This window comes from Synechococcus sp. A15-24 (genome assembly GCF_014280195.1).
In the GTDB taxonomy this organism is placed as follows: Bacteria; Cyanobacteriota; Cyanobacteriia; order PCC-6307; family Cyanobiaceae; genus Parasynechococcus.
In genome coordinates this window covers 1270122-1374775 of the sequence record NZ_CP047960.1, presented here as the reverse complement: position 1 = coordinate 1374775, position 104654 = coordinate 1270122, and the positions used below count along the sequence as shown (strand labels likewise).

143 protein-coding genes, 2 tRNA genes and 1 pseudogene (2 of these 146 cut by a window edge) are annotated in these 104654 nt (G+C 60.3%); 64 read left to right on the top strand and 82 right to left on the bottom strand.

What is annotated here, in order from left to right:
• Positions 1-1492 carry the 3' portion of an ATP-dependent zinc metalloprotease FtsH gene (gene ftsH, locus SynA1524_RS07845; protein ID WP_049692271.1) on the top strand. Its footprint begins 383 nt before the window's first position, so 1492 of the gene's 1875 nt are visible here — the last part of the coding sequence; its start codon lies beyond the left edge, outside the window; it ends in the stop codon at positions 1490-1492.
• Between the two features lie 45 nt (positions 1493-1537).
• On the top strand, positions 1538-2494 hold the full coding sequence (gene argF, locus SynA1524_RS07840) for an ornithine carbamoyltransferase (protein WP_186496605.1): 957 nt from the start codon (positions 1538-1540) through the stop codon (positions 2492-2494).
• A gap of 11 nt (positions 2495-2505) precedes the next feature.
• On the opposite strand, the gene SynA1524_RS07835 is transcribed toward argF, so the two are convergent.
• The gene (locus tag SynA1524_RS07835) at positions 2506-2745 is read right to left on the bottom strand and encodes a TIGR03643 family protein (RefSeq protein WP_011128449.1); all 240 of its coding nucleotides are present in this window, start codon (positions 2743-2745) and stop codon (positions 2506-2508) included.
• Between the two features lie 122 nt (positions 2746-2867).
• Here SynA1524_RS07835 and SynA1524_RS07830 point away from each other — a divergent pair, with 122 nt between their 5' ends.
• Positions 2868-3164, top strand: coding sequence for a hypothetical protein (locus SynA1524_RS07830; protein ID WP_186496603.1), 297 nt, complete (start codon positions 2868-2870; stop codon positions 3162-3164).
• Here the strand turns inward: SynA1524_RS07830 and SynA1524_RS07825 are convergent, their stop codons facing one another.
• Positions 3165-3437 (bottom strand): DUF1651 domain-containing protein, encoded by a 273-nt coding sequence (locus SynA1524_RS07825; protein ID WP_186496601.1) that lies wholly within the window; start codon positions 3435-3437, stop codon positions 3165-3167.
• A gap of 55 nt (positions 3438-3492) precedes the next feature.
• On the opposite strand from SynA1524_RS07825, the gene lexA reads away from it, so the two are divergent.
• The 3 genes from lexA to SynA1524_RS07810 all read left to right on the top strand — a co-directional run bounded on the left by lexA (position 3493) and on the right by SynA1524_RS07810 (position 5359).
• Positions 3493-4140: a transcriptional repressor LexA gene (gene lexA / locus SynA1524_RS07820; protein ID WP_186496599.1), complete on the top strand. Its 648-nt coding sequence runs from the start codon at positions 3493-3495 to the stop codon at positions 4138-4140.
• 65 nt (positions 4141-4205) lie between these two features.
• Positions 4206-4278 (top strand) — tRNA-Ala (locus tag SynA1524_RS07815).
• Positions 4279-4576: 298 nt separating this feature from the next.
• Complete coding sequence (locus SynA1524_RS07810) at positions 4577-5359, top strand: prohibitin family protein (protein WP_186496597.1); 783 nt, start codon at positions 4577-4579, stop codon at positions 5357-5359.
• Positions 5360-5377: 18 nt separating this feature from the next.
• Here the strand turns inward: SynA1524_RS07810 and SynA1524_RS07805 are convergent, their stop codons facing one another.
• From SynA1524_RS07805 to SynA1524_RS07785, 5 genes are all read right to left on the bottom strand, one after another.
• Complete coding sequence (locus SynA1524_RS07805) at positions 5378-5923, bottom strand: PAP/fibrillin family protein (RefSeq protein ID WP_186499573.1); 546 nt, start codon at positions 5921-5923, stop codon at positions 5378-5380.
• 323 nt (positions 5924-6246) lie between these two features.
• Positions 6247-6510, bottom strand: coding sequence for a hypothetical protein (locus SynA1524_RS07800; protein WP_186496595.1), 264 nt, complete (start codon positions 6508-6510; stop codon positions 6247-6249).
• A gap of 338 nt (positions 6511-6848) precedes the next feature.
• Positions 6849-7082, bottom strand: a complete 234-nt coding sequence (locus tag SynA1524_RS07795; RefSeq protein WP_186496593.1) for a DUF3136 domain-containing protein — start codon at positions 7080-7082, stop codon at positions 6849-6851.
• A 52-nt stretch (positions 7083-7134) separates the two neighbouring features.
• Positions 7135-7560: a hypothetical protein gene (locus SynA1524_RS07790; protein WP_186499572.1), complete on the bottom strand. Its 426-nt coding sequence runs from the start codon at positions 7558-7560 to the stop codon at positions 7135-7137.
• 114 nt (positions 7561-7674) lie between these two features.
• Positions 7675-8082 (bottom strand): RidA family protein, encoded by a 408-nt coding sequence (locus SynA1524_RS07785; RefSeq protein WP_186496591.1) that lies wholly within the window; start codon positions 8080-8082, stop codon positions 7675-7677.
• On the opposite strand from SynA1524_RS07785, the gene SynA1524_RS07780 reads away from it, so the two are divergent.
• Positions 8081-9205, top strand: coding sequence for an ABC transporter ATP-binding protein (locus SynA1524_RS07780; protein ID WP_186496589.1), 1125 nt, complete (start codon positions 8081-8083; stop codon positions 9203-9205). The two genes, SynA1524_RS07785 and SynA1524_RS07780, sit on opposite strands and share 2 nt — an antisense overlap.
• Here the strand turns inward: SynA1524_RS07780 and gloB are convergent.
• Complete coding sequence (gloB, locus tag SynA1524_RS07775; RefSeq protein ID WP_186496587.1) at positions 9171-9920, bottom strand: hydroxyacylglutathione hydrolase; 750 nt, start codon at positions 9918-9920, stop codon at positions 9171-9173. The two genes, SynA1524_RS07780 and gloB, sit on opposite strands and share 35 nt — an antisense overlap.
• 39 nt (positions 9921-9959) lie before the next feature.
• Between gloB and hisG the strand changes: the two genes are divergently transcribed.
• From hisG to SynA1524_RS07760, 3 genes are read left to right on the top strand one after another with little or no spacing between them, the layout of a single operon-like run.
• The gene (gene hisG, locus SynA1524_RS07770; protein ID WP_186496585.1) at positions 9960-10613 is read left to right on the top strand and encodes an ATP phosphoribosyltransferase; all 654 of its coding nucleotides are present in this window, start codon (positions 9960-9962) and stop codon (positions 10611-10613) included.
• Positions 10610-12388, top strand: coding sequence for an ABC transporter ATP-binding protein (locus tag SynA1524_RS07765; protein ID WP_186496583.1), 1779 nt, complete (start codon positions 10610-10612; stop codon positions 12386-12388). The genes hisG and SynA1524_RS07765 overlap by 4 nt, the downstream gene beginning before the upstream one ends.
• The gene (locus tag SynA1524_RS07760; protein ID WP_011128404.1) at positions 12388-12891 is read left to right on the top strand and encodes a GNAT family N-acetyltransferase; all 504 of its coding nucleotides are present in this window, start codon (positions 12388-12390) and stop codon (positions 12889-12891) included. Before SynA1524_RS07765 ends, SynA1524_RS07760 begins: the two co-directional genes overlap by 1 nt.
• Positions 12892-12903: 12 nt before the next feature.
• Here SynA1524_RS07760 and SynA1524_RS07755 read toward each other — a convergent pair whose 3' ends face one another.
• The 3 genes from SynA1524_RS07755 to SynA1524_RS07745 are packed head-to-tail and all read right to left on the bottom strand — an operon-like array spanning position 12904 to position 15363.
• Positions 12904-13590: a TIGR04283 family arsenosugar biosynthesis glycosyltransferase gene (locus SynA1524_RS07755; protein ID WP_186496581.1), complete on the bottom strand. Its 687-nt coding sequence runs from the start codon at positions 13588-13590 to the stop codon at positions 12904-12906.
• A complete protein-coding gene (locus SynA1524_RS07750; RefSeq protein WP_186496579.1) occupies positions 13578-14228 on the bottom strand; it encodes a TIGR04282 family arsenosugar biosynthesis glycosyltransferase in 651 nt (216 codons plus the stop codon). The genes SynA1524_RS07755 and SynA1524_RS07750 overlap by 13 nt, the downstream gene beginning before the upstream one ends.
• A 1-nt stretch (position 14229) precedes the next feature.
• Positions 14230-15363: a trypsin-like peptidase domain-containing protein gene (locus tag SynA1524_RS07745; protein ID WP_186496577.1), complete on the bottom strand. Its 1134-nt coding sequence runs from the start codon at positions 15361-15363 to the stop codon at positions 14230-14232.
• A gap of 81 nt (positions 15364-15444) precedes the next feature.
• On the opposite strand from SynA1524_RS07745, the gene dnaA reads away from it, so the two are divergent.
• Positions 15445-16842, top strand: a complete 1398-nt coding sequence (gene dnaA, locus SynA1524_RS07740) for a chromosomal replication initiator protein DnaA (RefSeq protein ID WP_186496575.1) — start codon at positions 15445-15447, stop codon at positions 16840-16842.
• Here dnaA and SynA1524_RS07735 read toward each other — a convergent pair whose 3' ends face one another.
• From SynA1524_RS07735 to SynA1524_RS07725, 3 genes are read right to left on the bottom strand one after another with little or no spacing between them, the layout of a single operon-like run.
• The gene (locus SynA1524_RS07735) at positions 16843-17511 is read right to left on the bottom strand and encodes a ParB-like protein (protein ID WP_186496573.1); all 669 of its coding nucleotides are present in this window, start codon (positions 17509-17511) and stop codon (positions 16843-16845) included.
• 22 nt (positions 17512-17533) lie between these two features.
• Positions 17534-18766, bottom strand: coding sequence for a glutathione S-transferase family protein (locus SynA1524_RS07730; protein WP_286188535.1), 1233 nt, complete (start codon positions 18764-18766; stop codon positions 17534-17536).
• The gene (locus tag SynA1524_RS07725; RefSeq protein WP_186496569.1) at positions 18741-18980 is read right to left on the bottom strand and encodes a hypothetical protein; all 240 of its coding nucleotides are present in this window, start codon (positions 18978-18980) and stop codon (positions 18741-18743) included. Before SynA1524_RS07725 ends, SynA1524_RS07730 begins: the two co-directional genes overlap by 26 nt.
• Positions 18981-19146: 166 nt before the next feature.
• Here SynA1524_RS07725 and gorA point away from each other — a divergent pair, with 166 nt between their 5' ends.
• Both gorA and SynA1524_RS07715 read left to right on the top strand, forming a co-directional pair.
• Positions 19147-20508 (top strand): glutathione-disulfide reductase, encoded by a 1362-nt coding sequence (gorA, locus tag SynA1524_RS07720; protein WP_186499571.1) that lies wholly within the window; start codon positions 19147-19149, stop codon positions 20506-20508.
• 97 nt (positions 20509-20605) lie between these two features.
• Complete coding sequence (locus SynA1524_RS07715; protein WP_286188534.1) at positions 20606-21076, top strand: hypothetical protein; 471 nt, start codon at positions 20606-20608, stop codon at positions 21074-21076.
• Here the strand turns inward: SynA1524_RS07715 and SynA1524_RS07710 are convergent, their stop codons facing one another.
• The 7 genes from SynA1524_RS07710 to SynA1524_RS07680 all read right to left on the bottom strand — a co-directional run bounded on the left by SynA1524_RS07710 (position 21077) and on the right by SynA1524_RS07680 (position 28132).
• The gene (locus SynA1524_RS07710) at positions 21077-22582 is read right to left on the bottom strand and encodes a GMC oxidoreductase (RefSeq protein WP_186496565.1); all 1506 of its coding nucleotides are present in this window, start codon (positions 22580-22582) and stop codon (positions 21077-21079) included.
• Positions 22583-22586: 4 nt separating this feature from the next.
• Positions 22587-23183: a cytochrome c oxidase subunit 3 gene (locus tag SynA1524_RS07705; protein WP_186496563.1), complete on the bottom strand. Its 597-nt coding sequence runs from the start codon at positions 23181-23183 to the stop codon at positions 22587-22589.
• Entirely contained in the window at positions 23152-24876 is a 1725-nt protein-coding gene (locus SynA1524_RS07700; protein ID WP_186496561.1) for a cytochrome c oxidase subunit I, read from the bottom strand. The genes SynA1524_RS07705 and SynA1524_RS07700 overlap by 32 nt, the downstream gene beginning before the upstream one ends.
• 3 nt (positions 24877-24879) lie before the next feature.
• Entirely contained in the window at positions 24880-25815 is a 936-nt protein-coding gene (locus SynA1524_RS07695) for a cytochrome c oxidase subunit II (protein ID WP_186496554.1), read from the bottom strand.
• Entirely contained in the window at positions 25812-26432 is a 621-nt protein-coding gene (locus SynA1524_RS07690) for a DUF2231 domain-containing protein (RefSeq protein ID WP_186496552.1), read from the bottom strand. Before SynA1524_RS07690 ends, SynA1524_RS07695 begins: the two co-directional genes overlap by 4 nt.
• A complete protein-coding gene (locus tag SynA1524_RS07685; RefSeq protein WP_186499570.1) occupies positions 26429-26929 on the bottom strand; it encodes a DUF2231 domain-containing protein in 501 nt (166 codons plus the stop codon). The genes SynA1524_RS07690 and SynA1524_RS07685 overlap by 4 nt, the downstream gene beginning before the upstream one ends.
• A 93-nt stretch (positions 26930-27022) precedes the next feature.
• Entirely contained in the window at positions 27023-28132 is a 1110-nt protein-coding gene (locus tag SynA1524_RS07680) for a calcium/sodium antiporter (RefSeq protein ID WP_186496550.1), read from the bottom strand.
• A gap of 60 nt (positions 28133-28192) precedes the next feature.
• Between SynA1524_RS07680 and SynA1524_RS07675 the strand changes: the two genes are divergently transcribed.
• Genes SynA1524_RS07675 through SynA1524_RS07665 form a run of 3 tightly spaced genes read left to right on the top strand, consistent with a single transcriptional unit; the run spans position 28193 to position 31180 of the window.
• Positions 28193-29863, top strand: a complete 1671-nt coding sequence (locus tag SynA1524_RS07675; protein WP_286188533.1) for a SulP family inorganic anion transporter — start codon at positions 28193-28195, stop codon at positions 29861-29863.
• Positions 29856-30887, top strand: a complete 1032-nt coding sequence (pyrC, locus tag SynA1524_RS07670) for a dihydroorotase (protein ID WP_186496541.1) — start codon at positions 29856-29858, stop codon at positions 30885-30887. Before SynA1524_RS07675 ends, pyrC begins: the two co-directional genes overlap by 8 nt.
• Complete coding sequence (locus tag SynA1524_RS07665; RefSeq protein WP_186496539.1) at positions 30878-31180, top strand: TlpA family protein disulfide reductase; 303 nt, start codon at positions 30878-30880, stop codon at positions 31178-31180. Before pyrC ends, SynA1524_RS07665 begins: the two co-directional genes overlap by 10 nt.
• A gap of 22 nt (positions 31181-31202) precedes the next feature.
• On the opposite strand, the gene SynA1524_RS07660 is transcribed toward SynA1524_RS07665, so the two are convergent.
• A tRNA-Leu gene (locus SynA1524_RS07660) sits at positions 31203-31288 on the bottom strand.
• Positions 31289-31328: 40 nt separating this feature from the next.
• Between SynA1524_RS07660 and SynA1524_RS07655 the strand changes: the two genes are divergently transcribed.
• Genes SynA1524_RS07655 through trpA form a run of 3 tightly spaced genes read left to right on the top strand, consistent with a single transcriptional unit; the run spans position 31329 to position 32768 of the window.
• The gene (locus SynA1524_RS07655) at positions 31329-31580 is read left to right on the top strand and encodes an NAD(P)H-quinone oxidoreductase subunit L (protein ID WP_186496537.1); all 252 of its coding nucleotides are present in this window, start codon (positions 31329-31331) and stop codon (positions 31578-31580) included.
• A 1-nt stretch (position 31581) separates the two neighbouring features.
• Complete coding sequence (locus SynA1524_RS07650) at positions 31582-31923, top strand: DUF3007 family protein (RefSeq protein ID WP_186496535.1); 342 nt, start codon at positions 31582-31584, stop codon at positions 31921-31923.
• Between the two features lie 35 nt (positions 31924-31958).
• Positions 31959-32768: a tryptophan synthase subunit alpha gene (gene trpA / locus SynA1524_RS07645; RefSeq protein WP_186496533.1), complete on the top strand. Its 810-nt coding sequence runs from the start codon at positions 31959-31961 to the stop codon at positions 32766-32768.
• A 120-nt stretch (positions 32769-32888) separates the two neighbouring features.
• On the opposite strand, the gene SynA1524_RS07640 is transcribed toward trpA, so the two are convergent.
• The gene (locus SynA1524_RS07640) at positions 32889-33260 is read right to left on the bottom strand and encodes an AbrB family transcriptional regulator (protein WP_186496531.1); all 372 of its coding nucleotides are present in this window, start codon (positions 33258-33260) and stop codon (positions 32889-32891) included.
• Between the two features lie 97 nt (positions 33261-33357).
• Here SynA1524_RS07640 and SynA1524_RS07635 point away from each other — a divergent pair, with 97 nt between their 5' ends.
• Positions 33358-33627, top strand: a complete 270-nt coding sequence (locus SynA1524_RS07635; protein ID WP_186499567.1) for a YciI family protein — start codon at positions 33358-33360, stop codon at positions 33625-33627.
• Here SynA1524_RS07635 and SynA1524_RS07630 read toward each other — a convergent pair.
• Positions 33603-33935, bottom strand: coding sequence for a c-type cytochrome (locus SynA1524_RS07630; RefSeq protein ID WP_186499568.1), 333 nt, complete (start codon positions 33933-33935; stop codon positions 33603-33605). The genes SynA1524_RS07635 and SynA1524_RS07630 overlap by 25 nt on opposite strands.
• Before the next feature lie 30 nt (positions 33936-33965).
• Positions 33966-34196: a DUF3136 domain-containing protein gene (locus tag SynA1524_RS07625; protein ID WP_186496529.1), complete on the bottom strand. Its 231-nt coding sequence runs from the start codon at positions 34194-34196 to the stop codon at positions 33966-33968.
• Positions 34197-34285: 89 nt separating this feature from the next.
• Between SynA1524_RS07625 and SynA1524_RS07620 the strand changes: the two genes are divergently transcribed.
• A complete protein-coding gene (locus SynA1524_RS07620; RefSeq protein ID WP_186496527.1) occupies positions 34286-34801 on the top strand; it encodes a Nif11 domain/cupin domain-containing protein in 516 nt (171 codons plus the stop codon).
• On the opposite strand, the gene SynA1524_RS07615 is transcribed toward SynA1524_RS07620, so the two are convergent.
• The 5 genes from SynA1524_RS07615 to SynA1524_RS07595 form a co-directional block, all read right to left on the bottom strand.
• Complete coding sequence (locus tag SynA1524_RS07615) at positions 34716-35216, bottom strand: phosphate-starvation-inducible PsiE family protein (RefSeq protein WP_186496525.1); 501 nt, start codon at positions 35214-35216, stop codon at positions 34716-34718. The two genes, SynA1524_RS07620 and SynA1524_RS07615, sit on opposite strands and share 86 nt — an antisense overlap.
• Positions 35217-35222: 6 nt before the next feature.
• Entirely contained in the window at positions 35223-35516 is a 294-nt protein-coding gene (locus SynA1524_RS07610; RefSeq protein ID WP_286188532.1) for a hypothetical protein, read from the bottom strand.
• The gene (locus SynA1524_RS07605) at positions 35513-35827 is read right to left on the bottom strand and encodes a hypothetical protein (protein ID WP_186496521.1); all 315 of its coding nucleotides are present in this window, start codon (positions 35825-35827) and stop codon (positions 35513-35515) included. Before SynA1524_RS07605 ends, SynA1524_RS07610 begins: the two co-directional genes overlap by 4 nt.
• Before the next feature lie 10 nt (positions 35828-35837).
• The gene (locus tag SynA1524_RS07600; protein WP_186496519.1) at positions 35838-36212 is read right to left on the bottom strand and encodes a YkvA family protein; all 375 of its coding nucleotides are present in this window, start codon (positions 36210-36212) and stop codon (positions 35838-35840) included.
• A 71-nt stretch (positions 36213-36283) separates the two neighbouring features.
• Entirely contained in the window at positions 36284-37210 is a 927-nt protein-coding gene (locus SynA1524_RS07595) for a sigma-70 family RNA polymerase sigma factor (protein ID WP_186496516.1), read from the bottom strand.
• A gap of 179 nt (positions 37211-37389) precedes the next feature.
• Between SynA1524_RS07595 and SynA1524_RS07590 the strand changes: the two genes are divergently transcribed.
• The 3 genes from SynA1524_RS07590 to SynA1524_RS07580 all read left to right on the top strand — a co-directional run bounded on the left by SynA1524_RS07590 (position 37390) and on the right by SynA1524_RS07580 (position 39290).
• A complete protein-coding gene (locus SynA1524_RS07590; protein WP_186496514.1) occupies positions 37390-37881 on the top strand; it encodes a DUF2214 family protein in 492 nt (163 codons plus the stop codon).
• On the top strand, positions 37881-38528 hold the full coding sequence (locus tag SynA1524_RS07585; RefSeq protein WP_186496512.1) for a zinc metalloprotease: 648 nt from the start codon (positions 37881-37883) through the stop codon (positions 38526-38528). The genes SynA1524_RS07590 and SynA1524_RS07585 overlap by 1 nt, the downstream gene beginning before the upstream one ends.
• Before the next feature lie 135 nt (positions 38529-38663).
• A complete protein-coding gene (locus tag SynA1524_RS07580; protein ID WP_353616550.1) occupies positions 38664-39290 on the top strand; it encodes a L,D-transpeptidase family protein in 627 nt (208 codons plus the stop codon).
• Here SynA1524_RS07580 and hisIE read toward each other — a convergent pair.
• The gene (gene hisIE / locus SynA1524_RS07575) at positions 39287-39955 is read right to left on the bottom strand and encodes a bifunctional phosphoribosyl-AMP cyclohydrolase/phosphoribosyl-ATP diphosphatase HisIE (RefSeq protein ID WP_186496509.1); all 669 of its coding nucleotides are present in this window, start codon (positions 39953-39955) and stop codon (positions 39287-39289) included. The genes SynA1524_RS07580 and hisIE overlap by 4 nt on opposite strands.
• A 64-nt stretch (positions 39956-40019) precedes the next feature.
• Between hisIE and SynA1524_RS07570 the strand changes: the two genes are divergently transcribed.
• Both SynA1524_RS07570 and SynA1524_RS07565 read left to right on the top strand, forming a co-directional pair.
• The gene (locus SynA1524_RS07570; protein ID WP_186496507.1) at positions 40020-40505 is read left to right on the top strand and encodes a 6-carboxytetrahydropterin synthase; all 486 of its coding nucleotides are present in this window, start codon (positions 40020-40022) and stop codon (positions 40503-40505) included.
• Between the two features lie 41 nt (positions 40506-40546).
• A complete protein-coding gene (locus tag SynA1524_RS07565) occupies positions 40547-41152 on the top strand; it encodes an aquaporin (protein WP_186496505.1) in 606 nt (201 codons plus the stop codon).
• Here the strand turns inward: SynA1524_RS07565 and clpB are convergent.
• A complete protein-coding gene (gene clpB / locus SynA1524_RS07560; RefSeq protein ID WP_186496503.1) occupies positions 41141-43729 on the bottom strand; it encodes an ATP-dependent chaperone ClpB in 2589 nt (862 codons plus the stop codon). The two genes, SynA1524_RS07565 and clpB, sit on opposite strands and share 12 nt — an antisense overlap.
• A gap of 103 nt (positions 43730-43832) precedes the next feature.
• Here clpB and SynA1524_RS07555 point away from each other — a divergent pair, with 103 nt between their 5' ends.
• Entirely contained in the window at positions 43833-44033 is a 201-nt protein-coding gene (locus SynA1524_RS07555) for a DUF8662 family protein (protein WP_186496501.1), read from the top strand.
• On the opposite strand, the gene SynA1524_RS07550 is transcribed toward SynA1524_RS07555, so the two are convergent.
• From SynA1524_RS07550 to SynA1524_RS07490, 13 genes are all read right to left on the bottom strand, one after another.
• Positions 44022-44297, bottom strand: coding sequence for a hypothetical protein (locus SynA1524_RS07550; protein WP_186496499.1), 276 nt, complete (start codon positions 44295-44297; stop codon positions 44022-44024). The two genes, SynA1524_RS07555 and SynA1524_RS07550, sit on opposite strands and share 12 nt — an antisense overlap.
• The gene (locus SynA1524_RS07545) at positions 44294-44692 is read right to left on the bottom strand and encodes a hypothetical protein (RefSeq protein ID WP_186496497.1); all 399 of its coding nucleotides are present in this window, start codon (positions 44690-44692) and stop codon (positions 44294-44296) included. The genes SynA1524_RS07550 and SynA1524_RS07545 overlap by 4 nt, the downstream gene beginning before the upstream one ends.
• The gene (locus tag SynA1524_RS07540; RefSeq protein WP_186496495.1) at positions 44692-44919 is read right to left on the bottom strand and encodes a Nif11-like leader peptide family natural product precursor; all 228 of its coding nucleotides are present in this window, start codon (positions 44917-44919) and stop codon (positions 44692-44694) included. The genes SynA1524_RS07545 and SynA1524_RS07540 overlap by 1 nt, the downstream gene beginning before the upstream one ends.
• 4 nt (positions 44920-44923) lie before the next feature.
• Positions 44924-45280 (bottom strand): c-type cytochrome, encoded by a 357-nt coding sequence (locus tag SynA1524_RS07535; protein ID WP_186496486.1) that lies wholly within the window; start codon positions 45278-45280, stop codon positions 44924-44926.
• Positions 45281-45407: 127 nt separating this feature from the next.
• On the bottom strand, positions 45408-45767 hold the full coding sequence (gene petE / locus SynA1524_RS07530; RefSeq protein ID WP_186496483.1) for a plastocyanin: 360 nt from the start codon (positions 45765-45767) through the stop codon (positions 45408-45410).
• A 7-nt stretch (positions 45768-45774) separates the two neighbouring features.
• Entirely contained in the window at positions 45775-46794 is a 1020-nt protein-coding gene (locus tag SynA1524_RS07525) for an NAD-dependent epimerase/dehydratase family protein (protein ID WP_186496481.1), read from the bottom strand.
• Complete coding sequence (gene hemE / locus SynA1524_RS07520) at positions 46791-47849, bottom strand: uroporphyrinogen decarboxylase (RefSeq protein WP_186496479.1); 1059 nt, start codon at positions 47847-47849, stop codon at positions 46791-46793. The genes SynA1524_RS07525 and hemE overlap by 4 nt, the downstream gene beginning before the upstream one ends.
• Before the next feature lie 48 nt (positions 47850-47897).
• Positions 47898-50225 carry a 1,4-alpha-glucan branching protein GlgB gene (glgB, locus tag SynA1524_RS07515; protein ID WP_186496477.1) on the bottom strand — a complete coding sequence of 776 codons (2328 nt, stop codon included), beginning with the start codon at positions 50223-50225 and terminating at the stop codon, positions 47898-47900.
• Between the two features lie 60 nt (positions 50226-50285).
• On the bottom strand, positions 50286-50870 hold the full coding sequence (locus tag SynA1524_RS07510) for a DUF3887 domain-containing protein (protein ID WP_286188529.1): 585 nt from the start codon (positions 50868-50870) through the stop codon (positions 50286-50288).
• Positions 50871-51005: 135 nt separating this feature from the next.
• The gene (locus SynA1524_RS07505; RefSeq protein ID WP_186496475.1) at positions 51006-52616 is read right to left on the bottom strand and encodes a CocE/NonD family hydrolase; all 1611 of its coding nucleotides are present in this window, start codon (positions 52614-52616) and stop codon (positions 51006-51008) included.
• Positions 52606-52854 carry a DUF8664 family protein gene (locus SynA1524_RS07500; RefSeq protein WP_286188528.1) on the bottom strand — a complete coding sequence of 83 codons (249 nt, stop codon included), beginning with the start codon at positions 52852-52854 and terminating at the stop codon, positions 52606-52608. The genes SynA1524_RS07505 and SynA1524_RS07500 overlap by 11 nt, the downstream gene beginning before the upstream one ends.
• A 94-nt stretch (positions 52855-52948) precedes the next feature.
• Positions 52949-53338, bottom strand: a complete 390-nt coding sequence (locus SynA1524_RS07495; RefSeq protein WP_186496471.1) for a DUF4332 domain-containing protein — start codon at positions 53336-53338, stop codon at positions 52949-52951.
• A 13-nt stretch (positions 53339-53351) separates the two neighbouring features.
• Positions 53352-53801 carry a Ycf51 family protein gene (locus SynA1524_RS07490; RefSeq protein WP_186496469.1) on the bottom strand — a complete coding sequence of 150 codons (450 nt, stop codon included), beginning with the start codon at positions 53799-53801 and terminating at the stop codon, positions 53352-53354.
• A 126-nt stretch (positions 53802-53927) separates the two neighbouring features.
• Between SynA1524_RS07490 and SynA1524_RS07485 the strand changes: the two genes are divergently transcribed.
• The 5 genes from SynA1524_RS07485 to SynA1524_RS07465 are packed head-to-tail and all read left to right on the top strand — an operon-like array spanning position 53928 to position 61466.
• Positions 53928-58280 carry a translocation/assembly module TamB domain-containing protein gene (locus SynA1524_RS07485; RefSeq protein ID WP_222930478.1) on the top strand — a complete coding sequence of 1451 codons (4353 nt, stop codon included), beginning with the start codon at positions 53928-53930 and terminating at the stop codon, positions 58278-58280.
• Between the two features lie 4 nt (positions 58281-58284).
• The gene (locus SynA1524_RS07480) at positions 58285-59193 is read left to right on the top strand and encodes an ROK family protein (protein ID WP_186496459.1); all 909 of its coding nucleotides are present in this window, start codon (positions 58285-58287) and stop codon (positions 59191-59193) included.
• Positions 59194-59206: 13 nt separating this feature from the next.
• Positions 59207-60514 (top strand): glutamate-5-semialdehyde dehydrogenase, encoded by a 1308-nt coding sequence (locus SynA1524_RS07475; protein WP_186496457.1) that lies wholly within the window; start codon positions 59207-59209, stop codon positions 60512-60514.
• On the top strand, positions 60511-60882 hold the full coding sequence (gene folB / locus SynA1524_RS07470; protein WP_186496455.1) for a dihydroneopterin aldolase: 372 nt from the start codon (positions 60511-60513) through the stop codon (positions 60880-60882). Before SynA1524_RS07475 ends, folB begins: the two co-directional genes overlap by 4 nt.
• Positions 60879-61466: an esterase/lipase family protein gene (locus SynA1524_RS07465; RefSeq protein WP_186496453.1), complete on the top strand. Its 588-nt coding sequence runs from the start codon at positions 60879-60881 to the stop codon at positions 61464-61466. Before folB ends, SynA1524_RS07465 begins: the two co-directional genes overlap by 4 nt.
• Before the next feature lies 1 nt (position 61467).
• Here SynA1524_RS07465 and SynA1524_RS07460 read toward each other — a convergent pair whose 3' ends face one another.
• From SynA1524_RS07460 to thrS, 6 genes are all read right to left on the bottom strand, one after another.
• Positions 61468-63573, bottom strand: a complete 2106-nt coding sequence (locus SynA1524_RS07460; protein ID WP_186496451.1) for a M3 family metallopeptidase — start codon at positions 63571-63573, stop codon at positions 61468-61470.
• 1 nt (position 63574) lies between these two features.
• Entirely contained in the window at positions 63575-65146 is a 1572-nt protein-coding gene (locus tag SynA1524_RS07455) for an NAD(P)H-quinone oxidoreductase subunit 4 (RefSeq protein ID WP_186496448.1), read from the bottom strand.
• Between the two features lie 57 nt (positions 65147-65203).
• The gene (thrB, locus tag SynA1524_RS07450; RefSeq protein WP_186496446.1) at positions 65204-66151 is read right to left on the bottom strand and encodes a homoserine kinase; all 948 of its coding nucleotides are present in this window, start codon (positions 66149-66151) and stop codon (positions 65204-65206) included.
• 14 nt (positions 66152-66165) lie between these two features.
• Entirely contained in the window at positions 66166-67200 is a 1035-nt protein-coding gene (gene glk / locus SynA1524_RS07445; protein WP_186496444.1) for a glucokinase, read from the bottom strand.
• Between the two features lie 72 nt (positions 67201-67272).
• Positions 67273-67665 carry a DUF1824 family protein gene (locus SynA1524_RS07440; RefSeq protein WP_186496442.1) on the bottom strand — a complete coding sequence of 131 codons (393 nt, stop codon included), beginning with the start codon at positions 67663-67665 and terminating at the stop codon, positions 67273-67275.
• Positions 67662-69497 carry a threonine--tRNA ligase gene (thrS, locus tag SynA1524_RS07435; RefSeq protein ID WP_186496440.1) on the bottom strand — a complete coding sequence of 612 codons (1836 nt, stop codon included), beginning with the start codon at positions 69495-69497 and terminating at the stop codon, positions 67662-67664. The genes SynA1524_RS07440 and thrS overlap by 4 nt, the downstream gene beginning before the upstream one ends.
• A 28-nt stretch (positions 69498-69525) precedes the next feature.
• On the opposite strand from thrS, the gene SynA1524_RS07430 reads away from it, so the two are divergent.
• Positions 69526-69867: a DUF2605 domain-containing protein gene (locus tag SynA1524_RS07430; RefSeq protein ID WP_186499566.1), complete on the top strand. Its 342-nt coding sequence runs from the start codon at positions 69526-69528 to the stop codon at positions 69865-69867.
• Here SynA1524_RS07430 and SynA1524_RS07425 read toward each other — a convergent pair.
• The 5 genes from SynA1524_RS07425 to SynA1524_RS07405 form a co-directional block, all read right to left on the bottom strand.
• On the bottom strand, positions 69852-70511 hold the full coding sequence (locus SynA1524_RS07425; RefSeq protein ID WP_186496438.1) for a glycoside hydrolase family 24 protein: 660 nt from the start codon (positions 70509-70511) through the stop codon (positions 69852-69854). The two genes, SynA1524_RS07430 and SynA1524_RS07425, sit on opposite strands and share 16 nt — an antisense overlap.
• A gap of 232 nt (positions 70512-70743) precedes the next feature.
• Positions 70744-71757, bottom strand: a complete 1014-nt coding sequence (gene trpS, locus SynA1524_RS07420) for a tryptophan--tRNA ligase (protein WP_186496436.1) — start codon at positions 71755-71757, stop codon at positions 70744-70746.
• Positions 71758-71760: 3 nt separating this feature from the next.
• The gene (locus SynA1524_RS07415) at positions 71761-72345 is read right to left on the bottom strand and encodes a DUF8668 family protein (protein ID WP_186496434.1); all 585 of its coding nucleotides are present in this window, start codon (positions 72343-72345) and stop codon (positions 71761-71763) included.
• Positions 72346-72361: 16 nt separating this feature from the next.
• Positions 72362-72880 (bottom strand): hypothetical protein, encoded by a 519-nt coding sequence (locus tag SynA1524_RS07410; RefSeq protein WP_286188525.1) that lies wholly within the window; start codon positions 72878-72880, stop codon positions 72362-72364.
• Positions 72873-73811, bottom strand: a complete 939-nt coding sequence (locus SynA1524_RS07405) for a cation diffusion facilitator family transporter (protein ID WP_186496430.1) — start codon at positions 73809-73811, stop codon at positions 72873-72875. The genes SynA1524_RS07410 and SynA1524_RS07405 overlap by 8 nt, the downstream gene beginning before the upstream one ends.
• A gap of 113 nt (positions 73812-73924) precedes the next feature.
• Here SynA1524_RS07405 and SynA1524_RS07400 point away from each other — a divergent pair, with 113 nt between their 5' ends.
• The 5 genes from SynA1524_RS07400 to SynA1524_RS07385 all read left to right on the top strand — a co-directional run bounded on the left by SynA1524_RS07400 (position 73925) and on the right by SynA1524_RS07385 (position 77518).
• Positions 73925-75253: a YcjF family protein gene (locus tag SynA1524_RS07400; RefSeq protein WP_186496428.1), complete on the top strand. Its 1329-nt coding sequence runs from the start codon at positions 73925-73927 to the stop codon at positions 75251-75253.
• A 141-nt stretch (positions 75254-75394) separates the two neighbouring features.
• A complete protein-coding gene (psbA, locus tag SynA1524_RS07395) occupies positions 75395-76471 on the top strand; it encodes a photosystem II q(b) protein (protein ID WP_186496426.1) in 1077 nt (358 codons plus the stop codon).
• Positions 76472-76689: 218 nt separating this feature from the next.
• A complete protein-coding gene (locus SynA1524_RS12905; RefSeq protein WP_222930477.1) occupies positions 76690-76881 on the top strand; it encodes a hypothetical protein in 192 nt (63 codons plus the stop codon).
• 203 nt (positions 76882-77084) lie between these two features.
• Entirely contained in the window at positions 77085-77282 is a 198-nt protein-coding gene (locus SynA1524_RS07390) for a hypothetical protein (RefSeq protein WP_186496424.1), read from the top strand.
• Between the two features lie 80 nt (positions 77283-77362).
• Positions 77363-77518 (top strand): DUF8642 family protein, encoded by a 156-nt coding sequence (locus SynA1524_RS07385; protein ID WP_186496422.1) that lies wholly within the window; start codon positions 77363-77365, stop codon positions 77516-77518.
• 115 nt (positions 77519-77633) lie between these two features.
• Here the strand turns inward: SynA1524_RS07385 and SynA1524_RS07380 are convergent, their stop codons facing one another.
• The 8 genes from SynA1524_RS07380 to SynA1524_RS07350 form a co-directional block, all read right to left on the bottom strand.
• Entirely contained in the window at positions 77634-78167 is a 534-nt protein-coding gene (locus SynA1524_RS07380; protein ID WP_186496421.1) for a hemagglutinin, read from the bottom strand.
• Positions 78168-78195: 28 nt separating this feature from the next.
• Entirely contained in the window at positions 78196-78381 is a 186-nt protein-coding gene (locus SynA1524_RS07375; protein ID WP_186496419.1) for a PM-15 family protein, read from the bottom strand.
• 116 nt (positions 78382-78497) lie between these two features.
• Positions 78498-78662, bottom strand: a complete 165-nt coding sequence (locus tag SynA1524_RS07370) for a hypothetical protein (protein WP_186496417.1) — start codon at positions 78660-78662, stop codon at positions 78498-78500.
• 56 nt (positions 78663-78718) lie between these two features.
• Positions 78719-79153 carry a nuclear transport factor 2 family protein gene (locus SynA1524_RS07365; protein ID WP_186496415.1) on the bottom strand — a complete coding sequence of 145 codons (435 nt, stop codon included), beginning with the start codon at positions 79151-79153 and terminating at the stop codon, positions 78719-78721.
• Between the two features lie 3 nt (positions 79154-79156).
• Positions 79157-80026, bottom strand: coding sequence for a DUF481 domain-containing protein (locus SynA1524_RS07360; RefSeq protein WP_222930476.1), 870 nt, complete (start codon positions 80024-80026; stop codon positions 79157-79159).
• Positions 80027-80058: 32 nt separating this feature from the next.
• Positions 80059-80184 carry a hypothetical protein gene (locus tag SynA1524_RS13045; RefSeq protein ID WP_286188524.1) on the bottom strand — a complete coding sequence of 42 codons (126 nt, stop codon included), beginning with the start codon at positions 80182-80184 and terminating at the stop codon, positions 80059-80061.
• 79 nt (positions 80185-80263) lie between these two features.
• Positions 80264-80533 carry a hypothetical protein gene (locus SynA1524_RS07355; RefSeq protein ID WP_011128324.1) on the bottom strand — a complete coding sequence of 90 codons (270 nt, stop codon included), beginning with the start codon at positions 80531-80533 and terminating at the stop codon, positions 80264-80266.
• A gap of 43 nt (positions 80534-80576) precedes the next feature.
• Entirely contained in the window at positions 80577-81104 is a 528-nt protein-coding gene (locus tag SynA1524_RS07350) for a DUF1993 domain-containing protein (protein WP_186499565.1), read from the bottom strand.
• A 56-nt stretch (positions 81105-81160) separates the two neighbouring features.
• Between SynA1524_RS07350 and SynA1524_RS07345 the strand changes: the two genes are divergently transcribed.
• The gene (locus tag SynA1524_RS07345; RefSeq protein WP_186496411.1) at positions 81161-81409 is read left to right on the top strand and encodes a hypothetical protein; all 249 of its coding nucleotides are present in this window, start codon (positions 81161-81163) and stop codon (positions 81407-81409) included.
• On the opposite strand, the gene SynA1524_RS07340 is transcribed toward SynA1524_RS07345, so the two are convergent.
• Positions 81377-82153, bottom strand: coding sequence for a sulfite exporter TauE/SafE family protein (locus SynA1524_RS07340; RefSeq protein ID WP_186496409.1), 777 nt, complete (start codon positions 82151-82153; stop codon positions 81377-81379). The genes SynA1524_RS07345 and SynA1524_RS07340 overlap by 33 nt on opposite strands.
• The gene (locus tag SynA1524_RS07335; RefSeq protein ID WP_186496407.1) at positions 82154-82651 is read right to left on the bottom strand and encodes a hypothetical protein; all 498 of its coding nucleotides are present in this window, start codon (positions 82649-82651) and stop codon (positions 82154-82156) included.
• 76 nt (positions 82652-82727) lie between these two features.
• On the opposite strand from SynA1524_RS07335, the gene SynA1524_RS07330 reads away from it, so the two are divergent.
• The 7 genes and pseudogenes from SynA1524_RS07330 to SynA1524_RS07300 all read left to right on the top strand — a co-directional run bounded on the left by SynA1524_RS07330 (position 82728) and on the right by SynA1524_RS07300 (position 85807).
• Positions 82728-82898 carry a PM-15 family protein gene (locus SynA1524_RS07330; RefSeq protein WP_222930475.1) on the top strand — a complete coding sequence of 57 codons (171 nt, stop codon included), beginning with the start codon at positions 82728-82730 and terminating at the stop codon, positions 82896-82898.
• Complete coding sequence (locus SynA1524_RS07325; protein ID WP_502707893.1) at positions 82888-83397, top strand: hypothetical protein; 510 nt, start codon at positions 82888-82890, stop codon at positions 83395-83397. The genes SynA1524_RS07330 and SynA1524_RS07325 overlap by 11 nt, the downstream gene beginning before the upstream one ends.
• A gap of 351 nt (positions 83398-83748) precedes the next feature.
• Positions 83749-83967, top strand: a complete 219-nt coding sequence (locus SynA1524_RS07320; protein WP_011128318.1) for a CP12 domain-containing protein — start codon at positions 83749-83751, stop codon at positions 83965-83967.
• A 31-nt stretch (positions 83968-83998) separates the two neighbouring features.
• Complete coding sequence (locus SynA1524_RS07315; RefSeq protein ID WP_186496403.1) at positions 83999-84316, top strand: DUF3303 domain-containing protein; 318 nt, start codon at positions 83999-84001, stop codon at positions 84314-84316.
• A gap of 97 nt (positions 84317-84413) precedes the next feature.
• Positions 84414-84914, top strand: a complete 501-nt coding sequence (locus SynA1524_RS07310; RefSeq protein WP_186496401.1) for a DoxX family protein — start codon at positions 84414-84416, stop codon at positions 84912-84914.
• Between the two features lie 7 nt (positions 84915-84921).
• Positions 84922-85560 (top strand): annotated as a pseudogene (locus SynA1524_RS12900) (alpha/beta family hydrolase).
• Positions 85561-85603: 43 nt separating this feature from the next.
• Positions 85604-85807, top strand: coding sequence for a chlorophyll a/b-binding protein (locus SynA1524_RS07300; protein WP_186496399.1), 204 nt, complete (start codon positions 85604-85606; stop codon positions 85805-85807).
• A gap of 166 nt (positions 85808-85973) precedes the next feature.
• Here SynA1524_RS07300 and SynA1524_RS07295 read toward each other — a convergent pair whose 3' ends face one another.
• A complete protein-coding gene (locus tag SynA1524_RS07295; protein WP_186496397.1) occupies positions 85974-86144 on the bottom strand; it encodes a hypothetical protein in 171 nt (56 codons plus the stop codon).
• 86 nt (positions 86145-86230) lie between these two features.
• Here SynA1524_RS07295 and SynA1524_RS07290 point away from each other — a divergent pair, with 86 nt between their 5' ends.
• From SynA1524_RS07290 to SynA1524_RS07275, 4 genes are all read left to right on the top strand, one after another.
• Positions 86231-86386, top strand: coding sequence for a hypothetical protein (locus SynA1524_RS07290; protein ID WP_186496395.1), 156 nt, complete (start codon positions 86231-86233; stop codon positions 86384-86386).
• A 9-nt stretch (positions 86387-86395) separates the two neighbouring features.
• Positions 86396-86572, top strand: coding sequence for a DUF8681 family protein (locus SynA1524_RS07285; RefSeq protein ID WP_186496393.1), 177 nt, complete (start codon positions 86396-86398; stop codon positions 86570-86572).
• An 83-nt stretch (positions 86573-86655) separates the two neighbouring features.
• Complete coding sequence (locus tag SynA1524_RS07280) at positions 86656-86952, top strand: hypothetical protein (RefSeq protein ID WP_186496391.1); 297 nt, start codon at positions 86656-86658, stop codon at positions 86950-86952.
• Positions 86952-87260, top strand: a complete 309-nt coding sequence (locus SynA1524_RS07275; protein ID WP_186496389.1) for a hypothetical protein — start codon at positions 86952-86954, stop codon at positions 87258-87260. The genes SynA1524_RS07280 and SynA1524_RS07275 overlap by 1 nt, the downstream gene beginning before the upstream one ends.
• On the opposite strand, the gene SynA1524_RS07270 is transcribed toward SynA1524_RS07275, so the two are convergent.
• The 3 genes from SynA1524_RS07270 to rpsU all read right to left on the bottom strand — a co-directional run bounded on the left by SynA1524_RS07270 (position 87224) and on the right by rpsU (position 88458).
• Entirely contained in the window at positions 87224-87886 is a 663-nt protein-coding gene (locus SynA1524_RS07270; RefSeq protein WP_186496387.1) for a hypothetical protein, read from the bottom strand. The two genes, SynA1524_RS07275 and SynA1524_RS07270, sit on opposite strands and share 37 nt — an antisense overlap.
• 3 nt (positions 87887-87889) lie before the next feature.
• Positions 87890-88132 (bottom strand): hypothetical protein, encoded by a 243-nt coding sequence (locus SynA1524_RS07265; RefSeq protein WP_186496385.1) that lies wholly within the window; start codon positions 88130-88132, stop codon positions 87890-87892.
• 149 nt (positions 88133-88281) lie between these two features.
• Positions 88282-88458 carry a 30S ribosomal protein S21 gene (gene rpsU, locus SynA1524_RS07260; protein ID WP_009790002.1) on the bottom strand — a complete coding sequence of 59 codons (177 nt, stop codon included), beginning with the start codon at positions 88456-88458 and terminating at the stop codon, positions 88282-88284.
• Positions 88459-88531: 73 nt separating this feature from the next.
• Here rpsU and SynA1524_RS07255 point away from each other — a divergent pair, with 73 nt between their 5' ends.
• On the top strand, positions 88532-88729 hold the full coding sequence (locus SynA1524_RS07255) for a hypothetical protein (RefSeq protein ID WP_286188521.1): 198 nt from the start codon (positions 88532-88534) through the stop codon (positions 88727-88729).
• Between the two features lie 225 nt (positions 88730-88954).
• Here SynA1524_RS07255 and SynA1524_RS07245 read toward each other — a convergent pair whose 3' ends face one another.
• Positions 88955-89269 (bottom strand): hypothetical protein, encoded by a 315-nt coding sequence (locus tag SynA1524_RS07245; protein ID WP_186496379.1) that lies wholly within the window; start codon positions 89267-89269, stop codon positions 88955-88957.
• Between the two features lie 326 nt (positions 89270-89595).
• Positions 89596-90093 carry an early protein (E6) gene (locus SynA1524_RS07240; RefSeq protein ID WP_186499564.1) on the bottom strand — a complete coding sequence of 166 codons (498 nt, stop codon included), beginning with the start codon at positions 90091-90093 and terminating at the stop codon, positions 89596-89598.
• Positions 90094-90176: 83 nt separating this feature from the next.
• On the opposite strand from SynA1524_RS07240, the gene SynA1524_RS07235 reads away from it, so the two are divergent.
• On the top strand, positions 90177-90602 hold the full coding sequence (locus SynA1524_RS07235; protein WP_186496377.1) for a cupin domain-containing protein: 426 nt from the start codon (positions 90177-90179) through the stop codon (positions 90600-90602).
• A 39-nt stretch (positions 90603-90641) separates the two neighbouring features.
• A complete protein-coding gene (locus SynA1524_RS07230) occupies positions 90642-90986 on the top strand; it encodes a hypothetical protein (protein WP_186496375.1) in 345 nt (114 codons plus the stop codon).
• Between the two features lies 1 nt (position 90987).
• Here the strand turns inward: SynA1524_RS07230 and SynA1524_RS07225 are convergent, their stop codons facing one another.
• Complete coding sequence (locus SynA1524_RS07225; protein WP_186496373.1) at positions 90988-92355, bottom strand: DUF2130 domain-containing protein; 1368 nt, start codon at positions 92353-92355, stop codon at positions 90988-90990.
• A gap of 51 nt (positions 92356-92406) precedes the next feature.
• Here SynA1524_RS07225 and SynA1524_RS07220 point away from each other — a divergent pair, with 51 nt between their 5' ends.
• The gene (locus tag SynA1524_RS07220; protein ID WP_186496371.1) at positions 92407-92571 is read left to right on the top strand and encodes a hypothetical protein; all 165 of its coding nucleotides are present in this window, start codon (positions 92407-92409) and stop codon (positions 92569-92571) included.
• Positions 92572-92577: 6 nt separating this feature from the next.
• On the opposite strand, the gene SynA1524_RS07215 is transcribed toward SynA1524_RS07220, so the two are convergent.
• Positions 92578-92979 (bottom strand): DUF1499 domain-containing protein, encoded by a 402-nt coding sequence (locus SynA1524_RS07215; protein WP_286188520.1) that lies wholly within the window; start codon positions 92977-92979, stop codon positions 92578-92580.
• 114 nt (positions 92980-93093) lie between these two features.
• Here SynA1524_RS07215 and SynA1524_RS07210 point away from each other — a divergent pair, with 114 nt between their 5' ends.
• Together SynA1524_RS07210 and SynA1524_RS07205 are read left to right on the top strand one after the other, a co-directional pair.
• Positions 93094-93276 (top strand): hypothetical protein, encoded by a 183-nt coding sequence (locus SynA1524_RS07210; protein ID WP_042503599.1) that lies wholly within the window; start codon positions 93094-93096, stop codon positions 93274-93276.
• 169 nt (positions 93277-93445) lie between these two features.
• Positions 93446-93619 carry a hypothetical protein gene (locus SynA1524_RS07205; RefSeq protein ID WP_186496368.1) on the top strand — a complete coding sequence of 58 codons (174 nt, stop codon included), beginning with the start codon at positions 93446-93448 and terminating at the stop codon, positions 93617-93619.
• A 14-nt stretch (positions 93620-93633) separates the two neighbouring features.
• Here the strand turns inward: SynA1524_RS07205 and SynA1524_RS07200 are convergent, their stop codons facing one another.
• The 7 genes from SynA1524_RS07200 to SynA1524_RS07175 all read right to left on the bottom strand — a co-directional run bounded on the left by SynA1524_RS07200 (position 93634) and on the right by SynA1524_RS07175 (position 97036).
• A complete protein-coding gene (locus SynA1524_RS07200; protein ID WP_186496366.1) occupies positions 93634-93807 on the bottom strand; it encodes a hypothetical protein in 174 nt (57 codons plus the stop codon).
• 349 nt (positions 93808-94156) lie between these two features.
• A complete protein-coding gene (locus tag SynA1524_RS07195; RefSeq protein WP_186496364.1) occupies positions 94157-94339 on the bottom strand; it encodes a hypothetical protein in 183 nt (60 codons plus the stop codon).
• Positions 94340-94525: 186 nt separating this feature from the next.
• Entirely contained in the window at positions 94526-94648 is a 123-nt protein-coding gene (locus SynA1524_RS13040; protein ID WP_286188519.1) for a hypothetical protein, read from the bottom strand.
• 67 nt (positions 94649-94715) lie between these two features.
• Positions 94716-94889, bottom strand: a complete 174-nt coding sequence (locus SynA1524_RS07190) for a YbeD family protein (protein WP_186496362.1) — start codon at positions 94887-94889, stop codon at positions 94716-94718.
• Positions 94890-94910: 21 nt separating this feature from the next.
• Positions 94911-96389, bottom strand: coding sequence for a polysaccharide deacetylase family protein (locus SynA1524_RS07185; RefSeq protein WP_186496360.1), 1479 nt, complete (start codon positions 96387-96389; stop codon positions 94911-94913).
• A 174-nt stretch (positions 96390-96563) separates the two neighbouring features.
• Positions 96564-96770, bottom strand: a complete 207-nt coding sequence (locus SynA1524_RS07180) for a hypothetical protein (protein ID WP_049692199.1) — start codon at positions 96768-96770, stop codon at positions 96564-96566.
• Positions 96771-96871: 101 nt separating this feature from the next.
• Positions 96872-97036, bottom strand: coding sequence for a hypothetical protein (locus SynA1524_RS07175; RefSeq protein ID WP_186496358.1), 165 nt, complete (start codon positions 97034-97036; stop codon positions 96872-96874).
• Between the two features lie 353 nt (positions 97037-97389).
• Here SynA1524_RS07175 and SynA1524_RS07170 point away from each other — a divergent pair, with 353 nt between their 5' ends.
• From SynA1524_RS07170 to SynA1524_RS07155, 4 genes are all read left to right on the top strand, one after another.
• Positions 97390-97617, top strand: coding sequence for a Nif11-like leader peptide family natural product precursor (locus tag SynA1524_RS07170; protein WP_186496356.1), 228 nt, complete (start codon positions 97390-97392; stop codon positions 97615-97617).
• A gap of 282 nt (positions 97618-97899) precedes the next feature.
• Positions 97900-98565, top strand: coding sequence for an SDR family oxidoreductase (locus tag SynA1524_RS07165; RefSeq protein WP_186496348.1), 666 nt, complete (start codon positions 97900-97902; stop codon positions 98563-98565).
• A gap of 18 nt (positions 98566-98583) precedes the next feature.
• A complete protein-coding gene (locus tag SynA1524_RS07160) occupies positions 98584-99291 on the top strand; it encodes a J domain-containing protein (RefSeq protein ID WP_186496346.1) in 708 nt (235 codons plus the stop codon).
• A 471-nt stretch (positions 99292-99762) separates the two neighbouring features.
• Complete coding sequence (locus SynA1524_RS07155; RefSeq protein WP_286188518.1) at positions 99763-100506, top strand: IolE/MocC family protein; 744 nt, start codon at positions 99763-99765, stop codon at positions 100504-100506.
• 7 nt (positions 100507-100513) lie between these two features.
• Here the strand turns inward: SynA1524_RS07155 and SynA1524_RS07150 are convergent, their stop codons facing one another.
• Positions 100514-101824, bottom strand: a complete 1311-nt coding sequence (locus SynA1524_RS07150) for an MSMEG_0569 family flavin-dependent oxidoreductase (RefSeq protein WP_186496341.1) — start codon at positions 101822-101824, stop codon at positions 100514-100516.
• A gap of 185 nt (positions 101825-102009) precedes the next feature.
• On the opposite strand from SynA1524_RS07150, the gene SynA1524_RS07145 reads away from it, so the two are divergent.
• The 4 genes in view from SynA1524_RS07145 to SynA1524_RS07130 are tightly spaced (at most 20 nt apart) and all read left to right on the top strand, a layout consistent with a single transcriptional unit that may run on beyond the window.
• Positions 102010-102492 carry an MSMEG_0572/Sll0783 family nitrogen starvation response protein gene (locus SynA1524_RS07145; RefSeq protein ID WP_011128290.1) on the top strand — a complete coding sequence of 161 codons (483 nt, stop codon included), beginning with the start codon at positions 102010-102012 and terminating at the stop codon, positions 102490-102492.
• A gap of 20 nt (positions 102493-102512) precedes the next feature.
• Positions 102513-103529: a Nit6803 family nitrilase gene (locus SynA1524_RS07140; RefSeq protein WP_186496339.1), complete on the top strand. Its 1017-nt coding sequence runs from the start codon at positions 102513-102515 to the stop codon at positions 103527-103529.
• Positions 103522-104613 (top strand): MSMEG_0568 family radical SAM protein, encoded by a 1092-nt coding sequence (locus SynA1524_RS07135; RefSeq protein ID WP_186496337.1) that lies wholly within the window; start codon positions 103522-103524, stop codon positions 104611-104613. Before SynA1524_RS07140 ends, SynA1524_RS07135 begins: the two co-directional genes overlap by 8 nt.
• Before the next feature lie 2 nt (positions 104614-104615).
• A protein-coding gene (locus tag SynA1524_RS07130; RefSeq protein WP_186496335.1) for an MSMEG_0567/Sll0786 family nitrogen starvation N-acetyltransferase crosses the window boundary here: on the top strand, positions 104616-104654 show its 5' end (the start). The gene runs 663 nt beyond the window's last position; the window shows 39 of its 702 coding nt (coding positions 1-39); the start codon lies at positions 104616-104618; its stop codon lies off the right edge, out of view.

Sequence of the window (104654 nt, the reverse complement as noted above, 5' to 3'; positions counted from 1 at the left end):
CTTCATCCTGGTGCTGCAGTTCTTCGCCCGCCGTTCGATGGGGGGCGGCGCTCAAGGGGCGTTGAGCTTCACCAAGAGCAAGGCCAAGGTTTATGTGCCGGATGAGGAATCCCGCGTCACCTTCGCTGATGTGGCCGGCGTCGATGAGGCCAAACAGGAACTCACCGAAATCGTTGATTTCCTCAAGACCCCAGAGCGCTATGCCGAAATCGGTGCACGCATCCCCAAAGGTGTGTTGCTTGTGGGGCCTCCCGGCACCGGCAAGACCCTGCTGTCGAAGGCCGTTGCGGGCGAAGCCGGTGTGCCCTTTTTCATTATTTCCGGCTCGGAATTCGTGGAACTGTTCGTTGGTGCCGGTGCTGCCCGCGTGCGCGACCTGTTTGAAGAAGCCAAGAAGAAGGCCCCCTGCATCATCTTCATCGACGAGCTCGACGCCATCGGTAAGAGCCGTTCCGGCTCAATGGGCGTGGTCGGCGGCAACGACGAGCGGGAGCAAACCCTGAATCAGCTGCTCACCGAGATGGATGGCTTCACCGCCCAGGACAAACCGGTGATCGTGTTGGCGGCCACCAACCAGCCTGAAGTGCTGGATGCGGCCCTGCTGCGCCCGGGCCGCTTTGACCGACAGGTGTTGGTTGATCGCCCGGATCTGTCCGGCCGTAAGACCATCCTCGAGATTTACGCCAAGAAGGTGAAGCTCGCTGATGCTGTGGATCTGGACAGCGTGGCGCAGGCCACCAGCGGCTTTGCCGGCGCCGATCTGGCCAACCTGGTGAACGAAGCGGCCCTGCTCGCTGCCCGTGCTTACCGAACCAAGGTTGAGCAACAGGATTTGGGGGAAGCCATCGAGCGGGTGGTGGCGGGCCTTGAGAAGAAGAGCCGCGTGTTGCAGGACGACGAGAAGAAAGTGGTGGCCTACCACGAGGTGGGTCACGCGATCGTCGGTCACCTGATGCCTGGTGGAAGCAAGGTGGCCAAGATCTCGATCGTTCCCCGGGGCATGAGCGCCCTCGGCTACACCCTGCAGTTGCCCACCGAAGAACGTTTCCTCAATTCCAAGGAGGAACTCCAAGGGCAGATCGCCACGCTGCTGGGGGGCCGTTCGGCCGAGGAGATCGTGTTCGGCAAGATCACCACGGGTGCCGCCAATGATCTGCAGCGGGCTACTGACCTGGCCGAGCAGATGGTGGGAACCTATGGCATGAGCGACACCCTTGGCCCTCTGGCCTACGACAAACAGGGGGGCGGACGCTTCCTCGGCGGCAACAACAACCCCCGCCGCTCGGTGAGTGATGCCACCGCTCAGGCGATCGACAAGGAAGTGCGTGGCCTGGTGGACAGAGCCCACGACGACGCCCTGGCAATCCTGCGTCAGAACATGGCCTTGCTGGAGACCATTGCCCAGAAGATCCTCGAAAAAGAGGTGATAGAGGGGGATGACCTCAAACAGATGCTTGAGGCCAGCGTGCTGCCCGAGACCGTCAGTGCTTGACGCTGACCGCTCCCATCCCCGATAACTGTCCTTTGAATCGTCACGATGGCTACCGCTGCTGGAGGTGTTGCTGCTGCTCTTTCCCCCCTCAGCGGCCGTGACTATCTTTCCTCCGCAGATTGTTCGGCGGAGGAAACCTCAGCTCTGCTCGATCTGGCCGCTCACCTGAAGAGTGGCGACCGTCGCATCGACCTCGGCAACCGAGTCTTGGGATTGATTTTCACCAAGGCCTCCACCCGCACCCGCGTCAGTTTCCAGGTGGCAATGGCCCGCCTGGGTGGGCAAACGGTGGACCTCAATCCCCAGGTGACGCAGCTGGGTCGTGGTGAGCCCCTGGAAGACACCGCGCGAGTGCTCAGTCGCTATTGCGATGTATTGGCCGTGCGCACCTTCGCCCAGCAGGAGTTGGTGGATTACGCCCACTGGGCCACTGTGCCGGTGATCAATGCCCTCACCGATCTCGAGCACCCCTGCCAGTCCCTGGCCGACTTCCTCACGATGCGCGAGGCCCATGGTGATCTGCCCGGACAGACGTTGGCCTACATCGGTGATGGCAACAACGTGGCCCACTCCCTGATGCTCTGCGGAGCGTTGTTGGGGGTGAATGTGCGCATCGGCTGCCCGCAGGGTTTCGAGCCCCTGCCCGGTGTGCTGGAGCAGGCCCGTTCCCTGGCTGTTCAGGGAGCTGCGATCGATGTCATCCACGATCCGCGTGAAGCGGTGCGTGGTTCCCAGGCGGTGTACACCGATGTGTGGGCCTCCATGGGTCAGGAAGACGAGCAATCGGAACGGGAACAGGCTTTTACCGGTTTCTGCGTCGACGAAGCGTTATTGGAGGCAGCTGACACGGAGTCCATCGTTCTGCATTGCTTGCCGGCCCATCGCAGTGAGGAGATTAGCCCAGGGGTGATGGAAAGCTCCGCCAGCCGCATCTTTGATCAGGCTGAAAATCGGCTTCATGCTCAGCAGGCACTGCTGGCGGCATTGATGGGTGGCTTGTAAAGGCGCCCTGTTCAGCGGTGGCACTTGGCTTTGAATCGGTTTGATTCGGACGTGGCCCCATGTTTTGTTTTGCGCCCAGACACCCTTTTGCGCCACATCTTGAAGGAGGAGTGTTTCATGTGGGTTCGCATCAGCGCGATCACCTCCTGTTCTGACACGCCGAACTGGTAGTGGATGGCTTCGAAGGTGGTTCTGTCCTCCCAGGCCATTTCGATGATCCGGTCCAAATCCTGGGGTTGAATGTCTTTCAACCTGGGTCAAAAAGCTTGAGTTGTTCTAGCGGCCTGTCCATGGCACCCGCTGGCCTGAGTGAGGCCCCATCGATCTCGGTTTGGATTCACTCCTAAGCTGCAGAACATTCAACGTATTTGACGTGTCAGACGAGTTGGAGACATCGCTCACCATTTCTTTTATGGATGTGAGAGAAATATTTCCATTCATTGATCCAGAACAACTGGATCCAAACGATGTTTTGGAGATCCTCCTGTATGTGTTCCAACAAACACCAGGATTTGTGGACCGCGGCCATGAAACGAACAACCGTGAAACAGCTTGGGTGAACGGTTATCTCTACAGACTCAAAGACAACGGCATGGATGGCTTTGTGGTCGACAACATCGGCTCCAGCGTCGACAAGATTGCCGCCTTGCGTGAACAGGAACACGGTTGATCATCTCCTTGGTGGATGACATCGTGTCCATCCGGTTTTGAGCATGGTCTGCCAGGCCTCAATGGCGTTATGACGCAGCATCCGGCGCCCTGTGATCAGCGTTGGTGCTTCACCAGGCAAGAGGTGGAATGTGTGAATGGCCACCCACTGAGCGTGGGCTGTGGCTGAACCGGGCTGAAACTGCACCAGCTTCTGCTGTGCTGGGTTGATCAGCCAGCCTTCGCCACCGGCCTTCTCTGGCTTGTCGCTGTGTTTCGGCTGGTCCTGCCACATGTCTTGGCCGCAATCAAGGCTGGGATCTTGCGCAGCTCGAGCGCCGTCGGTACAAATGTATTGTTCGTTGTCTTCTTCTGTGACCAGCTCACCCCCAGAGCCATTGACCTCCGCCCAGCAGGAGCTGTACGACTGGCTGGCGGAGTACATCGGCACGCATCGTCACAGCCCGTCCATCCGTCAGATGATGCAGGCGATGGGGCTGCGTTCTCCAGCACCGATCCAGAGCCGCTTGCGGCATCTCCAACAGAAAGGGTGGATCACCTGGCAGGAAGGTCAGGCCCGCACTCTGCAATTGCTGGGCGAGATGGCTGCGGCTGCTGGCATCCCGGTGCTGGGTGCCGTGGCTGCTGGTGGCCTGGTGACGGCCTTTGATGACTTGCAGGAGCACCTTGATCTCGCGCCGGTCCTCGAGACCCGCGGGCTGTTTGCCCTGACGGTGAACGGTGATTCGATGGTGGATTCTCACATCGCTGATGGCGACGTGGTGTTGATGGAGCCTGTGCCTGATCCGCAGCGCCTGCGCAACGGCACCGTTGTGAGTGCCCTGGTGGCGGGAAGCGGCACAACCCTGAAGCATTTCCACCGCAAAGGGGCGGCGGTTGTGCTCGAGGCGGCTAACCCTTCCTACGACCCGATCGAGCTGCCGGCGGAGCAGGTGGAGGTGCAGGGCCGGTTGGTGGCGGTGTGGCGTCAGGTGTGATCGCCCCCTCGGTGTAAGCTTGAATACGACGACGGCACGAGCCCGAGGGCATCACCGGCGTTCATGGGGCCATAGCTCAGCTGGTAGAGCACCTGCATGGCATGCAGGGGGTCAGGAGTTCGAGTCTCCTTGGCTCCACTAGGTTTTCAGCCGGTGGATTTCCCACACCTGCACAAATTGCACTGGGTTTCACAAGTACAAGCCAATCGCGCACCAAAGTGCAAAATTTAGCGCTATTCATTCCTCGGGTTTCTATTGCGCTGCCCATCGATTTCTGTGGCTGGTGCTATGGGCGCTGGTGATGGCTGAATCGACTGTTGCTTGAGCGTAGAAGTTGTTATTACACCTTAATCGAATGCTATTATTTTTTTATTGTGTAATTTCGGAGTGCGCGACTATTCGTTTGTTACCGTAACAACATTGAGTTTTTGTGGTAATGCGCTCTTATCAAAATCCTGAGAATGTTTCGAAAATAGTCATCACTGCGTCGTCAATATTCTTTGGAGGTATTGCGGCTCTGTCCAGTTTGTTTGTCGTCCCTGCGGGTGAGGTGGGTGTTGTGACGACGCTTGGCAAGGTTTCGGATGAGCCAAGGCAGCCTGGGTTGAACCTCAAGATTCCATTCCTGCAGAGCACGCATTCCTTCAGTGTAAGAACGCAGGTCATACCTGAAAAGTTCTCGACGCTGACGAAGGATCTCCAGGTGATCGAGGCAACGGCAACGGTTAAATATGCCGTTAAGCCATCTGAGGCTCCCAGGATTTACAGCACGATCGCTACTGACGACTCTGCAATCTATGCAAGGGTGATCCAGCCATCGCTGCTGAAATCACTGAAGTCAGTCTTTTCAAAGTATGAGCTGGATACGATCGCGACGGATTGGAACACCATATCTTCCCTTGTGCAGGAAAGCGTCTCACTGGAGCTCAGTGAATTTGATTATGTTGTCGTGAGAGGTCTTGACATCACTGGACTGCAGATCGCTGAAGAGTACAGGGCTGCCATTGAACAGAAGCAAATCGCACAACAGCAGCTCTTGCGCGCAAAGACAGAAGTTGAGATTGCCGAGCAGGAAGCAATCAAGTTTGAAACGTTGAGTCAGTCCCTCAATAACAGCGTTCTGTATAAGCTGTTTCTTGATAAATGGGATGGGCAAACACAAGTAGTTCCGTCCTTCAATGGCGGAACGACTCCACCTGTCATTGTGGGAAGGAATTGATTCGACTACGGCAGCAGGCTAATTGTTGTCTTGCTCAATCAGATCCTTGATGTCGATCGTATCAAGTTTGAGTAACGCAAATGTTGTTCCCGCGTTGCCTCGACAGATTCGTAGTTGTTGATTCAACACTGTGATGTCGAGCCAGGCGGGAAAGCTTTGTTGAACGTCACGCAATAACTTGATTTGGCCAAGACCAGGCAACGTCGGCCCCAGCCAGCCCCCCTTGAAGAATTTCACCTCAACCCGCTTTGTGTTGATCACGTTCAGAGTTGCTTGGACGCTGATGGCTCCAAATGTTCCGAGCGGACCACGCAAGCGCAGCAGGTTGCAACCTTTGTTCTGCTTCAGGTCCAGTGCCTGAAGATTCTCCAACCAAGGTGCTTGACGAAGCCAGGGCTGGCTTGAACTGCTCCATCGCAAATCCCACACACCCTCAAGAAGGGATGCATCACGATTTAAGTCGGCGGGTTGTGCCTCCTCCAGCGACGCAATACGCCCAGAGATGCTTTTGTCATTGGGGTTTCTCTGCAATAGTGAAACCAATGCGTCCTGTTCGTTTGTCATTGAGGTGTTGGATGCGAGCCTCGACATGGATGGTGTTCACGTTCTTGATCAGTCCTACGGCAGTTTTTGCTGGTGAGCCAGTCCGTCTGCTCGTCATCCCCTATCAGGCCGGTTGGGGCAGCCAAAGAATTCCGATCAATCAATTTTCCGGGCCCGCGATGCCTCCACCCCCTCCACCTCTGGCTCCTCAACAGGCGGAACGTGTGAAACCGACGGGCGTTCAAAGCGATGCCAGTGATGACACCATCGATGATGATTGGCTGATGGATGGCTGATTTTTTGGCGCTTCAACAGGCTCTGGTCTGATTGCGGGGCCTTAAAGATCAGTATTTCTCGGCGGGATGCGGATGATCCGGAAGGCTGACGCTGTGCAGGTCATCACAAGAGCGCTTCCACTGCACAAGGTGCAGACGATCAATCTTGTTAGTGTCCAGGCAATCCCAGATATCGGCACCAGACAAGGTTGCCCTTGACCAATGATCGACTTCGCTCTTCATTTTTTTTCTGTTCGTATCTTTCCAATCTGTCCACGCGATCTTGGGATAATTATAAATGTGTTTGCTCAGGATGACAATCGAGAACTCCATGGTGTGCCGTTTCGCGTTCGCATGACTTTATACGGAATGACCTCGTAATCGTGAATTGTCTAACTCGCTGGTCCGTGGAGATGGCTGACTCTGCCCTGCGGATGACATTCCCATGGTCTGTTGCTGGCTGAGGGCTACGGAATCACTCCACTCAAGCCCGATCACTGAGGCGGAAAAAATGAACATCATCATCAGAATTGATGATGCATTCCAGCGGCGTTGTGGCTTCCGAAAAATCGTGCGCACCAATTGACTCGCTTCTTCGAACAGTGTGCTGAAAGAAAAGGCAATCACTCTCAATGCAGGGAGAGAAGCGTCTTGGAATTGTCTGAGACTGATTAGACCCTCCCTTCCTTGATTTTTTCCAGATCCCTGCGGATCAGGGCCAGCAGATAGGACGGTGCCTTGTAGCGCGTCGGTAAGCAACGGTTGAGGGTTTCAAGGTGTCCCCAGCAGACGGTGCGCTCGATGTCCTTGGCTGTCTTGCCTTGTTGCAGCAGTCGTCTCAGGGCTTTGCAATAGAGCGGGTATCCCGCTTCCAGTTCACCGATGGTGAGCTTGGCCTGGGTCATCGGTTCATCCCCCTGATGCCCTATAACCTATGCCGGCGCGGGATCGGCCCCCTCAGCTGTTGGTTCCCAGTCCTGCCAGGTGGAGCACCAGCTGGGATCCGTTGGACTCCGCCAGGGCTTCGATTGCTTCGATTGGGCTTTGCAACCAACGTGCCACCTGGAGCATGTTGCTGATCTTGAGAGGCTCCTGACCACCTGACTCAGCTCCTGTCAGGCGGCTGAGGGTGATCTGTTCAATGCCTTGGGATTCCAGCCATTGCCTGAGTGGCACGCTGGGCTGTCGGTTGCAGGCTTCCAGCCACAGATCCCAGTCGTCAGCGGTCTCGCCTGTCGGAATCTGGAGGCTGATCTGAAGGCTTTCACTCGGATCCAACAGAGTCACGCTTGCCCTTGATGGGGTCAGGCCGGAATAAAGCAGCGTCCAGCCACTGTTGAGCAAAGGTTGTGAGGCCTGATCCCGGAGGGCCAGCTGCTGCATGGCCACAGCCCCTTGGTTCTCATTGGTGAGGGGTGCCGGCGAACGCTGACCAAAGCTCTCCAAACATCTCAGAGAGCTTTAACGCCTTGCGTCTCACCGCTGCTGTTGATCAGATCACCTGGTCTGCAAATCATCACCGAGCCAGGCCACGCAGTCGATCTCGACTCGTGCCCCCTTCGGCAGCGCTGCCACCTGCACGCAGGCTCTGGCTGGGCTTGTGCCAGCGCCAAACATCTCTGCGTAAATGCCGTTGACGGTCTGGAAATCCCCAAGATCAGCCAGAAAAACCGTTGTCCGCACCACTTGGGCTGCGGTCGCTCCAGCGGCTTCGAGGACGGCGCTGAGGTTCTTCAGCACCTGTCGCGTCTCACGCGCCACATCTCCATCGCCCACCATGGCCCCCGTCTCCGGATCCAGCGGGATCTGGCCTGAGCAGTACAGCCAGCCACCGGCCAGCACCGCCTGGTTGTAGGGCCCCACCGGAGCGGGTGCTGCTGGGGTCGTTACGGCTTGAGCAGTCATGGCCGGATCGCAGAATGGAATCGATCATCGCGTTTCGCTGTTGTCGCAGTCCCAGGCCACCGTTGCCGTTCGAGACCTCTGGCATCGCTACGACGGCCCTGCGGGACCCTGGACGCTGCGGGGGATTGACCTGGAGCTTGCAGCGGGTGAGCTGGTGGGACTGCTGGGCCCTTCCGGTTGCGGGAAAACCACCCTGTTGCGATTGATCGCCGGCTTTGAGCGACCCTCGCAGGGGTCGGTGCACCTTCAGCAGCGCCCCGTGGCGGGGAACGGCCATTGGCTGCCGCCTGAGCGGCGCGGGATCGGCATGGTCTTTCAGGACTACGCCCTGTTCCCCCATCTCACGGCGTGGCAGAACGCTTGCTTCGGTCTGCGTCCCGGTCAGGACGACAGCCGTGCGGCCTGGTTGCTGGAGTTGCTGGGTCTGAAGGGGCTGGAGCTGCGTTATCCCCATCAGCTCTCTGGCGGCCAGAAGCAACGCCTTGCCCTGGCCCGAGCTCTGGCTCCAGCGCCGAAGCTGGTGCTGCTGGATGAGCCCTTCTCCAATTTGGATGTGGAGGTGAGGCTGCGGCTGCGCAGTGAACTCAGTTCCGTTCTGCAGGTTTGCGGAGCCACGGGGCTGATCGTGACCCACGACCCTGGCGAGGCTCTGGCCATTTGTGATCGTGTGGCGGTGATGCGCGACGGGGAGTTGCATCAATGCGCCACCCCAAGAGCCCTCGTTGACGCCCCCGCATCACCGTTTGTCGGTCGCTTTGTTCTTCAAGGCAATCTTGTGCCCCTCGATGGTCCGATGCACTGCCTGATCGGTCCATTGGAGGGTGACAGTCCACTGCCAGGGTCTGAACCTGGGCCCGATGAGCAACTGCTCCTGGTGGACCCGGCCTTGATCAGGCTTCACCCCGATCCACGGGGGAAGGCCACGGTCATGGGACGGGAGTTCCTTGGACAGGCCTGGCAGTACCGCGTGCAGCAGGGTCCCTGCGACCTCCGCGTCAACGCTGCCCTGGCGTTGGATGTGCCGCGCGGTACCCGCTGTCGACTGGCGTTTCAGCCTGGAGCCGAGGTGATTCTCTTCCCGCAGCGGATCAGGCTGCGCGCCACTGATCCTTGTGCTGCCTAAGGCGTTGCAGCTGTTCGGCCGATGCCGCCCGCATGAACAGATTGCTGCGGCGTTCCTCTCCGATGCTGCTGGGCAGGCTCAACTCCCCGCGGCGACGCAGTTCCACCACGGCTTCATAGCGCTGGCGAATGGCTGCATCCTGCGGTTGCTGTTGGGTGGCCCAGAGCAGGTTCCCTTCGGTGTATTCGTGGGCGCAACAAACCTTGGTGGATTCAGGCAACTGCGATAGCCGCCTCAGGGCTCGGTGCATGTCGGCCGGGGTTCCTTCGAACAGACGTCCGCAGCCCCCGGAAAACAGCGTGTCGCCGCAGAACACCACCGGGCCGAGATCCGGATCCTCCTGATCGGTGATCACAAAGGCGATGTGGGCGGAGGTGTGGGCGGCCACGTCCAAAACCTGCAGTGATCGGCCCAGCACGGTCACCTGATCGCCGTCGCTGACGGAGATGGTCTGAAAGGGAATGCGCAATAGATCCGCTGCAGCCGCTACCACGGCCGCATCCGGCCATCGCTCCAGCAGGCCAGGAGTTCCACCGATGTGATCGGCGTGGTGATGCGTCTGCAGCACCGCACTCAGCTGCAGCTGCCGTTGTTGCAGCCAGTCGATGACTGGTTCGGCCACGGCAGGATCCACTACAGCGGCTTCATCACCCCGCACCCAGATCCACAGGACGTTGTCCTGCAGCACCGGCAGGGCATGAAGGGAGGATTGCATCGTTAAAGTCCTGCTTGATAGACGGTCAACGCTGGACCTATGATCACCGTCGCGTTGGCCAAAGGAGCGCTGCTCAAGGATTCCGTGGCTCGTTTCGCGGCCGCAAGTCTTGATTTTTCGGCGGCTCTGGACAAAGACAACCGCCAGCTGATGCTGCCCACCCCCTGCGGTCGAGCCCGGGCACTGCTGGTGCGCAATGGTGATGTGCCGACTTACGTGGCCTACGGCCAGGCCCAGCTTGGTGTGGTCGGCTACGACGTGCTGCGAGAGCACCAACTGCCAGTGGCGCAGCTGGTGGATCTGGGGTTCGGAGGCTGTCGCATGTCCGTTGCCGTCAAGGCCAGCAGTGGGTACGAACGGGCGGCGGACCTGCCGCCCCACTGCCGGGTGGCGAGCAAGTTCACCCATTGCGCCCGTGAATACTTCGATGGGCTCGATCTACCGGTGGAGCTGGTGCATCTAAATGGCTCCGTTGAGCTCGGGCCCATCACCGGCATGTCCGAAGCGATCGTGGATCTGGTGGCGACGGGGCGCACCCTGCGGGACAACGGGCTTGTGGCCATCGAGGACCTGTTCCACACCACGGCCCGCTTGGTTGGTCACCCCCTGTCGATGCGGCTGGATGGTGGGTCTCTGAACGCCATTGTTGAGGCGGTCCGCACGGCTTCAGCCGCTGCTGGAGCCGCCGGATGAGCGTCATCAGTGACTGGAAACGGGTGCGTCGGCTGGGCCGTTATCTCGCTCATGACCGCCGCCGTCTGCTGCTGACCCTTGTGCTGCTCGTGCCGTTGGCGGTGGCAGGAGCGATTCAGCCCCTGTTAGTGGGCCAGGCCATCAGCGTTTTGCGCAACGAACCCAGCCTGCCCTGGTTGGAGGGTCTGACCACCGGGGCCGCCATCCGCTTGATCGTGTCGCTGCTGCTCATGTCGGTGCTGTTGCGTCTGGCGCTGCAGGGGGTTCAGCTGTTCAACATTCAGGCCGTGGGTCAGCGACTCACCGCACGGATCCGGGATGATCTGTTCCGTCATGCCCTGTCGCTGTCGCTTCGGTTCCATGACTGCATGCCTGTGGGCAAGTTGCTCACCCGGCTCACCAGTGATGTCGATGCCTTGTCGGAGGTCTTCGGCAGCGGGGCCGTTGGTGTTCTTGGCGATCTGGTGAGCCTGGTGGTGATCGCTAGCTCGATGTTGCTGATCGAATGGCGGCTTGGTCTGTTGCTGCTTTGCACACAGATTCCCGTGACCTTGATGGTGATCTGGTTGCAGGGCCGTTACCGAAAGGCCAACTACCGGGTACGAGAGGAGCTCTCCCAGCTTAATGCTGATTTTCAGGAGAACCTTCAGGGCCTGGAGGTGGTCCAGATGTTTCGGCGCGAGCAGGTGAACGGCGAGCGCTTTCAGCGCACCGGTTCCGCTTACAGGCGCGCTGTGAATGGAACGATTTTCTTCGACAGCAGCATTTCTGCCTTCCTCGAATGGGTGTCCCTATGGGCTGTTGCCCTGGTGTTGGCCCTGGGGGGATGGCTGGTGACATCGGGTTCCATGGGGCTTGGAATCCTCACCACCTTCATCCTCTATTCCCAGCGTCTATTTGATCCGCTGCGTCAGTTGGCGGAACGTTTCACCCAGATTCAGGGTGGTCTGACGGCTGTGGAGCGCATCGGTGAGCTGATGGAGCAGCCTCTGGAGATCGTGGAGGATCCCAACGCCACTCCGCTGCGTTCGGCCGGGCTGGGGGAGGTGATTTTCGAGAACGTCAGCTTCAGCTACCGGCCGGATGAGCCGATCTTGCGCAACCTCTCCTTCCGTATTGCTCCTGGCGAGCACGTGGCCTTGGTGGGACCGACGGGGTCTGGAAAAACCACCGTCATCCGTCTGCTCTGCCGGTTGTATGAACCTCAGCAGGGCCGGATTCTTCTGGATGGTCGTGATATCCGTTTGATTTCGATCGCCGATCTGAGACGTCAGCTGGGGGTGGTGTTGCAGGACACCTTCCTGTTCAGCGGCAACGTGGCCGATAACCTTCGGCTCAATGCCGAGATCAGCGATCAGGAGCTGGCTGGAATCTGCCGTGATCTGGGCCTGAACGACCTGTTGCAACGGCTGCCTAATGGGTTGGAGACAGAGTTGCGGGAGCGTGGCGGCAATCTCTCGTCCGGTGAACGTCAGCTGCTGGCGGTGGCACGGGTTGCGATCCGTAACCCCACGGTGCTGGTGATGGACGAGGCCACCGCCTTCATGGATCCCTCCACAGAGGCCACCCTGCAACGCGACCTTGATCGGTTGCTGCAGAAACGCACGGCTGTGGTGATCGCCCATCGCCTGGCCACGGTGGAAGCCTCGGATCGGATTCTGGTGCTGCGCCGCGGTGAGTTGATCGAACAGGGCACGCACCTGGAGTTGCGAGCCCGGGGTGGGCTCTACGCCCAGCTGGCGGAGCTGCAGGAAAAGGGGTTGGCTCGCTTGTGATGACCTCCCCCCTCGTCCTGCCGGCTGCGCCGCTGCTTGAGCAGTACGGCGAGGAGGCCCGTCTCTGCTCCTGTGCCAACGATCAGCTGACCCTGGTGTTCAGTCGACGTCATCCCTTTGACCTGGTGGAACTGGAGCAGTTGCTGGAAGCGGTGGGCTGGAGTCGGCGGCCGGTGCGGCGGGTGCGCAAAGCCCTGGCTAACAGCCTGCTCACCGTTGGCCTGTGGCGGCACGATCCCCGCATCCCCCGCCTGGTGGGCTTCGCCCGTTGCACCGGTGATGGTGTCTTCGAAGCCACGGTCTGGGACGTGGCCGTGCACCCGCTCTACCAGGGCAGTGGCTTGGGCAGTCAGCTGATGGTCTACGTGCTGGAGGCTCTGGAGGCCATGGGCACGGAGCGGGTGAGCCTGTTCGCCGATCCAGGCGTGGTCAACTTTTATCAGCGCCAGGGTTGGGAGCTCGAGCCGCAGCAGCATCGCTGCGCGTTCTGGTACGCCAGCTGAGTTGCGTGCCGTTCAGCGGTCGTAGTCACCTGCCAGTTGATCAGCGGCAATGCCTTGCTGCCAACGGCGTCGCAGCCTCCAGTTGCCCCAGGCCCTGCTGATCACCCCCTGCTCCTGCCAGCGCCGGTTGCTGGTGACCAGCGGACAGCGAAGTCGCCGCAGCCTGTGGTGACGTGCAATCCTCTCCACCAGGTCCAGGTCCTCCATCAAGGGGATCGGGCTGTAACCGCCGCTGGCTTCATAAAGCCTGCGGTGGATCAGCAGCCCCTGGTCGCCGTAGGGTCGCTGTGCGAGCCGACTGCGCAGGGCGACGCTGCGTTCCAGCAGCCACAGCATCGGCCCCCTCTCCTCCACACGAAAGTCGAAGAACCAGGCATCGCGTTTCGCCTGGGGGTTCTCAATCACCCGTTGAACGGCGCTGCACCAACGGGGCGGCAGACGGCTGTCGGCGTGGAGCACCAGCGTCCAGTCATTGATAGCAGCGGCCATGCCGTGGATGAGTTGCTGCCCACGGCCCCGTTCTGGGCTGCTCAGTCGAGCCACGCCAGCCAGGTTGGCCACAACTGTTGTTCGATCTCGGCTCCCTCCATCAACGACGATCACCTGGGCCCCATGGGGCCAGCGGGCCAGATCGGCAAGCAGCAGGGGAAGCCGTCGCGCTTCGTTCAGCGTCGGGATCAGGATGCTCAGCCTTGCCATCGCTTGAGGTCACGCAGGTGATCCAGGTCCTGTCGCTGCGGCAGGAGTCCCACGGTGAGGTTGTTGCATTCGGCCGACTCCAGCGTGGTGTCCAAGACCTCGGAGCTGCCCCAGGGGATGCCGACCAGTGGCCATCGCTCCGGTGTCTGCATCAGCGCTGCGGACAGAGCCATCAGCCAGTAGCCCCCGTCAGCGGCGGGCCCCAGGACAAGGTCATGGCTGTGCAGGCTCTCCAGTGCCATCAGCAGGTCGCGGCGGTTGAACTCCGGTAGGTCGCTGCCCACCACAAGCACAGGTGTGCGGCGATGGCGCAGGCGCAGCAGTTGCCGTTTTAAGCGTGTTCCGAGGTTGCCATCGCCCTGCAGTCCGATCTCTTCGATGCCCTGCTGCCGGCCCCAATGCCGGGCACGGCTGGGACCCAGTCCACTGACGGCCAATACAGGGGTGACCCACCCTTCTCGATGCAATGTGCAGGCCACAGCGATGGTGTGATGGGTGAGCTGCGCCTGCAGACGGGCACTGCGTTCGCTGCTGTGATTGATGCTCAGCTGTGACTGCATGTCCGCAGCCAGTCGTCGTTTGCATCGCCCCGGCGCGGGCCAGCGGGCCATCAGCACCAGGGCAGCGGGAGTGGTCACCTCAGCGCTGGCGTCGTGGCAGTTCCTTGGGCAGAACCTCCAGGGTTTGTTCCAGGCCGTCGCGTTCGATCGTGATCTGCATCGGTTGCCCTACACGGCCTCGATCAACGGCCAGTTGCACTTCGGATGGATTCTCCACTGAGGTTCCATTCACGGCCCGGATCAGATCGCACTGGCGGATCCCTGCCGATTCAGCCGGGGTGTCGGGCACCACGTCCACCACGAGAACACCGTTCACAACGGGCACGGTGCAGCGGGTGCTGGTGGCATTGATCTCCCGTGCCAGTTGCGGGGTGAGGCTGCGCAGCTGCACACCGATGAAGGGGTGCGAGGCCTGCCCGGTGCTCACGATCTGCTGAGCGATCCGTTTGGCGAGGTTGATCGGCACCGCAAAACTCAACCCAGCCCCTGGGGCCTTGCGGATGGCCGTGTTCATGCCGATCACCTCACCGGCTGCGCTGATCAACGGTCCACCGCTGTTGCCTGGATTCACGGCAGCGTCCGTCTGGATATACGGCACTCGCTGCCCTTCCCCGATGTTGGCATCGGTCCGATCCACCGCACTGATGATGCCGGCGGTGACGGTGTTGTTCAGGCCAAAGGGATTCCCGATCGCAATCGCCCATTCCCCTGGCCGCAGCTGGTCGGAATTGCCGAGGCTCGCCACCGGCAGATTTTCTGCCACCACCTTCACCACAGCCACGTCCGTGAGTGGGTCGCCGCCCAGGACGGTGCCTTGGAACCGGCGCCCGTCGGGCAGGGTCACATTGACCCGATCCGCCCCGCGCACCACGTGCTCGTTCGTGAAGATAAGGCCGTTAGCACGGGTGATGAACCCCGACCCCTGGCCCTGCTGCCGCTGGGTGGAGGGGCCAAGGCCGAACAGCTGACCCATTGGGTTGTTGATGTCCTTCTCCGTATCGATCCGCACCACCGAAGGCCCGACCCGCTCGACGGCTTTGACGATCACGTTCTCCCCCGGTTGCAGAGGGGCTGAGCGCGGCCGATCGTGGACCACAGGTGGAGGTTCCACCTTCGGAGCTTCCGATCCTCCCCTCAGGTCTCGAAACAGGCTGCAGGAGCTCAGGCTGGTGGCGATCAGGGTGAACCCGATCAGACGCAGCGAAGGCGGCATCGAAGCTTGGTGTCTGCTGATTCATTAAAAGCGGACTGTTCCGAGCAGCGTGCGTAGATTCAGTATTCAAGGGATGGCGGTGTGGTGCTGACGGGCGAGGAGCTCTGGAGCAAGGTGCGTGGGGGGCTGCAGACCAAGCTGAGCAAGCCCACCTTCGAGACCTTCATCCGGCCAACGGCCTGCAGTGGCTTTGCCAACGGGGAACTGCGCCTGCTCGCCCCGAATCCCTTTGCCGGAGTCAGGTTGAGGGAGCAGCTTCTGCCTTCGATCACCCAGTTGGCCAGCGAAGCCTGCGGTGGCCCGGTGCAGGTGGTGGTTCTGGCTGATCCCGCTGTCGTCTCCCCCGGGGTGACAAACCAGGACGCTGACCCGCCGGAGCCCGCCTTGGCCCCCGGATACTCGGCGGCTGCCCGGGAGTCCGCGCCGTCGCGATCGCCGCGACGGGTGCTGCCGGGGCTCAACCCCCGTTATGTGTTCGGTCGATTCGTTGTGGGTCCCAACAGTCGGATGGCCCATGCGGCAGCCCTGGCGGTGGCGGAGGCTCCCGGCCGTGAATTCAATCCCCTGTTCATCTGTGGCGGAGTCGGTCTGGGCAAGACCCACTTGATGCAGGCCATCGGTCACTACCGGTTGGAGATCGATCCCTCTGCTCGAGTGTCCTACGTCTCCACCGAAACCTTCACCAATGATCTGATCGACAGCATCCGCAAGGACGGCATGAAGGCCTTCCGAGACCGTTACCGCGCGGCGGATCTGCTGTTGGTGGATGACATCCAGTTCATCGAAGGCAAGGAATACACCCAGGAGGAGTTCTTCCACACCTTTAATGCCTTGCACGAAGCCGGCAAACAGGTGGTGATCGCCAGTGATCGGCCCCCCAGTCAGATCCCCAGGTTGCAGCAGCGCTTGATCTCCCGCTTCCAGATGGGCCTGATCGCTGATATCCAGGCCCCTGATCTCGAGACCCGCATGGCGATTCTCCAGAAGAAAGCGGAGCAGGAGCGCATGGCCCTGCCCCGGGATCTGATCCATTACCTGGCGGGGCGCTTCACCTCCAACATCCGAGAGCTTGAGGGGGCCCTCACCCGTGCCGTGGCCTTCGCCTCGATCACCGGCCTGCCGATGACGGTGGAGTCGGTGGCGCCGATGCTTGATCCGACCGGACAAGGCGTTGACGTCACACCGCAGCAAGTGATCGACAAGGTGTCGGAGGTGTTTGATGTCACCGCAGAGGAGATGCTGAGCAGCACCCGCCGGCGTGCCGTCAGCCAGGCCCGTCAGGTGGGGATGTACCTGATGCGGCAGGGCACGGATCTGAGCCTGCCGCGGATCGGCGACACCTTCGGCGGCAAGGACCACACCACCGTGATGTACGCGATCGAACAGGTGGAGAAGAAGCTGGCCAGCGACCCCCAGCTGGCAGGCCAGGTGCAGAAGGTCAAGGACCTGCTTCAGATCGATTCCCGGCGCAAACGCTGATCAGCGGCAAGCCTTCTTATCGCCTTTCCATCCCGCCATCGTGCTGGCGGCCTGGGAACACACCAGGCGGCGAGCCGGGGCCAGTGCTGGCTGAAGCTGCCGGGAACTGAAGGGTGGCAAGGGCCTTCGACGCAACCAGGCACCCCAGCGAAATTCGTGATATGGGATCTGCGGCTGCGGCTTGATGAAGCCTTCCTTCTTCAGCTTCCACACCAGGCTGCGGTAGGGGTCGTCCTCCAGATCGAGCAAGGTACGGGGTAACTCCATCGGCTGACGTGGCCCAGAGCCCCGTCCGTCGATCAGGTACAACCAACCCTGTTGTTCGAGGAACCGCATCACCTCGCTGCGGTCGCTGCAGTGCAGATCGGCAATTACATAACCCCAGGTCGTGGACTGGGGATCCAGACCCAGCAGACCCCGCAGTCGGTGGTGGCGATCCACCATCCAGACCTCACCGGCAGCACTGCGGACCAGGGGCACGGGCTTGCCCTTGAGATAGTCGAGCCGTTGCTGGCGGGTTTCGCTGGCGAAGTCCTCCTGCCGGGCCCATACCTCCGCAAGACCCACGCACCATTGGGTCGGCTGAAGGCTGGCGATGGGGATCTCGGTCAGCTCGGTCTTGCGTCCAGCTTCCGGGATCGGTTGGTAGCCAGACAGGTCGAGAGCCACACCGCAGGTGTCAAGACCTTCACTATGGCCGACCCACGAAAGGCGCTGGGTCCTGATCGAATCGGTCCCGGATCGGCAGTGGTCGGGGCTGATCTGGGCCATCCAGTTCCGCTGTCCGTTCAAGCGCCTGACGCAACAGCCGAGCGGCCGGCAGGGGCATGTCCCGAGGAACTGAGATCCGATCGCGGAGGTGGCGAAGCGCAAGGGCACTGCCGCGGTCGGGGCACGGTGAGCCTTGGCCCATCAGGTTGGTGAGAGCACACCGGAGTGGTTGATCAAAGCCGGTGCGGCCCAGTGGGTTTCGCTCCATCAATCGCTCGCGGTGACGCAGCACCCGGCCCAGGGCGATGGCCGCCGCGTTGATGCTGTGGTCGGCGTCCCAGCAGGCTTCATCGTCAGCGAGTCCGTCACCGCGGTCGATTTGATCGGCCATGGTCCGTGCCGCGTCGGAATGGTTGGACCAGCAGCCGCCCATCTGTGGGGGAAGGTCGTGGGCATGGGTGTGGTGATCGCTCTGGGTGCCGCGATAGGTGGCCAGCTGTTCAAGAGCCCGGAACCAGGCATCGATGGCCGGATGCTCATGGCGGAGTCGACATCCCTTGTAATAAGCCAAAGAAGCGTTCATCCGTTCCACATAAGGCACGAACACCAGATCAGCGGTTCCCGGTGCAGCGGGATCAAGAAAGGGGCCGGGTGATTGACGCAGGGCTTGCTCGAACTGCCCGGCGACGCGCCGGAATTGCTCCATGGCCCGTTGGTCATCCTTCGGGCTGAGGCCAGGGGTGCACAGCCACAGGCACCAAGCCCGGAACAGCAGCCGTTCCAGCTGCCGATGCGAGCACACGTCCGGAGTGGTCATCGGTTGGCCGAGGGGCCCGAAAGTCGCCTCCAGTTGCATGAGGATCTCATCGCTTTCGGTGATCAGCCGGCCATCGAGATCAAGGGCCGGCAGCATTCCGCTCGGAACACGCTGCAGAAACCAGGGCTCTTTGCTGCCGTAGCAGCGCATCGTCACCTTGCGGATGCGGTACGGAATCCGTTTGAACTCCAACCATAACCACACCTTTTGGCAGTACGGGCACCAGGCATGGTGATCGCGGTAAAGGGTGACGCGAACAGCGCTTTCCTCCTGGCCGAACAAGCGAAGAACCGCCTGGGCATTAGTCGGCCCCTGCGTGCGGTCAGGTTCGTCAGCGGTCAGACCCTCCAGGTCTGACCAGGAGAGTGCTTCAGACAGAACCGATGTAGGGGGCATGGAGGATCGGGGACAGATCGCCTCGTCCATAGGACTGCCAGTCCCCCAATTCCTGCATCAGCGCTAGACAGTCGTCCTGGCGACCCTCGCGTGCCAGCTGTTTGAGACGAAGACTCATGTCATCGGAGGTGAGCAGCATCACGATGTCCCGACGCTGGAGCGCCTGCTGCTCAAGATCAGGGGGTTGGGGCCTGGAACGTTGCGTTTTTTTCATGGGTCAACGGTGGTAAGGCTCTCGCTTCCACGTCTCTTCACGTGTCCTTGAGCCAATCTTGCTCAAACCATAACGCTGCCTTTACTTTCCGGCATGTGTCTAGTGGCACGTCGACAGGCATCCTCCGCGTCATGAGAATTGATCTGTTGCCAACGTCGCCATGGCCATCGAGTCGACCTTTGATCTGATTGTTCTGGGTGCAGGGTCTGGAGGGTTGGCCGCTGCCAAGCGGGCGGCACGCCATGGCGCCAAGGTGGCCATTGTTGAGGGAGACCGCGTCGGCGGCACCTGTGTGATCCGGGGATGTGTCCCCAAAAAGCTGTTGGTCTACGGCGCTCAAGCGCGGCATCAGCTCAACGATGCACCGGCCTATGGCCTCACCCTGGGTTCCGTTGAGAGCAACGTTGCGGAACTGTTTCGCCGGGTGAGGGCCGAGGTGGATCGGCTCAATCATCTGCATCTCGGCTTTCTGGAGAAGGCGGGTGTTGAGCGCATCGATGGCTGGGGCAGGTTTCTGTCCGACCAGTGCATCGGCATCGCGCCCGAACGGGGTGGCCCGATCCAACGGGAGCTGTCTGCTGCGCACTATTTGGTGGCTGTTGGAGGGCGGCCGGTACGCCCGGATATTCCCGGGATTGAGCACACCTGGATCAGCGATGACATGTTCAACCTGGAGCAGTTGCCGAAGGAGGTGGTGGTGGTGGGAGCGGGCTTCATCGCCTGTGAATTCGCCTGCATCCTGCGTGGCCTTGGAGTGGAAGTCACCCAGGTGGTGCGGGGCTCAGGCCTGCTCAGGGGATTTGACCGGGAGCTGGCGGACGCCGTGCTGGAGGGGCTGCAGGAGCAGGGAATCCACGTGTTGTTGGAACGCACGGTGTCGGCAGTGAGCGGTCAGCCCGGTGACTTGATGGTTCAGCTGTCGGATGGGTTGGCTTTGCCCTGCGGTGGGGTGTTGATGGCCACTGGCCGGCGCCCATGGCTGGATGGCCTGGGTCTCGATGCTGCTGGTGTGGCCGTGGAGCAGGGACGGATCAGCGTTGATGCCGACTCACGCACCTCGGTTGCCCACATCTATGCAGTTGGTGATGTCACCGACCGAGTCAATCTCACGCCGGTGGCGATCGATGAAGGCCGCGCCTTTGCCGATGCCACCTTTGGCAGTCGGCCTCGACAGGTGAACCACGACCTTGTGGCCAGCGCGGTGTTCAGTGATCCCGAACTGGCCACGGTGGGCCTTTCTGAAGAGGCGGCCATCGACCGCCATGGTGTGGATGGTGTGGTGATCCATCGGGCCCGGTTCCGATCGATGTCGCGCGCCCTCCCGGCCACCGGGTCCCGTTGTTTGTTGAAGCTGGTTGTGGAGATCTCGACGGATCGTGTGCTCGGGTGCCACATGGTGGGGGAGCATGCCGCCGAAATCATTCAGATGGCAGCTATTGCCGTCGGTATGGGGGCCACCAAGGCGGATTTCGATCGCACGATGGCCTTGCATCCCTCGGTGTCCGAGGAATTCGTGACGATGGGTTGATCAAAAGAGTCTGAAGAAATCTTGAGATCTGTCGTATCCATCACAGGAACCGTGAGACGCAATAGTTATGGTGAAATTAAGGATGCGTTAATTCTTGATGCCCATTCCCTTCCTGTTGCTTTTCGCGGCTTGGTTGGGGGTGGGAACGGTTCAGGGTGGTGCCTGGTGTGACGCTCAGCCGGCGGGGGTTGGCAGCTACGACCCCCAGCGGTCCGAAATTGCCCTCTGCACGGAGCGCATCCGCTCCAAAGGTCGCTCCATCGATGAGGTCGTACGGCATGAACTGTTTCATGCCGTGCAGCACCTGTTCGGTCGGGACGGCCGCAGTTTTCTCAGTGACAGTCAGATCACCGTTCTCGTCCATCGCTTCATGGATGACCGCGAGGTGATGGCTGTGATCAGCCTGTACCCAAGCGACGAAATCAACAGTGAGCTGGAGGCTCGCCTGATGTCACGTCTTGTTCCGAATGAAGTGATCGGCGGTGCTCTCCTGGCAGGGCGCTTGGTGCAGCAGGCCCCCCAGCAGGGGCCGATCGGCTCCTTGCGGGCGTATCTGCTCGGTGATTGATCAGCCGAGTTTGTCCGCCAATCTCAGGGCCAATGCGATCACGGTGAGACCAGGTCCCACACTGGGGCAACTGGGGAAGATGCTCGCGTCCGCGAGGTAGAGGTTCTCCAGCTCATGGCACTTGCCGTGAGCATCAACCACGGAGTTGGCGGGGTCGTCGCCCATTCGACAACTGCCGCAGCCGTAGCCCACCACACTCAGGGGCGCTTCACCGCGGGCATGGGTGGGGGCCTTGAGCACCACTTTGGTGATCGGGTCCTTCTCCACCTCTTTCAACGTGTCGATCCATCGATAAACAAGTCGATCGTGAGCTTCGCGGTTGTTGTGGATGTAGTTGATGCGGATCTGGTCGTTGTGCAGCCAGATCTTGTTGTGGGGATCCGGCATTACCTCCGTCATCGCCCACCAGGCCACGGAGCGGGACGCCAGTTGCTCGAGGCCGAAATCAGGGATCATCTTGCTCACCAGAGAGAGCACAGGTGGCGACTCGGCGAACAGCGCGTCCTGCAGCACACCGCCGGCGGTCTGGATGTGCCCCAGGGGAAAGCTGACGTTCTTGTCTCCCCAGTAGTAGTCGTTGATGCCCAGGGATCGTCCGTAGCGACCGCTGTTGCGTTCGGTGGCCAGCTGCAGAATCGAGGTGAGCTGCAGATTCATCAGATTGCGGCCCACCTGATCGGAGCCGTTGCTGATGCCCTTGGGGTGATGGGAATTGGCCGAGCGAAGAAGGATCACAGGAGTATTCACAGCCCCGGCCGCCAACACCACAACATCGGCGCGGAACAGCCAGATGTCTCCACCCAGCTCCGCCTCCACGGCCTTCACCTCTCGACCGTTGGGGTTCACATGCAGTCGCAAGACTCTGGCGTTATCGCGCAGGGTGAGCCGCTCCGGATCTCCGGCCTCGAGACCGAACAGCTGGGCATCGCCGCTCGGATCCTCACGATCGTCAGACCAGCTGATGGGGATGTCGTAGGGCTGGCATCCCTGGCGTTGCAAAGCGGCGCGAAGCGGTTCCAGAAACGGTTCCACCGCCTTCGGTTTGGCCAGGTAGTCGCAATGGCGCCCTGGCTCGGTGGGGTCCACGCCGGCCTTGCCATGCACCTTGTACAGCTGTTCAGCCTGTTCGTAGTACGGGGCCAGTTCGGCGTAGTCGAACGGCCAGGCGGGTGACACACCTTCCTGCAGGGGGACTTCGGTGAAGTCCTTCTCGCGCATGCGCTCCAGCACCGCGCCCCAGATCTTGCTGTTGCCGCCGCGGGCGTAGGTGGTCTGGGGGGCGAAGGGATCGCCGTCGGGACCAAACCAACGTTCGTTCTTGGGGTGATAGCGGTCCTTGCGGAACAGATCCACATCGGCGACGTTCTGATCCTCCAGGGCCATCGCCCCGCCGCGCTCGAGCACCAGCACGGTTTTGCCCTTGCGGCTCAGAGCACCTGCCAGAGTGCCTCCCCCAGCGCCGCTGCCGATGACGATGACGTCGTAGTGGCGGTCGTCGATAATCATGGGATTACTGCCAGACGTAGATAAGGAGGAAAAGAAGGATCCAGATCACATCGACGAAGTGCCAGAACAGGCTCACCGAAGCGACGCCCATTTCGCCCTTGTCGTAATTTCCCGGACGGAACGACCGGGCCAGCATCAGGCCCATCAGCAGGATGCCGGTGATCACATGCAGGCCGTGAAAACCCGTGAGCAGATAGAACATCCCGCCGAACACACCGCTGCTGAGGCTGAAGGTGAGTTCCGACCATTCGACGTACTGCCCGTAGACGAAGTAGGACCCCATCGCCATGGTGAGGAACCACACCGCCCGGAAACCCCAGAGGTTGCCCTTGTGCAGATAGCGCTCGGCTAAATAGGCCACAAAACTGGAGCTCACCAGCACCACGCTGTTGATCAGAGGCATGCGTACCTCCAACCCCTCAACGCCATCCGGTAGCCATTGAGGAGCCGTGAGCTTGAGCACGGCGTAGCCGGCGAAGAAGGCCAGGAAGATGACGCTCTCGGAGCAGAGGAAGATCACGAAACCGGTCATGTTGTGACCGTCGTGCTTCACATGGCCCGGGGTGTGATTAAGCTGAATGTCGGGGTTGACGCTGGTCATCGGTTAAGGCCTCCTGGGAACGGCGGACGTAGAACTCCTCGTCCTCGACGAGGGGGTGGCCCAGGCCGTAGCCGTAGGGCTCGCTAATCACGGTGGGGATGTCGTCCTCGAAGTTTTCAGCCGGTGGCGGGGAGGGCAGCAACCACTCCAAACCGATGGCCCGCCAGGGATTGGCAGGGGCCTTCGGGCCGCGTGCCCAGGAACTCACCATGTTGAGAATGAAAGGGATCGAGGCAACGCCGAGCATGAAGGCGCCGATGCTGCCCAGTACGTTCCAGATGGCGAATTCCGGGTCGTAGGAGGCCACTCGGCGGGGCATGCCGAGCAGGCCGGCCCAGTGAATCGGCAGCCAGTTCAAGGTGGCGCCGATGAAGGTGAGCACAAAGTGCACCTTGCCGAGGCCCTCGTAGTACATGCGGCCGGTGAATTTCGGGAACCAGTGATAGATGCCGGCGAACACCCCAAAGGCGATCGTGTTGAAGATCACGTAGTGGAAATGGGCCACCACAAAGGCGGTGTTACCCACGTGAATGTCGATCGGCACCGTGGCCAGCATCACGCCTGTGATGCCGGCGAAGATGAAGTTGAACAGGCCTCCGAGGCAGAACAACATCGGCGTGTTCAGCCTCAAATTTCCCTGCCACAGCGTTCCCAGCCAGGCGAACACCTTCACGCCGGTGGGCACCGCGATCAACATCGTGGTGAACATGAAGATATGGCGCATCCAGTTCGGTGTGCCTGTGTAGAACATGTGGTGCGCCCACACGATCAGGCTGAGGAAGGTGATGCCGAAGGAGGCGATGGCTACGAACCGGTAGCCGAACAGCGGCTTGCGGGCATAAACGGGGAACAGCTCAGAGAAGATGCCAAACACCGGCAGCACCAGCACATACACGGCGGGGTGCGAATAGAACCAGAAGAAGTGTTGGAACAGCACCGGATCACCACCGCCCTCAGGCCGGAAAAAGCTGGTGCCGAAGCTGAGGTCAAACAGCAACATCACAGCGCCACCGGTGAGGGCCGGCAGGCCGATCAATTGAATCGTCTGGGCGGCCCAGGCGGTCCACACGAACACCGGCATCTTGAAAAAGCCCATGCCGGGGGCGCGCATGCGGATGATCGTCGTCACGAAATTGACGGCGCCCATGATCGAGGAGATTCCCGACAGCGCTACCGCCAGGATCCAGAGGAACTCACCGTTGATGAAGTGCCCCAGGGGGTTCTGCAGACTCATCGGCGGATAGGACCACCAGCCCGAGGAGGCTGGACCGCCGGGGGCGAAGAAACTGCCCATCAGCACGACGGCGAACACCGGCACCAGCCAGAAGGCTGCAGCGTTGAGCTTCGGAAACGCCATGTCCGGCGCACCGATCATCGTGGGGATCAACAGGTTGTTGAAGCCGTTGAGAATCGGGAACAAAAAGAGGAACAGCATCACTGTTCCGTGCATGGTGTAGAGCCCGTTGTAAACCGTGGGATCAACAAGATCGGCCGGCGGTGTGATCAGTTCACCGCGCACGATCATGGCCAGCAGACCTCCAACCAGCAGGAAAAACAGCGAGGTGGCGATGTACTGGATGCCGATCACCTTGGCATCGGTGTTGAAGCTGAAGAAGCGCTTCCAGTTGTCCGGAGCACCGGGTACGGGATGGGGCGCCTTGAGGACGCGGGGGTCGTAATTGGTGGTGGTCATCGCTCAGGCGTCATGGGGGATGGAGGGATCGCCGGGGTCGTTCACCATTGGGGGCGGTGCAGGCGGCACCGTGGCCCATCCCTTGTCGCCGCGGGCGATGCGGCGGTCGTAAAGAGCACGGCCAGGGTCAAGGCCAGGTTGCAGCGGTTGCTTGGCGGTTGTTGTCAGCCAATCGCCGTAGGCCTGATCGGATTCGACGATGACGTCGGTCTGGTTCTGGGAGAAATAGGCACCGCTGAACATGGCGTCCCGCAACCGGAATCGCCCTTCTTTGGTTGGCGTCAGGCTGTAGGAAATGATGCTGCCGGGGATGATGTCCTGCTTCAGGCGGAAGGCCGGAACGAAAAAACTGTGCAGAACGTCTTCAGAGATCAAGCGGAAATTGACCCGTTGATCAACAGGCAGATGCAGCTCTGAGCTGCGCACACCATTGGGATAGACAAATTCCCAGCTCCATTGGCGCGCAATCACATCGATTGGGCCCACGTCTGCGATGGGATCGGCCTCCATCAATGCCGTTGGGTCTGTGCCGATGGTGTATTTGTGCTTCGGACCAAGGTTCTGAAGCTTCATGTTGACGTTCATCGTGTAGGCAGCGATCACTAAGACCGTCACCAGGGGGATGATCGTCCAGATGATTTCCAGCTTGGTGTTGCCTTCAATCGGCGCACCATCGCTTTCGTCGTACTTACCAGCGCGGTTGAACAGCAGCACCCAACCCATCACTCCGGTGCAGCCGAAGAAAATGAAGGAGCCGATGCCCGTTTCCAACGCGAACAGGTCGTCGACGTAGGGCGCCGCCGAAGAGGCCTGCGGCGGAAACCAGCTGTAGGACCACATCGCCATCAATTTGGCGATCACCAGATTGATCACCACAGCGATCGTGATGATCACGATGGCGCCGATGTTCGGGCTGTTCTTGGGAGCAGTGGTGGTCATGGCAGCACCTCATTGAGATCGGCACCGGCGGCCAGCAGTTGGTCGGCGGTGATGTGAATACCGAAATCGCTGGCGAGCCAAGCGCCGAGGCTTCCGTGCAGGCCCATCAGCATCAGTATCGAGGCCCCGCAGAACAGGTACAGCCAGGTCACCTGACGTCCCAGGTCTTTGCGCCAGATGAAACGTTGGTAACCGCGCCAGACAGTCATGGCGACGATCACCAGCAGAATGGCAACTCCACCGATGGCATGCCAGAGCATGGTGTCGATGGCGGTCTGGCCGAGGATGCTGCGGATGCCCGGCAGCGGTACCGCCAACAGCATTTCGTAGAAGCCGGCGGCCACCGTGAAGAAGGTGATACCGCTGCAGGCCACGAGGTTGTACCAGCCCACATCGTGAAAGCCGCTGCGGGTCACGGGCAGGGCCAGGAAGCGGAAGATCCTTTTCTCCAAAGGGTAAAACGCGCCAGCGAAGTCGAAGGCGATCCCGATCGCGAACAGCCCGATGGTGAGATGCACCAGGTTCGGGTGCAGGGGAATCGCGTAGGGAAGGTCATTAGCGCCGAGGGAGTCGGCGATGTCGTTAATCGGCGATGCAATCGCGGCAAACAGGGTCATGAGAGCACCCCTTCACGGATTGCTTCCACCACCGGAACCGTATGAAGGCCATAAACCCAGACGAGCTTGTCGCCGAGGTACACCTGGGCGAACACCAGACCCGCCAGGACGAAGTCGATGGCAAGGAACCCCTTCGGCAGGACGTTGGGGTCTTTCTGACGGGCGACGTAACGCCAGCCGGTGAGCAATGCCAGCACGCCGGCCAGGGACCAACCAATGGTGCTGTGGTAATTGAGGATGTCTCGCGAGGCGCCGTAGGGATTGGCCAGACCGGCTTCGATCTGTCCGAAGATGATGGCGACGATGATCGCCACAGTGGCGACGATCAGGTTCCAGAAGCTGACCTCAAACAGGTTCTTCTTTCTGGTAACGACTCCGATCAGATCGAAGACGACGGTGATCAGCGCCATCGAGATGACGAAATGCACGACGATCGGATGGATGACGTCGAGCCAGGGAAGGTTCTTGTCGTTGAGAGCAGGAAGCAGCTCGAGCATCGGCAGGTCGAGCAACACGCGACCCAAGGATGGACAGAGAGATTCAGACGGTCATCCCCTCATGAGGAAACACAACTCCATCCGTCTCACACCTCACCCAGGGATGTGATCCGGACGACCTTTCGTTCTCTTCCAGTAAAAAATTGCCTGAGTGATGATCACCACTATCACAACAGGCAGAACCAGACACAGCATCACCAGGCGGAATTCATCCGACCAGCTGGACAGCGTTGTTCTCGGCAGCACGTTGTCGATCACGTACAGCACGTACAGCCCAAGCAGCAGCCCACCTTCCAGCCGTGTGATGCAACCGCGGGTCCAGAAAATCGGCAGACAGGCGAGGCTGGTCATCAACATGATGGGCAAATCATCCTGAATCAGTTCAGGGCTCACTTCAAGGCCACGACCGGCAGCTGCCAAAGCCCCACCACCCAGTACCAGCATCAGATTGAGCAGGCAGCTCCCCACCACGTTGCCGATCGCCAGGTCTGTCCGACCTCGTAACGCTGCGACAAGCGAGGTGATCAACTCCGGCATCGATGTACCGGCCGAGACAATGGTCAAGCCGATCACCGCTTCGCTGACGCCCAGAAGCGAGGCCGCTGATGTGGCGCCACTGACCAGCACCCTGGAGCCGATCGTGAGGACGACAATCCCGGCGATCAATCGCACCACAGCCATGGTCCAGCCATCGCGCCCAGCATTGGCTTTGATCTCAGGCTCGGCCCCTTCACTGCCGTCGGGCTCCTCACGAGCCGTGCGGATTTCCCAGATGGTGTTGATCACCAGCGCCAGAAGCAACGCCACACCCGATTGCCAGGTCACCTGACCGGTTGCGGCCATCCCCCAGACCGCGGCGGAGATGGCGATGAGCAGGGGAACATCCCGTCGCACCAGGCGGCTTTCCACCTTGAGGGGAAGCACCAGTGCGCTGGCCCCAAGAACCACCATCACATTGAAGATGTTGCTTCCGACGGCATTGCTCACGGCCAGGGTGTCGGCGCCCTCCAACACCGAACTCAGGCTGACAAACAGTTCGGGTGCGCTGGTGCCAAGGGAGACCACGGTGAGACCGATCACCAGCTGCGGAATGCCGAAGATCACCGCAAGAGCCACAGAGCCCTGCACGAACAGTTCCCCTCCTCCAAAGAGCAGGCCGATGCCGAGGAGCACGTCGATGGTCGCTCTGAGGAAGTCAGGCATGTCAGTCGCGCTTTCTGGAAGGATTCTGCTTCGCTGAGAAGCCGCCTAAGATCACAAGCCTTGACGCTGGGCCGGATCGTGCTGAACCGCATCAACGCCACAAACCTGAAGGGGGATGTGTTCGGCGGACTCACAGCTGCCGTGATCGCGTTGCCCATGGCATTGGCCTTCGGCATCGCTTCGGGTGCCGGTGCTGCCGCTGGTCTCTGGGGGGCGGTGATCATCGGTCTGATGGCGTCGCTGTTCGGTGGCACGCCCACCCTGATTTCGGAGCCCACAGGCCCGATGACCGTGGTGTTCACGTCAGTGATCATCAGTTTCACCGCGACAGCCGACAGCCCTGAGCAGGCCTTGGCGATGGCCTTCAGCGTCGGCGTTCTGGCCGGGATCTTTCAGATCCTCTTCGGTCTGTTCCGGCTTGGGCGTTACGTCACGATGATGCCCTACACGGTGATTTCGGGCTTCATGTCCGGCATCGGCATCATCCTGGTGCTGCTGCAACTGGGGCCCTTCCTGGGACAGGCCACTCCCAAGGGGGGGGTGATAGGCACCTTGTTGGAGATGCCGGCCCTGGTTCAGGGAACCCAGCCCATGGAGCTGCTGCTGGCCTTGATAACCCTGGCCATCCTTTGGTTCACCCCCTCTGCGGTGAAAAAGGTCTGCCCGCCGCAGTTGCTGGCACTTGTGGTGGGCACGGTGCTGGCTCTGAGCCTGTTCAGTGGCGCAGGTCTGCGTACCATTCCGGAGTTTTCTGCCGCATTTCCCAGCTTCCAGCTGCCGACGTTCTCCAGCGGTAAGTTGCGGCTGATGGTGATCGATGCCGCTGTGCTCGGGATGCTCGGCTGCATTGATGCGTTGCTCACCTCAGTGGTTGCCGACAGCCTGACCCGCACGGAACACAATTCCAACAAGGAGCTGATCGGCCAGGGTCTGGCCAATGTCGTGTCCGGGCTGTTTGGGGCGATGCCTGGTGCCGGAGCCACCATGGGAACGGTGGTCAACATTCAGTCCGGCGGACGAACCGCCTTGTCCGGCATTGTCAGGGCCATTGTGCTGATGCTGGTGGTGTTGCTGGCGGCTCCGCTGGCATCCCGCATCCCCCTGGCGGTGCTCGCCGGCATCGCTGTGAAGGTGGGCATCGACATCATCGACTGGGATTTTCTCCAGCGGGCCCACCATCTGTCGGTGAAAGCTGCGGTGATCACCTACGGCGTGATCGCTCTCACTGTGCTGGTGGATCTGATCGCTGCAGTGGGCATCGGCGTGTTTGTCGCCAACGTGCTCACGATCGACCGCATGAGCACGCTGCAGTCCAAAAAGGTGAAAACCATCAGCACCACCGATGACGATGTGGAGCTCAGTGATGAGGAGCAGCAGCTGCTGGATCGAGCCTCCGGCATGGTGCTGCTGTTCCAGTTGGCTGGTCCGATGATTTTTGGGGTTGCTAAGGCGATCTCCCGCGAGCACAACGCCATCGGCAATTGCCAGGCTGTGGTGTTTGACCTCTCCGAGGTGTCCCACCTGGGGGTGACCGCTGCCATCGCCCTTGAGAATGCAGTGAAAGAAGCGATGGAGGTGGGCCGCGATGTGTTCATGGTTGGTGTTTCCGGAAGCACCGAGAATCGCCTTCGCAAACTGAAGTTGCTGGAGCGCTTGCCTGAGGGTCATCTCACCTCTGATCGCCTGTCGGCTCTGCGTCTGGCGGTTGAAGGGCTTCCAACCCATGCCTGAACAGCTCACGATCACCGCTCCGGACGACTGGCACGTTCACCTCAGAGATGAGGAGATGCTGGAACGGGTTGTGGCCTACACAGCCCGTTGCTTCCGGCGAGCCATCGTGATGCCCAACCTGCGACCGCCGATTACGACGGTGGATGCAGCGCGTTCGTACCGCGACCGCATCCTGTCGGCCTGTCCTGAAGGGGTGGCATTCACACCCTTGATGACCGCTTATCTCACGGACAACTCAGATCCAGATGATCTTGAGCGGGGTTTCCAGGAGGGGGTCTACACCGCCGCCAAGCTGTATCCCGCGAACGCCACGACCAATTCAGCCGCTGGTGTGACTGATCTCGGTCAGATTGGACCTGTCTTGAGCCGGATGGAGGCCATCGGCATGCCTCTGCTCATTCATGGGGAAGTGACGGATCCGGATGTCGATGTGTTCGATCGGGAAGCGGCGTTCATCGAGCGGCATCTGATGGTCCTGCGGACCCGTCATCCTGAGCTCAAGGTGGTGTTCGAGCACATCACCACCGAGCAGGCCGTTGATTACGTGGGTTCGTCCGATAGCAATCTGGCGGCCACGATCACACCCCATCACCTGCACATCAATCGCAACGCCATGTTCCTTGGCGGCTTGCGCAGCGACTTCTACTGCCTGCCGGTGGCCAAACGGGAGCGCCATCGTCTTGCTCTGCGGCGGGCGGCCACCAGCGGAGATCCACGGTTTTTCCTGGGCACTGATTCCGCCCCTCATCCGAGAGCCGGCAAGGAAACCTCCTGCGGCTGTGCAGGCATCTTCAATGCCCCCCATGCGCTGGAGAGCTACACCCAGGTTTTTGCAGAGGAAGAGGCCATGCATCACCTCGAAGGTTTCGCCTCCCTGCACGGTCCAACCTTTTACGGCCTGCCGGTGAACAACGACACGGTCATCCTTGAAAAGGTTGCTGTTGACGTGCCCGAGCTGGTGAACGGGCTGGTTCCCTTCCATGCTGGGGAAACGCTGCCCTGGAGGCTTCAGCCATGCATGTGATCAAGTTCAGCTCAGAGGATTGCGGCACTTGTCACAAGATGAGCCATTACGACGCCAAGGTTGCTGAGGAGCTTGGTGCCGAGTTCGTCTCGGTGATGCTTCAGGACACCGAGGCTTACAGGAAATACCGCAAAGTCCTGCTGAAGCAGTATCCCAACAAGGAGGGGATGGGATGGCCGACCTATCTCTTGGTCACTGACCCGGAGGGTGATTTCACCATTCACGGGGAACTGAAGGGCGGTATGTCCAAAGGAGAGTTCCGCACCCGCCTAGGTGCATTGCTGGCTGACTGACGATTCGTTAGCTGAGGCTTGATGGGGGCAGGGGGACTTGAACCCCCACAGGCCTTTCGGCCCAAACGATTTTAAGTCGCGTGCGTCTACCAATTCCGCCATGCCCCCTTGGAGGACATCCTAGATTTCCCCCATTCGATCTCAGATCTTGGACCTGCAGTCCCTGGTTTCCTCGATCCCTCAGGACACCCTGCTGGTGATCCTGGCCTATGCCCTGCTGGGCGGTCTTTATCTGCTGGTGGTGCCGTTGGCCCTGTTCTTTTGGATGAACAGCCGTTGGACGCGCATGGGCAAGGTGGAACGGCTCTTGGTGTACGGCCTTGTGTTCCTCTTCTTCCCGGGAATGGTCCTGTTTGCCCCATTCCTGAATTTCCGACTCAGCGGCCAGGGAGACAACTGAGTTGACGCGGGGCAAGGTTCTTCTGATCGGTCTGGTCGTTCTGCTGCTTGGTGGGGTTGGTTATGTCGGCTTCGATGCTCTCGGCCTGAAAGGTTTCTCAGCCGGGATTGCGGCCCAATCTCTGCTCGTGTTGATCGTGGTGGTGTGGACGGGGTCCTACTTGTTCCGTGTGGTCTCTGGCCAGATGACCTACATGGAGCAGCGCCGCCGCTACCGCGAGGTGTATGACGAACAGGAGGCTGAGGATCTCCAGAAACGATTTGATGCGCTCCCCCCGGAGGAACAGCAAGCCCTGCTTCAAAAGATCGGCATGGATGAATCCGACGCGCCCTCTGGCTCATAGGCTCACCGGGTTGCAATCCGATTGGTCGCGCCGCGATGTCGAGCCAGATGTTGTCACCCATCGCTCAGCGCTTTGAGCAGCTCAAACAGGAGAAGCGTCTGGCCTTGATGCCATTTTTAATGGCTGGCGACCCTGATCTGGCAACAACCTCAGAGGTGTTGCTGAGTTTGCAGAACTCAGGGGCAGACATGGTGGAGCTGGGGATGCCCTACAGCGACCCTCTGGCGGATGGTCCTGTGATCCAGGCCGCTGCAGCACGAGCGCTTGCTGCGGGCACAACACCCGGAAAGGTGTTGGAAATGCTGACCTCTTTGAAGGGCCAACTCAACATTCCGGTGATCTTGTTCACTTACTCCAACCCCTTGCTGAATGTGGGCATGGAGGCGTTCTGTGAACGCGCTGCAGCGGCGGGAGCCGCTGGGCTTGTGGTTCCTGATCTGCCCTTGGAGGAAGCGGAACGGCTGTCGCCTCTGGCGGAACAACAGGGACTGGATCTGATTCTGCTGGTTGCACCCACAACCCCCGCTGATCGGATGGTGCGAATTGGTCAACGCAGCCGGGGCTTCACTTATCTGGTGAGCGTGACCGGTGTCACCGGGGAACGTGCCCAGATTGAAACCAGGGTGGAGGGGCTTGTGCAGGAGCTGAAGCAATCCTCGGCGGTTCCAGTGGCTGTGGGTTTCGGTATCTCTGGAGCCGATCAGGTGCGCCAGGTGCGCAGCTGGGGAGCTGACGGCGCCATCGTCGGTAGTGCGCTGGTCAAGCGCATGGCGGCGGCTAGTGACGGCCAAATTGCTGAGGAAGCCGGACGATTCTGCAGAGAGCTCCGCAACGCAGCTGACTGACCTGGACTGGGGAATTAGGGCATCGATCCAACATGAAAAAGGCCCTGGAATGACCAGGGCCAAAGAACTTTGGACGTTTTTGGGCTTCAGGTCAGTACTTTCGGAGTACCTCTCTGACCATCACTCTTCGTCGTCTTCGGAGCCTCCGACAGGCATCAGACGAATCTGCTTGCGGCCCAGTTTGATCTCAAACTCGTCACCGGGTTTGAGATCCAGAAGTGCTGTGTAGGCCTTACCAATCAGCAGGTTTCCGTTTCCTTGAACTGTGGCGACGTAGCTCAGCTTGCGTCCGCCTTTGCCGACGCCACCGATGCCGGTGGTGCCAAGGCTGACACCTTTGGCTTCCAGAAGAGATTCATAAAACGCCGTGAAGTTCAGGCGCTCGCCACCGTCCTTTTTGTTGGAGACGTAGCCACAGGCGCGAACCAGATCGGACTTGCTGACATCACCCAGCTCTTTGACTTTGTTGAGAAGGTCGCTCCCAGTGAGCATTGGTTTCGTTAGTGATCAACTTTCACAACATAGCGTTTGGTCATCCACTCGTGCCATCCTTTTCTCAGAAATATTTTCTCTGTCGTCACGGATTGCTATGGCTCGTTTTGTTCTGTGGGGGACATACAGCGCTGATGCGCTTGAAAAACGGGTGCCATTTCGGCAGGAACACTTGTCGCGTCTGAAATCACTGAAAGACGATGGCGTCCTGATCACTCTGGGGCCAACTGAGGGGGGTACCCACGTGTTCGGTATTTTTGAGGCTGACGCGATTGGTACCGTCCGGCAGCTTGTGAAGGACGATATCTATTGGAAACAAGGAATCTGGACGGCCCTTGAGGTCTATCCCTGGATCCAGGCATTCTGAGCCTGTTCAAGAATCCAGCTTGCCACCAGTTGGTCACCGCCTTCACCGAGCTTGTCGCCATAGCCGCTCATCTGGCCAATGCCGTTCCGGGCAATGCGTGCAATCGCTTCTGTTGAATCCAGGCCTTGGCGTTGCAAGGTGGCCAGCTTGAGATTTTTGCCGCGCCGAATGATGTTGCCGCCATTCATATGACAGCCTGCACAGTGCTGGCCAAACAAAACAGCGCCCTCTCCGGAGGTCTCACCGGCAAGAGCGCTGGTTGTGAATGATGTGAACAGGATCAGGACCGCTGCAGCGGTGGCGATCAATCGGCTCACCAATGTTGTTTCAACTGCTGCTCAGTTTGCAGCAGCGGGCTGAGCTCTTCTGTAACGCGCCACCAGCTCTTCAGGAGAGCGGTAGCTCTGGGGCAGGGAGGTGTGCAGGCGGTGCAGATAATCCCAGCAGATGGTGCGACGGATGGACTCCATCTCACGGCCGTCGGCCACCAGACGACGCAGCGCCTGGCAGTACGTGGCGAAGCCTGCTTCCAGATCTCCGATGGTCAGAACCTTGGTCGCTGTTGGCATGAGCGGGAAGATCAGGGCTTCCTGACTTTCGGCGTCCGAGAGTCCTTGTGTCTGTTGCCAGGATCACCGCATGTCGAGCTGCATCGGGAATGACAGAGCAAGATCTCAGTCGCTTCCTGCACAAGGTGAACCAGCTGCAGCAGTTGGTTCAGAGCCTTGAAGATGATGAGCAGCGCAGGCAATCGCTGGCTGCCTGCACAAACCACAACCAGGTGGTGGCTCTCGCCAGAAGCTGGGGATTTGAGATTGCGCGTCGCTGGGGAGAACCGGACAGTTGTCTATGCGACGACAACCTGCTGGAGGAGGCCTTGCCGTCGAAGGGATATGAAACAGAGCGCATCCTGCTCGAAGGAGATCATTGGTGGCTCTCGCTGATCAACTCCAACGATGCCTCAACCCCATCAGGGGAATGGATGAGCCAGGAGACGTTCGAATGGGTTGTGCTGCTGCGGGGCAGTGCACGCATCAGCTGTGACAACCCCTCAGAAGAGATCGACCTCAGCGTTGGAGATCATTGGTTCATTCCCCCGCATCGACGGCATCGGCTGGAACGGACCGATCCTGAGCCGGGAACGCTCTGGTTGGCCCTGCATTGGCGCGCTTGACCAGCCAATAGGCCGCTGAAAGTGACACCACGGCGATGCCAAGGCCTACAAGCAGTTGAGGTTTGTTTTCAGCGCCGGAGGGCAGAACGATCACTTTGCGGGCCACAGCCGTCAGGGCCGTGACAAGAACCAATTCGATCTGAACGACGTGCCGGCGCAGATAGCTGGTGATGTTCTGCAACACCTCCAGAGCGATCAGCACAGTCAACAGATCACCGAGCACCTTGATCAGGTCATCGCCCAGCCAGGTGGCCTCCGAACCGGTCAGGAGCTTGGAACCAAGCGACATGACCAACTCAATCAGTGCAGCGAGGATCACAACACCGGTGATCAAGGTGAGCAATCGGGCGACTTCCCGTTCTCCGGAATCGACGATCGTCAGGAAGGATGTTTGCGACTTTCGGGAGCGGCTCAAGCTTGATCAGTCGTTGAAGGGGTTGTAGTAGGGACGGGCTGGCGTGTTATTTGCCGATGTCTCGACCTTGGTGTCGCAGCTGATAGCGCCGTCGGCCGTCGTCTCGCAATTGGTGGGGACCACCTTGATGTCCTTGCTGGTTTTGCTGTCAGGACTCAGCATCCAGCCCTCCGATTGCGCTCTGGCAGCGGGTGCGATTGCAGCGTTGAGGCTCAGCAGCAGCGTGAAGGCAGCGGTCAGCATGGCCGTGGTCATTGTGTGCTCGCTACGTATCACCACTTTGCCGCCGAAGTGCTTCAACTGGGGCAGTCCTGTCGAATTTCCTGGAGCAGCAGATCCAATTGGCCGAAGGGATCGCTTTGCTCTGCCTCTTCACCGGTGTGATCGGCGCCGCCGTGCCATTCGGCTTCAACGCGGCAAAGCCGAGCCAGCAGTCCTGAGAGGCCGTTAAGCCGATGCTCTCGCTCCAGAATCTCCAGCAGTGCTGGCATCCGAGTCGAAACGGCCTTCAAGCTGCGGCGAAGGTCCGCCTGGGTTCGACCTTGCTGTTTGAGCCAATCCTTGAGCAATTGGCTCAGCTCCGCTTCCAAGTCCTCAGTCCAGGCAGCCATCAGGTGTTGCTCAGCGTGTCAGTGGGAACCATTGGTCCAGTCTGCGCTGGGCACGGGCCTGGATGGTTGGCGTGAGGTGATTACGCCAGACGCCGATCACGGCCGTCAAGGCCACGAGGTCATCACTGAATCCGGCAGCGGGAAGGATGTCCGGAATCAGATCCGCTGGCATAAGGAGATAGCTCAGGGCTGCCAACATGGTTAGTCGGACCGGTGATGGAGTGCCTGGGTCCAGCAACAGCTCCAGGGCTTCCAGTGCAGGACTCGCCAAGCTTCGTCCGGCACGAACGAGAAGCCGCTTCAGCAGGCTTTCGTCGACCAGCTCGCTGTCGATCACCGTGGCTTCAACGGTGGTCTGGGAAGCATGACTTGAGGCTTGACCCATCAACAGCCCTGAAGGAATGCCACCAATATGACGCGCTTGGGTGGAATGAACGGTTGGTGGTTAACCGCTGTTCAGAGTGTGGATTCCACCAGGCCGCTCTGGACGCCGGTTTTACGCAGTTTGCGCAAAGCACGCTGCACCACCTGGCGGCAATATTCACGAGAGCAGTTCATGTGGCGTGCCACTTCGGCCAGGGTGCGCCACTCGTTGGTGCCGTCGAGACCAAACCGCAGGGTCACGACAGTGCGTTCTTTGGGCGTGAGGTTGGCTTTGCCGAGCAACGTCCACACCGAAGCGGATCGTTCCGCGATTTCAGCCCTCTCCATTGGAGGCAATTCGTCGCTGGGAAGAACATCCACCAGCTCGGAGGGGTCTGACTTGGATTTCACCACCCCCTGAAGACTGACCGTGACGCTTCGCAGTTCACAGGCCAGAAGGTCTTCGATTTCCGCGAGGGGGATGTCCATGAAGTCCGCCAGCTGCTCAGCGGTAGGCGTCAGACCATTGCGCTGCATCAAGCGGGCCTTGGCAGCCCGAAGCTTGGTCAGTTTTTCGTTGACGTTGACAGGGATGCGGATCGTGCGGCTCTGGGTGGACAGGGCGCGGTTCAGTCCTTGACGAATCCACCAGTAGGCATAGGTCGAAAAGCGATGGCCTCGGGTGGGGTCGTACTTCTCGACGGCACGGGTCAGACCAAGGGTCCCTTCCTGGATTAGATCCAGCAGGTCCAGTCCCTTGCCCTGATACCTCTTGGCGAGATTGACAACGAGCCGAAGATTGGCCGTGATCATTTGATTTTTGGCTCGCTCCCCACGACGAATCACCGCTTTTTCCTCGTCGCTGTAGTTGCAGGCATCGCCTTGACATCCGGCGAGCTGGCAGCGTTCTGTAATCACAACCATCGCCTGAACCTTCCTCCCCAGCATGAGTTCCTGCTCTGGGGTCAGCAACTGATGGCGGCCGATTTCACCAAGAAAGGCACTCAGAGAGCTCACCATATGGTTCTAGTCGCTGAATTGAAGCTAGAACAGTTGTGTTTTTCTTTCTCGGGTGTAATAAAGACTGCGGAATTAATATTTTGACAACACTTATGCCTTTTCTTCTGATGTCCGAAGGCAATCTTTCAAAAAGGTGATGCCGCGCCGGTTAGGGTCGGCGCGTTTCCTGGTCGAAATCCATGCATCTGGCCGTGGCCTTAACCGCCGACATCGCCAAAAACGCTGGCGTTGCCTACGTGCATTACGTCAGTTTCATGTTCTGTTTTGGTGCCTTGGTGCTGGAGCGCAAGCTGATCAAGGCCAACCCTGATCGGGGCGAGGCCACGGCCATGGTCATCACGGACATCGTCTATGGCATCGCAGCTCTGGCGTTGCTGGTCAGTGGCATTCTCCGGGTGATTCATTTCGGACAGGGATCTGAGTTCTACACGCAGAATCCATTGTTCTGGTGGAAGGTCGGCCTGTACCTGTCCGTCGGCGGCCTCTCTCTGTACCCAACGATCACTTACATCCTCTGGGCGATCCCCCTGCGCAAGGGTGAACTGCCCAAGGTCAGCGAAGCACTGGCCAGTCGCCTGGCCTGGATCATCAACATTGAATTGGTCGGATTTGCCAGCATCCCCTTCCTGGCAACACTGATGGCCCGTGGCGTTGGCTTGCCTGCGGCTTGATGCCTGCGGAGCCGTGTCCTCCAGCCCAGGAGACCCGCCTGTTGGAGGCGACTCCGTTGATCCGCTCCACATTCTCTGAGGCCAAGGGGTACGGCCTTTCCTTGGCTACAACTTCCATGGGGCCGGCTTCTCTGCCCAGATGGTGCGTTTGGGTTGAGCCAGCAACAGGTGATCCGCCTGACCGTTGGCAGAAGCGTTGGTTATCAGCTGTGGGGGCGGCCCTCGACACCTGGTCAGGTCATCTTCCCGTGGTTCGTGTCCAGGATCCGGATCGAGCCCATGTGCGGTTGCGCCGGCAAAGGCCTCCCAGGCGGCGGACGCCGAGCGGCTGGCGTGCCAGCAACGGTCGCAGTCGACTGCAGCTGGTTCAGGTGCGGCGGCAGGGCGTGTGGCGATTTGAGCCCAAGGTGTGGGTGCTCGTGTCCCCGGAACTGCGGGCGCCAGTGCTGCAGGCCACGGCCCTGCATGAGCTGGGCCATGCCTTCGGGCTTTGGGGACACAGTCCCGATCCTGGCGATGCCATGGCGGTCCACCAGGGCCAGGACCCGGTCCTGAAGCTTTCGGAGAGAGATCTCGAGACACTTCAATGGCTGCGCAGCCAGAACGCCAGCTTTGGAGTTCCAGAGAGAAGCGAGACGCAGAATTGATCGATATCGTGAATATATAGATGTGATTTGATTGTTATATCGTGCTGTGCGCGGCGAGCACGATCTCGTCAAGCTGGTGACATTGATTGAGTTGTCGTGGTTCCTATTCGCTCGCTGTTTTCGCTTGCCTTGCTGGTGAGCCTTGCCAGCTGTTCCAGCGCTGACGATCCGGTGGTGGGAACGGGCCAAACGGCGGAGTCCAGGCGCCTGGTGCGAATTCAATTGGATGCTGAGAACCCCCCGGCCAGTAAGGGGATTCTTGAAGCAAGTGGAGAAGCCCAGCCCTTTCCAGTTGGTTTCGGTCGTTTGGGCCTCGCCTGTGCTGGCACGAGCTTCCAGGATGGGCTGACGCCCCTTGGCAGGTTTCGTGTCAACGCAATCCTCAGTGAAAGCGACTTCGCAATGGAGCCTGATCTGGTGGAACAATCCGGCAAGAGCGAAGCAGAGCTGAAGACCTCATTGTTCCAAAATATGAGTGATATCGATTTCAAGGGCGATGGCCAGTCCAGCGAGTACGGCATCGGATACATCAGTTTGGCGCCGGTTCCTGCTTCTGAGCAGCCGTTTCAGTTCAACACTTACAACGGCAAGTTCCGCTGGTACAGCTTCGCCATCCATGGCACCAACGACGAGCGGCGCGTTGGTCAATCGGTGACCGGTGGTTGCATCAACGTGAACCAGGACACGTTGAAGACTTTGCTCGGCACGCTTCAGCTCGGTGATGAGGTGGTGATCAGCAGCGACAGCCCCTGTCTGCCTTAGTGCCGGCGCGGGGCTCCCCGTCGTGCGGCCAGCACCTCCTGAACCTGACGCCAGCTCACGCCGTGGTGGGCCAAGGCCACTTGCATATGGAAGAGGATGTCAGCGGCTTCTCCTGCGATCTCCTCAGGATTGTCGTCTTTGCACGCCATCACGAATTCAGCACTCTCCTCCCCGATTTTCTTGAGAATCTTGTTGTCACCCCCCTCCAGCAGCTTGTTTGTGTAGCTGCCTTCTTCCGGGGTGTCTCGCCGAGCCTCGATCACGCGAAACAGCTCTGTGCAAGCGTCAGCAGGGGGAGGCAAGGCATCTGAGCCCCCGTCGGAACGTTGATCGCCGCCTTCGTAGAAGCAGCTGCGGGCACCGGTGTGGCAAGCAATGTCGCCACGTTGTTCGATGGTCAGCAGCAGCACATCAGCATCGCAGTCGTAGCGGATGGAACGCAGGGTCTGGGTGTGACCACTGGTGGCTCCTTTGTGCCACAGCTCCTGTCGTGAACGACTCCAGTAATGGGCCTCGCCGCTGTTCAGGGTTTGTTGGATCGATTCCCTGTTCATCCAGGCCACCATCAGAACGGCCCCGTCCAGCCAGTCCTGGGCGATCGCTGGGATCAACCCCGCTTCGTTAAAACGGAGTTGCTCGATGAAGGCGGGGCTGAGGGGCTGCATCAGTCCTCGGTTTCTGCCTTGATCCTCCCGCAGCGTTCTGACCGACTTCGCCCTTCTGCCAATCGTGCCTGACCCCCCGACGCGTTTCACCTGCAGCAAACAGTTCGAGGGCTATCCCTGTTGCCATCGCCAGTGGCGCCATGCGGGTCATTGCCGCTTCGTGCACGGATACAGCAGGAGTTTCACGCTTTGGTTCGCCGCCACCGAGCTTGATGAGTGTGGGTTTGTAGTCGATTTCTCAAGTTTGCGTCCGTTGGAGCAGCAGCTGCGTGATCAGTTCGACCACACCTTTCTGGTGAATGCCGATGATCCTCTTCTTGAGGATTGGAGACGGTTGCATGAACGGGGAGCGCTTGATCTGCGGGTGATGGACAACGTGGGGATGGAGTCAACTGCCGCTCTGGTGTGGGATTGGGCCAACAGTCTCCTCAAGCAACGGGACGGCGGGCGGAGCTGCTGCTGGGCTGTTGAAGCGCGTGAGAATTCGCGTAATGCTGCCCAGGTTCATGCTGTGCCGTCGTGGTTTGGGGCGCACCGCAAAATTGCCTAAATTTGAAATGCTCCCTGCCTCAGCGCTGTCGTTTAGAGGCTTTGGGGACAGCCGTGCTTGCTTTCACGATCAGTCGTGTTGGTCTGGCTGATCTGAACGGATTCGAGCAGGCGTTGGCCATTGGCCTCTGCCTGGCCATGCTGATTCACGTGATTGGGCGCTTGAGCGGTGCACATTTCAATCCTGCAGCGACCGTTCTGATAACTCAGCAGCGCTTTGGCCAGGCAGCCTTCCGCTCCCGCGAATCCTGGCTTGAAGCCAGCAGCCACATCGTGGCTCAGATCATCGGGGCGTTGATTGGTTTCGCGCTTATCCCTGAGCAGGACACCAGCAGCGAATTTGCTCTTGATGGATTGATCGCTGAGGCTGTGTTCAGCCTCGCGTTGTACGGGTTGATCCTCCGCTGGAGTGACGAGGGCCGGATCTGTCCATTCGCTCAACCCCTTTCCGGCCTCGTCATTGGAGCTGGTCTTGGCTTTCTCGCTTTCATTGGCGGTCTTACTCAGTCTGGGATTTACAACCCTGCCATCGCCATTGGCTTGTCCACCCACGGCATGTCGGGGGTGGTTTTGGCCATCGTTGGGGAGATAGTCGCTGTGGCCATTCTTTTGCCCTTCACGTTTCGGAAGCCTGCTTCAGCTGATTAAGAGTTTCTCTTCAGTTACATCAACCTGCACCGTCTGTCCCTCACTGAGCTGCCCCGCCAGGATCGCTTTGGCGATTGGTGTTTCCAGCTCCCGCTGGATGGCGCGTTTAAGGGGTCTTGCTCCGTAAACCGGGTCAAAGCCAATGGTGGCCAGCCAATCGGCTGCGATGTCGCTGAGCTGGAGGTCCAGCTTGCGTTGCTCGAGACGCCCACGTAGACGATCCACCTGCAGTGAAACGATCCGGCGCAGCTCTTCCTTCTCAAGGCTGCGGAAGATGATCTGATCGTCGAGCCTGTTCAGGAATTCGGGACGGAATTTGGCCTTGAGCGCCTCGTTAACCCGTTGCACCATCGCCGTGTGTTGCTCCGGATCCCCCGCCAGCTCAAGAATCGATTGGCTGCCGATGTTGCTGGTGAGGATCAACACGGTGTTGGTGAAATCCACGGTGCGGCCCTGGCAGTCGGTGACGCGGCCGTCATCGAGGATCTGCAGCATCACATTGAACACATCGGAGTGGGCTTTCTCCACCTCGTCGAACAGGATTACGGCGTAAGGCCGTCGCCGTACCGCTTCCGTGAGCTGGCCGCCGGCTTCATAACCCACGTAGCCCGGAGGGGCACCGATCAGTCGGCTCACGGTGTGTTTCTCCATGTACTCCGACATGTCGATGCGCACCATGGCGTTGTCGCTGTCGAACAGTCGATTGGCCAGCGCCTTGGAGAGTTCTGTTTTGCCGACACCGGTGGGGCCGAGGAACAGAAAGCTGGCGATGGGCCGGTTGGGATCGCTGAGACCTGCCCTTGAGCGTTGAATCGCGTCGGCAACGGCGGTGACCGCCTGGTTCTGTCCGATCACCCGTTGATGCAGATCGTCCTCCAGCTGCAGTAGTTTCTCCATTTCGCTCTGCACCAGGCGAGCCACGGGGATGCCGGTCCACTTGGCGATCACTTCAGCAATGTCGTCTTCGGTGACCTCCTCCCGCAGCAGGGTTTTGTCCGTTCCGTCCTCGTCTTCCAAGAGGTCTTCCTTCTCCTGCAGCTGGCGTTGCAGCGTGGCGAGAGTTCCGTATTCGAGTTCAGCTGCCTTGTTGAGGTCGTAATTGCGTTTGGCCTGCTCCACCTGCAGCTGAACCCGTTCGATCTCCTCCTTCAGGGCTGAGAGCTGATCGATGGCACCTTTTTCACTTTGCCACTGGGCATTGAGGCTGCTCTGTTGTTCACCGAGTTCGGCCAATTCCCGTTCAATCCGTTGCAAACGCTCCTGGCTGGCACTGTCGGACTCGCGGCCGAGGGAGAGTTTTTCCATCTCCAGCTGCAGAATCTTGCGATCGATCTCGTCGATCTGCTCCGGTTTGGAGGTGATCTCCATTTTCAGCCGGGCGGCGGATTCATCCACCAGATCGATGGCCTTGTCCGGCAGGAAGCGATCGGTGATGTATCTGCTGCTGAGCATGGCGGCGGCCACCAAAGCGCTGTCGGCAATGCGTACGCCGTGGTGCACCTCGTAGCGCTCTTTCAAGCCCCGCAGGATTGAAATCGTGTCCGGCACCGTGGGCTGATCCACCAGCACCTGCTGGAAGCGTCGCTCCAGGGCGGGATCCTTCTCGATGTGCTGACGGTGCTCATCCAGGGTGGTGGCCCCGATGCAGCGCAGTTCACCCCGGGCCAGCATCGGTTTCAGCAGATTGCTGGCGTCCATGGCGCCACCGCTGGCGCCAGCGCCCACCACCGTGTGGATCTCATCGATGAACAGCACGATCTGTCCATCGGATGAGGTGACCTCCTTCAGCACCGACTTGAGCCGTTCTTCGAATTCACCGCGGTATTTCGCCCCGGCGATCAGGGCGCCCATGTCGAGGGCAATGAGCTGTCGGTTCTGCAGGGCCTGGGGCACATCACCATTGACGATCCGCTGTGCCAAGCCCTCGACGATTGCTGTTTTGCCGACCCCGGGTTCACCGATCAGGACGGGGTTGTTCTTGGTGCGGCGGCTGAGAATCTGAATGGTGCGGCGGATCTCTTCATCCCGTCCGATCACTGGGTCCAGCTGACCGTCGCGGGCCGCTGCGGTGAGATCGCGGCCGAACTTTTCCAAGGATTCGTAGGTGGCCTCAGGGTTCTGGTCTGTCACCGTTTGGTTGCCGCGCACCGCCGTGATCGCCTCCTTGAGTGTGTTGGTTGTCACCCCGGCCTGGCTGAGCAGCTGCCGGCCGCAGCGATCATCCTCCGCCAGGGCCAGGAGCAGATGCTCGATGGCGATGAAGCTGTCGCCGAATCCATCCCGCCGCTGCTCGGCTCGGTCGAGGGTCGTATTGAGGGAGCGGCCGAGAAACACCGAATCGGGTGCCGAGCCAAGGCTGGGCAGCCGTTGCAGATGGCCTTGAACACGAGCCTCGAAGGTGGTGACGTCAACGCCGGTTTTGCTGAGGATTCGCCCGGCCAGTCCGTTCTGTCGAAGCAGCGCCAGCAGCAGATGTTCCGTTTCCAGCTGCTGGTGCCTGGAGGCCTGGGCGAGTTGCTGGGCCGCGACGATGGCGGCCCAGGCCTGTTCGGTGAATTGTTCGGCCGTGGGTTGCATATGACTGTTGCAGTGTCCTGAACAAACCGTATGGGCATTCAGCTGATGCCGATGGCGGTGAACCGGCTGCGGTTTTTACAGTTCCCCGAACATCTGATCTGGCATGTCCGATCCGCAGCTCCTGCAAACCCTGGTGGACAAAAGCCTGGAGCTGTCGGCCAGTGCGGGTGGAGAGCTGGAGCGCAGCTGCTGGATGGTGGTGCATGAGCACCACCACGGCACGAAGCCCAGTGAATACGACATCCGCGAGATCGATGAGGAGCTTTATCTCGCAGTACTGAACGCCGCGCGATCAGCTCAGTAGCTCACGGATCTTCACCAGATTTGGCTTCTCTGCTGCAATCTTGTCGCTCATCTCCTTTGGCAAGCGTGCCTCGAGGATGGCCTGCTTGTTCATCTCATGGGCCAAACGTTCCCGAAAGGTGGTGAAGGCCTCCAGGTAAAGCAGGGCTTCGCCAGGTTGGAGAGGAACCTGTTCCAAAGCATGTTTGAAGTGGAAGTAGGTGGTCGTCCAGCCGATCAATTCATCCAGCGTGCTCAGGCCCAATGGGTTCTCGGGAAGGCTCATCCGCCAAACCCCTGCACCTTGGCCTGTGGTGTCAGTGCCCGCAGCTGACCATCCAACAGAACCTTGCGCTCGCCATCGCTGCCGACGTGCGGGGCGATTTCGACACCGGCCTTCTGCATCGCTTCCAGGGCGTGTTGTTCGTCCTGAGATCCTGTATCGCAGCGAAGGTAGTTCTCCACCGCGGCTGCCGCTCTTTGATCTCTGGCGAAGAAGACGGTGCCGGGTCCGCGCCGCACCCCGGTGAGCTGTTTTTGACGCCGGCGTTGTTGCACGCTGGCCCACAGCCGACCCTGATTGGCCGTCATAAAGGCGTTGAGGTCTGAGGCATCGGTGTCTTCCGCAAGCGCCATGCTCGACCCGTCAACAAAGTCGCTCAGCAGGGTGACCACGGCCATCAGGACGTCGGTGAACGGAAGGGTGGGTTGAGTCTGCTGGTTTGGAACCAACGTCCTATGCGACTGTCGGCAGCGTCGCTTTGCAGATCGGCTCGGTGCAACGCAAAGCCATGGCTGCGGGCCAACTCAATCAGTTCCGCATTGTTGCGACAGGCTGACACCTCGCGTCGTAGCGGCTGATGGCGCTCAACGGCCCGTAGAAAATCGCTGAGCGCTTCTCGGCTCATCGCCTCACCAGCCCAGTTCAGCTTGCTGTTCCACATAGGTGGCCACAGCGATGATCTCGGCTTCGCTGAGTTTGCCTTCGTAAGAAGGCATCGCATTCTTGCCAGCTTCAATCTGGTGTTCGATCGCTTCCAGGGGATCCTGCTGATATTCCTCCAGATGGGCATTGAGATCCCGGATTTTCAGGCTGCGATTGGCCCGGATCACATTGCCGCCCCCCATATGGCAGGCCGCACAGTTGCTGCTGAAGATCTGCTCCCCCTGCTCAATCACTGCGCCCTCGAGAGCATACGCAGGAATCGGAACCAGCACCGGCCCGATCAGGGCAAGCAACATCAGCAACAAGCCGGCAAGTCTCACCATCGAGCGTCGTTTGATGCTCCAAGCTATCGATCGCTTCCGACAAATGAAAGAACCCCGGACCGTGTTTGAAACACAGCCCGGGGTTTTTGATCGCTCAACCCTGGGGACTGAGCAAAGAATTAACGGATCACTCGACGATCACTTTGCCGACCATGCCTGCACCACGGTGGGGCTCGCAGTAGTAGTCAAAGGTGCCAGCTTCACTGAAGGTCTCTTCCCAGGACTCACCGGGGTTGAAGGCCAGATCGCCGTGGCTGTACTCGTCGTGGCCGTCGAACACGGCGTTGTGGGGAGCAAGCTTGTTGTTGACGAACTTGACGGTGTCACCGGCCTTGATGGTGACGGTGGCGGGTTCGAAGGCGAGCATGCCGGAGTCGGTGCCGAGCTTGACTTCGACAGTGGCGGCCTGTGCAGTACCGACGTTCAAGCCGATCAGCATCAGGAGGGCGCAGCATGCAGCTGCAAGGGTGCGAAGGACGGACCGCATGAATGTATTAAGTCGTTGGAGAGACTTTACGCTGGGTTCTGGTGCTGCCGCGGTTGGGTAGGCCGGAATCGCTAAGAACTGTTTCCAGGGTGGGGGCATGGCTTTCTCCCCCGAAGCGCTCGGGAGCGCTCACCGGGTCATGGATGAAGTGGCGTTGACGGATGCTGAAGCGATCCCAGGCATTCACCTCGATCGGCAGGATCTTGATCAGGGTTTCGATCAGCCAGGCCCAGAGGGGGATTCCCGGTGTCCGGCCCACCCCGCGCCACCGGCAGAGGGTCGCCACGGCATCGTCAACGCTGATCGACTGCTGTCCCATCACTACCCGGCGAAGGGCCCCTTGGCCAGGTTCACGGTTCGGTGCATGGGACCGTGTGGCGAACTGACCGCAGATCCGGGCGATGTCCTCCGCATGGATGAAGTGGAAGCTGGCGTCGGCCCGCAGCCAGCGGGCCAGCCAGAGCCATCGACTCGCTTCCGCCAGGCCTTCCGTGAGATAGCTGGTGGGGTACGGGCTGGTGCCATCCACGCGGCCACCGAACACGAGGGTTGGAAACACGGCAATGATCTTGGCCGCCAACGGATGCTGCTCCAGTTGCTCCAAACACCGAGCCTTGGTTTGGATGTATTCGGTGCCGTAGGCTTGAGCCTCCGGCAAGGGCCTGAGGTCACGGTCCAGGATGCTGGCCGTTGAGAAGTAGATGATCTGCTCCACCACCAGGGGATTGAGCAGTTGCAGCAGACGCTTCACGGCCACCACATTCACCTGCTCCGCCCGTTCGGGATCTCCCCATGCGGTGGCGGTGTGAATCACACGGTTCACCGTTGCCAGTTCCGCTACAAACCGATCCGTGTCCCGCAGGTCACCCACCAACAGCCGGACCCGGGGATGGTCTGCCGGAACTGCAGTGAGTTTGGACGGGTCTCTCAGCCAGAGCAGCAACTCCGCATCGGAGTGCTGCAGCAGCCAGTGAGAGATGTATTGACCGACGCAGCCGCTGGCGCCAGTGACCAGGATCCGGGTCAAGCGACGGCCCCGATGCGGTCGATCACGCTCTTGCCGGAGCGGAAGAAGGCGGCGCCGTTTTCCTCAGGCGTCCCCGGCAGGATGCCGTGGCCCAGGTTGAGGATGTGCTTCCTGCCGCGGGCCTTGCGCACGCAGTCGTCAATACGGGCCTCGATCGCGTCCGGCGTTCCGAACAGCAGACCCGGATCAACGTTGCCTTGAACACCGATGTGCTTTGGCAAGCGGGCCAGAGCTTCAGCCATGTCCACGGTCCAGTCCAGAGAAATGATGTCCACCCCTGTGGTGGCCATCCGTTCAAGGACGCCGGCACTGCCGGAGATGTACAGGATGAAGGGGGTATCGGGATGGGTCTGCTTGACCAGATCCACCACCTTCTTCTGGTATGGCGCGGCGAAGGTGTCGTAATCGGCAGGACTGAGTTGTCCGGCCCAGGAGTCGAACATCTGGACGACCTGAGCGCCGGAATCAATCTGATAGCGCAGGTAGTTGGCGATCGACTCGGCGAAGTGGTCGAGCAGTTTGTGCAGCAGCTCTGGTTCGCGGAAGGCCATGGCCTTGATCACCGCGTAGTTCTTGCTGCTTTTGCCTTCCACGACATAGGCCGCCAAGGTCCAGGGTGCGCCGACAAAACCGAGCACAGCTGCCTCGTTGCCGACGCTTTGGCGCAGCCGTCCCAGCACCTCACCAACAAATGGCATCGACTCGCTGGGGTTCAGCGGGCGCAGGGCGTTCACCTGATCCATGGAGCGGATCGGATCACCGATCTGCGGGCCCTTGCTTTCGATGATGTCGAAATCGATTCCCATCCCCGGCAGCGGCGTGAGGATGTCGGAGAACAGGATCACGCCGTCCGGCTTGAAGGCGTGAAACGGTTGCATGGAGATCTCATAGGAGAGATCAGGGTTTTCGGAGCGTTCGCGAAAGCTGGGGTACTTATCGCGCAGATCCCGGTAGATCTTCATGTAACGCCCGGCCTGACGCATCATCCAGACCGGAGGACGCTCCACCGCTTCACCGCGGGCTGCACGCAGAAGCAGGGGCAGAGTGTCGCGCATCAAGCCGAAATCAGGTAAGCCGGAAACCTACCTGAGTTCCGTGTTTGGCTAATTGGTGTCAGCGGTTTCGTCATCTGCTTTGTCACAGGCTGATGCTGAAGCCGCTTGGAGGCTGCGCTTGGGGTCGTGGCGGAACACCAGGAGACTGAGGGGAGGAAGGCAGAGATCCAGGGAGTTCTCGTAGCCGTGGATGCTCCATTCATCGGTTGGCTTGCCGCCCATGTTGCCGAGGTTGCCGCCGCCATAACGGGCTGCATCGGTGTTGAAGATCTCCTCGTAGAAGCCCGCCAGCGGAACACCGACCTTGTAATTGGAATGGCTCTGTGGTGTGAAGTTGGCCACCACCACAAGCCAGGTGCCACTGCTGCTTTCACGCCGCATGAAACTGATCACGGAATGACGGTTGTCATTGCAATCAATCCACTGGAATCCGAACTGGTCGAAGTCGTCACGCCAGAGGGCCGGCTCAGCTTTGTACAGCGTGTTGAGGTCATCCACCAGCAGCTGGATGCCCTTATGCGGTTCGTAATTGAGCAGATCCCATTGCAGATCTCCCCAGACATTCCATTCAGCGCGCTGGCCGAATTCCATCCCCATGAAGATGGTTTTCTTGCCGGGATGGGTCCACATGTAGGCCAGCAGTGCTCGGGTGTTGGCGTATTTCTGCCAGTCGTCACCTGGCATCTTGTGGAGAAGATGGCTTTTCCCATGCACCACTTCGTCGTGGCTGAGCGCCAGCATGAAGTTTTCTGTGTAGGTGTACCAGATCGAGAAGGTGATGTTGTTCTGGTGGAACTGACGGAACCAGGGATCCAGCTCGAAGTAATCGAGCATGTCGTGCATCCAACCCATGTTCCATTTCAGGTTGAATCCCAGGCCACCCATCTCCGTGGGTTGGGTCACCATCGGCCAGGTGGTGGATTCTTCCGCGATCGACAGCGCCCCGGGGAAGTGCTGGAACAGCACATGATTCGCCTGTTGCAGGAACTTGACGGCTTCCGTGTTTTCTCTGCCGCCATGCTCGTTAGCCAGCCATTCACCATCTGGACGCAGATAGTCGCGATAAAGCATTGAGGCCACCGCATCAACGCGGATGCCGTCGATGTGAAACTGTTCGAACCAGAACACCAGATTGGCAACCAGGAAGTTACGAACCTCGTTGCGGCTGTAGTTGAAGATCAGCGTTCCCCACTCTTTGTGCTCACCGATGCGCGGATCGCCGTGTTCGTAGAGGTGTGTGCCGTCGAAGAAGGCCAGGCCATGGGCATCCTTGGGGAAGTGGCCAGGCACCCAGTCGATGATGACGCCGATGCCTTCGGCGTGGCAGCGATCAACAAAGGCCCGGAATTCATCCGGGGTGCCGTAGCGGCTGGTGGGGGCGTACCAGCCGGTGACCTGATAACCCCAGGAGCCATCGAAGGGATGCTCGGTGATGGGCATCAGTTCGATGTGGGTGAATCCCCGTTCCTTGACGTAGGGGATCAGGCGATCCGCCAGCTCGGCGTAGGTGAGCAGCCGAGCGCCGGGCTTCATGTCGGCAGCGGGCACCGGGGCTCGCGGGGTGCCATCGGGCTGAATCCAGGGTTCGTCGGCGCTGGCATGGATCCAGCTGCCGAGATGAATCTCGTAAACGGAGATGGGCTGCTCCAGTGGATTGCTGCTGTCGCGCCGCTGCATCCAGGTGCCGTCCGACCATTGGAAGCCCTCGAGGCGAGCCACCACTGAACTGTTGTCCGGGCGAACCTCGTGCTGGAAGCCGTAGGGGTCGGCTTTTTGATAGCAGTGCCCGCCCTGGGTGCGGATTTCGTAATTGTAGAGAGACCCTTCAGCCAAACCTGGGATGAAAAGTTCCCAGATCCCCCCCATGCGCTGCTGCATGGGGTGGTGACGGCCATCCCAGGAGTTGAGATCACCCAGGATCGACACGCTCAGGGCATGCGGTGCCCAAAGGCAGAACATCACACCGGAGATGCCATCACGCTGCGTGAGGTGGGCGCCCATCCGTTGCCAGATGTGGTGGTGATTGCCCTGGGCAAACAAGTGGCGATCCATGTCGCCCATCCAGTCATCCCGGAACGCCCAGGGGTCGTGCTGTTCGTGGGTGATTCCGCCGCGCTCGACCCGCACCCTGTAGTTGCTGCCGGGGTCGTGGCTGAGCGTTGTTTCAAACACCCAGGGGTGATTGGGAGCGGTCATCGCTGTTTCCCGACCGCCCTCCAGCAGCGTCACGCTGTGGGCTTCCGGCATCCACACCCGAACGGTCCAGCCCGCATCGCTTGGTTGCGGGCCGAGGATCGCGAACGGGTGGTCATGCCGACAGTTCGCGAGACGTTCGCCGTCCTGAACCATCCAGTCGAGGACTGCCGCGCCACCCATGGAAGAGCTGTGAAGTGGGCGCGATGTTAAGCGGAATTTTTCGTTGATTCCGCTGCCGAATCAGACGAAGTCGCGGGAGATGTCGACGTTGATGATCCGTCCACGATCGTCAAAGATCACGAACAGGTTGGAGGTGGCCTTACCGAACTCCACCGCCACCAGCACCAGTTGCTGATTCCCGTCCTGGCTGGCGATCACGGCATCCTTGATCTTGCGGAAACCGCCAGAGACACTGGCAAGCTTTCTCCATTTGCGCTGCAGATCGGTTGGCGCCAGGTCCTTCTGCAGATCCAAGGACAACTTACTGCGGGCCATCAGCCACTTTCCATCCGCCAGATCTTTGACGAAAGCAAGGGCTGTGGTTTCGATGGCTTGAACCTGATCGGTCCATTTCCAGGCCAGCAGCTTGCCGTCATCGTCCAGCACGATCAGCAGGGGCTCCTCCCCTGCCGCTCTTGTAACGACAGCGTCAACGGTGGTGGTGCGATACTCAGGTAATACGCCGACAACCCTGCTGCTTTTAATGGCTGTGCGTTGATCAAGGCGCTTCTGCACCTGCTCCACCGTGATGCTGCTGCGGACGCTGTCCGTCAGGGTTTGGTGCAACACCGAGGCCTGGCGTTGACGCAGAGCCCTGAGCAGCATTTCTGAGACCTGCGTGGCCTGGGCCGTGCTCAGCTCGGTGGTGGCGGTCTGGGCCTGGGTGGGCGCAGCGGCCGTGATGGTCAGTCCAATGGGTGCTGGCCAGCAGGGCAGCGGAAAGCTTCACGGCGCGATCGATTAATCGAGGCTCAGTCTGCCGGAGTTGAACGGGTTCAGGCTGAGCATCGAGCCAGCAAGGTCCAGTGTCATCGTCACCACACGATGGTTGACGCTGGGGGCACTGCAGGGATGCTCCGGTGTGCCGGGATTCACTCCGATGGCTGGCCAGGCGGCAGCGGCAATCGAAAGGCGAAGACGATCACCGGATGAGCATGTGGCCAGGAGGGGTTGCAGCAGCACCCGTCGCTCGGCCATCTGCTCGGCCTCTGCCCCCAGAACGCGAAGCACTCCGCTGCTGAGTTGCTCAACGGCAGCACTGCCCTGCGGCAAGAGTGATAGCACCAAGCAGAGGTCGAAACCAGGTTGGTCGGCTCCTGCGCGGATCTGCAGCTGAGGCTGCCCCGCTAACTCCAACGGACCGTCCAGTGGTGCTGTGGTGAACGTGGCCACATCGGCCCTTGCATCCAGCGACTGCCGATCAGCGGGGCCGGCGGAGGGGCTGAGATGACCGCCGATGGCCTGCACAGGGCGCCATGGGTCGTGAACAATCCGCTCCTCACCAACGCCGGCGCCGGCTTCGTTTGGGTTCAGGCGGCCGCTGGCGGGATCCAGGCAGGCCAGGCCTTCCCCTTGAAGACTCCATGTGAGGGCACTGGGCCGTGGCCTGGAGCTCCATTGCTTGGTGCCGAGATCCCAGAGCTGCAGCTGACTTTGGCTGGTTTGGACCTGTTTCAGGTGTTGATCGAAGAAGCGCAGTAACACCGTCTGGGCTTCGGGCCACCATTGCAGATGGGTGGCCGGTCCGATGTGCAATTCAGGCCTTCCCCCTGCCTCTTCAGAACGCCTGTAGAGATCGAGGACTCCCAACAGATGGGGGTCCCACCAGCCCCCCAGCAACAACATCGGTTGGCGCAACCAGGATTGCGGGGCGTCATGGCGGCGCCAAGCGGTGCCGTCTGCCGGATCCTGCGCCAGCCAGCGACAGGCCATCCCGTCGGGATCGTGGCGTTGCAGCAGTTCAGGCCCGTCCCGGAGATAGCTGGCATCCTCCAGTGCTCGACGGATCACTTCCCAGGCGTGGGAGTCCCCGCGGCGTCGCGCCTGCTGGGCGGCCAGTTGCAGACCCCAGCCAAGGTTCAGGTGCCACCAATGGGCACCGCCCTCGCTGCTCCAGTGGCGCCGCTCATCCAGCCCCGCCATGGCTGGAGCCAGGCAGTCCGGGGGTGGGGAATCTGCGGGGGCCAGCAGCTGTGTGATCCCTTGATACGAGAAGCCGTAGCAGCCGATCCGTCCGTTGCAGTCCGGCAAGGATCGGACCCAGTCATGGGTCTGGGCGGTGTCATCCGCCTCCTGGGAGAAACCACGGAAGGTTCCCTCGGAATCCCCCTGGCCCCGCACGTCCTGAACCACCACCAGATATCCCTGGCGTGCCCACCAGCTGGGGTGGGCCAGGGTCACGGTTGAGGCCAGACGCCGTCCATAGGGTTGTCGCATCAGCAGAGCTGGCCAAGGTCCGCCGCTGCGGGGGTGCCAGAGACGCGCCATCAACCGAATGCCATCCCGGAGGAGGAGCTCCGCGTCGTGCTCGACGATTTCTGATGCGCTGATCAAGGACGATTCAACGGACATCGGGGCAGTGCATGCCCACCACATAGGTCACCAATACTTCGGCGTCCTGCTTGGACAGCTTCTGTTCGCTGGCAATGTCTCGCGTCACCTTTTTCGAGTAGGCGGATTGTCCCTTGGCGTTCAGATCCTGGAAGCGGCTGCACATGTCTTTGGCCAGTTGTGGGTTGCGCTTGACGCTGTTGAGCAGCTCTGAATCCGCAGCAGCAGCGATGGACCCGGCCCATCCGAGACCGCACATAACAAGCGAGGCGACAATCCGACCGATGTCCATAGGGCATATCCCTGTGATCTGTTCATAAGCAAGCGCACAAGGCCTAGGCCTGATCAAGGGGTCAGTTCCCCGGTTGCCTGGCGCTCTGGATCCAGCGGCGGGCTGTGGCCAGGTCCACCACCGCCGGCCTGCCGGTGCCGAGGCTGCGTTCCAGGCGCCCCGTTTGCTGGACGACCCGTTCGGGTGTTGTGGCTGCGAGCGCTGCCCGTGAGGCAATGCCGGCATGCATCAGAAGAGCTGCGTCTGGTGGGGCAAGGTTGAGATCACACACCAACCCTGCGATGGCCCTCAGCCGCTTGAGATTGCGGGGGGACGCTCGGCCGCTGCGGGCAAGGCGACTGAGCTGAGCATCGTCCAGGTCCCGCAACTGCTGCCAATCGTTGATTCCTGCCTCGTCGAGCTCTTGCTGTTCGCGTCGGAAGGACTGGGGCAGATCACGCAACGGTCTCATCGGAAGGGCGTCATCAGGAAGCGGAGCGGCGGAAGTCCCGCTCTGTCTCCCCGAGAATCACGGGCTTGCTCACACCATCTGCGATGGGTTGAAGGGCCCGCAGTCGCACCGTCACCACATTGCTGCCACGGCCGGACCCGCGCAGATTGCCAGCCAATTGCTGAAGCGTGGCGTCAACGGTGATCGGATCCAGGTCGGGCTTCACCTGGGCCACCACCAGGTCGTTGCCGTTGTCGAACACCATAGGGACCCGAATGGCGCCATCGACCACGACCGGCGGCGAGTAACTCAGGGCAAAGGCCCAACAGCTGACCGCCAGCAGCAAGGTGAAACTGCTGACGCCCACCAGGCGAAAACGCAGCCCCCAGCCCGCCAGAAACGCCGCGATGGTCAGCACGCCAAGTCCGAGGCCTGACCAGGCCAGCCAGGGCGCTGCGGTGAGCAGCAGCTGATCAAGGGCCATGGCGGCTGGTCTCCAAGGAAAGGTCTCCTTATATTGCGCGAGCTTTGGGGGCAATCGTCGCAGTCGATGCGAGAAGCGCGGCGATTGTCCAGATCCTTGATCCTCATCTCCAGCGCAGCTGTCGGTGTGGGATCTGTCCTGACGGTGCAGACACTGGATCGCACGGCTGAGGACGTGCTCGATTCGTTTCGCGGGCCACTGGAACGCAGCATCGGTGCCGCTCTCGGGCACCCGATCACGATCGGTCCTTACCAGGGGTTGAGGCCATGGGGTGTGGCCGTGGGTGAGACAACCGTCGCCCCGACACCGACCGATCGCTCCTCGATCAAGGTCCAGGACCTGAGTGTCCATCTCGATCTCCTGGCCAGCCTGCGGCAATGGCAGCCGGTGTTGCGGCTGAAGCTGCAGGGCCTCGATGTGGCCTTGGATCGCCAAGCGGACGGTCGCTACTGGCGGTTCGGACAGGTGCCACAGGGCGGTGATGCCCCCCCGGATCTGGACCTGCGCTTTGAACTGGCTCAACCGGCCAGGATCCGCCTCACCCCGTCTGGAGATGATATCCAACTGACCAGTCGTGGGTCGGTGCACATTGCGCAGCAGCGCTTCTCGGCGATCTCGCGGCTGAGTTGGCTCGGGCGGGCTGGCAGCCTTGACCTGGAGGCTAAGGGCCGCTGGGATCGCCCAGAACTGGTGCTGAGCAGTCGGCTGCGATCCCTGGATCTCGCGCGAATGGAGGCCGTTCTGCCAGGACCGGATGCCACCCGCTTGGCGGGCCAAGCGGGTGGTGACCTGGCGATTCAGTGGACACCCAGCCGCTTTCGCTGCCAGGGGCAGCTGAAGGTCAACGATCTCGAACTGCGCAATGCAACCTTGTCCGATCCCCTGCGTTCATCCGCCGTCGGATTGAGCTGTCGCGGTGATCGGTTGAGCCTGAATCGCAGTCGTTTCCGCATGGGTGACTGGCGTGCTGACGCCAGGGGTTCGGTTCAGCTCGATGGAGCTGCGGATCTGCGGATCAACGTGGCGTCGTTGAAGCGCAAGGATCGCGTTCAACTCCAGCTGGATGGCCCCTGGTCGAACCCCCGTTGGCGCGTGGCGGGGGTTGTGACCGTGCCTGAACTCGATGGGCCTCTGCGAGTGCAAGGCCAGCTGCGCACCCCGTGGATTGATCCCCAGGCCCGCCAGATCCAGCTTCAAAAAGCCCTGCTCACCTCACCTGGCCTGCGCCTGCATGTGGAGGGCACGATCGACGAGCAGATCGACCTGCGCAGTCGTGAACTCACCCTGGCGCCGTCGCTATGGCAACGCTGGCCAGCCCTGAAGCAGACCCTTGGCGAGGCATCGGACATCTCCGGAGCGCTGCGGGCGAGCGGTTCTCTGACGTCACCAGCGGTGTCACTGGAGTTGGCCCAGGACCGCAATCTTGTTGTGCAGCGATGGGACCTCAGCGCGTCCTGGTCGAAGGCCTCCGGTGTCATGGCCCTCGATCGTTTCAGCAGTCCGGTTCTGCGTGCAGCGGCGCAACTCCCCGTCAGCTGGCAGAACGGCGCGCCGCAGCTCGGGGCGCTGAAAGCCGGCTTCGCATTGACCTCGTTGCCCCTGGCCCGCCTGTCGGCCGTCACGCCCCTTCCTCTGCAGGGCCATGTGTCCGCCCGTGGCCAGTTGCAGGGCTCTCTGGATGACGTGAAGACCACTGTGGCGTTGGATCTCCTCCGGCCTGGTGCCGGACCGTTGCGATTGCCGGAGCGGTGGCAGGGACAACTGACTGGATCAACCGGATCGGCGTTCAACCTGCGCCTGGCATCGCAGGCGCCTGCTACCAAGGGAGCGCTGACGGTTCGGCTGGGTTCCTCCGGTTGGCCGTTGCAGGCGGATCTCCGCCGCGGGGCAGGCAGCTTGACCGTGCGTTCCGGTGCCAAGCGTCAGGTGAGGTGGAAAGCCGATCAGCTGTCAATCGCGGGTCTTCAGCTGACGTTGCCTTCGGCATCCGCATCAGGCTCGTTGCAGGGGCGTCTCAGTGGCGACGGCGTCCTGGCCCTGCAACCGGTGGAGCTGGTTGGTGCTGTGCAGCTGGAGAATCCGCAGCTCCGCGGAGTTGGTCTGAATCGGATTGAGTTGGAGGGGCGTGTTTCAGGGGGGCGCTTCAAAGCCCGTGGTCGGCTGCAGCCGCAGCAGGGTGAGATTCAGCTCACCGCTGATGGACGGGTCGGCGCCGATCTGCGCAGCCGAATTGAGGCCTCCGGACTGGATGTGCCCTGGTTGGTGCAGATGGCCCGTCAGCTTCGTGGCAGCCAGCTCACCGCCACGGGGACACCTGGTCGTGCCGAGGATCTCGGCAGGTTGATGATCGACACCTTCGGCGGCAGTCTCGAAGGTCATCTGCGCGCGCTTCAGCGGTCTCGGCAGTGGCTTGAGGCCTACGAGCGTGATCATCCCCAAGCGCGCGTTGATCCAGATGACCTGCGCGGTCGCCTCGATGCTGTCCTCAACCTTTCAGGCCCGGATCTGGCATCACTCTCGCTGGAGGCGGAGGCCCGGGCTCATCTGTGGATGCAGGGTGATGATCAGGACCGGATGCTTCAGCTGGACCCCGTGGTGGCTCAGCTGAGCGGTCCTCTGCAGGGTGGCCAGGGTCGCTTCAGCCTTCTGCATCTGCCCTTTTCGCTTCTGGCGTTGGCCGTTCCGGTCCCGTCCGTGTTGCGCGGGGCGATCGGTGCCACCGGCTCCTACGACCTGTCAGGAGCCGGTCCATTGCTCACCACTGAGTTGGCCCTGGAGCAGGCACGGTTTGGTGATCAGGAGCTTCGCCTTGAGCGCCGAGCCGTTGTGTTGTCGTCAAAAGGTCTTGAACTCGACCTCGCACTCCGCAGTGTCGATGCCGCCGAGGCCTTGCAGGTGCGCGGCACCGTTCCGCTGTCACTGCGTGATGCGCTGGATCTCGAGCTTGAAAGCCATGGGGATGCGCTGAGCTTCCTAGCGGCCCCGGCCGGCGATGCCCTGCGGCTGACCCGCGGCAGCAGTGATCTGCGGTTGATGTTCAGCGGATACCTGGATCAGCCCCAGGCCAATGGCTTTCTGGTGATCCGTGACGGTGCCTTCACGGCTGCTGACCAGACCCTGAAGCAAGTCAATGCGTCCCTGTTGTTTGATTTCAACCGGGTTGAGGTCAGCCAGCTTGAGGCCACCCTGGCGTCGGGGGGCACGATCTCGGCTAAGGGGGCCATCGGTCTGTTTATTCCCCGTGATGAGGAGACACCGCTCACCATTCGCCTGACCAAAGGGACGATCCGGCAGGAGATCGTTGATCTGGCTGCGGATGCAGACATCACGGTGAGGGGCGCGTTGAGCCAGCCGGTGATCAGTGGCCAGCTCAACCTTCGCAATGGGGTGATTCAGCCCCGCAGCGGCTTGCTGTCGCGTCTTCGTAAGGGTGGTATCGCCTCCCTGCAGCAGGGGATTCAACCGTCGCAGAGCAAGGTCTCAACGCCGTTCACCACCGCAGCACTGCTTGAAGAAGGCTGGGATTTCCAGGACCCCCTGGTGCTGTTCGGGCCCGGTGCGCCCGCTCAGTTGCCGGCGGCTTTTCAGGATCTGATGCCGGATCTTTCGGCGGTTCGTTTCCGCAACTTCCGTCTTGGTCTGGGGCCCGATCTGCAGGTGCGAATGCCGCCGCTGATCAGTTTCAGTGGTGGTGGTCAGCTGCTGGTCAATGGACCGTTGGACCCATCGCTTGAGCTGCGGGGCCTGATTCGTCTGAACCGCGGCCGGGTCAGTCTGTTTTCCACCACTTTCCGCCTCGATTCGCGCGCTCCAAACGTCGCGGTGTTCACCCCTTCGCTGGGATTGGTGCCCTTTGTCGACATCGCCATGAAGACCCGGGTCTCGGATGCGGTGCAGCCAGGGACAGCTGGCAATGCCAGCACGGCCAATGTCTTCGACGCCAATGGCCTTGGCGATGGGGGTGGCCAACTGCGGTTGGTGAAGGTCACCGTGGAGGCCGCCGGACCGGCGGATCGTTTGATCGGCAATCTCGATCTGCGCAGTGTCCCGCCCATGTCGGAGCCGCAGCTGTTGGCGCTGATCGGTGGCAATTCTCTGTCAGGCCTGGCGGGAGCCGGGGGAGCCGCCCTGGCGACGGTGCTGGGACAGTCGCTGCTCTCACCGGTTCTCGGAACGCTTACCGATGCCATGGGACAGCGTCTCCAGATCGCCTTGTTCCCCACCTACGTCACACCGGATATCAAGGATGACGATGAGCGCAGATCTGGGCGGGTTGCTCCCACCTTCACGCTGGTGACAGAAATCGGTGTTGATGTGACCGATCGCTTTGATTTCTCGGTGCTGGCAGCCCCGAACACCTCGGATGTTCCCCCTCAGGCGACGGTCACATACCAGGTGACACCCAACACGGCCTTGTCCGGATCCGTGGATTCCAATGGCACCTGGCAGAGCCAGCTGCAGCTGTTCTTCCGCTTCTGAGGCCATGGATAACGGGCAGGTGATTGGCATTGATCTCGGCGGGACGGCCATCAAGCTGGCCCGTTTCGATCACCGCGGGACCCTGTTGGCTGAGCTTGAGGTGGCCACGCCCCAGCCTGCGGTGCCCGGCGCCGTGACGATGGCGCTCTGCGATGCCGTGCAGCGATTGGATCCTGATGGAGCTGCGGCCTTGATGGGGGTCGGCCTGCCTGGGCCGATGGATGCCGCGGCCCGGGTGGCGCGAGTGTGCATCAACCTGCCGGGTTGGGAGGACGTGCCGCTGGCGGAGTGGTTGGAGGTGCGGTTGCAGCGACGGGTCACCCTCGCCAACGACGGCAATTGCGCTGTGGTGGGAGAGGCCTGGTGGGGCGCTGCCAAGGGGTTCAGCGATGTGGTGCTGTTGACCCTCGGCACCGGTGTTGGTGGCGGCGTTCTACTCAGTGGGCAGCTGTTCACCGGCCACAACGGTGCAGCGGCGGAACCGGGATTGATCGGTGTCGACCCCGATGGCCCCGCCTGCAACAGCGGAAATCGCGGATCCCTGGAGCAGTTCGCGAGCATTGCGGCGTTGCGTCGCCTGTGCGACCGGGACCCACGGGAGTTGAGTCGGGCGGCAGCGGACGGGGAGCCGGCAGCCCTTGAGGTGTGGGAGCGCTACGGCACTCGCCTTGGGGTGGGGTTGTCATCCCTGGTGTACGTCTTCACGCCGCAGCTGGTGTTGTTGGGTGGTGGTCTGGCTGGGGCCGCCTGCCATTTCCTGCCCGCGGTGCGACGGGAGGTGGAGCTGCGGGTGCAGGCGGTGTCCCGGGAGGGTCTGCGGATCGAGGCTTGTGCTCTTGGCAATGGAGCCGGTCGCCTGGGGGCGGCGCGGCTGGCGCTGCTGCGCCTGGGCGGGATGATGGCCGACGTCTGAGTCGTTTGCTGCCATGAGCACTGTTCCGGAGCCTTCAGCAGAGCTGTTGCAGAGGGCCGGCGCCGTCCGTCTGGCGGCTGTGGACCTGGGGCAGACGGACGACCAACAGCGGGCCGCCGCGCTTCAGGCGATGGCGGATGCTTTGGCGGAGCGGGCTGAGGTGATCGTTGCCGCCAACCAAGAAGACCTGGAGCGTTCCGCAGCTGAGGGGCTGGCCACGGCACTGATGGCCCGGTTGAAGCTGGATGCCGGCAAGCTCCGCGGTGCCATCGATGGGGTGCGCAAACTGGCCTCCCTGCCTGATCCGCTTGGTAAACTGCAGCTGCATCGGGAGCTGGATCAAGGCCTGGTGCTGGAGCGCATCGCCGTGCCCCTTGGCGTGGTGGGGGTAATTTTCGAGGCCCGTCCGGATGCTGTGGTGCAGATTGCCTCGCTGGCCATCCGCTCCGGCAATGGCGCCATGCTCAAAGGCGGCAGCGAAGCGCGTTGCACCAATGAAGCGGTGATGGAGGCCCTCAAGCTGGGCCTGGGTCGCAGTGCCGTGGCACCGGATGCGTTGACGCTGTTAACCACCCGCCAGGAAAGCCTGGCGTTGCTGCGGCTGGATGGCCTGGTGGATCTGATCATTCCCCGGGGTAGCAACGAGCTGGTGCGATTCATTCAGGACAACACCCGCATTCCTGTGCTGGGTCATGCAGATGGCATCTGCCATCTCTATGTGGATGCAGCTGCTGACGTTGATCAGGCGGTACGCATCGCCATCGACAGCAAGACCCAGTACCCGGCCGCTTGCAATGCAATCGAGACCCTGCTGGTGCATGCCTCGATTGCACCGGCGTTTCTGGCGTCTGCCGTGCCGGCCTTTCAAGCTGCCGGAGTCACCCTGCGGGGCGATGAACAAAGCCGCCAGCACGGCATCAGTGACGCTGCCACCGATGAGGACTGGCGAACGGAATACCTCGACATGATCCTGGCGGTGCGGGTGGTGCCTTCCATGGATGCAGCGCTCGAACACATCCGTTGCCATGGATCCCGCCACACCGAAGCCATCGCCACCACCGATGACCAGGCGGCGGAACGATTCCTGGGGGCTGTTGACAGTGCTGGTGTGTATCTGAATTGCTCCACCCGTTTTGCGGATGGCTTCCGATACGGGTTTGGAGCTGAGGTGGGCATCAGCACCCAAACCCTGCCGCCGCGAGGACCGGTGGGACTCGATGGTCTGGTGACCTATCGCTATCGGCTTCGTGGTGACGGACACATCGCCGCTGATTTCGCGGACGGAACCCGCAGCTTCACCCACACCGATCTGCCCCTGTGACCGCAAACGATGCGATCCATGTGAGGGGGCTGCGCCTGTGGGCCCATGTGGGCGTTCTGGAGCAGGAGCGTCGGGATGGCCAATGGTTCAGTCTCGACATCACTCTCTGGACTGACCTTTCCAGTGCCGCAGCGGCGGATGATCTGGCCGGCAGCCTGGATTACAGCCTGGCGATCCGCTCCTTGCAGGCCCTGGCAAGGGAGATCCGTTGCCTCACGATCGAGCACTTCAGTGATCGGGTGCTGGATCGTCTGGAGCAGCTCTATGGAGCGATTCCAATGCGGTTGACCCTGAGCAAATGCGCCGCTCCGGTGCCGGGGTTTGATGGTGTCGTGGCGGTGGAGCGCGCCCGCCATGGGGCTCCATGACGAGGCCCCTTGTGCTTGTCCATGGCCTGTGGGATACCCCACGGGTGTTTCATCGGCTGATTCAGCGGATCGATCAGCCGGATCGTCCCTTGCTGGCACCGCATCTCCCCCATGGCCTCGGGGTGGTTCCGCTGCGGGAGCTGGCCCGTCGCCTGGATCAGCACATCCAGCAGAAGTTCGGGCGGGAGACCACGATTGATCTGCTTGGGTTCTCCATGGGAGGTGTGATCGGGCGGATCTGGTTGCAGGAACTGAGGGGCGCTGAGCGGACGGATCGCTTTTTCAGTGTCGGCAGCCCCCAGAACGGAACCCTTGCGGCTCTGGCTGTGCCTCGCCGGCTGCTGGCTGGTGTGGCGGACATGAAGCCCGCCAGCGACCTTTTAAAGCAGCTGAATCGACAGGTCGGTGCCTTGGCACCGGTGGCGTGTCGAAGTTATTTCTGCCGCTGGGATCTGATGGTGTCTCCCGGCTGGAAGGCTGTGCTTGCGCAAGGAACTCAGACAGAGCTGCCGGTGTGGACCCACCAACAGCTCATTGCCCATCCGCAGGCTTTGCAGAGGCTGGCCCAGGATCTGGGCGGGTGATTCAGGCCGCCTGAAGACCCGAATGGCGGATCAGGGCCTCGCTGCTGGCGACTCGACCGCGGAAGGCCTTGAACACCTCAGCTGGCGCGCGGCTCCCCCCAAGGCTCAGCACCGTGTCCCGGAAGCGGGCACCGGTGGCACGCACCTGATCCTCCTGGTCGAGGCCAACCTCCTCAAAGGCGGCATAGGCATCGGCACTGAGCACCTCGGCCCATTTGTAGGAGTAGTAGCCGGCGGAATATCCCCCCGCGAAGATGTGCCCGAAGGCGCAAAGGAAGCGATCTTCGCGGATCGGGTCCATCACGGTGGTGGTGTTGGCGATGTCGCGACGTAACTCGTCTGGACTCAGTCCCAGCTGCGGCGTCCACTGGCTGTGCAGCCGCAGATCGGTGAGGGCGAAGTGCACCTGCCGCAAGGTGGCGAGTCCGGCGTTGAAGGTGCGGCTGTTGCGGAGTTTGTCCACCTCGTCCTGGGGCAGAGGTTCTCCGGTCTGCCAGTGGCGGGCCATGCCCATCAAGGTGCTTTGGTCCAGACACCAGTTCTCCATGAACTGACTGGGAAGTTCCACCGCATCCCACTCCACATTGCTGATGCCGGCGGCTTCCGGTTCGTCGACGGTGGTGAGCATGTGCTGCAGACCATGGCCGAATTCGTGGAAGAGGGTCTCCACCTCTTCGAAGCTCATCAGGCTGGGGGCCTCTCCAACGGGGGGAGTCTGGTTGCAGATCAAATAAGCCACAGGCAGCACCAGACTGCCGTCACTGGTGCGGTGACGCCCGAGACACTCGTCCATCCAGGCTCCACCGCGTTTGCTAGCGGGACGGCTGTAGGGATCGAGATAAAACGCGGCGATCGGCTCGCCACCACGGCGACGGACGTCAAAGAAACGCACGTCGTTATGCCACACAGGAGCCTCCCCATCTCCCGGAGTGATCTCCACATCGAACAGGCGCGAACAAAGGCCGAACAGGCCGTCGAGCACCTGAGGCAGCGGGAACCATGGGCGCAGGGCTTCCTGGTCCAGATCAAACCGTTCGCGCCGCAGTTTTTCTGACCAATAGGTGATGTCCCAGGGGGCCAGGGCGTTGGCTTCGGCAGCACCATGTCGGCTGGCGCAGGCCTTGAGTTGCTCCAGCTCCATCTCGGCGGCTGGATAGGCCGCGGCACGCAGCTCCTCCAGCAGCGCTTCGACGGCCGGAACGTCGTCGGCCATCTTGCTGGCAAGGCTGAGTTCGGCCCAATGGGCGTAGCCAAGCCGCTGGGCCTGCTCCCGGCGCAGTCCGAGGATTTCCTCGATCAGCGGAGCATTGTCCAGCTCTCCCTGGCAGGCACGGCTGACATGGGCTCGATAAACGGTCTCCCGCAGTGTCCTGTCATCGGCGTGGGTGAGAACCGGGATATATCGAGGCATGTCCAGACCCACCAGCCACGGTCCCTCGTCGGCACTGGCTTCTGCGTCACCGGAATCCCGTGCTGCGGCCGCTAGGGCCTCCAGTGCTCGCTTCGGGAGACCCTTTACCTGCTCTGGATTGGTGAGCTTGAGGGTCCATTGCTGGGTGGCATCAAGAACGTGATTGCCGAAGCTGGTGGAGAGGGCGGCAAGACGTTCGCTGGCCTGGTTAAAGGCGGTTTGATGCTCGCCATCGAGACCGACACCCCGCTGTTGCATCGACAGCAGTTCGGAGTCGAGTATTCGCTGGCGGGTGGGGCTGAGGGGCTCGCTCGGCTCGTTCCTCAGGCGGCAGAGAACCTGATGCAGCACCTTGCTCTGACCCAGGCGGTTGCCAAGGCGGACTACCTCGGGTTGTTGGGCCGCGTGGGCTTCACGCAGCTCCGGCGAATTGCAGACGCCGTTGAGGTGGGAGATCACACCCCAACTCCAGCGGAGACGCTCTCCGATGCGCTGCATCGGCTGCATCACCTCCTCCCAGCTGATGGAGGCGCATCTGTCCATTCTGGACTGAAGCGTCGTCTCCAGTTCTGTGAACTGCTGTTCAAGTTGAGACAGCAGGACTGGGATGTCCTGGTGGACCAGATCCGGTGTGATCTGCTCGAAACAGGGAAGGCCGTGACCCTCAAGCAGGGGGGAGGGCATGGAGGTGATCATTTCAACCGATGGGTAGGTGCTCGATCAGGGCCACCAGAGCCCGCTGGCCCAGGTCAGTGGCCAGGTTGTCGGTGGATGCTTCGTAGAGGTCCATGGCGATCCTTGGCCAGATGCCGATCACCAGGGTCGGTACCAGCAGGCTCATGCCGATCACCAGTTCCCTGGGGCGCATGTCTTCAACACTGGCCAAGGCTGGGATCCTGGGGCCAAAAAACACCCTTCTGCACATGGAGAGCAGGTAGATCGGCGTCAGCACCAGGCCAATGGCGGCCAGAAGCACGGTGATGGCACGGAACAGCGAGGTGAAGCCCTCCTGACTGGTGATGCCGAGGAACACCGTGATTTCACTGATGAAACCGCTCATGCCCGGGAGGGCCAGAGATGCGAGTGAGCTGGCCAGGAAAAAAGCAAACGTGATCGGCAGCGCTTTTGCCAGGCCACCCATGTTCGGAATGGACAGGGTTTTGGTTCGCTCGTAAAAGACGCCGGTGAAAAAGAACATTGCGGCAGCGATCAGTCCGTGGCTCACCATCTGCAACATCGCGCCGCTGATGCCCAGAGCATCCACGGCACCGATGCCGAGCAGCACAAAACCCATATGACTGACGGAACTGCAGGCGATCCGTCGTTTGACGTTGTCCTGGGCGAAGGCGTTGAGAGCGCCATAAACGATGTTGACGATGCCGAGGATCACCAGCGCAGGAGCCAGGGTGAGATGGGCGTCTGGCAGCATCTGGACGTTGAAACGCAACAGGGCGTAACCGCCCATCTTCAGCAGCACGCCCGCCAGCAGCATTGACACTGGAGCGTTCGCTTCGCCGTGGGCATCCGGCAGCCAGGTGTGAAGCGGGAACATCGGCAGCTTCACGCCGAAGCCAACCAGGAATCCCAGGTAACAGAGAAGGCCGAAGCTGCCGCCGGGGGAACGGGAGGCCAGTTCCGTGAGATTCAGGGTGAACTGATCACCGGACAACGCCAGGGCCAGTCCGCTGATCAGGATCAGCAGAGAGGCCAGGGCTGTGTAGAGGATGAATTTGGTGGCGGCATATTGACGGTTCTGTCCGCCCCAGATGGCGATCAGCAGGTAAACCGGCACCAATTCCAGCTCCCAGGCCAGGAAGAAGAGCAGGAAATCCTGTGAAAGGAAGACCAGACCCTGGGCTGACGCCTGCACCAGCAGCAATGCGAAGTACAGCTTGCATTTGCGCTGCACCGACCAGCTCGCGGCGACGGAGAGGAACGTGACCAACCCACTGAGCACCACCAGAGGTGCGGAGAGGCCATCCGCCCCAAGGGACCACTCGAGGCCGATGGAGGGAAGCCAGCTGACCCGTTCCACCAGTTGAAGACCGCTCAAGCTGGGATCAAACCGGGTGCTGAACACCAGCAACATCAATAGAAGGTCCGCGAACAGCACGATCAGGGCGAAGTTGCGCGGCCAGGGTGAGGGATGCTCATCGTCCCCTGGCATCAGGGGCATCAGCAGTGCTCCGAACGCTGGAAGCAGAACAATCAGCGACAGCCAGGGGAAGGTTGAACCCGCCATTGCGTCCGTCGCTAGCCCGAAGTCCATTCAGCGTCCGCAATCGTTAACAAAGCTAACAGGGCTGATCCTGTGATCTGGGTACAACTACCCAGCATCGGCGGGCTGCCAGTGGCTTCCGGAGGTCTGCAAATTCAGCACAGGAGCCCGGCTGGCCACGCCGGCGGCTTCCCAGGCCTTGACCATGGCCCTGCTCACGGCCTGGCCCTTGTCTTCGGCGCAAAGGGCGATGATGCTTGGCCCGGCCCCGCTGATGGCGCACCCCCAGGCTCCCGCCTCCAGGGCCGCGGCTTTGACGTCATCCCCGCCCTTGATCAGGCGCCAGCGATAGGGCTCATGCAGGCGGTCGTGCATGCCATCCGCGATTAGCTCGCCGTTACCGGTGCGAAGGCCCTGCAGCAACAGGGTGAGCGCCCCCAGGTTGACCACGGCATCACTGATGGGGACCGCCTTCGGCATGGCGCGACGGGCTTCGCTCGTGCTCAGGCGAATCGATGGAATGGCCACCACGGCCTTGACGCTGCTGATCCATTCGCAACGCACCACCCTCCAGCGCTGAGAGGCAGCCTTGGCGGTCATGCAGAGCCCTCCAAGCAGGGAGGGAACGACATTGTCGGGATGCCCCTCGATGTCGATGGCCAGCTCCAGCAGTTTTTCCTTGCTGAGGGGTTCACCGACGAGCGCATTGGCTCCCATCAGTCCGGCGACAATGGCGGTGGCGCTGCTGCCCAGCCCCCTCGCTGGCGGCACTGCCAGACGGACCCTTGCTTCCAGGGCCACAGGTTCCATATTCGCGGCTTTCCAGACCCGTTGAGCTGCGCGGTAAACGAGGTTGTCGGGCCCGCCGCGCAGATGATTGCCCTCGGTGCCCTCGATGATCAGTTCGAATCGCTCACCGCTGCCTTCGATCCGCCGCATGGCAAAGCGGTTGTTGAGATCGAGGGCTGCACCAAGGCAGTCGAAGCCCGGTCCGAGGTTGGCGGTGGTCGCCGGAACATCCACAACCACTTTCTGACCGATGCGCGGCTGCGCCATCCCTGAGCGTCTGCTCAGGCCAGTGTCCCACCCGACTCCGCCAACATCCGTGCTCGGCAGGCAGAGCTAAACAGACCCGCCTCCGGATCGATCACAGCGGTGACCTTCAGACCGCTGATGAAGTCCTTGAACCGACCTTTGTCGCGCATTGCCTTAAGAAACAGCGCGGATTGCAGTCCGTTGAGTTGTTTTGTAGCCGTGCCGCCTCCCACCCAGAGACCACCGCTGCAGAGTTCCTGCAGGGCCAGGTCACCTGTGGCTGAGCCGTAGGCCGACAGCCACAGGTCAAGGGCATGTCGCAGCAGGGGGTCGCCCTCTTCGGCTGCGAGGGACACCTGCGCTGGAAGGTCACTGGCCATATTTCGCCGCCAGGCCTCAGCCACAGAACGAAGGGGGTGAGATTGTGCGCCTGGCTGCTGCAGCAGCCAATGGGCGATGTGGCCAAGCCCTGTGCCGCTCACCACCCGCTCGATCGACAGGCGGTCGACTCCCAGGTCCTGTTTCAGCCAGCAGGCCAGTTGCCATTCCTCATCGCTGCGCGGTGCGAATTCGCGATGTCCACCCTCGCTGGAGAGAGCCATCAGCCCGTTGTTTGTGCGAACGCCTCGAGCCATGCCGAGGCCGGTCCCAGCTCCAAGGATCGCCAGGGGCCCGTCGTCCTGACTCCCCTCCTGCAGCACCAGCTGCTGATCCGCGCCGAAGTGAGGCAGGCCGTAGATCAGTACACCGAAATCGTTCACCAGCTCCAGTTGCTGCATCCCTGCAGCGGCAGCCAGATCCTCTTCCTTGAGCTGCCAGGGGAGGTTGGTGATCCGGGCCTGCCGATTGCGAACAGGGCCTGCCACGGCGAGGCAGCCATGGGTTGGCGCCTGGACGTCCTTGGGCCGTTCCTCAACAAATGCCTTAAGCATCGGCTCCAGCGATGACCAATCAGCTGAGACAAACCGTTGCTGGTGACGTTTGATCAGCGTTTCACCCTCGAGGTCGTAGAGCGCAAGAAGGGTCTTGGTCCCCCCCATGTCGCCAGCGAGAAGAGTGGGACGGGCCATCAAAGGGTGGGAGTGAAGCTCATCTCTTCAGGCTGCGATCAATTCGGATGAAGGGCAACGACGGATGCCAGTTCAGAAAAAATTCAGCGGCAGCGGCCCCCATGTGGTGCTGGGCTGGTTCTCGTCCTCACCATGCCCAGTGATCAGGATTCCCTGGCCGAGGCCGTATTCGATGCGAATGCGGACCGATCCACCTTGTTGGTTCGCTTTGAGGAAGACAGGACCGATTTCATTGGTGCTGTCAACAACATCCATGGTGTCCCATCCCTGGCTCGTTTCCAGAGCCCTGAGGGCCGCAAGGGCCTTGGCGGCGGTCGGGGCCATCACACCGACGGTGAACCAGCTGGCGTTGGCCATCGCCTGGCTGAGCTCCGCTCGAAGGTTTGCGCAGGTTTCCTGGCTGAGCTCCGGCGCATCGCGCAAGCGGGCCAGATCGTTGAGGGCGGTGACTGGCGACTGGGTCATGAGTCCAGCTCCAGTCCTGCGGCACGTTGGCTGTTGGCGTTTTGGGCGGCGCGGATGAGATCGGCTACTGCCACCACACCGAGATCGCCATCCCTGCGGCTGCGCAGGCTCACGGAATTCTGCTCCGCTTCCTTGGCACCGATCACCGCCAACACGGGGATCTTCATCTGTTCCCCGGTGCGGATCAACTTGCCGAGCCGGTCGCCGCTGCGATCGATCGTGGCCCGCACGCCCGCCTGGGTGAGCTGGTCGAGCAGGCTTTCGGCATAGGGCTGCACCTCATCGGTGACCGGCAGCAGCCGCACCTGCTCAGGGGCCAGCCAGAAGGGGTAATCGCCGGCGTAGTTCTCGGTCATGATCCCGAAGAATCGTTCCAGCGAGCCGAAGATGGCCCGGTGGATCATGATCGGCCGCTGCTTGCTGCTATCAGCAGCGATGTAGTCGAGCCTGAACCGCTCCGGCAGGTTGAAATCGAGCTGGATGGTGGAACACTGCCACATCCGGCCGATGGCGTCTTCGATCTTGAGGTCGATCTTGGGGCCGTAAAAGGCACCGCCGCCTTCATCGATCTTGTACTTCCAGCCCTTGCGTTCCAGTGCTTCGATCAGGCCCTTGGTGGCGAGGTCCCAGACGGTGTCATCGCCGATGGACTTCTCCGGGCGGGTGGAGAGGTTGATCTCGTAAGTGTTGAAGTCGAAGGTGGAGAGGATCCTCTCGGTCAGATCGAGAATCTTCAGGATCTCGTCGCTGATCTGCTCGGGCAGGCAGAACACGTGGGCATCGTCCTGGGTAAAGCCGCGCACACGCATCAAGCCGTGCATCACCCCCGGCCGCTCGTAGCGGTACACGGTTCCCAGCTCGGCCCAGCGGATCGGCAATTCCCGGTAGCTGCGCAGCTTGCTGGCGTAGGTGAGCACGTGGAACGGGCAGTTCATCGGCTTGAGCTGGTACTCCCGCTCGTCCACCTCCATGGGGCCGAACATGCTCTCGGCGTAGAAATCGAGGTGGCCGGAGGTCTTCCAGAGGCTGATGTCGGCCACGTGGGGCGTGTAGAGCAGCTCGTAGCCCCCTTCGAAGTGGGCCTGGCGCCAGAACTCCTCGATCAACAAACGCATGCGGGCGCCGCGGGGGTGCCAGAACACCAGGCCGGCGCCGGCTTCATCCTCGATCGAAAACAGATCGAGGTCTTTGCCGATGCGGCGATGATCCCTGCGCAGGGCCTCTTCCTTGCGGCGTTTGTGCTCGGCCAGTTGTTCCGGGGTTTCCCAGGCCGTGCCGTAGATCCGCTGCAACTGGGCTTTGGTTTCATCACCACGCCAGTAGGCCCCCGCCACGCTCTCCAGCTCAAAAGCCTTGGCGTTGAGCTGGCCGGTGTGCTCCACGTGGGGGCCGGCGCAGAGGTCCCACCAGTCCTCTCCAAGTGTGTAGAGGGTGATCGGTTCCTGGAGGCCTTCCAGGATCTCCAGCTTGTAGGGCTCGTTCTGGGCCTTGATCTTGGTTTCCGCCACAGCGCGCGTCACCTCGACACGCTCGAGTGGGACCTTCTTATTGATGATCTTGATCATCCCTTTCTTGATCGCTTTGAGATCGGCTTCAGTGAAGGGGTCAGGGTTGTCGAAGTCGTAGTAGAACCCGGATTCGGTCCAGGGCCCGATGGTGACGCGGGCTTTGGGAAACAGCTGCTGCACCGCCATGGCCATTACATGGCTCATCGTGTGGCGGATTTTGAGCAGCTGCGAGCTTTCGCTGGTTTTGGGCAGGACCACCGGAGCTGAAGGGGCAGGGGTGGTTGCTGCAGCGCTGCTCACCGGTTTGCGGTCGGGGCCCGCCATCTTATGGGCCGTGGTTCAAGACGATGCAATGAACGCTGACGATGCTCCGCTCAAGCACGAAGCCGGCGCGCTGATGGAGTCACTGCTGACGTCATTGCTGGATGACTTTGACCACTGGTTTCAGCGGGGCGAGCAGTTGCTGGACAACTGTCCAGTCTCTGTGGTGAGTCAAGACAATCAGCTGGCCTTGCTTGATCGTCTCCGGGAAGGACAACGTGCTGTTGCAGCTACCCGTGCGCTGGTGAAGGCGTCATCCCAGCCCATGGCCGTTTCCATGGAAGCCATGACCCCTTGGCATGGCCTGGTGACGGAGGTGTGGGGCTTGGCCGCCAGGATCGGACGTGCCAGAGCTGATCAGGCCCCGAGTTGACCCTTGAGTTGTTTGAGGTTGTTTGTGTAAAAGCGCGCGAGCTCCCGGTGGCTTTTCACGGGCTGGCCATAGGCCGATCGACCAGAGCGGGTGGGAAATGAGGCCCACTCCGGTGCCAGTCGTGCCATGGCTGCTGTCGTCAGGCCGCGGCTGTCGATTTCACGCAACGCTCCTCGCCGTTTCACCAGATGCAGCGCAGCCTGGTCTTGATGTTTCGGTTCGAAGCTGCTGAGGCGAAGTTCCTTCGCCAGTCCCTTCCAGGTGCTTGGGAGGAATTGATAAGCACCGGCAGCAGCGCTGGAGTAGCGCTTGACGACGACCCGTTCCGGATGGCGGGACAGATCCTGAAATTGCCCGCCGCCATAAAGAGTGCGATAGCCCTGATCCTCACCATCAGTCCAGGTGCCCTCGGCGTACCTGATGGTGTTCAGCAGAGCACGACGTTCAGGAGTGAGCCGGTAGGGGCCTTGCTCTTGAACATTGGCAAGATGAGCGCGCTTCAATTCTGGACTTTTCCGCGAGCAAAGACTTACGGCTGTCGCAACTGGCGAGGCTCCGGCACACAGCGCAACCCCGCAGAACAGAGAGGCCGATAAAGCGCGCCCTGCGACGCGTCGCTTGCTGTGAAGACTTAACCCGAGCACTCAGGACAAAAGAACGAGCGACCAAGCTGATGGATGGATCGATCCAGAGACGAGAGGGGCCTCAGGGGGGTTGACGAGAAGCGCACGGCATGTATGTGCCGCAATGGACAACGCGTGAGACGCGTAAGACTCGCTGGTGTTCAGCTGTTTTGAGGGAGGCGTGGATCAGTTCGTGCGTTCTGGGTTTGGGACGGTTTTGATCAGCTCCGCTGATGTTCAGCCCTCTCAGTGATCAGCTGCGCTTCGCGAATCCCAAGGCATCTCTCACCCGTTTCAACGTTGCGTTGGCCACGGATTCCGCTTGATCACGCCCCGTGGCCAACACGCGATCGAGCTCGACGCGGTCTGCCATCAGCTCCTTGTGGCGAGCCTGAATCGGTTCAAGAGCCGCCACTGCTGCATCAGCCAGAAGGGGTTTGAACTGCCCCCAACCCATGTCTGCACACTCTTGTGCAACTGCTTCACGGCCCTTGCCGCTGAGGATCGCGTAGAGACCAAGGAGGTTGTCTGTTTCCGGACGGTCAGGATTGGCGAATTCGAGACCTCGCTCCGGATCGGTCTTCGCCCGTTTGATCTTTTTGGTGATGAGTTCCGGCGGGTCCAGCAGGGTGATGCGGCTGGCCTCGTTCGGGTCGCTTTTGCTCATCTTGCTGCGTCCATCCGTGAGGCTCATCACCCGTGCGCCTTCTTTGAGGATGAGCGGTTTGGGCACCTTCAACACCGGTTGTTCCTCGCGTCCAAAGCGGGCGTTGATCCGCTGCTGGGCGATGTCACGCGCCAGCTCAAGGTGTTGTTTCTGGTCTTCCCCGACTGGAACGAGGTTCGCGTCATAGAGAAGGATGTCGGCGGCCATCAGAACGGGGTAATCCAGAAGGCCGACGGAGACGTTGTCCCCCTGTTTCACGGCCTTTTCCTTGAACTGGATCATCCGCTCCAACCAGTTGAGCGGTGTCACGCAGTTCAGCATCCAGCACAGCTCACTGTGGGCGGCGACTTGACTCTGGATGAAAATTGAGCACCGCTGAGGGTCCATGCCGCAGGCCAGGTAGAGCGCAGCGGTGTTGAGGGTGTCTTCCGCCAGCCGGGCCGGGTCGTGGGGAACGGTGATGGCATGGAGATCCACCACGCACACAAAGGTGTCGTGGGTGTCCTGGAGATCAACCCAGTTGCGTATCGCTCCAAGCCAGTTGCCGAGGTGCAAGGCACCGGTCGGCTGCACACCGGAGAGAACCCTCGGTTTTCCCATGGATCAGGCCTCAGGGGTTGCTGCTTTGGACTCCTCCTCGTTGGGAAGGTCTGTCGAAACCTCCGCTGGTGTGTCCTCTGCGGGAGCGTCTGATGGCGCCGCTTCTTCGGGGGTCGATTCCGGTTCCGGCGTCGGCTCCGGTTCGGGTTGAGGCTTGGCGGGGCGAGCGAAAGGATCGGGGCGGGAGCCACGACCGCCTTGGCGATCATCATCCGAGCGCCGCCCGCGACCGCCACCGTCTCGACCGCCACCATCACGTCCACCGCCCTCGCGGCGGCCTCGTGGGGCCTGATTGCGTTGCTGTTCGATCAGCTCATCCAACTGACCGTCTTCCAGCATCTGACCCAGGGTTCGCAAGGCGAAACCGAGAACAGCCACGGTGGAGCGAAGGTTGAAGGCCTCCTGCAGCGCACGGGCAGAACGCATCTCGTTCTCGCTCAGGCGGATGCGGAATCCACCGCCCTCGCGGTTGCCAGGGCCACGGCCGCCACGGCCGCCGCCTCGACCACCTTCACCGCGGTAACCGTCACCGCGAGAACCGTCGCCTTGAGCCCCCTGCTGTTGGGGTTCGCCGTAGGAATCACTCATGGCCCATGGCCTGGAATCAGGCGCAAGTGTGCCGCATCGACGGTGTGCTGTCCGAAACCCAGTGCAGCTGATGATCTGTCGCTCCCCCAGCTCGGGGCAGCACCAGCATCGGGATGGTGGCCACACCCGCTTCGATGGAGCGCCGATAGCAGCTGATCAAGGCCAGATATCGCTGTACGGTCCAGTCGTGCTTCCGATCCTGCTGACTGGCCCAGAACCGTTGCAGGGCAGTGCGACAGTCATCGTCCCCGAATTCCTGCCAGCACTGTTCCTGGGCCTGCAGCGGCGACCATCCCTGCGCCACCAGCTCGCGGTAGCGGCACAGTTCCGGGGCCTCTTCACAGCCGTCAGGTGGCAACCATCGGTGCAAGTTGCCCAGCTCAATCATTTCCAAGCGAAGCCAGCAGCGTTGTCGGATCAGCACAGGAAGCTGCCACGACCAGGCCAGTGAGCTGCGCACGTCGCTCAGCAGGTTGTGCAGACCCTGCAGCTGGCGCCTGGTCAATCCCTCCAGGGGATTGGCTGGATCAACCATGGGTGCCGGTGTAGGTGATCCCGTCCTCCACATAATCCTTGGGCTCAAGATGAATCGTGCAGCGCACCGGCCCGAAGACCCGATCGAGTCGCTCCTCTACCAGTTCAGTGATGCGGTGGGCTGTTGATAGATCGTTGGTCTCCACCACCATGTGCATGTCGATGAACACCTGCTGACCCAGAACGCCGCGACTGGCGATGTCGTGACAGTTGATCACGCCGGCCACAGCCATCACTTCCCTGTGGATGGATTCCGGCGCGATCGCGATGTGGTCCACCAGCCAGGGCAGGGTGCGGCGTAGCACCTGCCAGCACACCCTGATCAAAAGCAGTGCCATCGGAATCGCCAGAGCGATGTCCAGCCAGGAGATCTGGAGCCAGAGGGCACCTGCCATCCCAAGCAGCACCACCACAGTGGTCCATACATCGCTGGCGGCGTGCTGCGCATCGGCCTTGAGCAGAGAGCTGTTGAGGCGTCGACCTTCCCGGTGTTCGTAGCCCGCCAACAGAAGGTTGAACCCAAGGACCAGCACCAGCAGCATCAGTTCCTGCCCCCCGACGCGGATCGGCGGAAGCCCTTCCAGCAGCCGTTCCCCGGAGCGCAGCAGAATCTCCAGCGCTGTGAACAGGATGAATCCAGCAATACCGAGGGCACCGACGGCTTCGTATTTGTGGTGGCCGTAGGGGTGATCCCGATCCGGCTGAGGGTCGGAGAGGTTGTTGGTGATCAACCCCGTGAGGCTGGAGAGTGCATCCGTGGCGCTGTGCATGGCATCAGCGATCACCGCCAGCGATCCGCTGGTGACGCCCACCAGCAATTTCAACAGCGACATGCTGATGTTCAGCCCAAGGGCCACCATCAGCACCCGGCGGACGTCTGATCGCCGGTCACCGGACCTGCCGCCTCCGTGGCTCTCCAGGGCGATGGCCATCCATCGTGTGCAGCAACCACCACACGGTATGGAGAAGTCAACGCTCTGACCGGTCTTTCTGGTTTCCGATCGCTCTCTGGGCTAAGACAACCACTCGTCGTCCCGGCGTTGCTTTGAAATTTCCGCTGTCGCTGGCTCCCCTCTTGCCGCCTCGCCAAGCCCTGGTGGGACCGATTGCTCTGGCGGGTGGCGGCTTGTTGCTGGGTCAGTGGCTGGTCAATGACCTTTTGCATGTTCCCGGCGGCGGTCTGGGGCTGCTGGCCGCAGGTGCCGGGGTGATCTGGTTCGGTCGACGCTCCAGGACACCCAGCTTCAAGGAGCCCTCCACGGTTCAGGGATGGGTTGACCGCTGTCGTTCCGTCCTGGACCAGTTCGAGGCCTTTGAAGGTGAGACAGCCGCAGGTGGACGGTTGCGGAGGCTGAGATTGCAACAGGTCATCGAGCGCGAGGAGCCTCTGAAGGTGGCGTTGGTCTGTGTTGACGCCAGTAGTCGACCAGCGCTGGAGCCTCTTCAGCAGGCCCTGACCGGTTCGAAGTCGCTGGAACTGTCGTTAGCCCATCCCCTGGACTCCCAGGACGGTGAACGGATCTGGCCCTCAGGGTTGAAGGATCAGGACCTGATCCTGTTCAGCTTGTCGGCGCCATTGATGGCGGCGGATCTTCTCTGGCTGCAGCAGTTGCCACGCGAACAGCCGGCCTGGTTGCTGGTGCGATCGGGGCAGGAGCAATCCAGCAGCGAGACCCAGGCTGAGCTGGCTCCGCAGCTCGATGATCGCTGGTTTGAGCGCATGGCGGTGATGCAGAACGGGGACGCCCATCTGCGGCGTGCCCTCGTCCCGATTCGTCGCGAGCTTCAGAAGGCTGGATTGCTGGCTGAAACCCGTCAACGCCTCCTGCGTGGTCTCCATCAGACCTGGCAGGCGGAGCTTGAACAGTTGCGTTGGGTCCGTTTTCAGCAACTGCAGGGACGGACCCAGTGGCTTGTGGCGGGGTCGGTTTTCGCTTCGCCATTGGCCAGCGTCGATCTTCTGGCTGTAGCCGTCGCCAACGGTCTGATGATCCGTGAGATGGCGATGATCTGGGGCTCAACGGCGAAGATCGAGCTTCTTCAGGAGGCAGCCGCCCAGCTGGCCCGTGTCGCCCTTGCTCAGGGGGTGGTCGAGTGGACCGGTCAGACTCTGCTGGGACTGGCGAAGCTGGATGGAGGCACCTGGCTGGTGGCAGGGTCCATGCAGGCCTTGAGTGCTGCCTACCTGACGCGGGTTGTGGGGCGGTCCATGGCTGATTGGTTGGCCCTCAGTGCAGGCGTCGCCGAGCCGGATCTTGTTGAACTTCGGCAGCGGGCTCCCTTGCTGGTGGCCAAAGCGGCGGCGGAGGAACGGCTGAATTGGAATGACTTTCTGCAGGGTTCACGTCGCTGGTTGCTTCAAGTAACTTCATGAATGCTTCATGTAGTGCTTCATGAACTTGCGTTGAGGGTTGATTCGGAATATTGAAAAACAGGGTATTGCTGCGTCCTCTCCATAGTCTTGATCCACCGATCTCCTGATTGGGAGAGCGGTTTATCCGTCTTCTTTTCTGTTATGTCCACCGCCATTCGCAGCGGACGCCAGAGCAACTGGGAAGCTTTTTGTCAGTGGGTGACCGACACCAACAACCGCATTTATGTGGGTTGGTTCGGCGTGCTGATGATTCCCTGCCTGCTGGCGGCCACCATCTGCTTCACCATTGCGTTCATCGCAGCGCCCCCCGTCGATATCGATGGCATTCGTGAGCCTGTCGCTGGCTCCCTGATCTACGGCAACAACATCATCTCCGGTGCTGTTGTTCCTTCCAGCAACGCCATTGGCCTGCACTTCTATCCCATTTGGGAAGCTGCTTCTCTTGATGAGTGGCTGTACAACGGCGGCCCTTATCAGCTGGTTTGCTTCCACTTCCTGATCGGCATTTCCGCCTACATGGGTCGTCAGTGGGAACTCTCCTACCGCCTGGGCATGCGCCCCTGGATCTGTGTCGCCTACAGCGCTCCGCTGTCTGCTGCGATGGCTGTTTTCCTGGTCTATCCCTTCGGTCAGGGCTCCTTCTCCGATGGCATGCCCCTGGGCATCTCCGGCACGTTCAACTTCATGCTGGTGTTCCAGGCTGAGCACAACATCCTGATGCACCCCTTCCACATGCTGGGTGTTGCAGGTGTGTTCGGTGGCTCCCTGTTCTCCGCCATGCACGGCTCCCTGGTGACCTCCTCCCTGGTGCGTGAAACCACCGAGACCGAGTCCCAGAACTACGGCTACAAGTTCGGCCAAGAGGAAGAGACCTACAACATCGTGGCTGCCCACGGTTACTTCGGTCGCCTGATCTTCCAATACGCCTCCTTCAACAACAGCCGTAGCCTCCACTTCTTCCTGGGCGCCTGGCCTGTTGTCGGCATCTGGTTCACGTCCATGGGCGTGTCAACCATGGCCTTCAATCTGAACGGCTTCAACTTCAACCAGTCCATCCTTGATGGACAGGGCCGTGTTGTGAACACCTGGGCTGACATGGTGAACCGTGCCGGCCTCGGCATGGAAGTGATGCACGAGCGCAACGCTCACAACTTCCCCCTAGACCTGGCAACTGCTGAGTCCACTCCTGTGGCTCTGCAGGCACCTGCCATCGGTTGATCTGGAATCAACCTGTTCCTTCGGGAATAGAACAAACGATTCAGATCAACTGAATTGGAAAGCCCCCACCGCAGGTGGGGGCTTTTTGTTGGTGCAAGCGCCGCCGCAATGCAGCAGTACGGACCATCCAGGTGAGTCTTTTTGATCGTGCCGCTGGTATCAGCCTTCTTCCTGGATCTGGTGAATGCGTTGCTGATTCCGGCGGTTGTCGGTCGGTTATGACGTCGCTCGTTCATGAACACGCAAGAACGTCAGATGAACGCAATGCTCTTGTCCATATCCCATCAGGCAGCTTCTGGGCACCAGCCAATCTCATGTTCAAGGCGTTGCATCCACTGATGGCAGCGATGGTTCAGATGTGCGCCCTGGGGCAGGAGTCGTTCGTGGCGGTTGCAGGCTGGGATGGTTGATCCGTCCTCTGTCAGGGCATGGCGGAATTGTTGGCAGGTGATGCAAACCATGGACGACCGGCTTGGGCGTAACGTCGCCGTGGTGATCGTGGTCCAGTGCGGCTGATTCGGCGTCGCCATGTGCTCGATTCCATCACTTCAGTACTGATGTACTAATCCGGTAAGGCTCCCGTGTCAAGCCCTGGTTCAGTCAGAATCGATTTATGACCGATCAAGCGCCAAGGCTTCAGTTCGACCTGGATGCTGATGCCATTCGCCTGCTCCATCGCTCGGTGGCTTACTACCTCGAGCGATGGCCTGGTGGGCCGGATCCGCGGGAGCAGCAGGATCTCCAGACGCTGCAACGCTTGCTTTATGCCGCCTTGCTGGAGTGCACCCTGTATGAAGATGGTCAGCGCTGAGCACGCTTCACGCCTCTTCACCGAAATGCAGACAGTCAGCGGTTGCTGACGTAAAACGCAGGGAGTGATCTCAGAAGCCCTTGGACTCTGAAGCTCAACGCCAATGGGACGCCGTTGAGGCCTGCATGGAGTGCATCACGCACTGCTCGATCGATGACGGGTTGTGCGTCACGACCTGCGTGCGTGACCACCTGGGAGACGATGAGGAGCTCTGGACCAGCAGTCTTTGCCTTTGAATCGTGATGCTCCTGCTTGTCACTGTTGTGATCGTCCTGACGGCCATCTCCTGGCTTGGCTGGCGGCTGGTCTTGGTTGAACAGCAGCGTCACTTCGGTGCACGGGAGCGATTGGTCAAGCGCCTTGGAAATCGGAGACGGCAACGCAGTCTCCTTCGCTGATGCTGTGATGGCGACAGATGTGGCCGTCGCGCCAGGTCCACACCCAGGGTGGACTGTTTCTTGCCGTCATCAGATCGTGACGGTCGCTGAGCTTGACCGGGATGAATTCAGTGGCGTAGTTGAAGTTTGGATCCCGTACGGATTGATTCAACACAAGGCTGCCGTCCTCGCCGGACACTGAGCGGTGAAACGTTCCGATGGGGATCTGCAGTGCCCCCATGGCCCGAACGAGATGAATCACATGGTGGGGTTGATCCCAGGTTGGATTCAACAGCGTGAACACTCTTTGCCCAGTCAGGACCAGATTGTGGTCGATCTGATGTTGGTGGACGTAGTACTGCTCAGAGCAGTCGAGATCAGGGGGTGACGTTGCTGCACTGTGGTGGGCAACGACATCGGTGCCATTGCTTCCTGAGACACCGGCATCAAAAAAGGTGACAGCAGGTGTCTCGCGAAACACGTGGATGGGAATGAAGTTCAAGCGCATCGCGTCACCCTGTTCGACGTTGTTGGGCTTAGTTGTTCAAAGGCATCCGGCACCCCAATTGGATGCTTCCTTCATCGATCAGTCGTCCCAGCCGCAGGGCGACCGCTTCTTCTGTTCGACTGAACTGAGCTTGATGGTCTGTGATCCAGGTCATCTCACCGTTGGTGATCACACCGCTTGACATCGCTTCGAGGAATAGCTGACCGAGGGTCATTTCACTACTGCGGGTACACAGACCTTGGATGGGCTGCTGGTCGCTTGCATGACCTGCTTAAATTTCTTCACGCCAGTGCCGCCGACCAATGGGCCTGCGGCGGCAGGGCTGTTGGTTCAGTCAGGCAAAAGGTCTGACGAAAGAATGGTCTGGATGTAATCATTAATCTCGGATTCTGCTCGCAGGTTGAACCGCTCAGCAGCCTGCTCGTTGAGCCACTGCTCGGCATCAGCATCCCTGTCATCAATCCAGGCAATGATTTTGTCGAGCTCGTGATCCATCAAGTTGGGTTGGATCCAATCATCATGCCCCAATTTTTACTGCTTTGGGGGCAACGTCAAGACACAAAGCGTTTGTAGATCCAACGAACGAAAGGTCCAATAATCGGAACGGGGCCGAACGTTGGGCCAACAAAGTCAAAGTAGTCCCGGTGCTTGACAATTCGCCCGTCTTCCCCAAAGACAAGCCGGGTTGTGCCTGGGTAGATGAACTCCACACCTTTGATTTTGAGGCCCATCCGCCATTCCACAAAGGCCAGGTTCCCTGTCACAGCAACATGGCTTGTTTCCAGGAACACATCGTCGCATCGCTGGATCAAGCCTTCCTGCGCCTTGATATAAGCATCAACGCCCTGCCTTTCCTGGGTCGGATCGATGAAGTGCACGTCGTCGGCATAAACCGCTTTCCACTGCTCGGCTGTTGGCCCAGCTTCGCCATAGGGCTTGGTGAACAGTTGGCGTAGGGATTCAGAATAGAGGGGTGGCATCAACATGATTTAAAACTCGTAGCCCACCTGGCCAGTGATTCGGTTGTCACTTTCCGGTGTGCTCATGCTGTTGTAGATGGATGCGTAGCGTAAGGATGTGAACAGTCCGCTCGTGAACCTGGGGAAATATTTGAGCGTTGCTGTGAAGGTGTTCGTGGGTTTCACCTCGGAGGCGGCGATGGCTGAAAGGCTGTTTTCTAATTTCAACTGGAACGACTTGTGTGGAGACCAGCTGAGGTCTGCGATCAGGGTTCCGCCTCCATAGGCGTTGCCGCAGAATTCATTGCTATCACAATCTTTCCCGCCATTGCTCCAGTGAACTTTGGGGCCAAGGGATAATATTGCTTGGGTGGAGGTGTTGGTGATCAGGGGAAGTCCGATTCCGACTGATCCATCAAAAATATTGATCCCAGAATCGTTGAGACCATTGTATCGGTAGCCACTTTTTGCGTAGATCGTCAGCTTCTCGGTCAGTGACCGGTCGTAGCGGACGGAGGCCATCCCTTGATCCGTCTTGACCTCAGGTGATTTTCCCTTGTCTTTATTTTTTCCGTAATTCAAGCCAGCTTCAATTTTTAATTGATTTGATTTGTTTTTGTAGTTGCTGGTGCCGTTGATATTGGCTGAGAAGGTTCCATCGCCATCCTGATTTCCGGCATTCACTCCCGCGGAGATGGTTGATGTCCATTTGGGCGTCTTCTTGGCAGGCTGTATGGCGTCCTGGCTCACTTCCAGTCGTCCGAGCTGGGGATGCATCAGCACCTTCAGCGCCTCGGTGCTCTCCTCTTGGATCAGTTCGCCATTGATGGTGTCACCGTTTTTGAGTTTGAGCTGAATTGTTTCAGCACGCACAGCTGAACCCGTCAGCAACGACAGCAACAGCGTGGCTTGAAAAGAACGAACAACACTTATCAACTGAAGAAACCTTTGGATTCCAGCCACAAGCTAATGGCGATCAGAGGGCCAAGGCCAGCGATGAGCACCGTGATCTTCAGGCGAAGGGGCGAAACCTGAGGTTTGTTGTGCCGGAGGGGCATGGGTCGATCCGAATGTCCTGATTATCCCCTAATCAAAAAAAATCAGCGGATTGTTCGTGCGGGTGTCGGCCGCCCGATGTCAGAGCTCGTAGTCCGCTTCGAACTGATCGATGAGGCCCTTGTAAAGAGCCAGTAAACCTTCGGTTTCCTCGCAGAAGCCATCGGTGGTGTATTTGGCCACAAGATTCACCACCGCTGAACGCACCTGGCCGAAGGCTTCCAGGTACTCCCCTTGGATGTCTTCGTCGCGGATGTCGTTGATCAGCGCAGAGATCAGCTCGATCTTGCGCTTGGCGGCTGCCATGTCGGCTTCCATTTCCTTGTTGAGCTTCCGGCGCTTCTTCGGCATCTCCTCGTCTGTAGCTGCGTGAGATTACGGGAGCAGCTGCCCCTCAAGGAGCCTCTTCGCCAAGGAGGTAATCGAACTTTCCGATCGGCACACCGTTGTGCCGCAGGATGGCAAAGGCGGTGCTCACGTGGAAATAAGCATTCGGAAGCACGAAGGACCGGAGAAAGTCCTCACCTTCAAAGACACGCTCACCCCCTCCCATGCTTGCTGGGATGGGGAGTCGGATCTGCCTCCGTTCGGCCCCATCAAGGTCGACGGGATCAACGCCTTCCATGAAACTGATGCTTCTGCTGATCCGCTCGAGCAGCTGTTCCACGCTCGTTTCGTTGTCGTCCATCACAGGTGCCTCGCAACCGGCGAGTCGGGCCACGCCGCGACGGGAGATGTCCGTTGCGATCTGCACCTGACGGGTGCAGTCGAACATGTCCGGGTAAAGGCGGCTCGTCAGCAACACCTCAATGGGGAAGCCACTCTCCTTGGCGTGGACTTCGGCCCGTTTCAGCAGATGGCTGAGGTTGCTGAGGTTCTTCACCAGGGGTGGAACCAGGGCAGCGTGGAAGGAGCGCGACAACGGGGTCTGGCGCATGGGCTTTCTTCTTTAGCCTCTTCGCAGCAGTGATGACCAGCATGAACAAGACATGGCGAGGGATCACCTACGTGTCGGTATGGGTGGTGATCTGGGGCACCGTCGCCTCTCTGATGGACTGGATGCTGTTGACCGGTGAGGTGTACGAGACCGGCACGTCCGGCCAGGCCGTCACCTTCATCGGCTACGGAGCCGCCACCGTGGTGATGGCCACGCGCTATGCCGGCCGCTTTCTTGCTCCAGATGCTGAACAGAGTTCACATGGACCCGAAGGCTCTGATCAGCAGTGAAGCGCCCATGAGCAGGGCCAGAGCTTCAAAAGCCCGTTTCACCATTCCGCTTCCCCTCACCAACGACAGGTGTGCTCCGAGGTAGCCCCCGATCAGGGATCCCGCGATCAATGCTGGCAACCACGCCCAGTGGATCTCACCGCTGAATCCAAGCACCAGGGCACCGCTGCCGTTCCATCCCAGACCCACGAGGATCAGCGTGTGGGCAACGGCTCGTGAGTAGCTCAATCCAAACCAGCGGACCAACCAAAGAGTCACGAACAGCCCAGTCCCTGATGTGAGGGATCCGTTGAGGATTCCGATCCCAAACAGCACTGCCGCCCCGATACCAACCGTTTGTGTGTTCAAAGGCGCTGGGTTGTCCGTTCGGCCCAATTCAGACCGCCGCGCTGAATACACACCAAGGCCCAGTGTGAGCAATCCCAGTGCTGCCGTAGCGAATCGGTCTGGGATGGCCAGAACAGCATTGGCACCCAGCCACACACCGGGTAAACCAGCCAGCAGGATCAAGCCGGAGAGGCTGCGGTTCAGGCTGCTGGCCCGCCAGTGCCGTCCTGCAGCCCCAATCCCTAAGGCAACACTGGCCACTTTGTGGGTGGCGAGAGCCGAGGCGAAGGGGAGCCCAAGCAGGATCAGTGCCGGTAACTGCACCAGTCCTGCCCCGCCCCCGGCAAATGCCGATAAAGCATTGGCGATCACCGCGATGACAGCGAGCCCAACCTGCAGCAGTGGATCAAAGCTCATTCACCCCTGGGTGAGGAACGCAATCGGCACTGAAAAGGTGACGATGGCATGGGGATCCCCCGGCAATATGGCCACGCAGGCGACCTCGCGGTCACTGTGGGCTTCGCGCGATTTCATCACGAAGTCCGTCGCGTCCTCCATGCTCCACATCGGTGCATCGCCCTGGCGCCGCTCCTCCTTGTAGGCCTGCCAGACCTCAGAAAAGGCATCGGCATCGGCCCCATCGTTGGACTCCTTCAGGGCCTGCTCCACGCCCACGGCCTCCATCCGTTCGAAGAATCGCCGCATCAGGGGATGACCGATGGTGGCGGATGCCCGCACCATCGAATTGATGGTGCCCACTGCGGTGACCATCAACTTCGGGGTGCTGCGCCTGGCATCGATCACACCCACGGGCAGGCTGAGATCCCAGTTGACACGACCACTCACCGCACAGGCCAGGTCGAACAGACCACCGGCGCACTGTTTGATCAAGCTCTGAATCTGGGAGCGTTCCATGGCGTTGTCGGTGTTGGCGGACGCCTACGGATCCTGTGCATTGTTGCCAGGATTGAATACTGACGACGTCGAAGAGATGTCCCTTGTCCAGATCTACCTGGATGCTGTCACCCATCAGGTGATCACCAGTGAGGAGCTTGCCTTCATGGCGGGCAATCACGATCACTTCGATCGCACCGAGCAGAAGCTCAGCGCACGGCTGGAACAGTTGATCAGCGTCGGGAGCATCAGTGTCGGTGCCCGTTGAGTCCTTACTCGGCTCTCCAGCCGCAACGCTTCAGCCGATCCGCCCCGACGATCCACGCTTTTCCAGCTGCGGAACCCTGCTGCTGCCGCAGGACGATCCCTCACCCTTCGGCCCCCAGGACGCCGAGCTTCATTTCGATGCAGACGGCCATCCACGGTTTTACCTGATGCGTCTCCGGCGCAGGCCACCTGTGTTGGCAGCTATGACCTCCCACCAGCGGGTGAGTCAATGTCTGGGGTCAGCCGATGCTCAGGCGTGGTGGCTGGCTGTGGCTCCTCCAGGCCCGCCCCGGGCTGATGGCTCGATTGCGTCTGATCAGGTGTTGCTGATGAAGATGCTTCCGGGGGAGGGGGTCAAGCTGCATCCAGGCACCTGGCATGCCGGTCCATTTCTCAACACCGCATCCGCTTTGTTTTTCAATCTCGAATTGCGGACCACCAATGAAGATGATCACAACTGCCGGTCGGTGGACCAGCCACGCCCTCTGGCTTTGATCTGACAATCCTCAGGGCATCGCAACCACGCCGGACCAGCTCTGCATAACATCAGGGGCACCCTGAGTGAGTGCTGACACGGCAGTGGCAGATCCGATGGCGATCCCGGCCACGAGTCCGAGGCCAAACAAAATGGCTCCCGTCAGCACGACCCGTTCATTGAGATGCATAGGAGCTCTGTTTTGTCAAACCGACTCTCCATGCTTTGCGCCGACCTGGCTACTGATGTGTCACAGGACTTGATCGCAAACCAGGCTTCGACGATGTGTGCTTTCGCCGATAAAAGTAGAAATACTCACTGATTCAACGGTGGTTGCCCCGCTACGACGCAGTGGTTGGCAGGCCTGACCTGAACCATGAAAACCATCGACGAACACATCCAGAAGGATCAGGAAGAGTTCCTGAAAGCCCTTTCGGAGCACAACGACGGAAAGGTGCGCCACCTCACCGAAGAGCTGCAGTGGTTGCTGGACCACAAGAAGCAATTTCCGAACGACAGCCACGATCCGTCACCGCTCGAGCTGTTCTGTGAGCAGAACCCAGACGAGCCCGAGTGCCTCGTCTACGACGACTGAATCAGATCTTTTTTCTTGCTTCTCAATAACCATGCAGTACTACGTCTGCAACGGGCAGGTCCCGACTGAAACGCAGGACGAGGGCTACACCGCCTTCATCGAATACATGGACTCCGGCGCTGAGGGCGACAAGTTCGACGGGTTCGAACTGGTGGCTCGTCTGCACATGCCTGAGTCCGGACGGGTTTGCGTGATCTGCAAGGCCGCCGATGCCAAGGCCTTGTTCCGGCATTTCATGTTCTGGCGTTCCATGTTCGGACTTGACTTCGAATACGCACCGGCCCTCACCTGCGCTGAGATGGTCGAGATGCAGAAGGAGCACAACGAGAAGCTGGACGACGTCGACTGACGGCTAGGTAAAAACACTCAATCGCGCCCCTATCCCTTTGATTTCGCGCGGTTGAACATGAAAGTTCATTAATTTTCATGTGTCTATGTTCGGTCCGATGATCCGTCTCGTCCTGACTCGTGCCATCGCGGCCGATCTTGGTCTGCTGTTTCTTCGCGTATTCACTGGATCGTTGTTGATCCATCATGGTTACGAAAAACTGGCCAATATCGAGAATTTCGCAGATGCGTTTGTTCGCCCTCTGCATCTTCCCTTCCCCATTCTTCTGTCATACGTGGCGGCCTTCTCCGAGGTCATCGGTAGCTGGCTGCTGATCACCGGTTTGCTGACCCGTATGGGGGCCATGGCAATTGCCGGAACGATCACCGTGGCGATTTACCACGCCATCGTCACTGCTGGTTTCAACATCTATTTGTTGGAACTTCTGGGCCTCTATTTCGCTGCCGCCATCGCAGTGTTGGCTTGTGGTCCTGGGCTGTTCTCCATCGACGAGTTGATTGCCCGTCGTTTTGACGCGCCTGCCGCTGACTCCAAAGAGACCTTGGAAGCTCTCGCAGCAAAAACTCCTGCCATGACCGAGGCTGCTGCAACGCGTTGAAGGCTCAATGCCTGTCGACTTGATGACTACGGGTCCCGTCCATGCGTCGGGATCCTTGCTGTTGGCACATGGGGCTGTAGTTGACTCTCAATCCCCGTTCATGCAAGCCATGGCCGATGGTCTTGGGCAGCTGAACCGGCGGGTTCACCGTTTTGACTTCCCGTAAACGGCCAGACGGCGTCTGACCGGGCAGAAGACTCTTCCTGATCGGCCTGATGTGTTGCTGAAAGCTTTCAAGGAAGCTGTTGATCAGCTGGGTCAAGGTCGGCCATTGGTGATTGGAGGGAAGTCGATGGGGGGACGGATCGCCAGTCTGCTCCTGGATGAGCTGCATGCCAGTTCAACTGTTGCGGCAGGTGTTTGCCTCGGTTACCCATTCCATCCTCTGGGCAAGCCTGCTCAGCTGCGCACCCAGCATTTGATCGACCTGTCAGCCCCCTGTCTGATTGTTCAGGGCGAGCGTGATGCGATGGGGCGACAGGACGAAGTGGAGGGGTATTCCCTGAGCTCGGCGGTGACGTTGCAGTGGATCCCCGACGGAGATCACAGTTTTTCGCCGCGAAAGCGTTCTGGCCGAACTGAGGAACAGAACTTGAACCTGGCGGTTCAGCATGTTCACGCGTTTCTGGCTTCGGTCTGTTGCTGAGGAAGTCAAGAAGGCGTAACATTGTTTCACTTTTAGTTGAGAGATGTCCGACTCCGCCTCCAAGACTCGTGATGACTGGTATCAGGACGCTGCTCGTGCGCAGATTTCATCGGAGCGCATGAACCGTGCCGAACTGCTCAATGGCCGTATTGCCATGTTGGGTTTTCTGATCGGCCTGCTCACCGAGCTGATCACCGGACAAGGGATCGTCAGCCAAATCGGCTTCGGATTGCTGGGCATCGGCTGAAGCATCCCTTGCATCCAGCTGTCACGGTGACAGTTGACGCGCCTCCACTCTCGTTCTTTCAGCGCCCTCGTTGGTTCGCGAACGTTCATTTGTGAGGAGGCAAACCGGTGTGGAAACAAGGTCACACACCGGTGTGCCCAGATCCTGCCTTCGGCGGGGTCTTTTTTTATCGCTGCAGACGTCCCCGTAGCCACCATGCAGCCCCTGCCAGCAGCAGCCAGGGCAGCGGCAGCTTCAGCACAAGCAGCAACACCAGAACTCCGATGCCGAGAGCCAAGCGACGGGTCTGCTGTCGGGCCTGGGGTGTCATGTATCGCCAGCGCGGAATCAGCGGCATGGGTGTCGAGAACGCTGACTGAGGTTCGCATTCCCTCATTCGTGGAGCCAGTCACGGCAGAATCAGAGGGTTGCCGTTGTCGCCCGATGAGAGAGGTCAGCCTTCTGGAGATGATCGGTCGCTCTCTGGCGAAAGTTGCAGCAGGAGCAGGCATTGCCGCTCTGCTGATCTGGCTCACTTACGTGATGTTGGATTTCGGGCACATGCAGTCGGGCTTCACGTTGCCGCAATCGAGGTATTGAGGCGTCAGCATGGATTGGAACAGTGCCACGGCAAGCTTGCTGGTGACCGGCACGCTGTTTGCTGCACTGCAACTCTGGTGGATCCGTTCGCTTGTGCGCCGCAACCGGCGACGTCGCGGCGCGGAGCCATTGAGTCAGCAGGATTTCCGGCAAGAGCTGGAGCGCATCTTCGGCAAGACCACCTGAGCGGTGCGGTGATCCCCATGCCGACCGAACTGGTCCTGTTCAAGACGTCTCCATAGGGTCGAGTCATCTCAGATCAATCGCTCATGAATCGAGACGACGCCCCCTCAATCCCCGACGCCCTCAGCCATCGGCAGCTGAACCAATGGCTTTCAACCGCCATGCAGGAATCTTCAACTCCTGCTGAGGAGGGCAATGACACACTTTCAGTAGAGCTCGAGTGCTGGGCGAATCACACCCGCTACCTGTTGCAACACATGGCCCAAGAAGGTGACGCCATCGGTTCAGGTCGATCACCGCAACAGGTGATGGCGCTTGGCAGTTTTCGCACGTATTTGATGCTCGGGTTGCAGGCTTTAGAGGCATCCCAACCAGGTCGTTGATGAAACAACTTCCCAGTCGAGCCACACCGCGTTGGCTTCAGCTGATCCTCACAGGTGTGCTGACGGCGGTTGCAACGATCTGGCTGGTCACGTTGCTGCCATTTCTGTTGTTGTTCAGCCTGGTCTTTGCTGCACTGTTGATTCCAGTGATGCGCAGACTCCGTCGTGAGATGGACGAGGCTGGATTTCACCCCGGGATGGACCAGTGGTCAGGGCGTCGACAGACCGTGGATGTGACGCCCTGGCACCAACAGCTGCGCAATGTGATGAATCAGCTGCTGAACAATTCGCCCACCATCGACCGGTAACGACCAAGCGAGGGACCAGCGTTGCGGGATCGTCTGGGTAAGGTGCGTCCCGGCACAAGGTGGTCCGGCGCGAATGTCCTCAGAGTGACCTCCGGTGCTTGGTTTTGATCATCAGCCAACTGCTGACGGATCGCGTCGGCGGTGGTGATGGTTGGGGCGACAGCCGGTTCCGTGACCACAGGCTTCGCAGGCGTGGCAGTGACCTTGGCCTTTTTGCTCCGCAGGGGCCAGAGAAACAGCAGACTGAAGACCAGGGCAGCGATCGATGTGATCGTGCCGGTGAGGCCGAGGGCAAGGCCTTTGAAATTCCAGGCAATGCCGGAGCCCGCTAGCCCAAAGGTTCCGATGGCTGCCAGGAGCAGACCTACCAGCGACACCTCAGGCAGCTGCAGGGAGAAGCCGTTGACTTTGGCTGGCTCACCATCAGCGGCTGGTTCCTGAACGGGCTCCGCCGGTAAGGGTCGCAGCAGTACAAGGCTGATGGCCAACAAGACCAGAGCGGTCACGGTGGCACTGAGACCCAGAGTTCTCCCCTGGAAATTCCAGAGAATTCCTCCCCCTGCCAAACCGGCAACACCAAGGGCGGATAGGCCGATTCCGCTGATCAATCCAAAACGTTGTGCCATGGGTCAGTTGCCCTCCTTGGATTGCGTGGCGGCGTAGGCCACGGCTCCGCCGGCCACAAGGGTGAGTAGGCCGGTGCTGATCAAAAATCCCACCAGCATCGCGAATCCGAGTACGGAGCCCAGCAGCGACATCTTGATTCGCAGGAGTTTTGATTTGATCAGGAGGACCAGCAACAGGCTGACCGTGGCCTTGAGACCGGCGATTTTTGCCGCACTGATCGGGCAGAACGGAGGAGGCAGGAACATCGGGTTCGGCCGAATCTCTGAAATTGGGTTGGAGTCTGGCGAAACCGATCAAGCTTTGTGACGCTGCCGCAGCGCTGTTCCCAATCCATGCAGCGCGAACAAAAAAGCGGGCACTCAGTCCCGCTGAACAATCTTGAGTTTGGCAGGCTTCAGCGGCGGCGGTTACGGGAGCGCTGCTTCAGCTTGCGCTTGTATTTCTCAACAGGAGTCTCGTGGTGGCGGATCCGACGCAGGTCGGAAAAGATGCCTGCCTTGGCCACAGAACGCTTGAACCGACGCAATGCGGATTCGATCCCTTCGTTTTCGCCGACTGTGACCTGACTCATCCGTTTCCCCGAGGGAGAGCAAAAAATGATCTTACCAGCCAGTCTTCCTTGTGAGTCATTCCTCCGCCCTGTCATGACAATGCTTGCCGAGCTTTCATTGAAGCGGGTTGCGCAATTCAGTACCGATGGCGACCCGGTCCTGATTCGGTGGCACAAGACGTTGATCAACGGCCTGATGCGGCGCACCGGGATGGGCCTGTACGGGCTGATGTGGCTGTCTTTCGCCAAAGGGGCGCTGATGACGACTCTGCTCTGGTGGTTGATCCGTTGATTTGATCAAGAAATCGCACGGATCCATGCCAATTGCTCAGCAGGCTGGGAGCCTCACGTCATGGGAATCACGCACTGCCCCCTCTGCATAGGGCTCGCTGTTCTGTCAGCGGTCCGTTTCATGGCTCATCTGACCATGGCTGTTCAACTAGAACGCCGACGGGCCTCCACCACAACCCATCCAGCATTGGTGCTGGGAACGGTGTTTGAGCTTTGAGGCACTGCCTCACGGATCAAGGGGATCCACCAGGCTCAGGTACGCGTCGTCGGCGTCCTGCATCGCCTGGTCGTCCTCGGGAAAGCTGCAGCCATACAAGAGATTGATGACGCGTCCGAGATCCATCTCTCGGTCGGCGATCTCCTGCCAAAGCCGTGCTGCCAACTGTCCGTCCGCCAGAACAAACTGCGCACTCACCAGTTGTCTGGTGAGGCTGAAATAGCTTTGTCGGTCGTTGCGCTGGCGGCACTCCTCCGTCGTACGGATCTGCCTCGAGGGCAGCAACCCATGGATGGCGGTGGATGCGGCTTTGAGCAGTTGCATGACTCCACAGACGTCGGTTCTTCAAGTGTGGATTGTCTGCATGTGCTGACAACGAGGCTTAATGCCTACGTCGCTGAAGACATGGCTTAAAAGTTAGGTATTTCGACGCAGCTCCGATCGACGGTGTCGTCGGCGACTGTTTGTAACGTAGTGTGAACTACGGTCATTAAAGACTGACTCTCTTGATGGAAATTCTTGTGATTGCAGCCGTTTTCATTCCTTTTTCTGCATTGGTGATGAACGCATTTGCGGGTGATTCAGAAGACGATTTCGACTTCCTCTGATGGAGTCCAAGCTCCTCGCATTGATGGCCTTTGGGGCGTCGGTCATGACGCTGTGGGCCTGGTTAGTGGCAAATCTCCCGCCGACGGGGTCTGACCCGAGCAAGCCTGACAACCCCCGTTGATCCGATAGGGCGCCAGATGGCCCCGCAGGCAGTGCGTGCCGCGGAAAAACAAGGTCTGGCCCAATTCTCTGGCATGGGCGTCGGTGAGGGGCAGCAACAACCATCGATCCGGAACAAGCCCTTTGAGCTGTTTCCGTTCACGCTTTGCCTGGACACGGCGGATCTTCTCTTCCTGATCGTTCTTGATACAGACACCTTCCACCTGGCGTTCACGGGCGCAGGTTTCACAGGCATCAACGATCGGCTTGCGACGGGCGATGTTCAGGGAAAGTTTGTCTCCAGGCACCTCCCGTTCCTTCCCGCAGATGCACTGGCACCACCAATAGGCATTGCCAGCCTTTGTTCGTCGCTCAGACGCCCGAACCACCGTGAGCTGTCCGTAGACCTCACCGATTCTGTTTCTGGGTGACGAAGGCATTGTGATGGTGTTGCTTGTGTTCGGCGCAGCACAGCGCTGAACGAGCCAATCCATTAGAAGCATTTTGCATCTGAACGATCGACATGCTCGGCATGTTTAACCAAAAACCTGAGGTCTGCAACGTGCTGGGTGACTCCATCACCCTTCGCCTCACCACCGAGCAGACCGACGGCAAGTACAGCGTGGCCGAATTCGCCACACCCGGTGGGGTGGGGCAGCCACCTCACACCCACGCCTGGGATGAAACCTATCTCGTGCTGGAAGGGGAGCTCAACCTCAATATCAATGGGGAGACCACCGTTGTGGGACAAGGTGGTTGCTATCAGGTCAAAGCTGGTGTTGTTCACGCCCCTACGCCGAATGGCGACTTCTGCCGCTACGTGATGGTGGGTCAGCCTGGCGGTGTCGAATCCGTGTTTAAGAGCCTGAAGGCCAACGAAAAGGATCTGAACGACATGGCCAAGGTGGTGGAGATTGTCACCAAGGAAGGCGTCAACATCGCCGGTTGATCCACCGCTCTCTCATTCATTCCTATCTCGTCATAAACAATGGCATCCCGCTTTTTCCACGTTCAGCACGAATTCCGTGCCGGAACAGCACAGCAATGGTTTGAGACCGTTCAAAAGGCCCTGGCCCCCGGTGGTGGCTGGGACGACGCCGTGACCCGCAATCTAGAAGCTGGCTTCTACAACCATTCGTTCAATCCCGTTGGTCTGGAAGGACCTGCCTTCTGCATCTGGGAAGTGCGTGAAGGCATCAGCGACGTTGAATTCCAGGCATTCATCGATGGCCCCAACGGCCCCGATATGGGGACCGGCGCTTTGTTGAACATCTGCCGTGAGATCAACATAGAACTGTCCGGAAACACCCCTTATCCCCGCAAGTTCGCCTGATTCAGGTGGAATCCTGATCCTGCAACTCGGCGAATTTCTGGGCCATCGTCGGGTTGCGTCGCGTCAGCCTTTTGACGGAAACATCCTGTGCCTTGTCGTTGGCAAGGCGCAGGTTGCGATCGGCGCCGAGGAGTGCGTCCTTGGTTTTCTGCAGATGGTCGATGGATTTGTCGATTTCATCGATGGCCGTCTGGAAGCGACGGGAAGCTAGGTCGTAGTTGCGGGAGAAGGCTGTCTTGAACGACTCGAGGTCGTTTTCAAAATTGGTCACGTCAATGTTCTGAGCCTTCACCAGGGCCAGTTCGGCTTTCACCTCCAATGATTTCAAGGCAGCGTTGCGCAACAGCGTGATGAACGGAATGAAGAACTGGGGCCGGATCACATAGGTCTTGGCGAAGCGGTGGGAGACATCAACAATCCCTGAGTTGTAAAGCTCACTGTCTGCTTCAAGCAGGGACACGAGCACGGCGTATTCACAGCCTTTCTCGCGTCGGTCCTTGTCGAGTTCCTTGAGGAAGTCCTCGTTCCTCTTTTTGGTGGCGGTGGTGTCGGCCTCATTCTTCATCTCAAACATGATCGAGATGATTTCGTTGTCGGCTTCGTCGCTGTCTCGGAAGATGTAATCCCCCTTGCTTCCACTGCGTGCATCGTTGTCCTTCTCGAAGTAAGCCCTGGGAAAAGCTGCAGCCCGGATGCGGTTGAACTCCGTTTCGCAGTGCTGTTCCAATGTCTCTCCCACCATTTTTGTGGAGAGCCGTGCCTTCATGTCCCGCAGGCGTTCAATCGCCTGATCTCGATCGTGAATCTGCAGCTCATAGCGCTCTTTCATCGACTGGGTGTCCAGTTGATGCTTGAGATCGCTTTGGCTCAAGCTGTTGCGGAGCTCGTCGCGCTCTTTTTCAACACCACTGAGAGCTTCGGTCACCGCCAGTTTGGTCTGCATGCCGCTGGCCTCCAGCTGCGCTCTCAGATCGCGGACTTCTCCGTCTTTCTGCAACGTGAGCGTCTGGATCTCCTTGGCAAAACGCGTCTCCGCCATGCGGGCAGCGGTCTCACTGTTGTCCCTCATCTGCTGCAATTCGCTGGCCAGTAGATCCCGTTGCTTCTCGGCGGTGCTCACGGCCTCCTTCACCGCCAGTTCCTGCTTCACATCCCGAGCCCGCAGCTGCGCCTCCAGCTCCTGTAATTCCGTCTGCTTTCGGGCCAGAGCCAAGTCGATGGCATTGCGTTTCTCCTGCTCCGCCAGCGCCAGTCGTTTGCTCAGTTGCTGCTCGAACTCGCGGTCACGCACCTGCTTGAGGATGTCGGCATAGCCGGCCTCATCCACCTTGAACGCCTTGCTGCAGTGCGGGCAGATGATGTCGTGCATGGCCTCAGACGAAGGTGTTGCTACCAACAGGAGAACGCAGATTCTGACGAGATGACAGCACTCACTAGCGCCTGGCCCGCCCTGCTCAACGATCCCCACGCTCTGTTGGAGACCGTGATCATTGTGGGGATCGTGAGCGTTGCCAGTATCGGGTTCGTGACCGGCTTGCGTGAGTTGGCCCAAGACCTGGGCAATCTGCGCAAGGCCAAGGTGTGAGTGGGCTCAGTTGCTCACCAGTGCCTTCAGTTCGCCCAGGCGGTTGGCATTGACTCCTAGGTCGGAATCGCCGAGACGTGACACCGAGCGTGCCTGGATACTGCTGTTGTTCAAATCCAGGAGCAGTTCGAGATCGTCGACAAAACCGAACAGGGCACTGCTGGCTTCGGCGTGGATGTAGCGATTGGTCTGCTCGATCACCTCGGTGCGAGGCATGTCCGTCACGTAGGCCACCAGGGCGCTGAAGTCCGGTTCTGGTGAGCTGCTAGGCCAGGTCTGGCGCGCGCAGTGGGCAGGAGTGGTGCAGGGGCTCAACGCGCCGTCGTGCACACCGAGATCGGATGGCACCGGTCCAACCAGGTGAAACAGCATCAGCACGGGGGCAAACAGCGTCACAAGCAGAGTCATCGATGTTGAGGAGCTGATGGAGTGTGGAGATTTCAGCATGATCCCAAAGAGCGTCTGCTGATTTCGTGTGTTGCTGATTCAGATGACCTTGCATGACAGTGCTATTGACTTGCCATGTATTGCATTGAACGTCAGGACGCTGAAGGGGAGTGGATCAAGGAGATGTGCTTCAAAACAGAGTTCAAGGCTTTTGTGAATGCCCGCACCAAATCCATGGCCACCCTGCGCACCTACAGGATCGTGAATCCAAGCTGGAATCATGTTGTGGCCGTCGTCGACGGGCGCACTCAACGTTGAACGTTCTTGTTCAACAGGGAGACCCAAAGCGCAAATAACAAACCAACAGGAACCACGATCACCAACAGCTGAGCGATCACGAACTGGCGAACCTCAGGATCCATGACGATTCAATGTGATCAGCACCTCAGTTGAATTCAATAGCATGGACCTAGTGAGACGCCCTTGAATGCCTAGTCCGTCATGGTTTCTCCTGGCCTGGGGTGTCGTGGCCGTCGGCTCCCTGTGGAAGTTCTGGCGGATCACCCGTGGCTGGCGCCGACGTCCCGGGGGAATGAGAGGGGATACGGAAGCCTTTCGTGCATCGCTGGAACGCCGCTGGAGCCCCGGTCAGCGGCGCTGAGTGAAGAGCCGGTCTCAGCCGAGGGCATCCTCCACCGCGGCTCTGGATCGGGCAATTTCCTGTTGCCAGGCCAGCAGGAGGTCTTTGGTCAGAGCTTGCAACTGCTGAACATCTGTGATGGCAGTGATGTCGCGCGTTCTCTTCTCCAGCTCAAACTTTTGACCGAGGGTGAGGGCAATGGGATCCATCAAAACTCAGGCGATTGAAGGGAATGTATTGGCCTCAATCCTCAATGGCGTAACAAAACGAACATCGCAGGTGATGTGTGTGCGTGAAGTGACATTTGTTTCATTACAGAGCGTTGCCTGATGGCATCACTCTCCCGTTGATGGCAGAGTGATCTTCTTGAATGTCAACATCCGGTTCAGATGTCCGATGCACTTTTCTTGGTCTCAGCATCTGGAACTGGCTCGGTCGGTGTCATTGACTGCAGACAAGGACAAGGGAACTGCTCTTGCCTTGATGGGAGTGGGATTAACTCTTTTGCTCAAGGATCTGGTGCAGACTGATCTGAGTAAACAAACTGAAAGGTCGCGTTCACTGCTCGAGTAAATGATCCATCAATGCGGCGTACAGCTGCATTTTCATGGTTTGCAGGCACTGTTGTTCCTCAGGGCATCCGCCAGGCCAGTTCGCGTAAGCCTCAGAAACAACCCGGTGAAGCAAACGCAGTGCATGGACATCCATTTGCATACATGCTCCCCCCTGTTCGTTTGACATGCTCTCGACTCGAAGGAATTGAGCAGAAGCTACAGATTCCAAATGCCTGGGACAGTATCAATTACACCGAATGATCTGATCTGTCAGACCTCCGTGGCTTTTCCGTTTGGTAGAGAAATGGCAACAATCAACGCAACGGTGATATCCGCGGCAGCAATCATCAATTCACTGATCAATTCCATGGAATCACTCCTTCTCGCGCTTGCTGACAGGTAGATCAGAAGGCTGCATCAAGGCGAACACAACGGCACCCGTCAAGACGACAGTCACCACGAGAGTGGCGACGATTGCGGTCGAGTAGTCGCCCATAGGTCAACCTCTTTTGCAGCAATCTACACGCTTGTAACGGGATGTGAACGTTCCTTCTCAGGATTGGTCAGGAGGCTCTTCTCAGATCGTGCAGAGCTTCGAGTTGGCTGTGCACCTGCCGGAGTTGCTGCAGCAGCTCATCCGTGCCGTCCAGTTTGCTGAGCTCCAACAGCAAGGTTTCGATCTGTTCCTTGCTGCGGATCAGCACACGGCATTCGGCTGTGCCCGGTTCGTAGGCCATGGGTGAGTGGTTCTGGGCGTCTCATCCAAGGGCGTCTGCTGTGTCCGGGCCATTGATTGGCATCTGCTGCAACAAAGCGTCCCCCCGTCGATACAGCGTTCTGGCGTAGTCGGTCCAGGTGCCCTGTCCCCAGTAGCGAAAGCAGCTGGTCTCCAACAGCAGGAGGTGCAGGAGAGCGTCCCGATAGCTGGATGTGCCCGTCAGGCTGAGCTCGCTGTTCACCGCGGCGTCGAATCGCTGATGGAAGCGCGCACTCAGCTCGTTCATCGGCTCCAGCACGTTCTCGTACCCAGCCACCCAGCTGAGGTTGCTGGTCCATGAGGCTCCTTCCATCGAGAAACCATCACCGGCTGTTGCCAGCCGATCGATCGCCTCCTCCACGGTCTGGCGGTTGAGGGTTGCGCCGACGGCATTCCACAGCCGCTGTTGCTGAACCGCCTGAATGGCAGGACATTCGTCTTCGGAGATGCCTGCGGCCTCAAGCAGCTCCAGGTATTCCGAGCCGTTGATCGCCACGGTTCCATTGCTGTCGTCACGGATCCGTTCGTTGGCCTGGCAGTAGGCAGCTGGAAACTCGTTCATCATCACGCCACCGTTTTCGCCATCGGCGATCTGGCTGACCACCGGTGGTATTTCTCGCCCCGCCAACGTCGTGGGTCGCAACCCCATCGCTTCGTAGCAGGGTTGCATCTGGCCGACGAGTTTGGTGTCCGAACCCTGGGTCTTGATCAGCGCCGTGATGCTGATGGTTTCCCCGCAACTGTTGCGGGCCATCAGGCGGTTTGGGAGGTGTTTCTGCTCCTGTGCCAGCGGAGTTCCGTCCAGGGTTTCGACGCTGTGCTCCTGCACCAGCAGCCAGCGGTAGCCGCATTGCTTCAGGGCAAGGATGAACTGAAACAGCGTGTCCGGATGGTTGGGGAGATGCATCTCCGGTGGAGAAAATCCCCTGACGCGTTGCAGAGCGGCATCACCGAACATCGCTGCGAACTGGTGTTGCCAGGCCATAATCTGCAGCTTCAGATCAGGAATCGGTGTGGATGGAGCAACGGCATGGCTCCAGAACGTGCCAAGCCACTCCACATGTCGCTGCATCTCTGAATCGCAGGCGAGGTATCGCAGGGCTCCGGTGATGTCCTCACGGCCCATCTGCCCGACACCCCAGAGCAGGTTCCCCGAGTAATCGAGCATGATCCGCGGGTTGCAGCCTCGGCGGATCAGATCCGGGATCAGATCCGCCATGCGGCGGTAGCACTGAGCAAACGGTTCGGCGTTGTGGTTATCGCCTTCTCCCGGATGCTCAACCATGTATTGCAGATGGGAGATCAGGGCATCTTTCGCTCCGGCAGGCACCGTGGGTTGATGCATGTGCAGCGCGCAGGCGAAGCCGGAGCGGATGCGGCTGAGATCGAGATTGCTGTGGTGCCTCCAGATCGGTGGTTGCTGCTGCATCAGTTGCATCAGCTCAGATTCACGGCCGCAGATGGGGGGGAGGTCGATCATCGGGCCGAGGCGCCTGATTGCGTTCAATCCATAGCGCTGATTTCAGTCACAAAAAAGGAGGGTTTCCCAGGCCCTCCCGTCAATCGACGCATACCCCTCACCGGGGTGTTCACAGTGTTACTGAGTGAACCTGTCCGGGCTGTAGGTGTTGTTACTTACCCGGAGTTGATTGGCTCAGGCGACCAACTCCGATTCCATTCCCCAGCAATCGGAGCCTTTTGATGTCAACAGGCAGACCATCTGCTGGTCCTGGCTGATCAGGCGAAACGTGCGGCCTGTGGCATCACTTTTGGCACGCGCATGCCAGAACGCATTGTCGCGACTGTCGTGGCGTGCTTCAAAACTCCAGCCGTTGTCGGTGAGACCCTCGATGATGAACATGGCATTCGTGCCGGAAGCTCCACGCTCGTGCCCGTGGCAGATTTGATCCCGATCCGTGCAGATCTCTTCGGGATCGCTTCACAGCACGATGTCCTTTTTTCTCAGGTCAACTGCTGTTCCTGCAGGCGCAGTGCTTCGTAGGCCTGCCAGAGACCTTCCACCTCGGAGCAGATGGCGTTGCGATTGCAGACCCGATAACGACCGTGGCCGATGGCATCGATGGTTGACCCTTTTGAGGTGGCGCAGATGCGGCTGATGCTGTCCATCGATGGAACGTGGCTGTTAGTGATCTTCGGCGTCAGGGGGGTGTCCGTCCGGGGCTGATTTGCAGATCGAAATCACTCTGTTGAAATAAATGAGTTCCGAGGGAATGGTGATGCCTGAGTTCGTTTTGATCTGTCGGAACTGCCATCAGCTCAACCTGGGGCATTCCAAGGATTCACCAGTCCCACGACGCTCCATCTGTCTCCAATGCGGGCAACGCTCGGAGGCATGGCCAGCGTTGTATGGCCCCCAGCGTCGTTCCCGTCGTCGCTCTGCCCCCCGACTTTTGAAGCCCCGCCCCTGCCGCTGACTTGTTCAGCTCCATGGGACAGTTGATCTCCTCTTGGCTGCCGCCATGCCATCGACTGCGGTGCAACAGTTTCTGCAGCACCTGAGCCGGGATCCGCTTCTTCAGGTGAAGGTGCAAGCGGCCATCACCGCTGATGAGGTGGCCATGCTGGCCCAGGAGCTGGGTTACACCGTGTCCGGCAGTGATCTGCTGATGCTGGATGGTCAGCACGAGGCCGGTGTCCGCGTCACGCGGGTTGATCACCCTGGGGAATATCCCGGTCGTTATTACTGAGTGTGGATGGAGAGACGTCCTCTTCCAGTGGATCCTGCTCACCCAACGACTGACGGCGACGCAGCTCGAAACGCAGTTGCCTCAGCTTTTCAGTGTTGTTGGTGTTTTCGCCCTCGGTCCAGTGCTGCGGGTGAGCTAACCGCGATTCGAGCTCTGCGATGTGGCCGATGAGATGTCTCGCCTGGGCCTCGATCCGGATTCCATCTTCAGGCTAGACACGCTTGAATCGTTGAGGCCGAACGACGCTTTGGCCTCAGGATGGGCGACAACGGCGAGGAACTGATGGCGACCTATCTGGTGACAGGAGCCAACCGCGGCATCGGACTGGCCTACTGCCAGCAGCTCCAGGCCCGTGGGGATGCGGTGATTGCCGTGTGCCGACAGCTCAGCCCTGAGCTGGAGTCGCTGGGGGTGCAGCTCGAGGCCGGCATCGAGCTGAGTGAGCAGTCATCCATCGATGAGCTGGTGCGGCGTCTTGACGGTTGCCCGCTCGATGGCGTGATTCTCAACGCCGGCATCCTTCACTCGATGGGGCTGGAGGATCTTGATGCGGAGGCCATTCGCCGCCAGTTCGACGTGAATGCCTTAGCTCCCTTGCTGTTGGCACGGGCCCTGGTGCCGCAGATGCCGCATGGCAGCAAGCTGGCACTGATGACCAGTCGCATGGGGTCGATTGACGACAACAGCTCTGGGGGCTCCTACGGCTATCGGATGTCGAAGGTGGCCCTGAACATTGCCGGTAAATCGTTGGCGATCGATTTGAAGCCCCGGGGGATCGCCGTGGCGATCCTGCATCCGGGACTGGTGCGCACCGGGATGATCCGCTTCAACCCCAGTGGAGTTGATCCCTCGGACGCCGTGCAGGGTCTCCTGGCCCGCATTGATGTGCTGACCCCGGAGACCAGCGGCAGTTTCTGGCATGCCAATGGTCAGGTGTTGCCATGGTAAGTCGACCTGGGGGCTGCAGTGGGTTTTGATCCCCGGCAATGGACCGGCTCACCACCGTCAGGGGTCTCGACCAGCAGTCGTGATCAGCGGGTGACCAGCAACGTCGAGGCGTTGCTGGCGGAGAACGATGCCCTGCGGCGAGAGCTCCAGCGCATGCAACGGGAGCTGGAACGACTGCGTCGTCAGCAGCGCCCTCGGCCTGAACCCACGATGAACCTGATCCGACGGGTGCAGGTGCAGCGTTGGGGGGATGAACTGGCCAAGCAACCCGGTTGGAGCGAGTTCGATCAGGCAGGCCTGGAGGCGTTGATCGAGCGGCTCAACCGGCGGGGGTTCCCTGCGAATCTCAACCTGCAGCAGCGGTTGAACCGGCTGGTGGATGGTCTCGGGAGCGATCTGCTGGCAGCGGTCGCAAACCCGGCAACCCTCCAGGACACGGTGGTGCTGGCGGCCTTTGCTCTCTATGGAGTTAGAGCCAGTGAATGGCTGGATGAAGATCCCCGCCGCGTGGTGGCGGAGTTACGCCAGCGCTTGCGTGGCCCTCGTCGCCCAAGCGGCGATTTCCGGGCTGATGCTCTGGCTGTGCTCGGCCTGGAGCCGGGGGCGACGGCCGAGGCGATCAAGCGAGCCCATCGCCGATTGGTAAAGCAACACCACCCAGACATGGGCGGATCAGCCGAGGCGTTTCGTCGGGTGAATGAGGCCTACCAGCAGCTGGTGAATTGACCCCTTCAACAATGATGGGGTGGTGATGGCAGTGGGCTGATGCCGGTGGAATTCGGGGTGGTGTTCATTGGTGCCGGCATCGCCGTCGCCATTTCCCTGGCGGTTGCGGTGTTGTTCGAACGTTGGAAGGAGAATCAGCCGGAGCCTTGATCGACTGGGCGCCTGCTTGCTCCGCATAATTGCGGTAGATCGGTGCCCCCACCTTGGACAGCACAGACCGCTCTGATGCCAGACGGAGGACGATGATCTCCTCCCTTCAGAGACGGTTCCGCGAGGCTCACCAGCGCGGGGATGCCAAGGCGAAACGAGTCCTGTTCCGCGAGGCCATTTACCTCGGTATCCAGCCGCACTTGTTCACAGACGAGCACTGACGTGGTGCTTTTGCTGCAATCTCTCTGGGGCTGGAATGGTTCTCTCGAGTCAGCTTCCAGCCGTGCTTCAACTCACGGATTTGATGGTCTCGAATGCAATGTGGTTCATTCGTGTCTGGAGCGGATTGATGCAGCGGAGGTTCGGCAGCTCCTCGGTAAGAGAAGGCAGGCGCTGATCCTCGAGATCACTACTGGGGGCGGCTACACCCCAAATCTGGCCGATGGTCCTGAACAGCATCTCGAACAACTTGAGGCGTTGCTGAGTCGTGCGATGGCCATGGAACCGCTCAAGATCAATCTGATCATTGGCAGTGACAGCTGGTCTGAGGACGTTCAACATCGTTTTTTCAGGGCTGTTCTCGACCGCATCGATACCGTGCCCTGCGCCGTGATGCTGGAGACCCATCGCAGCCGGAGCCTGGCTAACCCCTGGCAGATGCCGGTGTGGCTGGAGCGACATCCACGGATGCGGCTCACGGCAGACCTGAGCCATTGGTGTTGTGTTGCCGAGCGGTTGATGACGCCTGATCTCCTACCGGTGCAGGCCATGGCAGGGCGGGTCGACCACATCCATGCACGGGTCGGTCATGCCCAGGGCCCCTCAGTCAGCCATCCCTTTGCGCCGGAGTGGACCGAAGCATTGGAGGCTCATCGCTCTTGTTGGCAATTCTTTCTGGAATCGTTTGATCAGGAAAAGGCGCCGGCCACTATTACACCTGAATTCGGCCCTGATGGCTACATACCACTGAAGCCCTTCAGTGCTGAACCGGTGGCTGATGTCGACACTCTCAACACACAGATGGCCTCCTGGCTCCGCACCGCCCTGCACAACTCCATGCGTTGAGAGCAGTTCAGGAGCCCAGGATCGCGGTGCACTCCAGCCGCTCCTGGCTGGCATCGCGGCGTTGCAGCCGCAGACTGATCAGCCTCGCGAGGTAGTCGGCATCGTCGCTGACGCCGCAGAAGCGACCGGATCCCCAGGTGTGCAGCCAGGGCAGGCCAAGGAAGTAGAGCCCCGCGCTCTGGGTGACCCCACGCTCATGGGCCGGCAGACCGGCACCATCGAACACCGGAGCATCGATCCAGCTGAAGTCGCTGCGGTACCCGGTGCACCAGATCACCGCAGCGAGTGGATCCCGGCTGAGATCGATGCCGGGGTCGGCCATCGCTGATGGTTGCCAGCAGGGTGAATAGGGGGGCTCGAGGGGGGCCTCGATGCCCTGCTGCTGGATCCAGCTGTCGATGCTGCTGCGGATGCGGCAATAAACCGCATCGGCCTGATCGAGGTTGCCGGCGAGATCATCGGCAAAGCCGATGTGGTCAGTGGCGATGGTTGCGAGACGGCCATGCAGACGCATGCCCTCGGTGGCGCGCTGGCGCAGATCGATCTCACGGCCACCATCGCGACCGGTGAGGAAGTGGTTGGTTTTGGCGCGGACGCTGCGGGGGTCGGCATGGTCGCTGATCGGCATGTCGTAGTAGCCCATCCGGTCCAGCCAATCGACCACATCCCGGCCGCGGTACACCCGTGGGGATCGAGGGGCGCTGCCCACACTGAGGTGCACGGTGCGGCCGGACAGGTGCAGGTCCTCCGCGATCTGGCTGCCGGACTGGCCGTTGCCCACCACCAATACGGGGCCTTCCGGTAGAGCCGCCGGGTTGCGGTAAGCACGGGCATCGAGTTGGAGCACGGAGGCCGGCAGCCGTTCGGCCAGGGGATGGCGCCGGGGGGCGTGATACCCGCCGGTGGCCACCACCACATGTTCGGCCTCCATCTCGCCTTCGCTGGTGCTTAGCCGATAACCACTGCCTTTCGGGGTTAGCCGTTGAACGGCGACCCCCTCGCGCACATCTCCACCCACGTGCCGCGCGAAGCGTTGCAGGTACGCCACGATCTCTGCCTTGGGCATGAACCCCTCGGGCTGGTTGCCGTCGTAGGGGAAGTCCGGCAAGCGGCATTGCCAGTTGGGGGTGACCAGGCAGAAAGAATCCCAGCGTTGCTGATCCCAGGCGTATCCGATGCGGTGCTTTTCCAGCACCACAGGACGGATGCCCCTTTGTTGCAACTGGTAGGCCACCGAAAGTCCGGCCTGACCGGCTCCGATCACCACAACCGCATGATCGGCCTTGAATCGGGCGCCATCATGCGCGCTATTCAGCATCAATCAACACAAGACTCAAGATTTCTATTTTTCTTGAAATTAACACTTGTGTTGTAGCGAAGGCCACCGAATTTGATTGCGCTCCCGCTGTCAGCCAGTTTGATTCAGTCTCGAATTTGGTCGTATTTCGTACATTTTTTGTGGGCCGACCGGAGCCAATCTTAGGGTGCTTATGGTTTCTTCACATGCCTGTCGTCGATCGTCCCGCCAACCAGCCGGGGGATTATCTTGTTGACTACGAGGAAAAAGTCTTTCCCGATGTGAAGGCTGAGCCGGGTGAAAAGGCCTTGGTCACGTTTCACACCGTTGCTTTCGAAGGTTCTATTGGCCTGGTTAATCTTTTGCAGGCCAGCCGTCTGATTACCAAAGGGTTTGAAACCTCTGTTCTGCTCTATGGCCCTGGCGTCACCCTCGGTGTGATGCGTGGATTCCCCAAGCTCGGTGATGCCGCCTTTGATGGTCACCTGAACTTCAACGCACGGCTACAGAAGTTCATGGATCAGGGGGGAAAGGTGTACGCCTGTCGCTTCGCTCTGCAGGCGCTTTACGGACACAGCGAGAAGGCGCTGATGCCGGGCATCACCCCGGTGAATCCCCTTGATGTGCTCGACATCGTGCTGATGCATCGCAAGGAAGGGGCCTTCATCCTCGACACCTGGACGCTCTGAGTCGTCGTCGTACCTATTTCATGGTGACCACTGTCAAAGTTGCCGCTGCCCAGATCCGTCCCGTGCTGTTCAGCCTGGATGGATCTCTTCAGAAGGTGCTCGACGCGATGGCCGAAGCGGCGGCCGAAGGCGTTGAGCTGATCGTCTTTCCGGAGACGTTCCTGCCCTATTACCCCTACTTCTCATTTGTTGAGCCCCCGGTTCGCATGGGGCGCTCCCACCTGGCGCTCTATGACCAGGCTGTGGTGGTGCCCGGACCGGTCACGGATGCGGTGGCAGCGGCCGCACGGCAGCACGGCATGCAGGTGTTGCTGGGGGTGAACGAACGGGACGGTGGCACGCTCTACAACACCCAGTTGCTGTTAAATAGTTGCGGCGAGATCGCTCTCAAGCGCCGCAAGATCACTCCCACTTATCACGAGCGGATGGTGTGGGGGCAGGGGGACGGTTCCGGCCTGTCGGTGGTGTCCACCCCGCTTGGTCGGGTCGGGGCGTTGGCCTGCTGGGAGCACTACAACCCCCTGGCGCGCTACGCGTTGATGGTCCAGGGCGAGGAGATCCACTGCGCCCAGTTCCCCGGGTCGCTGGTCGGGCCGATCTTCAGCGAGCAGACCGCCGTCACCATGCGGCATCACGCCCTGGAGGCCGGCTGTTTCGTGATCTGCTCCACCGGATGGCTGGATCCGGATGACCATGCGGCGATCACGCCAGATGCGTCGTTGCACAAGGCGTTTCAAGGGGGCTGTCACACCGCTGTGATCAGTCCTGAGGGCCGCTACCTGGCGGGTCCCTTGCCCGACGGTGAAGGCCTGGCCATCGCCGAACTCGATCTGGCCCTGATCACCAAGCGCAAGCGAATGATGGACAGCGTCGGCCATTACAGCCGTCCGGAACTGTTGTCGCTGCGGATCAATCGCAACGCGGCCGTAGCGATGCAGGAGATGGCGAGCGATCCGGTTCCATCCGAAACGTCGATGGCCGAAAGGTCATTGGCCGCCGGGATGTCCCATGTGATCGAGGAGATCAACCATGTCTGAGCTCGGACGCCTGGTGACCGAACTGCAGGTGAAGGGGGTTCGGGCCGAACCACTGGAGGGAAACCGGGGCCGTCGCGGCGGGGCTGGACCCTCTGACCACAGGGCCCTGAATGTGGATGGCACCACGGTGATGGTGCCCGTTTACAACGACGTCTCCGGCTCATCGGCGTACAGCCTGGCGGCACGTGGTGACGGCTTGACCCTGACCGGTCCTCAGCAGGACGCCCTGCCGGTGGTGACCACCACCGATGAACCGGCCTTCTATGGCCTGAGAACGGCGGAGGGGATCCCCTACCGCTCCATCGCCTTGCTGCACAGCCGAGATGTGCTGGCCACCACGCTGTTGCAGACCTGCATCCGCTTCCGAGATCGCTCCCAGTCCTGCCAGTTCTGCGCCATCGAGCAGACCCTTGAGGACGGCGCCACGGTGATCCGCAAGACCCCGGAGCAGGTGGCCGAGGTTGCGGAAGCTGCGGTGTGCCTGGATGGTGTGAAGCAGCTGGTGATGACCACCGGCACCCCCAACAGCGATGACCGCGGCGCCCGGCTGATGGCCGAGACGGCCGCGGCGGTGAAGCGTCGGGTCGATCTGCCGATCCAGGGGCAGTGCGAACCCCCCGATGATCCGATCTGGTACGAGCGGATGAAGGCTGCGGGAATCGACAGCCTCGGCATGCACCTCGAGGTGGTGGAGCCGGAGGTGCGGCGTCGCATCCTTCCGGGCAAATCGGAGCTCAGCCTCGAGCGTTACTACGCGGCCTTCGCCGATGCTGTCGCCGTGTTCGGGCGGGGAGAGGTGTCCACCTATCTGCTAGCCGGCCTGGGCGACAGCCGGGAGGCACTGCTCGACTGCAGCCGCCGCCTGATCGAACTGGGGGTCTACCCGTTTGTGGTTCCGTTTGTGCCGATCTCCGGCACACCCTTGGAGCACCATCCGGCACCGGACACAGCCTTCATGGTCGACGTCTACAAGGGGGTTGCCGAGCTGCTGCACCAAGGAGATCTGCGCTCCGAGGCGATGTCGGCCGGTTGCGCCAAATGTGGAGCCTGTTCGGCGCTGTCGCTGTTCGAGCAGGCGGCCTGACCATGGTGTTCTGTCTCGATCCCAGCAGCCGTGGCATCGGC

Bases quoted from the DNA above. Each gene is read 5' to 3' on its own strand.
- SynA1524_RS07410 (WP_286188525.1), bottom strand. From the start codon at position 72,880: ATGGTTGATCCAGCCAATCCCCTGGAGGGATTGACCAGGCGCCAGCTG.
- rpsU (WP_009790002.1), bottom strand. From the start codon at position 88,458: ATGAGTCAGGTCACAGTCGGCGAAAACGAAGGGATCGAATCCGCATTG.
- SynA1524_RS07785 (WP_186496591.1), bottom strand. From the start codon at position 8,082: ATGACTGCTCAAGCCGTAACGACCCCAGCAGCACCCGCTCCGGTGGGG.
- SynA1524_RS07245 (WP_186496379.1), bottom strand. From the start codon at position 89,269: ATGCAACTGCTCAAAGCCGCATCCACCGCCATCCATGGGTTGCTGCCC.
- lexA (WP_186496599.1), top strand. From the start codon at position 3,493: ATGTATTGTTCGTTGTCTTCTTCTGTGACCAGCTCACCCCCAGAGCCA.
- SynA1524_RS07545 (WP_186496497.1), bottom strand. From the start codon at position 44,692: ATGGCCGTGGTCACCCTGCTGAGCGACTTTGTTGACGGGTCGAGCATG.
- SynA1524_RS07440 (WP_186496442.1), bottom strand. From the start codon at position 67,665: ATGACCCAGTCGCCAGTCACCGCCCTCAACGATCTGGCCCGCTTGCGC.
- SynA1524_RS13040 (WP_286188519.1), bottom strand. From the start codon at position 94,648: ATGGGCGACTACTCGACCGCAATCGTCGCCACTCTCGTGGTGACTGTC.
- SynA1524_RS07195 (WP_186496364.1), bottom strand. From the start codon at position 94,339: ATGTCAAACGAACAGGGGGGAGCATGTATGCAAATGGATGTCCATGCA.
- argF (WP_186496605.1), top strand. From the start codon at position 1,538: ATGGCTACCGCTGCTGGAGGTGTTGCTGCTGCTCTTTCCCCCCTCAGC.
- trpS (WP_186496436.1), bottom strand. From the start codon at position 71,757: ATGGGAAAACCGAGGGTTCTCTCCGGTGTGCAGCCGACCGGTGCCTTG.
- SynA1524_RS07825 (WP_186496601.1), bottom strand. From the start codon at position 3,437: ATGTGGCAGGACCAGCCGAAACACAGCGACAAGCCAGAGAAGGCCGGT.
- SynA1524_RS07340 (WP_186496409.1), bottom strand. From the start codon at position 82,153: ATGAGCTTTGATCCACTGCTGCAGGTTGGGCTCGCTGTCATCGCGGTG.
- SynA1524_RS07185 (WP_186496360.1), bottom strand. From the start codon at position 96,389: ATGATCGACCTCCCCCCCATCTGCGGCCGTGAATCTGAGCTGATGCAA.
- SynA1524_RS07335 (WP_186496407.1), bottom strand. From the start codon at position 82,651: ATGGAACGCTCCCAGATTCAGAGCTTGATCAAACAGTGCGCCGGTGGT.
- SynA1524_RS07765 (WP_186496583.1), top strand. From the start codon at position 10,610: ATGAGCGTCATCAGTGACTGGAAACGGGTGCGTCGGCTGGGCCGTTAT.
- SynA1524_RS13045 (WP_286188524.1), bottom strand. From the start codon at position 80,184: ATGCCCCTCCGGCACAACAAACCTCAGGTTTCGCCCCTTCGCCTGAAG.
- SynA1524_RS07175 (WP_186496358.1), bottom strand. From the start codon at position 97,036: ATGGACAGCATCAGCCGCATCTGCGCCACCTCAAAAGGGTCAACCATC.
- SynA1524_RS07605 (WP_186496521.1), bottom strand. From the start codon at position 35,827: ATGGCTGCCTGGACTGAGGACTTGGAAGCGGAGCTGAGCCAATTGCTC.
- SynA1524_RS07220 (WP_186496371.1), top strand. From the start codon at position 92,407: ATGACAGCACTCACTAGCGCCTGGCCCGCCCTGCTCAACGATCCCCAC.
- SynA1524_RS07620 (WP_186496527.1), top strand. From the start codon at position 34,286: ATGACAGAGCAAGATCTCAGTCGCTTCCTGCACAAGGTGAACCAGCTG.
- SynA1524_RS07640 (WP_186496531.1), bottom strand. From the start codon at position 33,260: ATGCTCACTGGGAGCGACCTTCTCAACAAAGTCAAAGAGCTGGGTGAT.
- SynA1524_RS07265 (WP_186496385.1), bottom strand. From the start codon at position 88,132: ATGTTCCTGCCTCCTCCGTTCTGCCCGATCAGTGCGGCAAAAATCGCC.
- SynA1524_RS07415 (WP_186496434.1), bottom strand. From the start codon at position 72,345: ATGAGTGATTCCTACGGCGAACCCCAACAGCAGGGGGCTCAAGGCGAC.
- SynA1524_RS07380 (WP_186496421.1), bottom strand. From the start codon at position 78,167: ATGCGCTTGAACTTCATTCCCATCCACGTGTTTCGCGAGACACCTGCT.
- SynA1524_RS07150 (WP_186496341.1), bottom strand. From the start codon at position 101,824: ATGCTGAATAGCGCGCATGATGGCGCCCGATTCAAGGCCGATCATGCG.
- glgB (WP_186496477.1), bottom strand. From the start codon at position 50,225: ATGGGTGGCGCGGCAGTCCTCGACTGGATGGTTCAGGACGGCGAACGT.
- SynA1524_RS07695 (WP_186496554.1), bottom strand. From the start codon at position 25,815: ATGACCACCACTGCTCCCAAGAACAGCCCGAACATCGGCGCCATCGTG.
- petE (WP_186496483.1), bottom strand. From the start codon at position 45,767: ATGCGGTCCGTCCTTCGCACCCTTGCAGCTGCATGCTGCGCCCTCCTG.
- SynA1524_RS07535 (WP_186496486.1), bottom strand. From the start codon at position 45,280: ATGGTGAGACTTGCCGGCTTGTTGCTGATGTTGCTTGCCCTGATCGGG.
- SynA1524_RS07465 (WP_186496453.1), top strand. From the start codon at position 60,879: ATGACGAGGCCCCTTGTGCTTGTCCATGGCCTGTGGGATACCCCACGG.
- SynA1524_RS07365 (WP_186496415.1), bottom strand. From the start codon at position 79,153: ATGTTGATGCCACCCCTCTATTCTGAATCCCTACGCCAACTGTTCACC.
- SynA1524_RS07345 (WP_186496411.1), top strand. From the start codon at position 81,161: ATGAACAAGACATGGCGAGGGATCACCTACGTGTCGGTATGGGTGGTG.
- SynA1524_RS07595 (WP_186496516.1), bottom strand. From the start codon at position 37,210: ATGGTGAGCTCTCTGAGTGCCTTTCTTGGTGAAATCGGCCGCCATCAG.
- SynA1524_RS07460 (WP_186496451.1), bottom strand. From the start codon at position 63,573: ATGATCACCTCCATGCCCTCCCCCCTGCTTGAGGGTCACGGCCTTCCC.
- SynA1524_RS07780 (WP_186496589.1), top strand. From the start codon at position 8,081: ATGGCCGGATCGCAGAATGGAATCGATCATCGCGTTTCGCTGTTGTCG.
- SynA1524_RS07210 (WP_042503599.1), top strand. From the start codon at position 93,094: ATGTATTGCATTGAACGTCAGGACGCTGAAGGGGAGTGGATCAAGGAG.
- SynA1524_RS07705 (WP_186496563.1), bottom strand. From the start codon at position 23,183: ATGACCAGCGTCAACCCCGACATTCAGCTTAATCACACCCCGGGCCAT.
- SynA1524_RS07685 (WP_186499570.1), bottom strand. From the start codon at position 26,929: ATGCTCGAGCTGCTTCCTGCTCTCAACGACAAGAACCTTCCCTGGCTC.
- SynA1524_RS07635 (WP_186499567.1), top strand. From the start codon at position 33,358: ATGGCTCGTTTTGTTCTGTGGGGGACATACAGCGCTGATGCGCTTGAA.
- SynA1524_RS07235 (WP_186496377.1), top strand. From the start codon at position 90,177: ATGCTCGGCATGTTTAACCAAAAACCTGAGGTCTGCAACGTGCTGGGT.
- SynA1524_RS07490 (WP_186496469.1), bottom strand. From the start codon at position 53,801: ATGGCCCTTGATCAGCTGCTGCTCACCGCAGCGCCCTGGCTGGCCTGG.
- gloB (WP_186496587.1), bottom strand. From the start codon at position 9,920: ATGCAATCCTCCCTTCATGCCCTGCCGGTGCTGCAGGACAACGTCCTG.
- SynA1524_RS07135 (WP_186496337.1), top strand. From the start codon at position 103,522: ATGTCTGAGCTCGGACGCCTGGTGACCGAACTGCAGGTGAAGGGGGTT.
- SynA1524_RS07505 (WP_186496475.1), bottom strand. From the start codon at position 52,616: ATGTCCGTTGAATCGTCCTTGATCAGCGCATCAGAAATCGTCGAGCAC.
- SynA1524_RS07665 (WP_186496539.1), top strand. From the start codon at position 30,878: ATGCATGTGATCAAGTTCAGCTCAGAGGATTGCGGCACTTGTCACAAG.
- SynA1524_RS07710 (WP_186496565.1), bottom strand. From the start codon at position 22,582: ATGATTATCGACGACCGCCACTACGACGTCATCGTCATCGGCAGCGGC.
- SynA1524_RS07390 (WP_186496424.1), top strand. From the start codon at position 77,085: ATGACCGATCAAGCGCCAAGGCTTCAGTTCGACCTGGATGCTGATGCC.
- SynA1524_RS07330 (WP_222930475.1), top strand. From the start codon at position 82,728: ATGTCCCTTGTCCAGATCTACCTGGATGCTGTCACCCATCAGGTGATC.
- SynA1524_RS07755 (WP_186496581.1), bottom strand. From the start codon at position 13,590: ATGGCAAGGCTGAGCATCCTGATCCCGACGCTGAACGAAGCGCGACGG.
- thrS (WP_186496440.1), bottom strand. From the start codon at position 69,497: ATGGCGGGCCCCGACCGCAAACCGGTGAGCAGCGCTGCAGCAACCACC.
- clpB (WP_186496503.1), bottom strand. From the start codon at position 43,729: ATGCAACCCACGGCCGAACAATTCACCGAACAGGCCTGGGCCGCCATC.
- SynA1524_RS07370 (WP_186496417.1), bottom strand. From the start codon at position 78,662: ATGGATCACGAGCTCGACAAAATCATTGCCTGGATTGATGACAGGGAT.
- SynA1524_RS07165 (WP_186496348.1), top strand. From the start codon at position 97,900: ATGGCGACCTATCTGGTGACAGGAGCCAACCGCGGCATCGGACTGGCC.
- SynA1524_RS07495 (WP_186496471.1), bottom strand. From the start codon at position 53,338: ATGAGACCGTTGCGTGATCTGCCCCAGTCCTTCCGACGCGAACAGCAA.
- SynA1524_RS07730 (WP_286188535.1), bottom strand. From the start codon at position 18,766: ATGCCCCCTACATCGGTTCTGTCTGAAGCACTCTCCTGGTCAGACCTG.
- SynA1524_RS07200 (WP_186496366.1), bottom strand. From the start codon at position 93,807: ATGGATCCCATTGCCCTCACCCTCGGTCAAAAGTTTGAGCTGGAGAAG.
- SynA1524_RS07375 (WP_186496419.1), bottom strand. From the start codon at position 78,381: ATGACCCTCGGTCAGCTATTCCTCGAAGCGATGTCAAGCGGTGTGATC.
- SynA1524_RS07140 (WP_186496339.1), top strand. From the start codon at position 102,513: ATGGTGACCACTGTCAAAGTTGCCGCTGCCCAGATCCGTCCCGTGCTG.
- SynA1524_RS07625 (WP_186496529.1), bottom strand. From the start codon at position 34,196: ATGCCAACAGCGACCAAGGTTCTGACCATCGGAGATCTGGAAGCAGGC.
- SynA1524_RS07585 (WP_186496512.1), top strand. From the start codon at position 37,881: ATGCCTGCGGAGCCGTGTCCTCCAGCCCAGGAGACCCGCCTGTTGGAG.
- hisIE (WP_186496509.1), bottom strand. From the start codon at position 39,955: ATGCAGCCCCTCAGCCCCGCCTTCATCGAGCAACTCCGTTTTAACGAA.
- SynA1524_RS07480 (WP_186496459.1), top strand. From the start codon at position 58,285: ATGGATAACGGGCAGGTGATTGGCATTGATCTCGGCGGGACGGCCATC.
- trpA (WP_186496533.1), top strand. From the start codon at position 31,959: ATGTCGAGCCAGATGTTGTCACCCATCGCTCAGCGCTTTGAGCAGCTC.
- SynA1524_RS07430 (WP_186499566.1), top strand. From the start codon at position 69,526: ATGAACGCTGACGATGCTCCGCTCAAGCACGAAGCCGGCGCGCTGATG.
- SynA1524_RS07205 (WP_186496368.1), top strand. From the start codon at position 93,446: ATGCCTAGTCCGTCATGGTTTCTCCTGGCCTGGGGTGTCGTGGCCGTC.
- SynA1524_RS07745 (WP_186496577.1), bottom strand. From the start codon at position 15,363: ATGCCGCCTTCGCTGCGTCTGATCGGGTTCACCCTGATCGCCACCAGC.
- SynA1524_RS07555 (WP_186496501.1), top strand. From the start codon at position 43,833: ATGTCCGATCCGCAGCTCCTGCAAACCCTGGTGGACAAAAGCCTGGAG.
- SynA1524_RS07690 (WP_186496552.1), bottom strand. From the start codon at position 26,432: ATGACCCTGTTTGCCGCGATTGCATCGCCGATTAACGACATCGCCGAC.
- SynA1524_RS07540 (WP_186496495.1), bottom strand. From the start codon at position 44,919: ATGAGCCGAGAAGCGCTCAGCGATTTTCTACGGGCCGTTGAGCGCCAT.
- SynA1524_RS07680 (WP_186496550.1), bottom strand. From the start codon at position 28,132: ATGCCTGACTTCCTCAGAGCGACCATCGACGTGCTCCTCGGCATCGGC.
- SynA1524_RS07180 (WP_049692199.1), bottom strand. From the start codon at position 96,770: ATGTTCATCATCGAGGGTCTCACCGACAACGGCTGGAGTTTTGAAGCA.
- SynA1524_RS07510 (WP_286188529.1), bottom strand. From the start codon at position 50,870: ATGCTGCTCAGGGCTCTGCGTCAACGCCAGGCCTCGGTGTTGCACCAA.
- SynA1524_RS07230 (WP_186496375.1), top strand. From the start codon at position 90,642: ATGGCATCCCGCTTTTTCCACGTTCAGCACGAATTCCGTGCCGGAACA.
- SynA1524_RS07285 (WP_186496393.1), top strand. From the start codon at position 86,396: ATGGATTGGAACAGTGCCACGGCAAGCTTGCTGGTGACCGGCACGCTG.
- SynA1524_RS07790 (WP_186499572.1), bottom strand. From the start codon at position 7,560: ATGCAGCAGCTGGCCCTCCGGGATCAGGCCTCACAACCTTTGCTCAAC.
- SynA1524_RS07215 (WP_286188520.1), bottom strand. From the start codon at position 92,979: ATGACTCTGCTTGTGACGCTGTTTGCCCCCGTGCTGATGCTGTTTCAC.
- glk (WP_186496444.1), bottom strand. From the start codon at position 67,200: ATGGCCCGTCCCACTCTTCTCGCTGGCGACATGGGGGGGACCAAGACC.
- SynA1524_RS07315 (WP_186496403.1), top strand. From the start codon at position 83,999: ATGCAGTACTACGTCTGCAACGGGCAGGTCCCGACTGAAACGCAGGAC.
- SynA1524_RS07475 (WP_186496457.1), top strand. From the start codon at position 59,207: ATGAGCACTGTTCCGGAGCCTTCAGCAGAGCTGTTGCAGAGGGCCGGC.
- SynA1524_RS07275 (WP_186496389.1), top strand. From the start codon at position 86,952: ATGAAACAACTTCCCAGTCGAGCCACACCGCGTTGGCTTCAGCTGATC.
- SynA1524_RS07550 (WP_186496499.1), bottom strand. From the start codon at position 44,297: ATGAGCCTTCCCGAGAACCCATTGGGCCTGAGCACGCTGGATGAATTG.
- SynA1524_RS07805 (WP_186499573.1), bottom strand. From the start codon at position 5,923: ATGACAAACGAACAGGACGCATTGGTTTCACTATTGCAGAGAAACCCC.
- SynA1524_RS07310 (WP_186496401.1), top strand. From the start codon at position 84,414: ATGATCCGTCTCGTCCTGACTCGTGCCATCGCGGCCGATCTTGGTCTG.
- SynA1524_RS07810 (WP_186496597.1), top strand. From the start codon at position 4,577: ATGCGCTCTTATCAAAATCCTGAGAATGTTTCGAAAATAGTCATCACT.
- SynA1524_RS07170 (WP_186496356.1), top strand. From the start codon at position 97,390: ATGCCATCGACTGCGGTGCAACAGTTTCTGCAGCACCTGAGCCGGGAT.
- SynA1524_RS07290 (WP_186496395.1), top strand. From the start codon at position 86,231: ATGAGAGAGGTCAGCCTTCTGGAGATGATCGGTCGCTCTCTGGCGAAA.
- SynA1524_RS12905 (WP_222930477.1), top strand. From the start codon at position 76,690: ATGACGTCGCTCGTTCATGAACACGCAAGAACGTCAGATGAACGCAAT.
- thrB (WP_186496446.1), bottom strand. From the start codon at position 66,151: ATGGCGCAGCCGCGCATCGGTCAGAAAGTGGTTGTGGATGTTCCGGCG.
- SynA1524_RS07715 (WP_286188534.1), top strand. From the start codon at position 20,606: ATGCCCATTCCCTTCCTGTTGCTTTTCGCGGCTTGGTTGGGGGTGGGA.
- SynA1524_RS07225 (WP_186496373.1), bottom strand. From the start codon at position 92,355: ATGCACGACATCATCTGCCCGCACTGCAGCAAGGCGTTCAAGGTGGAT.
- SynA1524_RS07280 (WP_186496391.1), top strand. From the start codon at position 86,656: ATGAATCGAGACGACGCCCCCTCAATCCCCGACGCCCTCAGCCATCGG.
- SynA1524_RS07590 (WP_186496514.1), top strand. From the start codon at position 37,390: ATGCATCTGGCCGTGGCCTTAACCGCCGACATCGCCAAAAACGCTGGC.
- SynA1524_RS07295 (WP_186496397.1), bottom strand. From the start codon at position 86,144: ATGCCGCTGATTCCGCGCTGGCGATACATGACACCCCAGGCCCGACAG.
- SynA1524_RS07795 (WP_186496593.1), bottom strand. From the start codon at position 7,082: ATGACCCAGGCCAAGCTCACCATCGGTGAACTGGAAGCGGGATACCCG.
- SynA1524_RS07255 (WP_286188521.1), top strand. From the start codon at position 88,532: ATGACAATGCTTGCCGAGCTTTCATTGAAGCGGGTTGCGCAATTCAGT.
- SynA1524_RS07270 (WP_186496387.1), bottom strand. From the start codon at position 87,886: ATGGCACAACGTTTTGGATTGATCAGCGGAATCGGCCTATCCGCCCTT.
- SynA1524_RS07190 (WP_186496362.1), bottom strand. From the start codon at position 94,889: ATGGCCTACGAACCGGGCACAGCCGAATGCCGTGTGCTGATCCGCAGC.
- SynA1524_RS07145 (WP_011128290.1), top strand. From the start codon at position 102,010: ATGCCTGTCGTCGATCGTCCCGCCAACCAGCCGGGGGATTATCTTGTT.
- SynA1524_RS07455 (WP_186496448.1), bottom strand. From the start codon at position 65,146: ATGGACTTCGGGCTAGCGACGGACGCAATGGCGGGTTCAACCTTCCCC.
- SynA1524_RS07800 (WP_186496595.1), bottom strand. From the start codon at position 6,510: ATGGAGTTCTCGATTGTCATCCTGAGCAAACACATTTATAATTATCCC.
- SynA1524_RS07600 (WP_186496519.1), bottom strand. From the start codon at position 36,212: ATGGGTCAAGCCTCAAGTCATGCTTCCCAGACCACCGTTGAAGCCACG.
- hisG (WP_186496585.1), top strand. From the start codon at position 9,960: ATGATCACCGTCGCGTTGGCCAAAGGAGCGCTGCTCAAGGATTCCGTG.
- SynA1524_RS07320 (WP_011128318.1), top strand. From the start codon at position 83,749: ATGAAAACCATCGACGAACACATCCAGAAGGATCAGGAAGAGTTCCTG.
- SynA1524_RS07700 (WP_186496561.1), bottom strand. From the start codon at position 24,876: ATGACCACCACCAATTACGACCCCCGCGTCCTCAAGGCGCCCCATCCC.
- hemE (WP_186496479.1), bottom strand. From the start codon at position 47,849: ATGCGCGACACTCTGCCCCTGCTTCTGCGTGCAGCCCGCGGTGAAGCG.
- SynA1524_RS07725 (WP_186496569.1), bottom strand. From the start codon at position 18,980: ATGAAAAAAACGCAACGTTCCAGGCCCCAACCCCCTGATCTTGAGCAG.
- pyrC (WP_186496541.1), top strand. From the start codon at position 29,856: ATGCCTGAACAGCTCACGATCACCGCTCCGGACGACTGGCACGTTCAC.
- SynA1524_RS07405 (WP_186496430.1), bottom strand. From the start codon at position 73,811: ATGGCCATCGCCCTGGAGAGCCACGGAGGCGGCAGGTCCGGTGACCGG.
- SynA1524_RS07300 (WP_186496399.1), top strand. From the start codon at position 85,604: ATGTCCGACTCCGCCTCCAAGACTCGTGATGACTGGTATCAGGACGCT.
- SynA1524_RS07240 (WP_186499564.1), bottom strand. From the start codon at position 90,093: ATGCCTTCGTCACCCAGAAACAGAATCGGTGAGGTCTACGGACAGCTC.
- SynA1524_RS07355 (WP_011128324.1), bottom strand. From the start codon at position 80,533: ATGCCGAAGAAGCGCCGGAAGCTCAACAAGGAAATGGAAGCCGACATG.
- psbA (WP_186496426.1), top strand. From the start codon at position 75,395: ATGTCCACCGCCATTCGCAGCGGACGCCAGAGCAACTGGGAAGCTTTT.
- SynA1524_RS07500 (WP_286188528.1), bottom strand. From the start codon at position 52,854: ATGTGCGGTCTCGGATGGGCCGGGTCCATCGCTGCTGCTGCGGATTCA.
- SynA1524_RS07760 (WP_011128404.1), top strand. From the start codon at position 12,388: ATGACCTCCCCCCTCGTCCTGCCGGCTGCGCCGCTGCTTGAGCAGTAC.